The sequence below is a fragment of the Bacillus sp. 165 genome, from assembly GCF_017742235.1.
Classification (GTDB): Bacteria; Bacillota; Bacilli; order Bacillales; family Bacillaceae_G; genus JAGHKQ01.
This window is the reverse complement of the sequence record NZ_JAGHKQ010000005.1, coordinates 1-115,343: the sequence shown is the minus strand read 5'-3', so window position 1 is coordinate 115,343 and position 115,343 is coordinate 1. Positions and strand designations below refer to the sequence as shown.

The 115,343-nt window shown below is 39.6% G+C and carries 111 protein-coding genes, 1 tRNA gene, 1 other RNA gene and 3 pseudogenes (1 of these 116 running past the window's edge); 92 read left to right on the top strand and 24 right to left on the bottom strand.

Annotated features, from left to right (window positions below):
- Positions 1 to 839: pseudogene (locus tag J7Q84_RS09935) on the bottom strand (IS1595 family transposase) (its annotated part extends 91 nt beyond the left edge of the window); the annotation flags it as partial.
- Between J7Q84_RS09935 and J7Q84_RS18355 the strand changes: the two are divergent.
- The 20 genes and pseudogenes from J7Q84_RS18355 to J7Q84_RS09840 form a co-directional block, all read left to right on the top strand.
- Positions 832 to 1,041: pseudogene (locus J7Q84_RS18355) on the top strand (PTS sugar transporter subunit IIA); the annotation flags it as partial. The pseudogenes J7Q84_RS09935 and J7Q84_RS18355 overlap by 8 nt on opposite strands.
- A gap of 33 nt (positions 1,042 to 1,074) precedes the next feature.
- Positions 1,075 to 2,004 (top strand): annotated as a pseudogene (locus J7Q84_RS09930) (PTS transporter subunit EIIC); the annotation flags it as partial.
- Between the two features lie 34 nt (positions 2,005 to 2,038).
- Complete coding sequence (locus J7Q84_RS09925) at positions 2,039 to 3,454, top strand: glycoside hydrolase family 1 protein (protein ID WP_209094378.1); 1,416 nt, start codon at positions 2,039 to 2,041, stop codon at positions 3,452 to 3,454.
- Positions 3,455 to 3,505: 51 nt separating this feature from the next.
- Entirely contained in the window at positions 3,506 to 4,396 is an 891-nt protein-coding gene (locus J7Q84_RS09920) for an ROK family protein (protein WP_209094377.1), read from the top strand.
- A 27-nt stretch (positions 4,397 to 4,423) separates the two neighbouring features.
- Positions 4,424 to 5,137, top strand: a complete 714-nt coding sequence (locus tag J7Q84_RS09915; RefSeq protein WP_209094376.1) for a GntR family transcriptional regulator — start codon at positions 4,424 to 4,426, stop codon at positions 5,135 to 5,137.
- Between the two features lie 18 nt (positions 5,138 to 5,155).
- Positions 5,156 to 6,034, top strand: a complete 879-nt coding sequence (locus tag J7Q84_RS09910) for an ROK family protein (protein WP_209094375.1) — start codon at positions 5,156 to 5,158, stop codon at positions 6,032 to 6,034.
- Between the two features lie 22 nt (positions 6,035 to 6,056).
- Complete coding sequence (gene manA / locus J7Q84_RS09905) at positions 6,057 to 7,004, top strand: mannose-6-phosphate isomerase, class I (protein ID WP_209094374.1); 948 nt, start codon at positions 6,057 to 6,059, stop codon at positions 7,002 to 7,004.
- Positions 7,005 to 7,387: 383 nt separating this feature from the next.
- Positions 7,388 to 7,555: a hypothetical protein gene (locus J7Q84_RS09900; protein WP_209094373.1), complete on the top strand. Its 168-nt coding sequence runs from the start codon at positions 7,388 to 7,390 to the stop codon at positions 7,553 to 7,555.
- 698 nt (positions 7,556 to 8,253) lie between these two features.
- On the top strand, positions 8,254 to 9,717 hold the full coding sequence (locus tag J7Q84_RS09895) for a lipopolysaccharide biosynthesis protein (protein ID WP_209094372.1): 1,464 nt from the start codon (positions 8,254 to 8,256) through the stop codon (positions 9,715 to 9,717).
- Positions 9,718 to 9,762: 45 nt separating this feature from the next.
- Positions 9,763 to 10,572, top strand: coding sequence for a glycosyltransferase (locus tag J7Q84_RS09890; RefSeq protein ID WP_209094371.1), 810 nt, complete (start codon positions 9,763 to 9,765; stop codon positions 10,570 to 10,572).
- Between the two features lie 61 nt (positions 10,573 to 10,633).
- Positions 10,634 to 11,770, top strand: coding sequence for a glycosyltransferase family 4 protein (locus J7Q84_RS09885; RefSeq protein WP_209094370.1), 1,137 nt, complete (start codon positions 10,634 to 10,636; stop codon positions 11,768 to 11,770).
- A 110-nt stretch (positions 11,771 to 11,880) separates the two neighbouring features.
- The gene (locus J7Q84_RS09880) at positions 11,881 to 12,618 is read left to right on the top strand and encodes a YveK family protein (protein WP_209094369.1); all 738 of its coding nucleotides are present in this window, start codon (positions 11,881 to 11,883) and stop codon (positions 12,616 to 12,618) included.
- Entirely contained in the window at positions 12,608 to 13,294 is a 687-nt protein-coding gene (locus J7Q84_RS09875) for a CpsD/CapB family tyrosine-protein kinase (protein WP_209094368.1), read from the top strand. Before J7Q84_RS09880 ends, J7Q84_RS09875 begins: the two co-directional genes overlap by 11 nt.
- Before the next feature lie 153 nt (positions 13,295 to 13,447).
- Entirely contained in the window at positions 13,448 to 15,262 is a 1,815-nt protein-coding gene (locus J7Q84_RS09870) for a polysaccharide biosynthesis protein (RefSeq protein WP_209094367.1), read from the top strand.
- Positions 15,263 to 15,305: 43 nt separating this feature from the next.
- Positions 15,306 to 16,733 carry an O-antigen ligase family protein gene (locus J7Q84_RS09865; protein WP_209094366.1) on the top strand — a complete coding sequence of 476 codons (1,428 nt, stop codon included), beginning with the start codon at positions 15,306 to 15,308 and terminating at the stop codon, positions 16,731 to 16,733.
- A gap of 306 nt (positions 16,734 to 17,039) precedes the next feature.
- Positions 17,040 to 17,651: a sugar transferase gene (locus J7Q84_RS09860; RefSeq protein ID WP_209094365.1), complete on the top strand. Its 612-nt coding sequence runs from the start codon at positions 17,040 to 17,042 to the stop codon at positions 17,649 to 17,651.
- Between the two features lie 97 nt (positions 17,652 to 17,748).
- The gene (locus J7Q84_RS09855; RefSeq protein WP_209094364.1) at positions 17,749 to 18,918 is read left to right on the top strand and encodes an aminotransferase class I/II-fold pyridoxal phosphate-dependent enzyme; all 1,170 of its coding nucleotides are present in this window, start codon (positions 17,749 to 17,751) and stop codon (positions 18,916 to 18,918) included.
- 130 nt (positions 18,919 to 19,048) lie between these two features.
- Positions 19,049 to 20,020, top strand: a complete 972-nt coding sequence (locus J7Q84_RS09850) for an ATP-grasp domain-containing protein (protein WP_209094363.1) — start codon at positions 19,049 to 19,051, stop codon at positions 20,018 to 20,020.
- A 131-nt stretch (positions 20,021 to 20,151) separates the two neighbouring features.
- Positions 20,152 to 21,234, top strand: coding sequence for a GNAT family N-acetyltransferase (locus tag J7Q84_RS09845; RefSeq protein WP_209094362.1), 1,083 nt, complete (start codon positions 20,152 to 20,154; stop codon positions 21,232 to 21,234).
- Positions 21,235 to 21,588: 354 nt separating this feature from the next.
- Positions 21,589 to 22,533 carry a transglycosylase SLT domain-containing protein gene (locus J7Q84_RS09840; RefSeq protein ID WP_209094361.1) on the top strand — a complete coding sequence of 315 codons (945 nt, stop codon included), beginning with the start codon at positions 21,589 to 21,591 and terminating at the stop codon, positions 22,531 to 22,533.
- Positions 22,534 to 22,627: 94 nt separating this feature from the next.
- Here the strand turns inward: J7Q84_RS09840 and J7Q84_RS18580 are convergent, their stop codons facing one another.
- Complete coding sequence (locus tag J7Q84_RS18580; protein ID WP_280635581.1) at positions 22,628 to 22,762, bottom strand: hypothetical protein; 135 nt, start codon at positions 22,760 to 22,762, stop codon at positions 22,628 to 22,630.
- A gap of 155 nt (positions 22,763 to 22,917) precedes the next feature.
- On the bottom strand, positions 22,918 to 23,808 hold the full coding sequence (liaG, locus tag J7Q84_RS09835; protein WP_209094360.1) for a LiaG family protein: 891 nt from the start codon (positions 23,806 to 23,808) through the stop codon (positions 22,918 to 22,920).
- A 357-nt stretch (positions 23,809 to 24,165) separates the two neighbouring features.
- Between liaG and J7Q84_RS09830 the strand changes: the two genes are divergently transcribed.
- Positions 24,166 to 24,651 carry a sigma-70 family RNA polymerase sigma factor gene (locus tag J7Q84_RS09830; protein ID WP_209094359.1) on the top strand — a complete coding sequence of 162 codons (486 nt, stop codon included), beginning with the start codon at positions 24,166 to 24,168 and terminating at the stop codon, positions 24,649 to 24,651.
- 38 nt (positions 24,652 to 24,689) lie between these two features.
- On the opposite strand, the gene J7Q84_RS09825 is transcribed toward J7Q84_RS09830, so the two are convergent.
- A complete protein-coding gene (locus tag J7Q84_RS09825) occupies positions 24,690 to 25,145 on the bottom strand; it encodes a competence protein ComK (protein ID WP_209094358.1) in 456 nt (151 codons plus the stop codon).
- 274 nt (positions 25,146 to 25,419) lie between these two features.
- On the opposite strand from J7Q84_RS09825, the gene tagU reads away from it, so the two are divergent.
- The 4 genes from tagU to J7Q84_RS09805 all read left to right on the top strand — a co-directional run bounded on the left by tagU (position 25,420) and on the right by J7Q84_RS09805 (position 27,914).
- Positions 25,420 to 26,331 (top strand): polyisoprenyl-teichoic acid--peptidoglycan teichoic acid transferase TagU, encoded by a 912-nt coding sequence (gene tagU, locus J7Q84_RS09820; RefSeq protein ID WP_209094357.1) that lies wholly within the window; start codon positions 25,420 to 25,422, stop codon positions 26,329 to 26,331.
- A gap of 87 nt (positions 26,332 to 26,418) precedes the next feature.
- Positions 26,419 to 26,928, top strand: coding sequence for a DoxX family protein (locus tag J7Q84_RS09815; RefSeq protein ID WP_209094356.1), 510 nt, complete (start codon positions 26,419 to 26,421; stop codon positions 26,926 to 26,928).
- Positions 26,929 to 27,248: 320 nt separating this feature from the next.
- Positions 27,249 to 27,428, top strand: a complete 180-nt coding sequence (locus tag J7Q84_RS09810; protein WP_209094355.1) for a hypothetical protein — start codon at positions 27,249 to 27,251, stop codon at positions 27,426 to 27,428.
- An 87-nt stretch (positions 27,429 to 27,515) separates the two neighbouring features.
- On the top strand, positions 27,516 to 27,914 hold the full coding sequence (locus J7Q84_RS09805) for a DUF4359 domain-containing protein (RefSeq protein WP_209094354.1): 399 nt from the start codon (positions 27,516 to 27,518) through the stop codon (positions 27,912 to 27,914).
- Between the two features lie 16 nt (positions 27,915 to 27,930).
- Here J7Q84_RS09805 and J7Q84_RS09800 read toward each other — a convergent pair whose 3' ends face one another.
- Both J7Q84_RS09800 and J7Q84_RS09795 read right to left on the bottom strand, forming a co-directional pair.
- Positions 27,931 to 28,152 (bottom strand): DUF2922 domain-containing protein, encoded by a 222-nt coding sequence (locus J7Q84_RS09800; RefSeq protein ID WP_209094353.1) that lies wholly within the window; start codon positions 28,150 to 28,152, stop codon positions 27,931 to 27,933.
- A gap of 27 nt (positions 28,153 to 28,179) precedes the next feature.
- On the bottom strand, positions 28,180 to 28,404 hold the full coding sequence (locus tag J7Q84_RS09795; protein WP_209094352.1) for a DUF1659 domain-containing protein: 225 nt from the start codon (positions 28,402 to 28,404) through the stop codon (positions 28,180 to 28,182).
- 149 nt (positions 28,405 to 28,553) lie between these two features.
- On the opposite strand from J7Q84_RS09795, the gene J7Q84_RS09790 reads away from it, so the two are divergent.
- A complete protein-coding gene (locus tag J7Q84_RS09790; protein WP_209094351.1) occupies positions 28,554 to 29,063 on the top strand; it encodes a VanZ family protein in 510 nt (169 codons plus the stop codon).
- A gap of 401 nt (positions 29,064 to 29,464) precedes the next feature.
- Positions 29,465 to 29,992, top strand: a complete 528-nt coding sequence (locus J7Q84_RS09785; protein WP_247739187.1) for a DinB family protein — start codon at positions 29,465 to 29,467, stop codon at positions 29,990 to 29,992.
- A gap of 251 nt (positions 29,993 to 30,243) precedes the next feature.
- Here J7Q84_RS09785 and J7Q84_RS09780 read toward each other — a convergent pair whose 3' ends face one another.
- The 3 genes from J7Q84_RS09780 to J7Q84_RS09770 form a co-directional block, all read right to left on the bottom strand.
- On the bottom strand, positions 30,244 to 33,006 hold the full coding sequence (locus J7Q84_RS09780) for a DEAD/DEAH box helicase (RefSeq protein WP_209094350.1): 2,763 nt from the start codon (positions 33,004 to 33,006) through the stop codon (positions 30,244 to 30,246).
- A complete protein-coding gene (locus J7Q84_RS09775) occupies positions 32,990 to 34,615 on the bottom strand; it encodes an SWIM zinc finger family protein (protein WP_209094349.1) in 1,626 nt (541 codons plus the stop codon). The genes J7Q84_RS09780 and J7Q84_RS09775 overlap by 17 nt, the downstream gene beginning before the upstream one ends.
- 281 nt (positions 34,616 to 34,896) lie before the next feature.
- Positions 34,897 to 35,076, bottom strand: a complete 180-nt coding sequence (locus tag J7Q84_RS09770) for a hypothetical protein (RefSeq protein WP_209094348.1) — start codon at positions 35,074 to 35,076, stop codon at positions 34,897 to 34,899.
- Positions 35,077 to 35,181: 105 nt separating this feature from the next.
- Between J7Q84_RS09770 and J7Q84_RS09765 the strand changes: the two genes are divergently transcribed.
- Entirely contained in the window at positions 35,182 to 35,871 is a 690-nt protein-coding gene (locus J7Q84_RS09765; protein ID WP_209094347.1) for an FHA domain-containing protein, read from the top strand.
- A 29-nt stretch (positions 35,872 to 35,900) separates the two neighbouring features.
- Here J7Q84_RS09765 and J7Q84_RS09760 read toward each other — a convergent pair whose 3' ends face one another.
- The 3 genes from J7Q84_RS09760 to J7Q84_RS09750 all read right to left on the bottom strand — a co-directional run bounded on the left by J7Q84_RS09760 (position 35,901) and on the right by J7Q84_RS09750 (position 38,390).
- A complete protein-coding gene (locus J7Q84_RS09760) occupies positions 35,901 to 36,203 on the bottom strand; it encodes a DUF3910 family protein (RefSeq protein WP_209094346.1) in 303 nt (100 codons plus the stop codon).
- Positions 36,204 to 36,553: 350 nt separating this feature from the next.
- Complete coding sequence (locus tag J7Q84_RS09755) at positions 36,554 to 36,904, bottom strand: hypothetical protein (RefSeq protein WP_209094345.1); 351 nt, start codon at positions 36,902 to 36,904, stop codon at positions 36,554 to 36,556.
- 148 nt (positions 36,905 to 37,052) lie between these two features.
- Positions 37,053 to 38,390 (bottom strand): C40 family peptidase, encoded by a 1,338-nt coding sequence (locus J7Q84_RS09750; RefSeq protein ID WP_209094344.1) that lies wholly within the window; start codon positions 38,388 to 38,390, stop codon positions 37,053 to 37,055.
- A 230-nt stretch (positions 38,391 to 38,620) separates the two neighbouring features.
- Here J7Q84_RS09750 and J7Q84_RS09745 point away from each other — a divergent pair, with 230 nt between their 5' ends.
- Positions 38,621 to 39,415: a 5'-methylthioadenosine/adenosylhomocysteine nucleosidase gene (locus J7Q84_RS09745; protein WP_209094343.1), complete on the top strand. Its 795-nt coding sequence runs from the start codon at positions 38,621 to 38,623 to the stop codon at positions 39,413 to 39,415.
- 389 nt (positions 39,416 to 39,804) lie between these two features.
- The gene (locus J7Q84_RS09740) at positions 39,805 to 39,996 is read left to right on the top strand and encodes a hypothetical protein (RefSeq protein WP_209094342.1); all 192 of its coding nucleotides are present in this window, start codon (positions 39,805 to 39,807) and stop codon (positions 39,994 to 39,996) included.
- A 259-nt stretch (positions 39,997 to 40,255) separates the two neighbouring features.
- Here J7Q84_RS09740 and dat read toward each other — a convergent pair whose 3' ends face one another.
- The gene (gene dat, locus J7Q84_RS09735) at positions 40,256 to 41,116 is read right to left on the bottom strand and encodes a D-amino-acid transaminase (RefSeq protein ID WP_209094341.1); all 861 of its coding nucleotides are present in this window, start codon (positions 41,114 to 41,116) and stop codon (positions 40,256 to 40,258) included.
- Positions 41,117 to 41,253: 137 nt separating this feature from the next.
- Complete coding sequence (locus J7Q84_RS09730) at positions 41,254 to 43,164, bottom strand: LTA synthase family protein (protein WP_209094531.1); 1,911 nt, start codon at positions 43,162 to 43,164, stop codon at positions 41,254 to 41,256.
- Between the two features lie 861 nt (positions 43,165 to 44,025).
- Here J7Q84_RS09730 and J7Q84_RS09725 point away from each other — a divergent pair.
- The 3 genes from J7Q84_RS09725 to J7Q84_RS09715 all read left to right on the top strand — a co-directional run bounded on the left by J7Q84_RS09725 (position 44,026) and on the right by J7Q84_RS09715 (position 45,240).
- Positions 44,026 to 44,211 (top strand): hypothetical protein, encoded by a 186-nt coding sequence (locus tag J7Q84_RS09725; protein WP_209094340.1) that lies wholly within the window; start codon positions 44,026 to 44,028, stop codon positions 44,209 to 44,211.
- 65 nt (positions 44,212 to 44,276) lie between these two features.
- Entirely contained in the window at positions 44,277 to 44,639 is a 363-nt protein-coding gene (locus J7Q84_RS09720) for a YkvA family protein (RefSeq protein ID WP_209094339.1), read from the top strand.
- Positions 44,640 to 44,751: 112 nt separating this feature from the next.
- On the top strand, positions 44,752 to 45,240 hold the full coding sequence (locus J7Q84_RS09715; protein ID WP_209094338.1) for a metal-binding protein: 489 nt from the start codon (positions 44,752 to 44,754) through the stop codon (positions 45,238 to 45,240).
- A 165-nt stretch (positions 45,241 to 45,405) separates the two neighbouring features.
- Here the strand turns inward: J7Q84_RS09715 and J7Q84_RS09710 are convergent, their stop codons facing one another.
- Positions 45,406 to 45,948 carry a GNAT family N-acetyltransferase gene (locus tag J7Q84_RS09710; protein ID WP_209094337.1) on the bottom strand — a complete coding sequence of 181 codons (543 nt, stop codon included), beginning with the start codon at positions 45,946 to 45,948 and terminating at the stop codon, positions 45,406 to 45,408.
- 64 nt (positions 45,949 to 46,012) lie between these two features.
- On the opposite strand from J7Q84_RS09710, the gene J7Q84_RS09705 reads away from it, so the two are divergent.
- On the top strand, positions 46,013 to 46,153 hold the full coding sequence (locus J7Q84_RS09705) for a hypothetical protein (RefSeq protein WP_209094336.1): 141 nt from the start codon (positions 46,013 to 46,015) through the stop codon (positions 46,151 to 46,153).
- Between the two features lie 226 nt (positions 46,154 to 46,379).
- Here J7Q84_RS09705 and J7Q84_RS09700 read toward each other — a convergent pair whose 3' ends face one another.
- Positions 46,380 to 47,405, bottom strand: coding sequence for a cytochrome d ubiquinol oxidase subunit II (locus tag J7Q84_RS09700; RefSeq protein ID WP_209094335.1), 1,026 nt, complete (start codon positions 47,403 to 47,405; stop codon positions 46,380 to 46,382).
- Entirely contained in the window at positions 47,398 to 48,753 is a 1,356-nt protein-coding gene (locus J7Q84_RS09695; protein ID WP_209094334.1) for a cytochrome ubiquinol oxidase subunit I, read from the bottom strand. Before J7Q84_RS09695 ends, J7Q84_RS09700 begins: the two co-directional genes overlap by 8 nt.
- Positions 48,754 to 48,976: 223 nt before the next feature.
- Here J7Q84_RS09695 and J7Q84_RS09690 point away from each other — a divergent pair, with 223 nt between their 5' ends.
- The 5 genes from J7Q84_RS09690 (at position 48,977) to chbG (ending at position 52,446) form a co-directional block, all read left to right on the top strand.
- On the top strand, positions 48,977 to 49,123 hold the full coding sequence (locus J7Q84_RS09690) for a hypothetical protein (RefSeq protein WP_209094333.1): 147 nt from the start codon (positions 48,977 to 48,979) through the stop codon (positions 49,121 to 49,123).
- 399 nt (positions 49,124 to 49,522) lie between these two features.
- Positions 49,523 to 49,825 (top strand): PTS sugar transporter subunit IIB, encoded by a 303-nt coding sequence (locus tag J7Q84_RS09685; RefSeq protein WP_209094332.1) that lies wholly within the window; start codon positions 49,523 to 49,525, stop codon positions 49,823 to 49,825.
- 13 nt (positions 49,826 to 49,838) lie between these two features.
- A complete protein-coding gene (gene celB / locus J7Q84_RS09680; RefSeq protein ID WP_247739186.1) occupies positions 49,839 to 51,152 on the top strand; it encodes a PTS cellobiose transporter subunit IIC in 1,314 nt (437 codons plus the stop codon).
- A gap of 41 nt (positions 51,153 to 51,193) precedes the next feature.
- The gene (locus J7Q84_RS09675) at positions 51,194 to 51,502 is read left to right on the top strand and encodes a PTS lactose/cellobiose transporter subunit IIA (protein WP_209094331.1); all 309 of its coding nucleotides are present in this window, start codon (positions 51,194 to 51,196) and stop codon (positions 51,500 to 51,502) included.
- A 233-nt stretch (positions 51,503 to 51,735) separates the two neighbouring features.
- Complete coding sequence (gene chbG, locus J7Q84_RS09670) at positions 51,736 to 52,446, top strand: chitin disaccharide deacetylase (protein ID WP_209094330.1); 711 nt, start codon at positions 51,736 to 51,738, stop codon at positions 52,444 to 52,446.
- Positions 52,447 to 52,616: 170 nt separating this feature from the next.
- Here chbG and J7Q84_RS09665 read toward each other — a convergent pair whose 3' ends face one another.
- Positions 52,617 to 53,438 (bottom strand): polysaccharide deacetylase family protein, encoded by an 822-nt coding sequence (locus J7Q84_RS09665; protein ID WP_209094329.1) that lies wholly within the window; start codon positions 53,436 to 53,438, stop codon positions 52,617 to 52,619.
- A 163-nt stretch (positions 53,439 to 53,601) separates the two neighbouring features.
- A complete protein-coding gene (locus J7Q84_RS09660) occupies positions 53,602 to 54,660 on the bottom strand; it encodes a glycosyltransferase family 4 protein (protein ID WP_209094328.1) in 1,059 nt (352 codons plus the stop codon).
- A 403-nt stretch (positions 54,661 to 55,063) separates the two neighbouring features.
- Here J7Q84_RS09660 and galU point away from each other — a divergent pair, with 403 nt between their 5' ends.
- The 3 genes from galU (at position 55,064) to wecB (ending at position 58,756) form a co-directional block, all read left to right on the top strand.
- Complete coding sequence (gene galU / locus J7Q84_RS09655) at positions 55,064 to 55,942, top strand: UTP--glucose-1-phosphate uridylyltransferase GalU (protein WP_209094327.1); 879 nt, start codon at positions 55,064 to 55,066, stop codon at positions 55,940 to 55,942.
- Positions 55,943 to 56,166: 224 nt separating this feature from the next.
- Positions 56,167 to 57,492 (top strand): UDP-glucose dehydrogenase family protein, encoded by a 1,326-nt coding sequence (locus J7Q84_RS09650; protein WP_209094326.1) that lies wholly within the window; start codon positions 56,167 to 56,169, stop codon positions 57,490 to 57,492.
- 142 nt (positions 57,493 to 57,634) lie between these two features.
- The gene (gene wecB, locus J7Q84_RS09645; protein WP_209094325.1) at positions 57,635 to 58,756 is read left to right on the top strand and encodes a non-hydrolyzing UDP-N-acetylglucosamine 2-epimerase; all 1,122 of its coding nucleotides are present in this window, start codon (positions 57,635 to 57,637) and stop codon (positions 58,754 to 58,756) included.
- Between the two features lie 254 nt (positions 58,757 to 59,010).
- Here wecB and J7Q84_RS09640 read toward each other — a convergent pair whose 3' ends face one another.
- Together J7Q84_RS09640 and J7Q84_RS09635 are read right to left on the bottom strand one after the other, a co-directional pair.
- Complete coding sequence (locus tag J7Q84_RS09640) at positions 59,011 to 60,006, bottom strand: LCP family protein (RefSeq protein ID WP_209094324.1); 996 nt, start codon at positions 60,004 to 60,006, stop codon at positions 59,011 to 59,013.
- A 20-nt stretch (positions 60,007 to 60,026) separates the two neighbouring features.
- Positions 60,027 to 60,662, bottom strand: a complete 636-nt coding sequence (locus J7Q84_RS09635) for a YigZ family protein (protein ID WP_209094323.1) — start codon at positions 60,660 to 60,662, stop codon at positions 60,027 to 60,029.
- Positions 60,663 to 61,001: 339 nt separating this feature from the next.
- Between J7Q84_RS09635 and J7Q84_RS09630 the strand changes: the two genes are divergently transcribed.
- The 24 genes from J7Q84_RS09630 (at position 61,002) to J7Q84_RS09515 (ending at position 88,155) form a co-directional block, all read left to right on the top strand.
- The gene (locus J7Q84_RS09630) at positions 61,002 to 61,844 is read left to right on the top strand and encodes a DegV family protein (RefSeq protein ID WP_209094322.1); all 843 of its coding nucleotides are present in this window, start codon (positions 61,002 to 61,004) and stop codon (positions 61,842 to 61,844) included.
- Positions 61,845 to 62,029: 185 nt separating this feature from the next.
- A complete protein-coding gene (locus tag J7Q84_RS09625) occupies positions 62,030 to 62,341 on the top strand; it encodes a winged helix-turn-helix transcriptional regulator (protein WP_209094321.1) in 312 nt (103 codons plus the stop codon).
- A gap of 292 nt (positions 62,342 to 62,633) precedes the next feature.
- Positions 62,634 to 63,800, top strand: coding sequence for a C40 family peptidase (locus tag J7Q84_RS09620; protein WP_209094320.1), 1,167 nt, complete (start codon positions 62,634 to 62,636; stop codon positions 63,798 to 63,800).
- Positions 63,801 to 63,923: 123 nt separating this feature from the next.
- The gene (locus J7Q84_RS09615; protein WP_209094319.1) at positions 63,924 to 65,429 is read left to right on the top strand and encodes an ATP-dependent helicase ComFA; all 1,506 of its coding nucleotides are present in this window, start codon (positions 63,924 to 63,926) and stop codon (positions 65,427 to 65,429) included.
- Positions 65,426 to 66,136 carry a ComF family protein gene (locus J7Q84_RS09610; RefSeq protein ID WP_209094318.1) on the top strand — a complete coding sequence of 237 codons (711 nt, stop codon included), beginning with the start codon at positions 65,426 to 65,428 and terminating at the stop codon, positions 66,134 to 66,136. The genes J7Q84_RS09615 and J7Q84_RS09610 overlap by 4 nt, the downstream gene beginning before the upstream one ends.
- 161 nt (positions 66,137 to 66,297) lie before the next feature.
- Positions 66,298 to 66,495: a cold-shock protein CspD gene (gene cspD / locus J7Q84_RS09605; protein WP_209094529.1), complete on the top strand. Its 198-nt coding sequence runs from the start codon at positions 66,298 to 66,300 to the stop codon at positions 66,493 to 66,495.
- Positions 66,496 to 67,141: 646 nt separating this feature from the next.
- Entirely contained in the window at positions 67,142 to 67,684 is a 543-nt protein-coding gene (gene hpf / locus J7Q84_RS09600; RefSeq protein WP_209094317.1) for a ribosome hibernation-promoting factor, HPF/YfiA family, read from the top strand.
- A 269-nt stretch (positions 67,685 to 67,953) separates the two neighbouring features.
- On the top strand, positions 67,954 to 70,467 hold the full coding sequence (gene secA / locus J7Q84_RS09595; protein ID WP_209094316.1) for a preprotein translocase subunit SecA: 2,514 nt from the start codon (positions 67,954 to 67,956) through the stop codon (positions 70,465 to 70,467).
- Positions 70,468 to 70,647: 180 nt separating this feature from the next.
- Positions 70,648 to 71,749, top strand: a protein-coding gene (prfB, locus tag J7Q84_RS09590; RefSeq protein WP_209094315.1) for a peptide chain release factor 2 whose coding sequence is annotated in 2 segments (ribosomal slippage) — positions 70,648 to 70,719 and positions 70,721 to 71,749 — 1,101 coding nt in all. Because the reading frame shifts where the segments join, the coding sequence is not laid out codon by codon here.
- Between the two features lie 314 nt (positions 71,750 to 72,063).
- Positions 72,064 to 72,933, top strand: a complete 870-nt coding sequence (locus J7Q84_RS09585) for a YitT family protein (RefSeq protein ID WP_209094314.1) — start codon at positions 72,064 to 72,066, stop codon at positions 72,931 to 72,933.
- 64 nt (positions 72,934 to 72,997) lie between these two features.
- Positions 72,998 to 73,324, top strand: a complete 327-nt coding sequence (cccB, locus tag J7Q84_RS09580; protein ID WP_209094313.1) for a cytochrome c551 — start codon at positions 72,998 to 73,000, stop codon at positions 73,322 to 73,324.
- 367 nt (positions 73,325 to 73,691) lie between these two features.
- Positions 73,692 to 74,378: a cell division ATP-binding protein FtsE gene (ftsE, locus tag J7Q84_RS09575; RefSeq protein ID WP_209094312.1), complete on the top strand. Its 687-nt coding sequence runs from the start codon at positions 73,692 to 73,694 to the stop codon at positions 74,376 to 74,378.
- Entirely contained in the window at positions 74,368 to 75,261 is an 894-nt protein-coding gene (ftsX, locus tag J7Q84_RS09570) for a permease-like cell division protein FtsX (protein WP_209094311.1), read from the top strand. Before ftsE ends, ftsX begins: the two co-directional genes overlap by 11 nt.
- A gap of 163 nt (positions 75,262 to 75,424) precedes the next feature.
- Positions 75,425 to 76,867, top strand: coding sequence for a S41 family peptidase (locus tag J7Q84_RS09565; RefSeq protein WP_209094310.1), 1,443 nt, complete (start codon positions 75,425 to 75,427; stop codon positions 76,865 to 76,867).
- Between the two features lie 103 nt (positions 76,868 to 76,970).
- Entirely contained in the window at positions 76,971 to 78,176 is a 1,206-nt protein-coding gene (locus J7Q84_RS09560; protein ID WP_209094528.1) for a PDZ domain-containing protein, read from the top strand.
- 167 nt (positions 78,177 to 78,343) lie between these two features.
- Entirely contained in the window at positions 78,344 to 80,326 is a 1,983-nt protein-coding gene (gene uvrB, locus J7Q84_RS09555; protein ID WP_209094309.1) for an excinuclease ABC subunit UvrB, read from the top strand.
- Between the two features lie 5 nt (positions 80,327 to 80,331).
- Positions 80,332 to 83,199, top strand: a complete 2,868-nt coding sequence (gene uvrA / locus J7Q84_RS09550; RefSeq protein WP_209094308.1) for an excinuclease ABC subunit UvrA — start codon at positions 80,332 to 80,334, stop codon at positions 83,197 to 83,199.
- Between the two features lie 141 nt (positions 83,200 to 83,340).
- Entirely contained in the window at positions 83,341 to 83,652 is a 312-nt protein-coding gene (locus tag J7Q84_RS09545) for a magnetosome magnetite crystal formation protein family (protein WP_209094307.1), read from the top strand.
- Between the two features lie 15 nt (positions 83,653 to 83,667).
- Positions 83,668 to 84,033, top strand: a complete 366-nt coding sequence (locus tag J7Q84_RS09540; protein WP_209094306.1) for a phage holin family protein — start codon at positions 83,668 to 83,670, stop codon at positions 84,031 to 84,033.
- 198 nt (positions 84,034 to 84,231) lie between these two features.
- Complete coding sequence (hprK, locus tag J7Q84_RS09535) at positions 84,232 to 85,164, top strand: HPr(Ser) kinase/phosphatase (RefSeq protein ID WP_209094305.1); 933 nt, start codon at positions 84,232 to 84,234, stop codon at positions 85,162 to 85,164.
- Positions 85,165 to 85,179: 15 nt separating this feature from the next.
- The gene (gene lgt / locus J7Q84_RS09530; RefSeq protein WP_209094304.1) at positions 85,180 to 85,989 is read left to right on the top strand and encodes a prolipoprotein diacylglyceryl transferase; all 810 of its coding nucleotides are present in this window, start codon (positions 85,180 to 85,182) and stop codon (positions 85,987 to 85,989) included.
- A 67-nt stretch (positions 85,990 to 86,056) separates the two neighbouring features.
- Complete coding sequence (locus J7Q84_RS09525; protein WP_348519844.1) at positions 86,057 to 86,998, top strand: nucleoside recognition domain-containing protein; 942 nt, start codon at positions 86,057 to 86,059, stop codon at positions 86,996 to 86,998.
- Positions 86,988 to 87,620, top strand: a complete 633-nt coding sequence (gene ppaX / locus J7Q84_RS09520) for a pyrophosphatase PpaX (protein ID WP_209094302.1) — start codon at positions 86,988 to 86,990, stop codon at positions 87,618 to 87,620. The genes J7Q84_RS09525 and ppaX overlap by 11 nt, the downstream gene beginning before the upstream one ends.
- Before the next feature lie 13 nt (positions 87,621 to 87,633).
- The gene (locus J7Q84_RS09515; RefSeq protein ID WP_209094301.1) at positions 87,634 to 88,155 is read left to right on the top strand and encodes an acyltransferase; all 522 of its coding nucleotides are present in this window, start codon (positions 87,634 to 87,636) and stop codon (positions 88,153 to 88,155) included.
- A 57-nt stretch (positions 88,156 to 88,212) separates the two neighbouring features.
- Here J7Q84_RS09515 and J7Q84_RS09510 read toward each other — a convergent pair whose 3' ends face one another.
- Entirely contained in the window at positions 88,213 to 88,593 is a 381-nt protein-coding gene (locus J7Q84_RS09510; protein WP_209094300.1) for a hypothetical protein, read from the bottom strand.
- 148 nt (positions 88,594 to 88,741) lie between these two features.
- Between J7Q84_RS09510 and J7Q84_RS09505 the strand changes: the two genes are divergently transcribed.
- The 8 genes from J7Q84_RS09505 to J7Q84_RS09470 all read left to right on the top strand — a co-directional run bounded on the left by J7Q84_RS09505 (position 88,742) and on the right by J7Q84_RS09470 (position 96,059).
- Positions 88,742 to 90,256 carry a tetratricopeptide repeat protein gene (locus tag J7Q84_RS09505; protein WP_209094299.1) on the top strand — a complete coding sequence of 505 codons (1,515 nt, stop codon included), beginning with the start codon at positions 88,742 to 88,744 and terminating at the stop codon, positions 90,254 to 90,256.
- 101 nt (positions 90,257 to 90,357) lie between these two features.
- A complete protein-coding gene (gene trxB, locus J7Q84_RS09500) occupies positions 90,358 to 91,314 on the top strand; it encodes a thioredoxin-disulfide reductase (protein WP_209094298.1) in 957 nt (318 codons plus the stop codon).
- 366 nt (positions 91,315 to 91,680) lie between these two features.
- Positions 91,681 to 92,139: an NUDIX hydrolase gene (locus J7Q84_RS09495; RefSeq protein ID WP_209094297.1), complete on the top strand. Its 459-nt coding sequence runs from the start codon at positions 91,681 to 91,683 to the stop codon at positions 92,137 to 92,139.
- A 28-nt stretch (positions 92,140 to 92,167) separates the two neighbouring features.
- Positions 92,168 to 93,058, top strand: coding sequence for an RNase adapter RapZ (rapZ, locus tag J7Q84_RS09490; RefSeq protein ID WP_209094296.1), 891 nt, complete (start codon positions 92,168 to 92,170; stop codon positions 93,056 to 93,058).
- 3 nt (positions 93,059 to 93,061) lie between these two features.
- Positions 93,062 to 94,015 (top strand): gluconeogenesis factor YvcK family protein, encoded by a 954-nt coding sequence (locus J7Q84_RS09485; protein WP_209094295.1) that lies wholly within the window; start codon positions 93,062 to 93,064, stop codon positions 94,013 to 94,015.
- Between the two features lie 18 nt (positions 94,016 to 94,033).
- Positions 94,034 to 94,984 carry a DNA-binding protein WhiA gene (gene whiA / locus J7Q84_RS09480; RefSeq protein ID WP_209094294.1) on the top strand — a complete coding sequence of 317 codons (951 nt, stop codon included), beginning with the start codon at positions 94,034 to 94,036 and terminating at the stop codon, positions 94,982 to 94,984.
- A gap of 20 nt (positions 94,985 to 95,004) precedes the next feature.
- A complete protein-coding gene (locus J7Q84_RS09475; RefSeq protein WP_209094293.1) occupies positions 95,005 to 95,262 on the top strand; it encodes an HPr family phosphocarrier protein in 258 nt (85 codons plus the stop codon).
- Positions 95,263 to 95,420: 158 nt separating this feature from the next.
- Positions 95,421 to 96,059 (top strand): GTP pyrophosphokinase, encoded by a 639-nt coding sequence (locus tag J7Q84_RS09470; RefSeq protein ID WP_209094292.1) that lies wholly within the window; start codon positions 95,421 to 95,423, stop codon positions 96,057 to 96,059.
- 50 nt (positions 96,060 to 96,109) lie between these two features.
- Here J7Q84_RS09470 and clpP read toward each other — a convergent pair whose 3' ends face one another.
- Positions 96,110 to 96,694, bottom strand: coding sequence for an ATP-dependent Clp endopeptidase proteolytic subunit ClpP (clpP, locus tag J7Q84_RS09465; protein ID WP_209094291.1), 585 nt, complete (start codon positions 96,692 to 96,694; stop codon positions 96,110 to 96,112).
- Positions 96,695 to 97,040: 346 nt separating this feature from the next.
- Between clpP and J7Q84_RS09460 the strand changes: the two genes are divergently transcribed.
- From J7Q84_RS09460 to rnr, 13 genes are all read left to right on the top strand, one after another.
- Positions 97,041 to 97,113: transfer RNA gene (locus J7Q84_RS09460), tRNA-Arg, on the top strand.
- Positions 97,114 to 97,259: 146 nt separating this feature from the next.
- Positions 97,260 to 97,424 carry a hypothetical protein gene (locus tag J7Q84_RS09455; RefSeq protein ID WP_209094290.1) on the top strand — a complete coding sequence of 55 codons (165 nt, stop codon included), beginning with the start codon at positions 97,260 to 97,262 and terminating at the stop codon, positions 97,422 to 97,424.
- Between the two features lie 304 nt (positions 97,425 to 97,728).
- A complete protein-coding gene (gene rpoN, locus J7Q84_RS09450; RefSeq protein ID WP_209094289.1) occupies positions 97,729 to 99,024 on the top strand; it encodes an RNA polymerase factor sigma-54 in 1,296 nt (431 codons plus the stop codon).
- 13 nt (positions 99,025 to 99,037) lie between these two features.
- Positions 99,038 to 99,283, top strand: coding sequence for a glutaredoxin family protein (locus J7Q84_RS09445; protein ID WP_209094527.1), 246 nt, complete (start codon positions 99,038 to 99,040; stop codon positions 99,281 to 99,283).
- Positions 99,284 to 99,419: 136 nt separating this feature from the next.
- Positions 99,420 to 100,442, top strand: coding sequence for a sugar-binding transcriptional regulator (locus J7Q84_RS09440; RefSeq protein ID WP_209094288.1), 1,023 nt, complete (start codon positions 99,420 to 99,422; stop codon positions 100,440 to 100,442).
- 47 nt (positions 100,443 to 100,489) lie between these two features.
- Positions 100,490 to 101,497: a type I glyceraldehyde-3-phosphate dehydrogenase gene (gap, locus tag J7Q84_RS09435; RefSeq protein ID WP_209094287.1), complete on the top strand. Its 1,008-nt coding sequence runs from the start codon at positions 100,490 to 100,492 to the stop codon at positions 101,495 to 101,497.
- Positions 101,498 to 101,606: 109 nt separating this feature from the next.
- Positions 101,607 to 102,791 (top strand): phosphoglycerate kinase, encoded by a 1,185-nt coding sequence (locus J7Q84_RS09430; protein WP_209094286.1) that lies wholly within the window; start codon positions 101,607 to 101,609, stop codon positions 102,789 to 102,791.
- Between the two features lie 28 nt (positions 102,792 to 102,819).
- A complete protein-coding gene (gene tpiA / locus J7Q84_RS09425; protein ID WP_209094285.1) occupies positions 102,820 to 103,575 on the top strand; it encodes a triose-phosphate isomerase in 756 nt (251 codons plus the stop codon).
- Positions 103,575 to 105,107, top strand: coding sequence for a 2,3-bisphosphoglycerate-independent phosphoglycerate mutase (gene gpmI / locus J7Q84_RS09420; RefSeq protein ID WP_209094284.1), 1,533 nt, complete (start codon positions 103,575 to 103,577; stop codon positions 105,105 to 105,107). Before tpiA ends, gpmI begins: the two co-directional genes overlap by 1 nt.
- A 63-nt stretch (positions 105,108 to 105,170) precedes the next feature.
- Positions 105,171 to 106,466 carry a phosphopyruvate hydratase gene (gene eno / locus J7Q84_RS09415; RefSeq protein ID WP_209094283.1) on the top strand — a complete coding sequence of 432 codons (1,296 nt, stop codon included), beginning with the start codon at positions 105,171 to 105,173 and terminating at the stop codon, positions 106,464 to 106,466.
- A gap of 386 nt (positions 106,467 to 106,852) precedes the next feature.
- Positions 106,853 to 107,086, top strand: coding sequence for a preprotein translocase subunit SecG (gene secG, locus J7Q84_RS09410; protein WP_209094282.1), 234 nt, complete (start codon positions 106,853 to 106,855; stop codon positions 107,084 to 107,086).
- 130 nt (positions 107,087 to 107,216) lie between these two features.
- Entirely contained in the window at positions 107,217 to 107,957 is a 741-nt protein-coding gene (locus J7Q84_RS09405) for an alpha/beta hydrolase (protein ID WP_209094526.1), read from the top strand.
- A gap of 243 nt (positions 107,958 to 108,200) precedes the next feature.
- On the top strand, positions 108,201 to 110,573 hold the full coding sequence (gene rnr, locus J7Q84_RS09400) for a ribonuclease R (RefSeq protein WP_209094281.1): 2,373 nt from the start codon (positions 108,201 to 108,203) through the stop codon (positions 110,571 to 110,573).
- A gap of 84 nt (positions 110,574 to 110,657) precedes the next feature.
- Here the strand turns inward: rnr and J7Q84_RS09395 are convergent, their stop codons facing one another.
- Positions 110,658 to 111,329, bottom strand: a complete 672-nt coding sequence (locus tag J7Q84_RS09395; RefSeq protein WP_348519846.1) for an MBL fold metallo-hydrolase — start codon at positions 111,327 to 111,329, stop codon at positions 110,658 to 110,660.
- A gap of 190 nt (positions 111,330 to 111,519) precedes the next feature.
- Between J7Q84_RS09395 and smpB the strand changes: the two genes are divergently transcribed.
- The 5 genes from smpB to J7Q84_RS09370 all read left to right on the top strand — a co-directional run bounded on the left by smpB (position 111,520) and on the right by J7Q84_RS09370 (position 115,310).
- Positions 111,520 to 111,987 carry an SsrA-binding protein SmpB gene (gene smpB, locus J7Q84_RS09390; protein ID WP_209094280.1) on the top strand — a complete coding sequence of 156 codons (468 nt, stop codon included), beginning with the start codon at positions 111,520 to 111,522 and terminating at the stop codon, positions 111,985 to 111,987.
- Positions 111,988 to 112,098: 111 nt separating this feature from the next.
- Positions 112,099 to 112,450, top strand: a transfer-messenger RNA (tmRNA) gene (gene ssrA, locus J7Q84_RS09385).
- Positions 112,451 to 112,711: 261 nt separating this feature from the next.
- Positions 112,712 to 113,674 (top strand): nuclease-related domain-containing protein, encoded by a 963-nt coding sequence (locus J7Q84_RS09380; protein ID WP_209094279.1) that lies wholly within the window; start codon positions 112,712 to 112,714, stop codon positions 113,672 to 113,674.
- 455 nt (positions 113,675 to 114,129) lie between these two features.
- Positions 114,130 to 114,888 (top strand): TrmB family transcriptional regulator, encoded by a 759-nt coding sequence (locus J7Q84_RS09375; RefSeq protein ID WP_209094278.1) that lies wholly within the window; start codon positions 114,130 to 114,132, stop codon positions 114,886 to 114,888.
- Positions 114,889 to 114,986: 98 nt separating this feature from the next.
- The gene (locus J7Q84_RS09370; RefSeq protein WP_247739183.1) at positions 114,987 to 115,310 is read left to right on the top strand and encodes a helix-turn-helix domain-containing protein; all 324 of its coding nucleotides are present in this window, start codon (positions 114,987 to 114,989) and stop codon (positions 115,308 to 115,310) included.
- The last annotated feature ends 33 nt before the right edge of the window (positions 115,311 to 115,343 follow it).

The window sequence follows — 115,343 nt, the reverse complement described above, 5'->3', positions numbered from 1 at the left end:
TTAGTGTTTTCATTACTGCGACTATCTACAAATAGGAACCACGAAAGATAGTTGTCGAGATACTTTGTAGCCACACCCTTAAAGCGGTCTAACCATTGTTTCATTCGAGAATGGAGACCATTTACATTTTGAATATGATACAAGCCCTTTATAACGTGTTTTCCATCGTTTGATTTAATGCGATAATGTTCTATTCCCTTCTCTTTTGCATATGTTTTATAGGCTCTCGAAGCATCCGTAACAAGTACATTATTAGGTGTTAATTTAGAACCTATCATACTTTTTACCTTAGTCTTAACAACACGACCCATACAAGCAACTTTAGATACTGTTGCTTTTGTTCGGTCTCTGGCAACAAGAACACATACTTGTTCTTGGCTTATTCCTCTATGTTTAGATTTCCCGCCACGCTTACGAGGATTGCGTTCCGTAATCCCACGTTGCCCTTTTTGAGAGTATAAGAAATAGGTTTCATCAACTTCAACTATACCTTCAAATTGCTCAAAATCCATTTGTTTTAATGCACTTAATAGCTTGTGTCTCCAATAAAAAAGCGTAACCCAAGTAACCCCTATGATTTCGGCAGATTTTTGCAAGGAATAACCTTTGAACATACAATCAACAAATGCAATCCATTCATCTCCTTTTCGGGTGCGATAAAGAACTGTATTTGTTGTATCAGTAAATGTTTTATTACAACATTTGCAACGATAGCGTTGGCGACCATTGTATTTTCCGAACCTTACAACGTATTCAGATGCGCAATGAGAGCATTCAAATCCTTCTTTAAAACGAGTTTCTCGCATTTCATTTATTAGACGACCACCGACAGAGGAAGCAGACAGCCTGTTAGTGAAGGCGGAAGAAGATTTGCATGGTGCTCATAATATCCATTTTCAGCTCGTTCAAAAAGAAGCTACGGGAGAAAAAACGGAATTTTCCTTGCTTTTGATGCATGCGGAGGATCATTTAATGTCTACGCTGGCAATGAAAGAGCTTGTAAAAGAGTTATTGGAAATTTTTAAAAGCAGAAATTTATAACATACAGACATATATGATGGGGAGGGGTTATTCATGTTTGAAGCATTAAGTAAGTTTCTTATTCCGATCGCAGGGAAGTTAAACAATAATCGGTATTTGCAGGTGTTACGTGATGCATTTATGCTTTCTTTTCCTATTACTATTTTCGCATCGATTATAGTGGTTTTAACAAATCTGCCATTTTTAGACAAGCTGATGAGCGAAGGAGCTCTTACTACCTTCCGTTCTTCTTTCGGTATCGCATCGCAGGCGACTATGGGGATTATGACGGTATTCGTTGTGTTTGGTATCGGCTATTATCTATCAAGAAGCTATGACGTGGAAGCGATATTCGGCGGTGCCATCGCATTAGTATCCTTCTTACTGTTAACGCCGTTTGTATTAATACAAGAGGGCGGAGAAGCAATTCAGAATGTTATTCCGCTGGATCGCCTTGGCGCAAAAGGCATGTTCCTTGGAATGATTGTAGCATTCCTAGCAGCATAGATTTATCGCATCATTGTTCAAAAGGATATTACGATTAAAATCCCGGCAGGTGTTCCACCCGCTGTTGCAAAGTCATTTGCTGCCTTAATCCCAGCACTTATCACATTATCTGTTTTTCTAGGTATTAACATTTTTGTTACACAAGTTTTTGATACGAATATGCATGACTTTATTTATAAAGCAATTCAAGCTCCACTGGTTGGCTTAGGCGGCGGAATTGTGCCTACTTTAATTGCAATATTCTTTATACAAGTATTATGGTTCTTCGGCCTTCACGGTCAAATCATTATTAACTCAGTAATGGACCCAATTTGGAATACATTAGCGATTGAAAATTTTAATGCATATACAAATAATCAGGAAGTTCCGCATATTATTACTAAGTCTTTTATCGACATTTATACAGTAGGTATGGGTGGAACTGGAATGACCTTGGCTGTTGTCGTTGCTATTTTGGTGTTCATGAAGAGCAGACAAACAAACAAGCGGTGTAACGGGAAAGGGGATTCATATGATAAACACACAAGAAGCAACTAAACAACAGCAATATCATTTTCCGGCAGGATTTTGGTGGGGATCTTCGGCATCGGCCACACAAACAGAGGGTGCTGCAAATGAAGATGGAAAAGGAAAAAACATTTGGGATCATTGGTATGAGGTAGAACCGAACCGTTTCTTTGACGGAGTCGGACCGGAAAACACATCCCAGTTCTATTATAAGTACAAAGAAGATATTCAGTTAATGAAAGAAATCGGTCATAATTCATTTCGTATGTCTATCTCTTGGTCTAGAATGTTTCCAAATGGAGCAGGGAATGTGAATGAAAAAGCGATTGCGTTTTATAGTAACGTAATTGATGAGCTGATTGCTGCAGGCATTGAGCCGTTTGTGAATCTGTATCATTTTGATATGCCGATGGAGCTTCAAAAAATCGGCGGCTGGGTAAATAGAGACGTGGTGGAAGCATACGTTGTGTATGCGGAAACTTGCTTTAAGCTGTTCGGCGACCGTGTGAAAAAATGGTTTACGCATAATGAACCAATCGTGCCGGTAGAAGGCGGCTATCTGTATGATTTCCATTATCCGAACGAAGTGGATTTCCAAAAAGCAGTGCAGGTCGGTTACCACACCTTATTATCAAGTGCAAAAGCGATTAAGGCGTATAAAGAACAAGGGCAGGATGGAAAAATCGGGATTATTTTAAATCTCACTCCATCGTACCCAAGAAGCCAGCATCCGGCAGATGTAAAAGCTTCTGTCATTGCGGATGCGTTCTTTAACCGCTCCTTCTTAGATCCATCTGTTAAAGGAGAGTTCCCGGCAGAGCTTGTTGCAATCCTGAAGGAAGAAGGCTATATGCCTGTTATGGAAGACGGCGATCTTGCTGTTATAAAAGAAAATACTGTGGATTTACTGGGTATTAACTATTATCAACCGCGCAGAGTGAAGGCGAAAGAGCATATGCCGAATCCGGAAGCTCCGTTTATGCCAGAACGTTATTTTGATAATTATGTTATGCCAGGGCGTAAGATGAACCCTCATAGAGGCTGGGAAATCTATGAAAAAGGTATTTATGATATTTTAGTTAATGTGAAAGAAAACTATGGAAATATCGAATGCTTTATCTCTGAAAACGGAATGGGTGTAGAAGGAGAAGAACGCTTCAGAGACGAGAATGGCATTATTCAGGATGATTATCGCATTGCCTTTATCCAAGAGCATTTAAAATGGGTTCATAAAGTAATCCAAGAAGGATCTAATGTGAAAGGCTATCATTTATGGACGTTCATGGATAACTGGTCCTGGTCTAATGCTTATAAAAATCGATACGGCTTTGTATCTGTGAATCTTTCTAAAGATGGCGAGCGTACTGTGAAAAAAAGCGGACAGTGGTTTAAAGCAGTTTCTGAAAATAACGGATTTTAACAAAAAGATGGTCTTGTTTGACCATCTTTTTCTCAATAAGGGGGATTATATATGAATTATGTAGTAATGGATATAGGAGGTTCCTCCATCAAGCATGCTGTTATGAATGAAAAAGCAGAATGTCTCACATCTGAAAAGACGGTTACGCCAAAGCAGGGGGAGGGACTGACATTTCCGTGCTTGATTCAAATTATTGAAGACTATAAACAGCATTTTCAGATTAGTGGAGTGGCGTTAAGCGTTTCGGGAGCGGTAGATCCGGTAAGCGGCTATGTATATTTTGCCGGTGCTGTCACAGATCTTATGCATAAAAATGTAAAAGAAGAGCTACAGTGCGTCAATTTGCCGGTGGAGCTTGATAATGATGTGAATTGTGTGACGCTGGCGGAGAAATGGATGGGTCATGCGACTGAATGTCAAAGCTTTGTATGCATTGCAGCGGGAACTGGAATCGGCGGAGGTATCTTTATCAATGGAGAGCTGTATCGAGGAAATAAAGGAATGGCTGGAGAATTTGGCTTGATGACGTTACACTATAATCAAGAGCTAGAAACGGCTATAGATCAGTATTCTTACAGTAATCTCGGTTCTTCTAGAGCATTGGTAGCAAACGCTTCCAAAAAGCTTGGATATCCGGTCACGGGCGAAGTCCTTTTCGAGCTTGCTGAACAGGGCAATGAACAGGCACTTGCAGCATTAGATGAATTTTATAATGCGCTTGCGATAGGAGCGGCTAACATTATCCATGCTTTGGCTCCGGAAAAAGTGCTGATCGGCGGGGGAATTAGCGCCCAGCGAAGTGTGATTGACGAAGTGAAGGAGAGAATAAGAAGAATACGCGAGGAAGCATTAGATGTTTCTGAAATAGATCGCTGTTATTTCCAAAATGATGCGGGGAAAGTGGGAGCGTTGTATCATTTCTTAAAATCAGCCCATTCTTAAAAACTAATCAAGTCAGGTGATTGTAATATGAGTAAATATGAAAGTATTTCTAATGAAATAAGGAATAGGGTGAAGGCGAATGTTTATCCCGTCGATCAGCCTATTCCAGACGAGGTATCGCTCTCAAAAGAATTTCAGTGCAGCCGTATGACGATGAAAAAAGCACTCGATATTTTAGTGATGGAAGGACTGCTGTATCGGAAGCGGGGACATGGCACCTTTATTATTAAATCAACGATGCGTGATAATACAGGGAGTATAGTGGATAAGGAGACATTGGGTCTTTCCACTTTATTAAAGGGCAAGCATATTGTCAGCACCGTTATTACATTTGAAGTGCAGTTTCCGTCAGAAGAGGTTGCAGCGCATTTAGGCATTAGCCAGGACACTCCAGTGTATCATCTGATCCGTTTAAGAAGTGTGGAGCATGAGCCTTATGTCATGGAAGAAACCTATATGCCGACCAACCTTATTTTGGACCTTACCGAAGAGGTGTTAAATGCTTCTATATATGCTCATATCACAAATACGTTGAAGCTGACAATTGCCGGTTCACAACGTAAAATAAGAGCTTGTAAACCGAATGAATTAGACCGTAAGTATTTGGAATGCAAAGCAGACGATCCGATTTTAGAGGTAGAGCATGTGGGCTATTTAAATACAGGTATACCTTTTGAGTACTCTTTTTCTAGACATCGTTATGACAAATTTGTTTTTACGACAATAAATATTAGACGTTAAATACTAGGGGGAATGGGAATGCTTTTCGGAGGAATTGAAGCTGGCGGCACAAAATTTGTTTGCGCGGTTGGAGAACCTGACGGCAAGATTATAGAAAGGATACAAATTCCTACCACTGTTCCGGAGGAAACGATGGGACAGGTGATCGAGTTTTTCCAAAAATTCGATGTGACAGCAATCGGGGTCGGTTCGTTCGGTCCTATCGATGTGAATCCTGATAGCAGCACATATGGATGTATTACAACGACACCGAAATTGGCATGGCGCAACTATCCGATTGTGCAAACGCTGAAAGATGCGTTTGGCGTGCCGATTGGTTTTCATACCGATGTGAATGCTGCGGCCTTAGGGGAAGTAACGTTTGGAGCTGCCGAAGGATTGGACAGCTGCTTGTATATTACTGTAGGTACAGGCATAGGAGCAGGTGCAATTGTGCAAGGGAAGCTGCTCGAAGGTCTTTCGCATCCGGAAATGGGACATATTCTCGTCCGGCGTCACCCAAAAGACATCTATGCAGGAAAGTGCCCGTATCATCAAGATTGCTTAGAAGGGCTTGCAGCTGGTCCGGCTATTGAAGAACGCTGGGGCGAGAAAGGGATAAGTCTTGCTGAGCGTCCGGAAGTATGGGAGCTGGAAGGATATTATCTTGCACAGGCATTAATGCAGTATATTCTCATTTTGTCTCCTAAAAAGATCATTCTGGGCGGCGGTGTAATGAAGCAAGCACAGGTCTTTACACATGTGCGCAGCTATGTGAAGGAATTATTGAATGGATACGTTGCATTTCCAGAAGTATCAAGTAAAATAGAAGACTATATTGTATCTCCGAAGCTCGGAGATAATGCTGGAATAACGGGTACGCTTTTATTGGCAAAGCGTGCATATGAGGAGAAGTAAAACAGAATCTAGGGAGGAAACAATGGTACAGCCGCTTTTTTTACAACCAGTATTACAAGAACGCATTTGGGGAGGAACTACTCTTCGTGATGAATTTGGATATGCTATTCCATCTGAAACAACAGGAGAGTGCTGGGGAATTTCTGCCCATCCCAATGGTCCTTCTATCGTAGAGAACGGACCATTCGCAGGGAAAACGTTGGATGCATTGTGGAAGGAGTACCCTGAGCTATTTGGCAATCCAACAGGAGAGGTGTTCCCGCTGTTAACGAAGGTCTTAGATGCTAACGATGATTTATCCGTTCAGGTGCATCCGAATGACACATATGCCCGTGTGTATGAGAATGGGGAGCTTGGCAAAACCGAGTGCTGGTATATCATTGACTGTAAAGAAGATGCTGATATGATTTTTGGGCATACAGCACAGACGAAGGAAGAATTCGAAGCGATGATCGCAGAAGGAAAGTGGAATAGTCTGCTTCGCCGCGTGAAAATTAAGCCGGGTGATTTCTTCTATGTACCGAGCGGCACGATTCATGCGCTGTGCCGAGGGACATTGGTGCTCGAGACGCAACAAAGCTCTGATACGACATACCGCGTATATGATTATGATCGTACGGACAAGGCTGGCAACAAACGGGAGCTTCATTTGGAGAAAGCAATCGATGTGACAACAGTTCCGCATGAAGAGAAGAGTACGGAGTACCGAGTGGAGCGAGCAGAGGGAGCTGCTATTACGACATTTGTAGAGGAAGAGTATTTTTCTGTATACAAATGGGATGTAGACGGTTCATATATACACGAGCGTAGCGCACCATTTTTATTGTGCAGTGTTCTTGACGGACAGGGCAGCATTGAGACAGGGGAAGGGGTGTTTCCATTTGAAAAAGGAGCCCACTTCATTATCCCAGCTGGGTTAGACAGCTTTACGATTACAGGGAAGATCTCATTGATGGTTTCTCACCCTTGATTATGAAAACAAGCCGGAAGAAGATCCCGGCTTGTTTTTTATGTGTAAGCTCATACCAATTCAACAGAAACAGCTGCGTTATTCGTACAGTGTACATGGATTTTACAGATTGTATTGCATGATAGCATAGCATATAAGTAGAATAACTAGTAACCAGAACGGAGTAACCAATAATAAGCCATACATGCAACCGCGGAAGAATTCCATATTTTCTCTGTCCTTTCATTCTGCATTTCTAGTAAGTATGAATAACGCTTTTATAGTTATCATATTTCCACTCTAGTATATGTAATTCCTCTTTTTAAACCAGTTGCTGCAGGTATGAAATTTTTACCTTATGACTACAATAAAACTAGATTACAAGTATAGGGGAGAGAGAGGATATGCTGCTGCAAATAGGGCGTTATTTTCTAGATGATATGGAAAGGGTCAGAATGGAGAATGGTATTGTCGAATGGATTCCTGGGGCAAATCGATGGATTTTAGATATGGATGATGAAGACTTAGTAGAAGTATATTATAAGTGCTTGAAGGAGCAGGCCGCTTTGTAGCGGTTTGCTTTTTTTATGTAAAGGCATTGATGCAGGTAATTGGAGTTCTTGTTTTCTTTCTTTATTGCTGCTTCGGTTGTGAGATTGCGTATAGAGAGGATTTGTAAAAGAAATATGGAACAGACTACAATGTATTGTTGATAGGAAGAAAAGGTATCTTTGTATAATGTTGAACGAGTGAAGATACAGGTATTTTATCGAAACTTGCTAGTTTGTAATTATGATTCATTATTTAATCAAAATGAAATCAATGGAATAGAAGTTGGTCTTATTTTTCGTTATTTTTAATTTTTAGAATATTTTAAATAAGGCATTGTAAACTTCTTTTAGATTGTTTATCATAAATATATATTCTTAATATTAGAGATAACTAATAAAAAAAGTTATGTATACATATTATTGTTCCAGTTTTTAGGTAATTTTTGTGGGATAATCATATTCAAAGAAAGTAATATATTAATGTACAAAACGGTGATGTCTACTAACCATTATCAATGGAGGCACTCGATCACACTGTGGGTATATGTGAGTACCTTAGACGCCGGTCGTCAATGGTGGGATGTGAGGATGGGTTTGATGCCCAGTTTTTATGCTGTTTTGATGAGAAGGTTGCGGATCATTTACCATAGAATGTTGGTACGGCCGCAATCCATACAAACGGAAAGTATTAAAAATATGAACATAGAAGGTATATATGCATGTTATTCAGACATTCTTTAGTCTATTTTATAGCAAAAGGTGTACCAGGGATAATAAGCTTTTGTTCTATCTATTTGTATACGAGATTGCTCTTGCCAGAGCAATACGGTACATTTTCAATCGTTCTGGCTACAGCAGGGCTATTAAATAGTATCATGTTTCAATGGATTAGGGTGAGCCTGTTACGGTTTTTCCCACAATTTAAAGAAGAGCGGCATCAACTGCTTTCCACCACCTTTACTGCTTTTTGCAGTATGGCAGCTGTGACTGGTGTGATTTTTTGGGCTATGTCTGTTCTTAATAAAGCACCTGTTGGTGGGTCAGCATATTATCTGCTAGCCTTCTTTGTAACCATCAGCACGGCATGGTTTGAATTGAATTTAGAAGTGCTGAGAGCGCAGCTTTCTCCGAAAGTTTACGGGTTCATTTCTTTAAGCAAGGCAGTATTAACCTTACTTATAAGTGTCAGTCTGATTAAATTGGAGCTTGGTGCGGTAAGTTTAATGCTAGGGCTTATACTCGGGAATATTTTTCCTGTATTATTCATTTCAAAGAGAGCTTGGGGCACGGTGAAAAAGCATAATTTTAATACAGAAATATTATTACAGTCGCTAAGGTATGGATTACCTTTAACTGCAACTTTTACTCTTACTTTCGTCATGTACAGTTCATCCCGCTTCCTTTTATCTTATCTTGGGGATCACACTCATACAGCAACTGGTATATATTCCGTAACATATGATTTTGCACAAAATACTTTAATTTTACTCATGATGATTATTAATGTAGCTGCATATCCCATCATACTGAGAGCTCTTGAAAACGATGGAGAAGAGGCTGCAAAGGAAAAAATAAAAGAAAGTGTCGTGCTGCTGCTATTGGTGGCAGTGCCGGCTACTGTAGGTTTGATAGCATTGGCTTCGAATATTGTAGCTGTGCTGTTTGGTTCTCAATACAGAACTGTGGCCCGAGATATATTGCCATGGATTGCTGTGGTAGGATTCCTGCAAGGATTTAAAGTGTACTACATTGATTTGGCATTCCAATTAGGAAAATGCACGAAAAAGCAAATATGGCCTGTTTTGATTTCTGCTGGTATCAATATCGCATTGAATTGGCTGTTAATACCTAAGCAAGGAATTATGGGGGCTGTATATTCCTCAATCATTGCCTACGTAATATCTATATCAATCAGTTTTATAATGAGCCGCAAAGTTTTTAAACTGCCATTTCCATTTGTAGATGGTATGAAAATCATGTTGTCCGCTATATTTATGTATCTAGTCATTATACCTTTTTCTAATCAAAGCGGAATATTCATGCTGCTGTTGCAAGTTTCTATTGGAGCAGTTGGATATGGTATAGCCATCTTTTTCTTTAACACAGGTAATAGCCGTTCTAAGTTAATCTCTTCTATTAAACAAAAAAGAGTGTATCACAAAAGGAGCAGCAATAGTGTATAAGAAAGTGTTATGTATTTCTTATTTGAAAGAAGAGGAGCAGAGTGAATGTCGACAGTTTCAGTAATATGTTCTGTAAAAAATGGTGAATCGATTATAGAAGAAACGATACAAAGTATCCAACACCAAACATTTCAAGATTGGGAGTTTATTATTGTAGACGATGGTTCAACAGATGATACGAAAAAGATTGTCAGTAAATACATTAGTGAAGATAACCGCATTCGGCTTATTCCTACTGAAGGCATTGGGAGAGCGGAGGCATTGAATTTAGCAGTCAGCCATGCAAATGGTGAGTATATTGCGAATATCGATGCAGATGACCCGAGTCATCCCATGAGAATACAATATCAGTATCAAGCGTTTCAAGAATACCCGGATTATGCCTTAGTGGCTGCAGACTATATTCTCATCCTGGATGAGCAAAAAGTAGATTGGCCTCAAGTGGAAGAGAAACTAAACATAACCCCCTTAAATCAACAGTTACCATATTACAATCCCATCCATCATAGCTCTGTCATGATGCAAAGGGCTGCGCTAATTAAAGCAGGAAGCTATAATACAGGCTTATCTTCACTATTGGATTATGAGTTATGGGTTCGGCTTGCTTCCAATCATTATAAGCTCGGTAAATTAACATTGCCTTTAAGCAGTAAGAGAATCCATTCAAATCAATCCTTTGAGAATAAGAAAAGGATGAAGTATTTAATGCAGTCATTCAGGATACAACAGATGGCAATTAAATCGTTAAAAGGTTCATTACCGGCAACCATCAGCATGTATCTACGTTTCTTGTACGGTATTTTGCCGCAAAGGCTGCGTGTGAGCATAAAAAATATAGTCATAGCGAGGACATAGCAATAAGGTGTGCAAAATGCCTAATAAAGCCTTTTCATGACAATAGGTAAAGGGTGGTACTATGAAACAAAATAATGGTAAAAAGGTTTTATTCTCAGCTACAGTCTACCTGCATTTAGCAGCTTTTCATAAGCCTTTTATGAAAATGCTGCAAAGAAACGGCTTTGAAGTGCATGCTGCAGCTAACCCGCATTTCGGGCGAAAAGATGAAATCGAAGAGCTCGGGGTGAAGTGTTGGGATATTCCTTTTTCACGTTCCCCATATACAAAGCATAACTGGAAAGCATACAAAGAGTTAAAGAGCTTGTTTGAGGAAAATTATTTTGATTTAATTCATGTTCATACGCCAGTCGCTTCATTTTTAGTAAGGTATTTGGCAAAGCGTAATAAACAGGGTCCTGTTTTATATACTGCACATGGATTTCATTTTTTTAAAGGGGCTCCTCTTACAAACTGGCTTTTGTATTATTCTGCTGAAAGAATTGCCAGCAGGTGGACTGACGGGCTAATTGTAATGAACAATGAAGATTACAGTAATGGAATAAAGATGGGATTTATTCCGAATGAAACGCTGTTTTCTACTAGAGGTGTCGGCATTGATATAGAAAGCTATAGTTATAAGGAAAAAAGTGAGATTAGAAAAGAGCTGAACATCCCTGAGGATCATATTGTTATCACATGTGTGGCAGAGCTGTGCAGCAGGAAAAACCAACTGTATTTATTAGAAGCTTGGAAGGAATTAAGTACAATGCATAAGCATATTCATCTTCTGTTAGTAGGAGATGGAGGAATGGAAACCGAGCTAACGGAGTTTGCGAATAATAAAGGGCTGCGCAATGTCCATTTTGCAGGTTACAGAACAGGCATACCGAGCATTATCAGCAGTTCGGATATTATGACGCTCGTGTCAAAGCAGGAGGGACTTCCCCGTTGCATTATGGAAGCGATGGCATGCTCTAAGCCTTCAGTTGTTACAAATGTAAGGGGCTCAAGAGATTTAGTGGAACATGGCGTAACGGGCTATGTAGTAGAACTGGATGATAAGGAGCAGCTGGTACAAAGCTTCCATGCCTTAATTCAAGATAAAGAAAAAAGAATCCAAATGGGCCAAGCGGCTTTTGAGAAAATTCAAGGATATGCATTGCAAAATGTTTCTGGTCAACTAGATTCTATTTATAGAAAGTATGTAACTCAATAGTATTTAGAAAATGACCATTCTCTATGAGGATGGTCGTTTTGTTCTAGAGAATGAATGGACAGTTCTAAGCATTGGTTAATAGCAGGTAATTCCCGAAAAGGAGAATGACAATGAAAGAAACAATCGGTGTAAAAGAATTATTTCAAGTGTTGCGCCAGCGTTTATGGATTATCATCGTGATTACAGTCGCTGCAGCGGTTACCAGCTGGACAGTCAGCAATTTCTTTATTACTCCAATCTATGAAACGTCTACACAAATTCTAGTAAATCAGAAGAAGCTTGATAACGCTGTAGTTCAATATAATGACGTGCAAACAAATTTGCAGCTGGTAAATACATACAGCATTATTATAAAAAGCCCTGCGATTATGGAAAAAGTAAAAGAAAACTTGAATTTGGATATGTCCGTTAAAAATCTTACTGAAAAAATAGAGGTCGTTAATGAGCAAGATTCACAAGTTATTTCCGTAATAGTACAAGATTCAGATTCGGGAAGAGCACGTGATATAGCAAATACAATTGCAGAAGTCTTTCAGACAGAGATTCCCCATATTATGAATATCGATAACGTTACTATTCTTGCAAAAGCGGAAGCGGTACAAGCGCAGGAGCCTATTAAACCGCGTCCTATCTTAAACACTATGATTGCTGCAGTAGTAGGACTTGTGGTCTCTATAGGGTTATCAATTATGATTGAATATTTGGATAATACAATTAAGAAAGAGCAGGATATTGAAGCTATTCCTGGGCTTCCTGTATTAGGAATAGTAGCACCGATAGAAGTAAAAGTAAGTCAAGAAACAACGGCTTTTATTAAGAAAGTGGGGGGACAAACCATTGATTCGTAAACAGAAGCATAAAGGAAGAGTAGGAATTATCGCCCATGAACAACCGAAATCAGCCGTTTCAGAACAATACCGTAATATTCGAACCAATATTCAATTCTCTGCGGTAGATAGCACAATCCGCTCTCTTATGGTGACTTCTGCTAATGCAGGAGAAGGAAAAACAACAACAGCTGTGAACTTGGCTGTAGTGTTCGCCCAGCAAGGAAAGAAAGTTCTGTTAGTAGATACAGACTTGCGCAAGCCAGCACTGCATGAAGAGCTTCGTACAGACAATAATAGGGGGATTACAAGTGTACTTTCCAAGCAAGCTACATTAGAGAAATGCATTCGTAAAACAAAGGAAAGCAATTTGGATTTTCTACCGTGTGGAGTGATTCCTCCGAATCCAGCCGAGCTTCTTGGTTCAGCGGCAATGGAAGATTTTTTGAAAGAAGCGTACTCTCGATATGACCTTGTATTATTTGATACACCCCCTGCCTTAGTAGTAACAGATGCGCAAGTAATGGCAAATCAATGCGATGGCATTATATTGGTTGTTCGCAGCGGTAGAACAGAACGAGAAAAAGTTATGAAAGCTACGGCACTGCTGCAGCATGCAAAAGGGAAGATGCTTGGAGCGGTGCTGAATGATATAAAACAAAAAGAAAACGGAAGCTATTATTACATGCAAAAATAAAAAGTGGTGCCACAGTGTCTGTATTTGTAGAAATCATCAAACAAACTATCTCTTTCACTGTTTGGATAGTTTTACCTATACAGAGAGCAAGAATTTTAAGTGATATACTTGGAATTCTTGTTTGCGGAGAGAATATGGGGAGGAGAAGAAACCATGTCTTATCGAACGCGGTTTTCCTTATTAGCTGTTCTTGATTCACTTATAGTTTTCACATCTGTGTATTTGAGTTATTTGTTCTTGCACTCGGAGTTTTCAGCAATCCTCCCGCTGACTTTAATTTTTAGTTCATTCACTTTATTGTTCAGCTACCATATTTTTTCAATTTATTTCAAGTTATACAAAAAAGCATGGGAATATGCGAGTGTTGGAGAAGTATTTTGTATTTTTAAAGTAGTCACATTTTCTATTATATCTACTCTACTCGTTCAGTTTATAGTGTCTGAAGAAGTTTATATACGCATATTCATTATAGCTTGGATGCTTCATATGCTGTTTATCGGCGGTACTCGTTTTGTTTGGTTCATGCTTCGTAAGGGCTATAAAAAGTCTGCTCAAAAAAAGAGAACATTGATTATCGGTGCTGGATCTGCCGGAACGATGGTCGCTCGTCAATTATTACAAAGCAAGGAAACAGATTTGTATCCTGTCGCATTTGTCGATGATAATCAAGCTAAGCATAAATTAGAAATTTTTAATATTCCGGTAGTAGCAGCAACGAAGGAAATTGAAAGAGTAGTAGAGGATTATGATATTGAACATATTATTATTGCCATTCCATCCTTAAGCAGAAAAGAAATCCATGCAATTTTTGAAGAGTGTGCAAAGGCAAAAATAAAAACACAAATTGTACCGATGCTCGAAGATATAATACATGGAAGGGTCTCTATAAATGAATTTCACGATGTCTCAGTGGAGGATTTATTAGGACGTGAGCCTGTACAGCTTGATGATAAAGGGATTTCAGAAACAATAACTGGAAAAACGATTTTAGTAACAGGTGCTGGCGGTTCGATCGGATCTGAAATATGCAGACAAGCGATGAACTACAAACCTACTAAAATTGTTCTTTTGGGTCATGGTGAAAACAGCATTTATACCATTGAAATGGAACTGCACACATTATATAAAGATGGCATTGAGATTGTGACAGAAATTGCTGATGTGCAAGACCGCAATAGGATGTTGGAAGTAATGGAGAAGCATCGGCCTTATATTGTCTACCATGCAGCAGCTCATAAGCATGTACCGTTAATGGAACGCAGTCCGAAGGAAGCAGTAAAAAATAATGTAATCGGTACAAAGAATGTTGCAGAAGCTGCAGATGTATTTAGGGTGAATACTTTTGTTATGGTTTCTACGGATAAAGCTGTTAATCCTACGAGTGTAATGGGTGCTACGAAGCGTATTGCCGAAATGGTTGTGCAGCACATGGATACTGTAAGCCGTACACGATTTGTTACAGTCCGCTTTGGAAATGTACTAGGAAGCCGCGGCAGTGTTATTCCTTTATTTAAAAAACAAATTCAGCAAGGGGGACCCGTTACTGTTACACATCCAGATATGGTTCGATATTTTATGACTATTCCTGAGGCTTCACGTCTAGTTATACAGGCCGGAGCATTAGCTCGCGGAGGAGAGATTTTTGTATTAGATATGGGAGAACCTGTAAAAATTGTTGATTTGGCAACAAGATTAATTACTTTATCCGGATACAGGATAGATGATATAGGGATTGCGTATACAGGGGTGAGACCGGGAGAGAAACTGTTTGAAGAGCTTCTTGGAGAGGAAGAGGTTCATAGCAAACAAATTTATCCTAAGATATATGTTGGTAAGCAAAAAGAAGTTGATAGAACATCAATCCTGCATCTCATTGAAAGTTTTGAAGAGCTTGAGAGCGAAATGCTGCGAGTATATATCTTGAATATAGCCCAAAGCAGAAAGAAGCTTTATCAAGAAGCAAATTGATTCTTAAAACCCTCGTAAGAGTTGGACAGAGAAGGTGCAATGTATGAAAGAATATAAGCCATTGTATATGCAAGATATAAAAATTACTAAACCTATTATGATTATACTGATGCTGCTTATAGGTCTAATTGTCGGTTTAGCCGTAACTTACAGCCCTCATTCTTATATTCTTTATGCAGCAGCAGGGTTAACTATCTGGGCTGTAATTGTGCTGCGGAAGATAAAGTTAATGGAAATTATAATACTGGGACTGCCTGTAATGTTTAATATCAGCATTGGTATAAAGTTGAATATATCTATAGCGGATTTTGTACTGCCTGTTATATTGTTTTCCATTATAGTAAGAGGAGATTACGGAGCAATACGAAAAATATTTTTAGATTATAAGGGCATGGTAGTCTATCCATTCTTATTGATGTTGATAGTGAGTGTCAGTTTATTGCAAACATTTGCCTATACAGAGGTTGATATGCCTTATGGTTTATCAAATATTTTAAAATTGGGTGTCAACTTTTTCTATGTACTCATGTTTCTCTATTATTTTCAAGTCGAAGGCAACCTTTTCAAATTTTTGAAATATTGGTCTGCAGCTTCGATTTTCTTTTCTTTAATCTCTTTAGCAGGAGTAGTTCTTTACTACTTAGGATATGATTTAGGATTATCGTATGCGTTTAGAGCCACTGGTACATTTGAGGACCCTAACTTAGCGGCAGCCTATTGCATCATTTCTATTGGATTTTGCTTGATTTACAATCGCATGTATAAGCAAAAAACGATAGGCTTGAATGTGATTTTACTTTTTATCATTTTAGTGTTGACGGCTTCTAGGGGAGCAGCAGTCGGATTTTTGGTAGGCTGCTTGGGTGCAGCATTAATGTTTTATAGCTTAAAGAATATGAAAAATCTATTACGGTTGATTTTTTATGTGGCAGCAGGTGCACTGCTGTTTGTAAGTGCGTTGAAGCTTGGATTATTCGAGCTTGATATAGTCCAGAATTCCTTGAACAGGATTTCTTCGGTGGAATCGAGCGATGAAGGAACACAATTACGGATGTTGCTATGGAAGACAGCGTTTCAAATGTGGGCAGAAAATCCAATTTTCGGTGTAGGGACAGGACAGTATATAAATCATACCAGCAACATCTTAGGTTATACATTGGATAATATCCCGCATAATACTTATTTAGCATTTCTAGCTGAGACAGGATCAGCAGGGTTCTTAATATTGGTTTCTTTGCCATGTTACATTGTATTCAAAATTCTTTCGCTGTCTAAATCCTACAAGAATTTGAAAGCATATTTAATATTCACTATGATTGCCATCGGCACGCAAGCTTTTACCATCAACTTGGAAAATTTCCGTGTACTATGGGTATACTTAGCTTTTTGTGTTGTATTTGTTAAAGCGTTAGAAAGGCATTCACCACTTGCAACAGCTCGGCATAATACATCTGAAAAACAAAGTCTGTGAGTATGTTCTAATGTGGTAGCTACCTTTCTGTAATCCAAATAACAAATAAGAGACTTGCATTTTGTAAGGTGCTTGCATTAAGAAGTATGTACTATTAGTGCATTCATACAGAAAAGGTCAATGACTTCAAACTTTATGCGGAGTTTAGCTGATAGTTTGATATACGCTACTGCCCATCATTATGATTGTGAGAAAGATTTTACGGAATTTTAAAAAATCCATGTTTTGAAATGCGTATAAAGATACAAAAAACCGGCTCTAATTTAACTTGGTAAGACATAATTAAGGAGTTAGGAGTGCAAAACTATGAAGCGTATTTTTGATGTGCTGGTTTCATTAACGGTGTTGATGTTATCATCTGGCATTATGATTATGGTGGCTATATTGGTAAGGTGGAAGCTAGGCTCTCCTATTATATACACTCAACAACGTCCTGGGCTTCATGGAAAGCCTTTTTTTATTTATAAATTTCGTACCATGACGGATGAACGGGATGCAAAAGGGGATTTACTTTCAGATCATTTGAGGATGACGAGATTAGGGCGCCTATTGCGGAAATATAGTTTGGATGAACTGCCCCAGTTATTCAATGTATTAAAAGGAGACATGAGTCTCATTGGCCCTCGCCCTTTATTAATGGAGTATTTACCTCTTTATACTGAAGAACAAGCGAAAAGGAATAATGTGCGACCTGGTATAACAGGATGGACACAAGTTAACGGCCGAAACGCTATCAGTTGGGAAGAGAAGTTTCAATTGGATGTGTGGTATGTGGAAAACCAAAGTTTTTGGTTAGATTTAAAAATAGTGTTTCTCACACTGGTAAAAGTCGCTATTTCTGAAGGAGTCGATCAGAATGAAGAAACGTCGATGGAAATGTTTGAAGGTTCCTCAGTCAAAAAAGATATGAGTGTGTGACTTTTGAGGGAGCATTTACTCAATCCTGCATATGGCAGCAGTAAATCCCACAGTACTTTATAGATGGAATAATTTCTCCTAAAGGGAGTTGTCGATAATGTCCGCTGAAAAAAGAATTTATTTATCTCCTCCACATATGAGTGGAAATGAGCAAAAGTATATTAATGAAGCATTTGAACAAAACTGGATTGCACCGTTAGGGCCGAATGTAGATGGCTTTGAAAAAGAACTGGCGGAGTATGCAGGAACAAAAGGCGCTGCGGCGGTAAATTCCGGAACGTCCGCAATCCATTTAGCTTTAGAATTATTAGGAGTAGCGCGTGGAGACACTGTTTTTTGTTCTTCACTAACGTTTGCAGCAAGTGCCAATCCGATTGTATATCAAGGAGCAGAACCAGTTTTCATAGATTCAGAGCCGGAAACATGGGGCATGTCGCCAGCGGCTTTAGAGAAAGCGTTTCAAGCTGCAGTGAAGGATGGAAGGATGCCCAAAGCGGTGATTGTAGTACATTTGTTAGGGCAAAGCGCAAAGCTCGATGAGATCATGGATATTTGTAATACATATAATGTTCCTGTAATTGAAGATGCTGCTGAATCGCTCGGTAGTACATATAAAGGGAAACAAACAGGTTCCTTCGGTAAATTCGGTATTTACTCTTTTAATGGAAATAAGATTATTACTACATCAGGCGGCGGCATGCTTGTTTCGAATGATGAAGAAGCATTGCACAAAGCACGGTTCCTAGCTACGCAGGCACGGGACCCAGCTGTACATTATCAGCATAGCCGCATTGGATATAATTATCGGATGAGTAATATTCTTGCAGGTATCGGGCGAGCCCAGCTGGAAGTGTTAGATGAGCGTATAGAGAGCCGCAGGAACATATTTAATTGCTATAAGCAGCGGCTTGAATATATAGGCGGCATTGCGTTTATGCCTGAACTAGAACAGACCATGTCAAACCGTTGGCTGACTGCTTTGATGATTGACGAAGCAGCAGCTATTAGCTGCTTGGATATTATTCATGCTTTAGAAGCAGAGAATATTGAAGCACGTCCAATTTGGAAGCCTCTTCATATGCAGCCTGTCTTTAAAGGAGCTAAATATTACTCTCATGGAGAGAGCGAAAATGTTTCCGAGAGATTATTTAAACAAGGATTATGTTTGCCATCTGGGTCAAGCTTGACAAGAAAAGATCAAGACAGAGTAATTGCAATCGTGAAGCAGGTGCTTGATTCTGCTGTAGTAAAGCAGGGAGTATACTAGGAGAGATGGAATAAAAGAAAAGGCTGTATTCTAAAGCAATGCCGGAATCTAGTCTGCTTCTTTCCACATAAAGATGTGATGCATAACATCATCCATTGTTTAAAACCTAATCGGTTGAAGGGGATGAAAAATGAACATTTTAATAAGCGGAGCCGGACGGCGTGTAAAGATGGTAAAATATTTCAAAGAAGAGCTTAGTAAAGTAGGCGGGAAAATTGTAGCTGTGGATTGTGATCCGACAGCATCGGTTGTATATTGGGCAGATGCCTTTGAAATCGTTCCATGCATAGATCACCCGGATTATATCCAAGTGCTTAAGCATGTATGCCGTAAGCATGACATAAGAGGGGTAATTTCGTTAATAGATCTTGAACTGCCTTTATTAGCAAGCTATAAAGAAGAATTTCAAAAGGAAAACATCTCACTTATCGTTTCCGATAAAGAAGTGATAGATATTTGCTTTGATAAATATGCAACATATGAATTTTTACAAAAGCATAATATACCGACAGTTCCTACTTACCTTAACTTAGATGAACTTATGACAGATATGGACAGCAATAAAGTGAAATTTCCTTTGATTGTAAAGCCAAGAAGAGGCAGCTCTAGTATTGGAGTGTGTAAAGTACATTCAATAAAAGAGCTTCAGGCAGTATTGGGGTTATCTCAGGAGTACATTATACAGCCATTCATAGAAGGGGATGAGTACGGAACGGATTGCTATGTTGATATGCTTACGCAACGTCCTGTTAATATTTTTTGCAAGAGAAAAATAAAGATGAGAGCGGGAGAAACGGATAAATCTCTTGCTATAAAGGATCCAGATTATATCTCCTTGATAGAAAGGCTTATAGAGGTACTTAAACCAATTGGACCGATTGATATTGATTGTTTTAAATATGAGTCAGGATATGTTATTTCAGAAGTTAATCCGAGGTTTCGCGGAGGATATTTGCATGCACATGAAGTAGGGCAAAACTTTATTAAAAAGATCATCAATAACATGATGGGAACCACTAACGTTAGTAACGTTGGAAATTATAATGAGGGTTCGATAATGATAAAGTATGATGATGTAAAAATCTTAAGCTCATTTGAATAGATACGTAGAGAAGCCTTATCATGACAAATCTGGTGAAACTGTATGCTTTTAAGAGTGTGCAGTTTTTTTATTGGGTGAAAAAGGTGTTGGACTGATGATAGTAATTTTCTATTAAGTGGGGAGTGATCAAAATGTATCAAGTTATATCATTTACAGATAAGCATAAATGGGAAGAGGCACTGCAGCAGTTTTCACAAAAAGATGTGTATTATTTCCAAGAATATTGCAGCTTATATCATACCATTGGGGATGGAGAGCCTTTTTTATTTTTATATAAAGATAAAAAGGGGAATAAGCTTTGTTATATATTTATAAAAAGACCAATTCAATCACTTCCGTTTGTCACTCAGGAAGAAGGCTTATATGATATTATTACTCCTTACGGCTACGGCGGTCCGTTATACGACGATATGGATGAAGAAGGGATAAGAGAATTTAGAAAAGAATTTGAAGCGTATTGTCAAAGTGAAAATATTATTAGTGAATTTGTGAGGTTTCATCCATTATTACATAATCATAAACACTTGGAAAATACGATGGATGTTATATACGATAGAGAAACAATTTACATTGATTTGTCCAAAAGTGAAGAAGAAATGTTTGCACAATACCATACAAATCATAAACGAAGTATAAAAAAGGCGTTAAAAAATCAGCTTGAATTCAAGGTATTTATGAAAGAAGAGGCAATTGCCCAAACAGAAGCATTCTTTCAATTATACTGTGAGACGATGGATAAATTGAATGCATCCTCTTACTATTATTTTTCAAACGATTATGTCAAACAGCTGTTATCAGGCCTTTATGAAAATGTGATGATCGGAGCGGTATTCTTTGAAGGGAAGATGATTTCAGCAGCCTTGTGTATGTATGAAGGAGATTTTTTACATTACCATTTAGGATGCTCCAAAAAGGAATACTTGCACCTTGGCACAAATGTTTTTCAATTCCATAACATCGCTCTGTGGGGCAAGGAAAATGGATGCCGCACTTTTCACTTAGGCGGAGGGCATGTAGGAAGAGATTCATTATTTCAATTTAAGCACCGATTCCATCAGGAAGGAACGGTTGGCTTTTATGTAGGGAAAAAGATTCTGCAGCCGGAACGATATCAAGAATTAGTAGGGAAATGGGAAGAGTATTATTCCCAACAAGCACTCGAAGGCTTTTTTCCAGCCTATCGCCGTCAGGTAAAAGTGCATGAGACAGTTTAGGAAGGTTGTTTTGGTAATCTGACTATAAGATTAACTATATCTAAAAAATTCAGATTGTGGCTCAAGAAAGGGTATCTATCATTACATTGCTTCAGATTCATCGAAGCTGGTTATCTAAGGTTGTTTGTGAAGTTGGATAAAGCTCCCTGCATTTGTGGGGAGCTTTTTTGGTGTTTCTGCCTTATAATCGTTCCATTATGATGAGAAGATGATTCGGTTGGTGTTGGTAACAGAAATGCAGTTTTTAAAATGTATCAAGAACTGCTATAAAACTAAATATTTTGAATTATAGAAAATTAATATTCTATCATGGTAATATATATTAGATATTAAGATAGATAGGAGGAATAAAGCATGAAGTCGATTATACCAAAAATAGGAGTATTAACCTGTTTAATGTTTCTCGGTTGGTTTCATGAAAGCGCTTCGGCAGAGTCAACATGGTCATCAAAATGTCTATCATACGGTACAATAAAGCCAAACCAAAACCCCTCATTTCAACATTTGAACTGCTTACTCACAAATGCAGCATTAGAAGCAAATATCCCCCCGGAAGTTGTGAAAGCTGTAGCCACGCAAGAGAACGGCTGGAAACAATTCAATGAGAGTGGTCAGCCTGTAGTTTCGCAAGATGGTGGAATTGGCCTTATGCAAATTACGAATCAATCAAACTATGACCAACAAAAATTGAAATATGACATCTATTATAATATTCAAGCAGGTATTGAAATTCTTAGCAGTATGTATTACCGCACAGATCTTCCTAAAATCAAAGGAGCAGGATCAGAGGTAATAGAAAATTGGTACTTCCCTGTTATGGCTTACAACGGTACAAAGCCTATAAACAGCCCTCTTTATCAAGCCACTGGCTTGATAAATGAAAATGCCTATCAAGAAAGAGTATTCACAAATCTTGAACAAAACAGCTTCTTAGGTGGTACTTCCTTAGGCCAGTATCCATTTAAAACGACTGATTTTGAATACGACCCTAACAGCAGCAAGAACATTGTTTTTACACAGATGGAATACATATTGACCGATCAGATGCATGCTTCTGCATATCATTTTCAAGCAGGAAATGAGGTAGTTGTAACAAAGGATAGTGTGAATTTAAGGTCAAAGCCTACTACTGCATCTGACAGATATGTATTGGCTAAAAATACTGTGTTGATTATTACGGGAGATTTTGTGTTTGATCAATCTGCAAGCAATAAAAACCAATTTGTATGGTATCCTGTTAAAACTGTAGATCAAAAAGTGGCAGGTTATATTTCCTCTGCTTATATTATTCAAAAGTGATTGTGAAAAAGAAATAAACGAAAAGCTGCCGATTAGACATTCGGCAGCTTTTCGTTTATGGTCCGTATTCTAGTAAAAGCACGCAATTCAACACTCATTCACTTGATTGCGTTGTATTAAAAAACTCAGTGTTTTCAGATGCAGTATTCTTTGTTTTCGTATCCTTACCCATCTTCCCATCAGATTCGTAGCTTAATTTAAATGCTTTTTTATTCTGCTTGCTTTTCATCTTATTGTCACCTCATTTATCTTGCTAATCATCAACAACTTCACTTTATCATGATGTGAAACTCTGAATGTATTTATGCAAGAATATGGGGAAAAGGAGCATTAGCATCATTTTGAATACGATTTACTCACTGTACAGATAAAGCGGGTTTTTAATCAGTATAGATGAACATTTCCACTTGAAATTCGAATGTTCATTTTATGCTTTCCTGTTCCGTACGTTCCTCTAATATTATCGTGCTTATTGGTTGTTACGTTGTGAAGCGGAAAATCATAACGGATGTTGCCGCTTGACGCTTTTGCGTCCAAGGTGAAATCGGCATCCTTAGGCAAGTGAAGAGCGACATTGCCTGAGCTTGCTTCAATATTCACAGGTCCGTTCAGCTTGTCAATTTGGGCAGTGAATTTGCCGGAAGATAGGTCTGCGTTCAGTCCGCCGATGTAGTGGAGGAGCGTTACATTGCCTGAGCTTAAGTCAAATTCGGATAATTTGGCTGTTATATCCCGCAGCTGTAGATTTCCTGAGGACATATCGGTTTCTAAATGATTAACTTGCAAGTATTGCAAATCAGCATTGCCTGAGCTCATATCGATTTCTAATTCTTTTAGTATCAGGGGTTTTTGTTTAGACGTTCCATATAATTCAAGCTTTCCAGATGAAAGGTCAATATCCACATTATTATGGTAATTTATTGGGATGTGAATGGTTAAATCCATGCTTTTATGAAACGAAAAAATATTAAACCAGTGAAACCATGGCCGTTCGATTGCCACGCTTATCTGGGAGCCGTCACGTTCGACAGCCAGCTTTACATTCTTTGTTCCATTCTTTTGTAAATCGGCAGATAAGTCTTCCCGATCTTCTGGAATGATGCGGACATTCGCTCCGCCGGCATTAATTTTTACAATTTGAGTATTGTCCATACTTGAAGCTTGTTTAACTTTCATATTACCAGAGAACCAAGTAAATATAACGTTGTGTTGAATGACTGTAAACAATAGCGCGATGCTGATTAAAAGCAGGATAGCGCCGAGAATCTTCCTCATATTTTCCCCTCCTAGTATTTCTTCTAAACTGGCTATCAATAGCGTATACTTTTTTTCTCCTGCGTAAAACGGTCTTTCTATGTAATATTTCTAAGACTTAAGATGTAGCTCCTCTGCGATGAAGGTCGTATTTGTAAATCCAAGTAACTGTTCAGCATGTGCTGTTAGTTTTTTCACCCAATATTATGCTGTTACATCGAGAGTTCTTTAGAGAAATACAAGAAAACACTTTAGGGGAATTTGAAATTTATCTATAAGGAAATACAAGATTCAGGAAGGTGAAGTTACTCCGTTAACTTTGTATCTTAAAAGTACCGCGGAATAACTGAAAGGCGCGCTTTTCGAAGGGACTAGCTCGTGAAGCCGGATACGTTTGAGAAAACCGTTGTACTGTACGAGAACATGATTAAAAATCAGATCAAGCAGCTGTCTATTTATCGTGATTATGAGGATTTTTATCAATGTGGATTAATAGGATTATGGAAAGCGTATGAGAAGTTTGAAGAGGAAAAAGGGTGTTTTTCTGCGTACGCCCTGCATACGGTGAGAGGTTATTTATTAGGCAGGCTGAGGTCCGAGTGCCGCTTTGAACGTAAGCATACTTTTCTGGATTCTGAAATTACAGAAATGATTCCAGATGAAAGTGTATGTGAGAAAAAGGAAGATATCGAACAGTATTTGAAAGAGTTGAATGACCTGCAGAAATATGTATTTTTGCAGCGGTTTTATTATGGAAAAAGCTTAACTGATATTGCGAAAGAGCAGGATATGACCTATGACAAGGTCCGGTATTTGTACCGAGAAGGGCTTCGTAAGCTAAAGAAGAGGTATATTCACGTGTAAAAAAAGCCCCATCAGCACTTTGGTTGATGGGGCTTGTATTATTTTTGCAGTTGAAAATATGCGATAATATGAGCGGCTTTATGTAACTGCTGCTTTGTAGTGTAGTAGGTGGAATCAAGTTGAAACTGCTGCCCGTTACGAAAGTGAAGAAGGGTAGTATTATCGTGTTGTTCGTAGCCGGTGACATGAGCATAAAAAAACCATGTACAATCCCATCGTTCTGGGGATTTAGATGGAATAGCACATATTCTTTTTTCCTTATCAATTAAAATAGGAATGTTTTGTTTGTAGGAAAATAAGGACTTGATGGCATCCCTTTTTCCTGAATAGGTGGCTCCATCTCGTACACAGCTCTCTTTAATGACTTCCCAGCATGTTTGCTTGGAATAAAACCACCCTTTTTCATCTAATATTTTTGTTTGATACTCCATATGTGTGTAAGGCAGAAGGGCAATCGTTGATTCTGAAATAGTATAAGCAGCATATTTTTTCATAATATCCCTCCATACGTAGTTTTACTGTTATAATAATATGGAAATATTATACAAATATTAAAGGGATATGAATATTTATATAATAAATTATTAATAAGCTCTAATATTAAGTTTTGTTTTAAACAAACGTTTGATTAGTAAAAATTTTTTTTGCATTAACAGTGGTAAAAGGGCTCTTATACTAATAGAAATTTCATTTGCATCCCTGCTTATGGAATGTTCATTTTATTTTTGTTCATACTATTAGCAGTATATTAATGGAGGAACAATCGGAATGGCGAAACGTATTATTCTTTGGCTTGCCGTCCTCTTATTGGTAATTATCGGAGGTACAGGCGTCTATGCCTATAATATGTATACATCCTTAAATAAAACACTAGAATCTGTGCATGAGCCGGTTGTACGTGATTTTTCGAAAAGGCGTCCGAAGCAGGTGGAGGTAAAAAGACAGGAGCCTCTCTCTATCTTGCTTCTTGGAGTAGATGAACGAGCCAAGGATAAAGGACGGTCGGATTCTCTTCTTTTAGTGACGGTGAATCCAAATCGGAGCTCTACTAAGGTATTGAGTATTCCTCGGGATTCCTATGCAGAAATTGTGGGAAGAAAAGGCAAGGATAAAATCAATCATGCATATGCGTATGGCGGTGTACAGATGGCAATGGATACTGTAGAGCAGTTTTTAGATGTGCCGATTGACTATTATGTGCAAGTGAATATGGAAGGATTTCGGGATATTGTTAATGCGGTGGGCGGTGTGACTGTGGATAATCCATTTGCTTTCACCTTTGAAGGAGCCTCTTTTACTAAAGGGCTGCTTCACTTAAGTGGAAAGCAAGCGTTAAGCTATGCAAGGATGCGGAAAGAGGACCCGAATGGAGATTTTGGAAGGCAGCAGCGCCAGCGCCAAGTTATCCAGGCCGTGATTAAACGGGGGGCTAGTTTTTCATCCCTTACACATTATGGAGATATTTTGCAGGCTATTCAAAAAAACGTAAAAACAAATGTACCGCCTGGAGAAATATATACAATCCAGCAGCATTATAAAGGAGCAAGTCAAAATATTGAACAGCTGCAAATACAAGGAGAGGGAAAGCTAACAGACTCGGGATGGTATTACTTTGTATCGGATGCGTCACGGCAAGCTATCTCTAAAGCGCTGCGCGAGCATCTAGAATTGGAATCATAGTAGTAGAATTGTCTAAAAATATTGACTTACCTCGTGCTTCTTTCTATCATTAGGGAAGATAAGGGAGATAGTGGGAGGGAGTACAGGTTGTTTACAGAGTATGTGCGTACAAATAAAAAGATAGCTGTAGTGTTAACTGTTCTGCGCTTGTATCTTGGGATAGTTTGGTGGAGCCACGGGTGGGAAAAGCTTTCCGCAAAGTCGTTCAATGCGACGAAGTTTTTACAAGATGCAATCCAAAAAGCGGGTACAAAAGAAAATCTTGTACAAGATTGGTGGGCATTTATTTTAAAGCACATCATGTTGCCAAACGTAGAAATATTGAATCATCTTATTCCGGTAGGAGAGTTTTTTGTGGCAGTTGGGTTGTTGCTGGGGCTTTTTACACAGGTGTCTCTTCGATTTGCACTTGTGATGAATTTTGCGTATTTGTTCAGCGGCTCCATAGGGGTAAATCCCCAAATGATTGTCCTTTCCTTGCTTCTACTTCAGGCTAAACGTAATGCAGGTAAGATTGGTATGGACGGAATCATAATTGATTCGATCTTTCGAAAGCCGTCTCCGCCTAAAGCACCGCCGATGAAGGGTGCGATGTAAGACGAAATGACTTTATGAAAAAGCTTCCTCTTACTGTACGAGAGAGAAGTAAGTGTGCAGCAGCGGGGGATTCTCGCTGCTTTTATTTTGCATCGCCTTGAAGCTGCAAAGGTTTGATTCATTCAACTAATTCTTAGAGAGGAAAGCTTCAATTGACCATTGTATGAATATAATCGAACAAGCTGCATATAAAATAATGATTGGACTTGGTTCTTAGGAGGAAAAATTGTAAGAAATTTGTAAGATATTTGATAGGAGCAAGAAACAAATCACATGTAAAATAAATATAGAAGGAATGAGAGACGGAAGGAGTGGGTGTGATGAAGAGTACAACTAAGAAATTTACAAAACTCTACCTTTCTTTGTTTCTGGGATTAGTGTTCGTTTGTTGTGCAATCGGCTACTGGCAAGGCGGAGAGGGCACTGCTTCTACGGAATTTGTGAAGGTTGAAAAGCAGGAAGCGCAAGGGGAGACTGTCATTTTGCCTGAGGTAAAATGAAGCGAATAATACAGGCCTTTCACAGCTGTTTAGAAAGAGGAGTTCAGAAGCAAACGTGGAAATGTAGAAGTGGATGGGGGGAAGGCGATGAAAGGTCGGTACATATCGGTTATCCTATTTGTTGTATTATTTATATACTTAGCAAGCAGCAATCCTAGTAAGGGAGAGTATACAGCGTGGGCATCTGAGCAAATTATGACGCGAAATGAGGTACATGCTTATTTGTCTGAGGTGCAGCAAGAGGACGAGGGCGGCTTGCTCAGTGAATTAGCGGGGCTTGGGAAAAAACTGGCCAAGCGTTATTTAGAGCCGCAGGTAGGTATTCTTGTTGACAAGCATACGAAAGAAAAGGATTATATGTTTCTCTCTATGTATACTACCAAATTCAATTTGGGTAGGGAAAACTACGAATATGTAACGCTTGGAATCGCAAATCATTTTATTCCAGTAAAATATCCACAGGAAAAGAAGGAGCCTGCTGAGTAGGCTCCTTCTTTTTCTATTACAGGCTCAGGTTAATGTCAGTAACCGTATGATCTACGAGACGTGCACCTTTTTTACGAGCGGTTGGTGTACTGATAGGTTCAAACACACCTGATGCAAGAATGGTGTCCATCACAGTGTTCACCGCACCTTCATCGACAGGAATAATGGGTGCTTCAATGGAAAGGGTTGTGACCTTGCCGTCGTCCTTTAAAAACTGCAGCTCTAGTACTTGTGCCATTCGTTATTCCTCCTTTTTGGTGAATCATTATGCTTCATTGACACCAGCTGTGCTTGTCAGCTGTATGTTCTCTAACGTACGTGTTTGCAAAGAAGCAATTGCAAGTGCGGCTTCTTGCATGTTTTCCGGTTGTGCGTCTAGCTTGACATTTCTATACACCTTGTTTTTCATAATCGGTTTCCCGTTTTGATCGGTACCTGCATGATAAATAAGGTGTAAGCTCATTTCTTGAACCTCTGTGATTACTGCCATGTTTCTCACCTCCCTTTCGCTTTATATATAAAACGAAAAGGGAGAAAGTTGGTCAAAAAAATGAAAAATATCATAGGAATTGACTCAATTATTCAGAGCTGATACGTATGTGAAAGATATTTTATGGTACACTGTAGTGGGTGTTGTATATGAAAAAGTTATTGTGGTTTTGGCTGCCTGTACTTTTATGGGCAGGGATGATTTTTTATTCGTCCTCGCAGCCGTACGGCAAGCAAGATATGCGTTCTACTATTACGCAGTATATTGATGAGAGTACAGTAGAGCATTTATTTTCTTGGGTGCATTTTACGTATGGAGAAAGCGAGGTCAGCGTGGAGGCACGCGGCGCGTCTGGTTTTTTAGAGTTTTTCCTCAGAAAAGGTGCACATTTTACAGTCTTTTTCGTTCTTGGTGTTTTGATTTGCCGTGCGTTACGAGGATATGGTACGGAGAGAAGGAAAGTATTTCTGTTTGCTTTACTGCTAACAGCAGGATATGCTTCCTTTGATGAGCTGCATCAGTCCTTTACAGCAGACAGGACGCCGATGTGGCAGGACTCCGTACTTGATACGTGTGGCGGGTTCATCGGTATAACAATGTGGACGTTATTGACAGGTAAAAAAAGAAGAGGATTACTTTATAAAATTAAAGACAAGTGAATGTACTTTCTTATTACGAGTATGTTAAAGTGCCTTTAATGTTACGCATGATGTTAAATGGGTACATCACTAATTTAAATAGTGGTGTACTTTTTTATTATTGAGACCTCATTTATTACCACAACAAAGTGTTTTTTAGAATACTTTTATAATTCGTGAAGAACTTCGTAAAGACTTAATAAGGTGTTATATTTCTGATTAATAGACCTTGTCCAACTAATGCATGCCTTAGTTGAATTGCATAATTGACTGCATAGTTTTTTATTGGGCTACATGTTCAGGGAGTATATTCAACAAATCATACTGATGAAAATGACTTAAAAAAGGTTAATTTTATGTAGGGGATTTGATTACTTCTCTAGAAATAAAGAGGTTGGACAAAAATGAGAGGGGTTACAACAATGATTGATAAAAACAATTTATTTTTAGTTGGGGAACAAGATGGAGTTAAAGGAGATTTTAATACATTAAAATCAATGATGACATACGTAAGATATACAACATTGGAAGCAATTAAAGATATTACTGTAGAGGAACTAGATTATCTACATGCTCCAACAGGTAATACAATTGGGATGTTACTTACCCATATGGCAGGGGTCGAATATTGGTATCAACTTAATACCTTCGAAAATCGAGATTTAAATAAAGAGGAAGAAGAGAAATGGTTACCTGGTTTAGATTTAGGCGAAGAAGCAAGAGAGAAAATTAAAGACAATGATGTAGCTTATTATATTAATCTTTTAAATACGATTCGAGAAGATACATTTGCAAAATTTAATACACTTTCAGATGTATGGTTACATGAGAAGTCAGAATTTGGAAGGGATATAGCGACAAATTACTTTAAATGGTTTCATGTATTTGAAGACGAAATCAATCATCGAGGTCAAATAAGAATGATTCGTAAGTTATATAAAAATAGTTAAAAATAGTTATCCTGTATTGATGAATGCTTGGCAATCAAAGGTACAGGTTTTATTAAATCTTAATGGGTTTCAATTCTCAAAATAAAAATACCAATATAAAAGGATCTTCTGCAAAGAAAAAAGTTCCTTTTTGTAGTACAAAAATAGGATAGAAATAGCAAATAAATCTTTTGCTTTCTATCCTTCTTTTTTGTATTTATAATGTTTAAATATAAATATTTTTTCTCATTTTCTTGACCTTCAATAAAAAGCTATACCCCCAATAATTCCCTTAATTCTTCTGTACTCAGCTCCGTAATCCAATTGTCACTAGAAATGATTGCATCATTCAGTGACTGTTTTTTCTCCAACATATCATCAATTTTTTCTTCCAATGTTCCAGTTGTAATCAGTTTATGGACATGTACGAAGCGCTTTTGACCAATGCGGTAGGCACGATCTGTTGCTTGATTTTCGACAGCCGGATTCCACCAGCGATCGTAATGAATGACATGGTTGGCTGCAGTCAGGTTTAAGCCGGTTCCGCCTGCTTTTAAAGAAAGAATAAAGATTTTGTATCGTCCTTTTTGAAACTGTTCGATCATGGTATCTCGTTCTGTCTTGCGGACGCTGCCATTTAAAAATAATACAGGTTCACCCGTTTGCTGCTCCAGCTGCTGTTTCAGCATATTGCCCATACGAATATACTGTGTAAAAATGAGGCAGCTTTCGTTTTGTTCGCGTATGCTTTCGATCAGTTCCATTAGTTTTTGCATTTTCATCGAACGTTCAATGATATCTTCTGGTTCATTTTCCTTTAAATAGAGTGCAGGATGATTGCAAATTTGCTTTAATTTGTTCAGCATAAGCAAAATAAACCCTCTTCGTTCGATGCCTTGGAGCCCCTGAACGTTTTCAAGTGTGTCCTGCACCATTTGTTCGTATAAAGAGGCCTGTTCGACTGTTAAATGGCAATATTCTTTTTGCTCCTGCTTATCTGGCAGGTTTAGAGCTACATCTTTGTCTCGTTTTGTTCGGCGCAGTAAGAACGGTGAAATAAGAAGCTGCACTTGTTGGATTTTCTCCTCGTCCCGATCCTTTTCAATCGGCGTGATGAAGCGGCGTTGAAATTGATTTAGGTTACCAAGATAGCCAGGGTTTAGAAAATCAAAAATCGACCAAAGTTCGGATAAGCGGTTTTCCATTGGCGTGCCAGTTAAAGCGATTTTATGAACAGATTCTAGACGACGCACTGCACGAGATTGCTTCGTTTGGGCATTTTTAATATTTTGCGCCTCGTCCAAAACAATGGCGCTCCATGTATAGGAGGCGAGCTCCTCTTCATCTAGATTTGATAAAGCGTAGGAGGTTAAAATGACATCTTTTCCTTCTAAAGAAGGAAGAAACGCTTCCCCCTTCGCTCGAGTGGAGCCATAATGTAAAGCTACCGTTAAATGCGGAGCAAACCGTTCGAATTCTTTCTGCCAGTTGCCAAGCACTGATGTAGGCGCCACAATGAGGGAAGGACCATCTAGTAAGCCGTGTTCCTTCGCATATGTAAAATAGCCAATCGTTTGCAAGGTTTTACCGAGTCCCATATCGTCAGCCAATAGTGCGCCAAATCCAAGGTGACGCAAATATAAAAGCCATTCAACACCTGTTTGCTGATACGGGCGCAAGGTTGCATGCAATGTATCTGGTATGGTGACAGCAGGCACATCGCCGATTTCTGTAAGGCGGTGCAGCAGATTTTCATAATAGTCATCAAGCTCGATGATGATTTGCGAGAAGGGATTATGCTGCTCCTCGTCTTCTTTTTTCGAAGATCGTACAAGCTCTTGCTGTAAAATGTCCTTCATTTGTAAGCCTTGGCGGTCGGCTTTTTCCATCAAGCTTTTAACATGTTCGATAAACTCAGGATCAAGCTTGATCCATTGTCCATTGATGTTAATCAAGCGGCGGTTTTGCTCTACTAATTGTAAAAACTCTTCTTCTGAAAAGTCAGCTCCTTCAGTCGATATGCGCCAATTGAAGTTGACGAGTGTATTCATGCCGAAAAAGGATTGCTGAGAGCGTGTATTGGAATTGACTTGTGCCCGAAGTGATAAGCGGCTGTTTTTCAGGGCCTGCCACCAGGATGGAAGCAAGATATCGACACCGGCAGCCAACAATTCATTGCTTGCTTCTGTTAAAAAGCGCCATGCTTCTTGTTCCAGTAATTCATTTCGGAGCATGCCGTCCTCCACCAGCCATGGTACGAGCTTTCCCCAGCCTGCATAGGTACGGAGAATACGCTCATTATACATAGACCACCTCTTAGGGAGAGAAGCTTCTCCTTCATACAGTACAGACTTTTGCGAGCCCCGCTTGGTAAGGAGAAGAGTTTCCAGCTTCCACATTTCATAGTCTTCCTGAGGCTCCAGCAGACGCAGACTAATTGTGAACGGTGTATCATCCTCTAGGTAACCGATTTTTGTAAGCCAATCTTCTTCGCTTACAGCTGTGATAAGCTGCTTAGCGACAAAAGAGCGATGCTCATAGAGCTGGTGCGCTTTTTCCCAAAGCTTATTGCGCGGCTTTCGTTTCGTCATACTGTCGTTGACGGCTTCGGAGAACCAATGCAGTAAAAAGGGATCTTGAATATCATGACCTTGGGGCTTCCACTCCACCTTGCTTTCCTTCCACTTTTCCATATCAGGAATGAAGCTGCCTTCACGATAATCTTCTATCATGCTCCTTGCCGATTCATGATAGACTTCCAATTCTGGACTGAGACGAAAGTGAATGAAAGAATTTTGCGGACGGGCTGCGACATAATCCAGAGCCATACTGGAGGAAAGAAGAACACCGTCAATTCCGTTTCTTTTTGTTTCATACAACATGGTGCCGTAAAAGGATGCCGCATGCCAGGTAAAGGCATGTTCTTTCCAATCTATAAGAGGAAGGGCTTGCCCATGTTCGTCTTCTCCCCAAAGAAACAAGCTTGTTCCGTTTACCCAATCAGAACGAAGGATAATTTCAGTTTGTTTCATCATTAATTAACTTTCCTTTCCGTAGCTCTTCCTGCAGCGCACGTAGGCGAGAATAGGAAGCTGCAATTGTGGTAATAAAAAGCTCCCATTCGTCTGTCCGTTTTAGTTTCGTATAATGGGTACGCAGTTTTTTTAAATAGCGGACGGCTAATCGGTAGCCTTGCCGGTTTTTTAATGAAATGGCCTCCATTGCAGCGCGGTGATAGAGAGGGAGAACATATTCTCGATTTTCTTTTTCGATTTCCTTTATCACTTCTTTTAGCTCACTTAAATCATTAAACCCAATAAGCATTTGCAGCTCAACCCATCCTTTATACTGCTTTTTATCTAATAAATAGGTGTTGAATTCTACAAAGCTGTAGGGAAGCAGCTCCTCCAGCACAAGCTCTAATCCTGCTTGCTCATTTGCGCCTGCTGCATAGCGTTCATAGGAAGTAAGAAACATGCGGACTAAATCACGGCTCGCATAATAGTTGTCTTCTGTCTTTATATATTCTCTGACATACTTATATGTAAAGACAATCCAGGCTTTAGCACGGTTCCATTGTAATGTGTCGCTAAGCACATCAATCCAGTACAGATATACGCCGGAAAGCTGTCCCGAATAGTCCGCCAGCAGTTTCATAGCTTCGCTGTCTTTTTTTTGTAAAAATAAAAGATGGCTAGAGGCAAGAGCATGCTCAAGGCTGTTGGATTCTTGTTGAATCAGCTGTTGCTCGTCTTTTATCCACAGAGGTCGATTCAACAGCTCTGTCCATATATGACGATAAATATAATAACGTTTGAAAATATGTCCATCGTAATTAAAAAACAGCTGATGAACTGTATGACTAGTTTTCTGTAATACCTCATCGAATGCCATAGGGAAGGCGTGAATAGTAAGTTGTGATACTTGCTCCTCAATTTCATCCACAAACCGTTCAGCGATTGTTGCGGGATTATAATAGGAATATGTATGGTCCTTATCAAAGCTCTTCTCTTCTTGAAGCAGCATTTGGAGTGCAAATAGGGCTGCATTCAATTCAAACAGCTCACGCAGCATAGAGATTTTTGGTGCTTTCCGAATGAGCTTGGCATAAAATTCTTCAAAAATATTTACTAAAAAATACATTTGTCTATAGGAAAAACGTTTTTGTTCTTTTAAAAACGCTTCGTATTCTGTTTCAAAGTATCGAAGCCAGCTTTCGTAGTTCATTTCGTCATAGTGCTGTGTTTTTAGTAATTGCTTTGCGGTTTTTATCTCAGATAGAGCAATTTTCGGTTTGCCCTTTTCTTTAAAACGCTTTGTAATTTCTCCTACTTGTCCAAAGGTAGAAGCGGCATAAAAAAGTACAGCAATCATATGCTCACAATAATTTGGCTGAAAGCAATCACAATAGCTTTGGGATGATTCTCGTACATTTAAGGAAACACTGTGCACATTGTCCTCATCATCAACCGTGCCTTCTAACATATTGCCTTCAAGTGAAACATTATAGACTCTTCCTTCTCTGTATCGCTTCAATCCTTTTGACATGCGTGTGCGATCCTCCTCTAAAAGAGGATCAAGCTTTTTTATTATTTCATCAGCCACGTGCAAAATTTCTTCTTTTCCAATTGAATGCTGCAGCATATAAAAACCCTCCGTACAAACGTCCTATTTGTACTATTATAGCCGAAAATATGGAGATAGGCTCACGAAATGGTCAGAATAATGATTTAGAATTTATAGAGCGATAAAGTGAATAGGATGCTTTGTATCTTCTTACCCTGTACAAAAAGTAAGAGCACAGGGGGGACCTGTGCTCAGTTTTTCTTATTATCAGTACAGTATTGCTATAAGGAAGCAGTGAGTATATGTTGAAGGTTACTTTCTCTTGTGTTAACACATATTTTGCTCATGCTGATGAAGTTTCATTTTATATGTATCTCCGAATCTAAAGAATGAACTCCATTGTCGATTATTTGGTTATCCAGTACTGTACGCTTTTTAGAATAGGCCCAAGCCTGTATTTTATCTCCTGCTCCCGACATAAAAAGAGTGATAATGGTGAGTATGAGACTAAGAAACAATAATTCTATCCGTTGTTTCATGCTTTTTTTCCCTCCTCTTTACGGTATAATAGTACGAGACGTACTATTATTGTTCAATATAAGGACAATGATAATTTCATCACAAGAAAACGGAGTGGATACTAGATGATTGTTCATGCCAGCTTAATTGTAGAATATGGTGTGCCATTCCAACCAGGTTCTTATATTTCTCTAAATGATTCAGAAACAATGATTGGAAGGGCAGGAGGAGAATGGCTGCCTCATATATCATTTACGAATGCTTTTATATCACGAAAGCATGCGGTTATTCAGTATGAAGCTGGAGCGTATATGATAGAAGATTTAAACAGTAAGCACGGAACAGAGATTAATGGTGAAGCATTAATACAAGGAGAAAGCAGAACTCTTCAAAACGGAGATATAATTTCTATCGCCAAAGGTACGGTTTTGCTTCATTTTTCTTATACTAATTTTGATCAAACGTTGGATTTTGGGCCGATCCTGCGCCAGGTATCCTCTCCTTCCTTGCAAATGGAGCTCGATGCTGTTAAACAAAGGGTTTTGTATAAGGGACAAGAATATACGTTATCTTCAAAGGAATATACATGCTTGGAGCTGCTTCTGAAGCATAAAAACTCATTCATTTCAAAGGAAAAACTTAAGCAGTACGTTTGGCCGGAGCGGATGATGACTTTAGAAAATATACCGGATGTAAGCTCGGAGGAATTGAATTCATTAATGTACCGCCTTCGCAGAAGGCTTCCTGCTGATTTTCATATTGAATCTGTTCGAGGGAAGGGCTATATTCTACAAATCTATAACGAGAAAGCGTAAAAAAGAGAACTTGGTTATAGTTCTCTTTTTTATTGATGTAAGACTGCTTGCACGTATGAATCTGCTAAAATGGCATCAATAAGTGGAACAGTTTCATTTTTCCATATATAGCTAGTGCCTGAGAGGAAAGGCTTTTGGCTTCCTGCTTTTGTAAGAAATTGTTTCAGCTCATAAGTGGCTTCCTTGTCATTGGAGGTTATGACTAGTTTATAGCGGGCATCCTCGTTTGCTAACGTAAAATCAATGGAGATCATCGTATAGTGCTGTCCATCTTCATCGTATTCATATGTGCGGGGAGTACCGATCCAATCTGGTTTTTGATGCAAATTCATGATTTAACGGCTCCTTTTTCTCGATTAAATTAGGATATTTTCATCATTTGATGCTATTGTAACATGTATCTTATATTTGACAATCCACAGGACAGCTATCTGCTATCCAATAGCTATAGGATAAAGAATGAAAGTTACTAAGAACCTCTGCAATCATTCATTATGGCTGCATCAACACTGTTGCATAGTTTACAATCATGACCATAGAGGAAGCCGTTGCGTATTAGGTGAAATAAAAAACGCGAAGGAATAATTCCTGCCGCGTTTTTATTATTGTTTTTTAGTTTGCAAAATTGTAAGAGGTGAAGAGTTAACTGAAGTAACAGTTTAAACGATTCTTCTTATCCATGCTACCATTGTCCTTGACCCGGCCATTGTCCTTGACCCGGCCATTGTCCATGCCCGTGCCATTGTCCTTGACCCGGCCATTGTCCTTGACCCGGCCATTGTCCATGCCCGTGCCATTGTCCTTGACCTGGCCATTGTCCATGCCCGTGCCATTGTCCTTGACCCGGCCACTGTCCATGCCCGTGCCATTGTCCTTGACCTGGCCACTGTCCATGCCCGTGCCATTGTCCTTGACCTGGCCACTGTCCGTGTCCATGCCATTGTCCTTGACCTGGCCACTGTCCATGCCACTGTTCTTGCCCCATACCTGTTCCTGCCATTGGAGGACGGACGTCATCATCGTGATAATACATCAGCAGTCTCCTTTCAAGTTATATTCTTTATAGGGTATGTATTTAGAATAAAATGGTGTAATAGGCTAGTTGATATGTATATGCCCATTTTAAGAGAAACGATAGTGGAAAATAAAAAATGAGCCTTCTAAGAAGACTCATTTTTGTATTACATTGCTTTGGAGTAGCCTAAGAAATGCGTACTATAATAAGAGTTGCTGATATGGGTGATGGTAACGCCTTTTGAGCTGGAGGCATGAATAAAGTAGCCATCACCAATTAAAATGCCCATGTGGGATGGACCAGGCTTATATGTATCTTTAAAGTAAATAAGGTCTCCGACACTTGGAGAAGATGTTTTGCTTAAGCTGTTCCAATAGCCTTCAACAGATGTACGAGGCATGGAAATGCCGCTTTTAGTGTATACGTAGGAAATGAAGCCGCTGCAGTCAAAGCCGGTTGGGGTGCTTCCAGCCCATGCGTATGGAGTTCCTACAAGGGATTTAGCTAGTGAAATGAGTGATGTTGCTGGTTGTGCCGGTTTAACACTCTCTGCATCACCCTTCACTACATAAGCTTTGCTAATGTAGCCGACGCCGCCGTTAAATTTGATTTGAAACCAATCACCTGATTCTCCGACTACTTCTACTTGTTTTCCAGAAGTAACGCTGCCAATGGCTCCAAATTGGGTACCGGCGCCACTTCTTACATATAAGGAGCTAGCTTGGACAGTATAAACCTGTGGAGTAGATACGACTTCATTCTTAACGAATGCAACGTAGTCACCGCTGACATAACCTGTTTGCCCGTTATGGACAACCTTATACCATCCAGCTTCAATTGCTTTTACTTGCAATATATGTCCCTTTACAACTCCTCCTATAACTGGATAGTTTGTAGCAGGGCCGGTACGGATGCGAAGAGAAGAGGCTTCCACTACGTATTGTCCATCTGTCTGAACGACCGGGGGAGGCGTAGGTGTCGGTGTTGCAACAGTGGAGGTGACATAGGCTTTATTCACATAACCGACTTCGGTATTATAAGAAATTTTGTACCATCCATTTATTTCACCAATGACTTGCAGAGTTTGTCCATTTTTTACAGAACCGATGGTACTGTAGTTGGTGGCGGGACCTGTACGAACATTAAGAGCAGAGGCGTTGACTGTAAAGGTTCCTCCTGTTGGAGTAAATGCAATATAGTCCTTGCTTACATAAGCTTCTTGATTATTGTAAGAAATTTTATACCAGCCCTGTGTCTCTTCCAATACTTGTACCTTTTCACCATGAGTAACCATTCCGATAATGGGCTGGCTTGTGCTGGGGCCGGTACGAACACGAAGGGCATCGGCTTTTACTATATAATTTCCAGCGGTTGTTTCAAGCTTTTGGTTGTCGTTTTGCACAGCTCCAGCTGCAGCTGTGTCGTTTGGAGATGCGTGTACAGAGTCCACAGCGGGTACACCGATGACAGATACGGCTGCAATACTTGCGAGAACTTTTTTCATTTTATACCTATCCTTTCTATGAAAATCCCAATATGAATTTTTCCAATACTAACCAATAGTAGTTTTCTTGTCGAAAAGTGTCAATAGATATTTCTTATTCCATATATGCTAAATGCAGAGAGAGAACGAAAAGAGTCACGGGTTATTGGGAAAAGTAATTTTTATATCATATGATGTGAAATTTTTACACAAAATATATTTATTTATAAATTAAGAAAGAGGTTGAATTTATGAAGAGATATGTGCTGGTATGCTTGCTCATTTGCTTGAGTGTTGTCAATGTGGGATGGAAAGGGGAGGCTGCCGGCAAGCAGCTTCATAAATCAGTAATTGGCATTATAGGACCGATGGAGGAAGAAGTAGAAATTCTTCGTTCAAAAATGGATATTCAAGAAGTCAAAAAAGTAGCGGGTTATACATTTTATAAAGGGACATTAGATGGAAAAAATGTGGTATTGGTTCGTTCTGGGATCGGAAAGGTTAATTCTTCGGTTAGTGCTCAAATTTTGATTACTATGTTTGGTGCAGATTATTTGATTAACTCTGGAGTAGCGGGAGGGTTGAATCCGAAGCTGAAGGTAGGAGATATCGTAATTTCGAGTGATTCCGTTCAGCATGATGTAGATCAAACAGCAATCGGGCAGCCACTCGGGAAGTTTGAAGACAGTGACGTGATTTATTATAAAGCGGATAAACAGCTAATTCGTCTGGCGCAGGAGGCGGCCAAAAAGTTAAAGAATGTGAATATTTATTTAGGACGGATTGCAAGTGGAGACCAGTTTGTAGGAGAAGAACAGCAAAAGAAAAAAATTGTAAAAGTATTTAATGCAGATGCTGTAGAGATGGAGGGGGCTGCTATTGGTCAAGTTGCTTATTTAAACGGAGTGCCGTATGTTATTATTCGTGCGATTTCTGACAAAGCAGGTACTGCGGCAGGTGCTGCTTACGCCAGCTTTGTGAAGCTTGCTGCGAAAAATGCTAGTACGATGATTGAGACAATGATTCAAAACATTAATGGCAAGTAAAAGAAAAGGATGCTTAGGTTTGATAGACTTAAGCGTCCTTTTCAAATTGATATTGTTTGTAGGCAGAAAGTGAGAAAGCTAAGGAAACTTATTGATGGTAGCTTGGTTTTATTTGAATGTACTCACTGACTTTGATGATGAGGACAGAATACAGTATCTCAAACTGGAAATGCTGCGCAATATAAAAAAGAATAGTTATTCTATATATTTTAAGAGTGGTACGGCTTCCCCTTACAAGGGTACTTTCTGCTTAATTTCGTTACTGGTACTTCCTCATTATCATGATACAAGTATATGGAAGGCGAGCAGAGAAGTATTTCATGTTATCAGCTCGTTAAGGTATTTTTCCTTTCTTAAAAAATTGGTACACTTATTTTGAGGTGAAGGCAGTGAAGAGAGGGCAAAAAGCTTTAATTCTGGTATTTAGCATTTTTTTAATTTATGCATTAGGAGAGCAAATGTTTCAAATGATGTCGGATCCAAGCAACCAAACGATACTGAATTATATGGCACTTGGTGCCGGCATTATTGGTGCGGGATGTATGCTGTACGTGCTTTTTATTGTGACTAAGAGAAAATGAACGATGATGCACCCAAGCCAAGCTGTGGAAGATGCCTAATGCAAGAAGGATGAGGAATCTTGTTTGTAAATCCCAATTGTAAGGAAATAGACCGGCGGCATGAAGCAGGATGGAAAGAAAGCAAAGAAGGATGCCTGAAAATAAGAGGATAGGCAATTTCAAAGCTTGCACCTTCTTTCAAGGAATTGTCTGTATTACTATATGTATAAAGGGTGCAGAAAAATTGTTACTTTTTCATTACAAAACCTCTAGCTGTCCGCTAGAGGTTTTGTACGTATAGGATGCTTTCATGAAATGCCTTTTGCAGCTGCCTCGTAATTGGTCCCGGCATGCCTGTGCCAATAGGGCTCTCATCTAAATGAGTCATTGGCAGTACCTCTGTCGTCGTCCCGGTGAAAAAGCATTCATCCGCTTCTCTTATATCTTTTGGGGTAAATAGTTCTTCTTGCAAGGGGATGCGCAGCTTTGCGGCTAAAGCCAGGATATGCTGGCGGACAATTCCGTTTAAAATTAGGTTGTTCGCAGGGTGGGTAATAATAGTTCCGTTTTTCACTAAAAAGAAATTGGAATGGCTTCCTTCTGTTACGTTCCCATTTCGTACAAACAATGCTTCGGCACAGCCTTTTCGGTCAGCACTTGCTTTTGCGAGAACATTTGGCAATAAGTTCAGAGATTTAATATCGCAGCGAAGCCACCGAATATCCTCCTCCAAGCATGCATGTATTCCATTCTCCAGCCATGCGAGTGGTCTCTCTTTTTTGACAAGGTAAGCGTACCACGTAGGAGATGTATTTGCGGCGAAAATATGATTGCGAGTTTGAACCCCGCGAGAAATTTGAAGATATACAATGCCGTCTTCTTGAAGCCCATTTCTCTCCACGAGCTCATGCAGCCAGGCAATGAGTTCTCCTTTGGTAAAAGGCGCAGATAGCTGAATTGCATTCATAGAGCGGTATAGGCGATCTATATGGGGTTCTAATAGGTGATAAGAGCCTTTATACAAGCGGACAACTTCATAAATGCCATCCCCAAATTGCAGACCACGCTCTTCTAATCCAATGGCTGGCTGTTCAAGATTTATATTTAAAAAACGACTTTCGAATAAAATGATAGGCTCCATTTTTCCACTTCCCATCTTTGTATTGGTCTATTACCGATACGTCACACATGTTTACAAATTGGCTGTTAAGGCAGAAAATCCTTCTTTGAAACATAAAAGCCCTTGTGCATATGCACAAGGGCTGATAGTTCGTTTGTTTATTTCGGCTTAATTTGGGTTTTCACTGTACCAGATTTGATATGATTTTCTTCAAAGAAGCGAAGTAAGTCACCTTCAATAATATTATCTGACATACTTAGTTCGGTTTGCACTCTATCAAGCAACGGTTTTGCTTCTTCTTTTGGTACATTTACAGCTTCGCCTGTTTCACGAGAGTAGAATGTGCTGTTTGAATATATATATTTGTCTGTTACGAAGCTGCCGTCACGTAATACTACAAACTCTTTACGGTTCGGTGAGAATAAATCGTGACCGAACTCGATGTCATTGGAAGTATCTACACCTAATAAGCTCAGAATTGTTGGTTTCACATCCACTTGACCAGCCACCTTAGAGATTGTTTCTCCTTGTGTTTGACCTGGAACGTGAATGAATAATGGCGTTCTTTGTAGGTTGATGTGATCGAATTGCGTAATCTCATCTTTACCTAAGAACTGAGCCATAGCTTTGTTATGATTTTCAGAGATACCGTAATGGTCTCCGTAGAACACGATAACAGAATTATCATACAGACCAGATGCTTTTAGCTCTTCAATGAATTTCTTTAACGCTTCGTCTTGGTAACGGACAGTTACAAAATAACGGTCAAGCGTACCGTCGCCGGAGTTAAATGGTTCTACCATTTTCATTTCGTCATCATATGTGAACGGGAAGTGGTTCGTTAACGTAATGAAACGTGTATAGAACGGCTGAGGCAATTCCTTCAGCTTTTCTATTGACTGATTAAAGAAGTCAACATCCTTTAGACCCCAGTTAATTTTATTGTCGGCATTGATATCAAAATCAAGCTCATTAAAGTAACGATCGTATCCAAGAGATGGATACATAACGTTGCGGTTCCAGAATGTTGCGTTGTTTGCATGGAATACGGCAGTGTAATATCCTTGCTGGCGTAAAATCTCAGGTGTACCTACATACTCATTGTTCGCGTGTGTAAAGTATACAGCGCCGCGATCTAATGGATAAAGAGAGTTGTCAATTAAAAATTCAGCGTCAGATGTTTTCCCTTGGCCTGTTTGGTGGAAGAAGTTATCAAAGTAATAGCTTTCTTTCGCAAACTGATTCAAGAAAGGTGTTACTTCTTGACCGTTTACTGTTGCGTTCATCAGGAACGTCTGTGTAGATTCAAGAGAAACGACAATGACATTTTTTCCTTTTGCCATACCAAACAATTCAGAGTTCTGTACGTTATTTGCTTTTATATAGTTTTCTGTTTCAGCAAGCTTGCTGCTATCAGCAAATGCTTTTTGTGAAGTTGCTTTTGCTTGTAAGCCAACATCATACATTTGGTGGAAATATAGACCTAGGTTTTTAACAAGCATGACGCGGTCGAAAGAACGAGTTAATAGTTCTGGACGTTGTACTTCTGCAAGGCCTAAGTTCACCATGAACACCGCAATGGATGTTAAGAAATACAAAGATTTTGTTGGACGGGATACACGACCACTGCTTGCAAGACTCGGCTTTTTTATTGCCAAGTAGAATAAAACGATAACGTCAAGGAATACTACAGGTATTCTCCAGTCAAGCAGTTCCTTAACAGAAGATCCAAGGCTTCCGAAGTTAGTTGTTTGTGTTAATACAGGTAATGTCACAAAGTCATTAAAGAATCCGTAGAACATTGCGTTTCCTATCAAAATGATGGTTAAAAAGATGTTGATTCCGATTGCAATGTAATTACGTTTTCTTCCTTTAGCAAACATCGCCAGTCCTACTAAAAATAAAGATGCGGCAAGCGGACTGAGAAACAAAATAAACTCTTGCATTGGATTTTCTAATTTCAAATCAAAGCTTATGCGAGTGATAATGTACGTTTTTAGCCAAATAAATACCGCTGTTAATAAAAGTAAGCGGATGTCGTTAAATTGCGTCTTAAATTGTGTTTTAATATTATTCCACACTTATTTTCACCTCTCCCTTAAGACACTTTCTTTATCTCAAGTTCAACTTACATGAGAGCATTTTACTCCTAGCCTCTTCAAGGTGCAACTAAAACTTCCTAATTGAGAGTAACTTTTGTTGAACATACTGCTCATTATATTAAATCATCTTTCAAACTTCAAGAAAATCTTTTTAGTATACCATCCATTTTATCCCAATCATCAATGCCAGGTTGTAATAATAAAGGAGGTGAACCTTGAAAGAGGATATAATTCTCCTTTATATTGCATTACTTTGCGAGTAATGGAATTTTTACTCGATGTAATATTATGGGGCAAGGTTTCCAAAAATCAAAGATTTACATGTGTAGCTTCGTTATTGAAGTAATAGGTTACAGGAGTTTTGACAATCCCCTCCTCTAAATATAGCAGCGATGGTAGTTGGTTCGTCATTCTGTGTTTTACTATATGTATGCAAGTCTGTCCTACACATACCACATCATTCTAAATAAATTCTTCTGTATTCAAACAATTATACCGCTTCATTTTAATTCTTTTTCTATAGTTTTTTCGTGTTTCTTCCTATTATAATTAGTACTCATTGAAGGGCTGCGAACGAGGAATATACCACAGTAAAATACTCTGCAAGAATAGTATCAAAAAACAGAAATTTGACATTTTGCTATGTATGATTTTACAATAAAGTTAATTCAAAGGGGAGTAGCGTCAGGCTTTGCCTGAAACAAAGTCGTCAGTACATGGAATAACTCCATCGGCTTTGTTGGCACTTCATCGTGTCTAGCAAGACCTTTGCCAAATACGGCAGAGGTCTTTTTATTTTCTCTGCCGATTATAAAAGGGGAGAATACTATGAATACAAAACATTTACGTATTTTAAGCTTTACTGTAACACTCTTGATCATCTTAGCTTGTACGTTTCTGATCGATTCATTTTTGCTGAGATTCTATTTTATTTTTATGGGGATTATGGGGTATAACATCGTAATTGGACGCACGATTCGTAAAATGATTGTAGAGAAGGAACTGCAAAAGTAACTGCTTTTAAAATGGATATCCCTCCCCTATAATAGAGGGAAAGAAGAGCTGAAAGGGGATGTGCAATGAAAACTAAATTTTCAGCAGAGGCTTTTTGGATCAAATTGAGAGGCGGTGCCTTGAAAGCAGGACATTTAGTCGTCTATGCAAGTTTACTTTTGTTTTATGTCCTGCAAAAGCCTGATGTTCCAAAACGAAGTAAAATTATTATAATCGGGGCCTTAACATACTTTATTATTCCAACTGATGCTATTCCGGATTTTGCAGCTGGAATCGGATACACAGATGATTTTGGAGCCCTAGGCGCAGCTTTGCTGCAGGTTGCTATGTATATTGATGAAGAAGTCAAAGCAAAAGCAAAAATGAAGATGGCCGGCTGGTTTGGGGAAAATGTAGATACATCAGAAATTGATAAAAAAATACAGTAAAAGCAGCTATCTAGTCAGCTGCTTTTTTGCATGATGTTGAATGGAAAAGAGCCTTGCCAATATAGGGAAATATTGAGAGAATGAAAGAATACTTTTAATAAAGGAAGAGACTATGCCATCAGGGAAAACGCATACAAAATTAAACTTAATAGCCTTGCCTGTTATTATTGTACTTTTATTTTCATATGGGTATACGAGCAAAAGCTTTTTACTTTTCTTTACTATCGGATTTATCATTGGTACATACTTTTTAAGTCCGGATTTAGACATTCGCAGTGCGTCATATCGCAAATGGGGATTATTTCGAATTATATGGTATCCGTACCAGGTCATCATGCCGCATCGTTCGTTTTTAACTCATACATTCATCATTGGAGACTTGATTCGTTTGTTGTATTTGCTGTTTGTTCTGTCACCGATACTGTATTTTGCTAATAAAACAGTATTGAACAGTGAATTAGTAAGCATTGTCGAGTCAAACAAGACGCTGATTTTTAATTTTGTGACTGGTGTCATGAGTGCGAGTGCAGTGCATATTATAGCTGATGTGCTGAATACGAAGCGAAAGAAGCTGTTTCGAAAAAAAAGAAAACGGCGATAAAGGAGATTCCAGACTATATTAACAGTCGAAGGTAAGTCACTCCTACTATATTGTCCATGCATATAGGAATGCAAAAAGGATAGAGGCTGCTTGCATCTATCCTTTCTTGTGCTATGCAACATCCATCATCGGCAGGGAAAAAGGCTATTCTCTGCTTACGAAGGTTCACTTTACAATAACACTTTCACCAGAAAATTCTTCTTTCAGGATGCCGTATACCAGCATATCCTGCATCTTACCGTTGTGAAATTCGTGCTGCCGAAGCTTTCCTTCATATGTAAATCCTGCTGCTTCTAATAGGCGCTGCGACCTTGTATTAAAATCATATACTTCCGCGTAAATACGCTGCAGATTTTCAATATGAAACGCATAATCGAGCAAAAGAGTAAGGGCTGCAGAGCCGATTTTCTTACCCCACATTTCTTTTTCTCCAATTACTATTCCGAATGCCCCCCGTTGATGGAAGCGGTCAATGAGTCCTAATTCTGCACGGCCGACAAGTTTGTTATCAAACTCAATAGCGAATAATACGAGGGAGTCAGTAGATTTTGAAAAATACGATTCATAGCTGTTTTGAAATTGCGCGTATGTTCGTTTGCGTCCGACACCGGACATCCTGCTGATTTCCATGTCGAGTTCCCATGAATACATTTGCTCTATATCACTTTCTTGGAGGGGACGAAGTGTTACGTTCTTGGTTGTGAACATTGTAAAAATCTCCTTTTTCTTCATTGTATCATGAAGGAAGGAGCTGAGAAGGATGAAAATTTAGTTGGTTTTTAAAATTGGAACAACGTATTTGCCGGCATTTATTGTACATGGTGCGGGATATTTATCTGAAAGAGATATTGAAATGAGCGCACAAAATTATGCAGAGCATATTGTAAACGAGTCATTACTAAAACGACGATAAACTAGAAAAGGGCTATTTCGATAGCCCTTTTCTAGTTTGTAAGGAAATTCATGGATATATTTTTATCATGGTTATTATAGAAATGAGCCATGAATTTAAGTAATAGAGGCATATTAGCGCCATGCAGAAAGGATTCATTCAAACGTTTGATTAACAAACAGCCCTTTGGATGCAAAGGTGGTGCTAGAAGGGCTGCTTATTAGAGTTCCGCATGAATAGTTTCTCCTTATTTATCTCCGGCAAAGGAGCGGTCTTTGAGAAACAAATTCCAAAAGAAAATAAATCCAGGCAGTAAAATAGCAATACCAACCGCGTATAAAATAAGCAGATTGTAGAAGGTTTCCAGCTTAGTAAAGCTGTTGAATACGGTAATACTAGGGAAAACAATGTAAGGCAGATGAGCCATACCATATCCATAACTGGCAATGCCATATTGTGCAATGACTGCCAATACAGCTATCCGGGCAAATCCGAGCGAATTGCGTGCCCGATTTGTCGCCCACAGGGAAGAATATCCAACAACGAAAAGAGCAATAGAAATTGCGAACAAAGGAAACTGCTTGATTAAGTTATCCAGCATCCAATTTGCTTCCGGTTCCATTGTTACAAGTGCGAAAACGGCGGTCACTAATGTTGCTGGGCCGATAATAATAGCATTTTTCCGATAGACTAAATATGTTTCTTCAGAGCCTTGTTCACGAGAGAAGTCTGCTAAAAAAAGCGCAGATAAAAATAATTCTGATGTCAATCCAAACAGGATATACCAATAGATTGAAGGACTGGAAAGAAGCTTTCCAAACAGCAACGTTTCTCTGCCATCCACCGATTCAATGAATCCGCCTTGTGTTACTGGTATCACAGTGATTAACAGAGCAGGAACTAGTAAGCCGGTGATACCGGAAATGATACGCAGAGATTTTTCATGACGCGGAAGTGAGTAGGCAAACACCATGAAAGTACTGCGAATGGCAATAAGCAAGAGAATTAATGTGACCGGTAAAAACATGGCTGTTGCCAATGAATACATGGCTTTTGGGAAAAAACCGAGAAAGGCTACAACCACGAACACCAAAATCGTATTTGTTAACTCCCATGTTGGAGATAAATATTTATTAGCGAGTTTGCCGGCAAGTGTACTATGATTCGCATAGATCATGCTCCAGAATCCGGTGCCGAAATCAATGGATCCTAAAATGCTGTAAACAAAAATAACACCCCATAATATTAAAATCGCAATGCTTTCTTCATGCATTATGTGTATGGCCTCCCGTCTCAAATTCCTCTTCCAAAGGATGACGTCTAAAGAAGGTGCGCAGTACGATAATTGTTAAGACCCCAAGTCCGATATAGAGAAGAATAAACAAAAAGAATAACGGTCCTACAAAGTCAGCTCGAGTAGCTGCCTCAGTCGTTTTTTGAAAGCCGTAAATAGTCCAGGGCTGACGGCCGCTGCAGCTGAAAATCCATCCGAATTCTATGCCTAAGATAGAAATCGGTCCAATGGCTGCAATCGACCAAAGCAGCCATTTCGGAAAAGAACTATCTCGCTTTCTATGAATGAAATACCAATAGGCAAGGGCGAGACCAGAGACTGCAAACGAGAAGACGGCTGTACCTACCATTAAATTAAAAAAGGTATGGGTATAAAAAGGCGGCCATGTTTCTGCTGGAAATTCATACAATCCTTTGACCACTGTCTCAGGAGTAAATCCTGCTAAAATACTGAGCATAGAAGGGATTTCTAGCCCGTATTTTACTTCATGTGTGTCTGGGTCCACAAAGCCTCCAATCGCAAGCGGAGCATGTGACTGAGTTTCAAACAATGCTTCAGCGGCAGCGAGTTTTTCAGGAGAATGCTCATGTAAGTTTATTGCAGAAGAGTGACCAGAAACCCACATTAGCAGCCCTGTAATGAATGTAGCTAGCAGAGATAGCAACAATCCTTTTTTATGGTAGGCGATTTCACGTGTGCTTCTGTTGCGCTTGAATAATTTGTACGCTGCGACTGATGCGACAACAGCAGCACCTGTTGCGTAGGCGGTAATGATGACATGAAAAGAGCCGGTTACAAAGCTCGGATTAAAAAATGCCTCCCACGGATTCACATTATAAATAGTCCCGTCTTCCCGCATTGAAAAGCCGGCAGGAGTATTCATCCATGTGTTTGCTGATGTAATCAGCACAGCAGAAGCAGTCGCTCCTAGAACAACGAGAAGTAAAGAAAGGACGCGCATAAACGGCGTTAATTTGTTCGCTGCATACACATAAATAGACATGAACAATGCTTCTAAAAAGAAAGCAAAAATCTCAATTTGAAACGGAACGGCGATTACTTGGCCGACAATTTTAGCAAACCCCGGCCATAGAAGAGAAATTTGCACGCCGACAATGGTGCCGGAAGGAATAGCAACTCCGAGCAAAATAGCAAATGCCTTTGTCCATCGCTTGGCCATGATAGAATAGTGGATATCCTTTTTCCATTGATACATTAATTCCATCATTAGCATCATAAGTGAAAGTCCAATACCAAGTGTTGCAAAAATGATATGGAACGCTAGAGAGGTTCCAAAAAATGCTCGCGACAATGTAACTGTATCCATAAATCAAACGTCTCCTTGGTTTTTAACATTATTTTCCTTGTTTTTGGTAAAATTATTCAGATTTAGCAAGGAATAAATTTTTATTTTTTACAGGTTTTTAATTTTGAAAATTTTTAAAATTATAATAAATCGATATATTGTTGCATTTTTCTTTAGAGTTTTTTATAATTAAACTTCGAACAAACGTTCTTTTATTTTGAGATGTTAGTTAAGGAGGACTTCTATGTATCTGGACACAATTAATAAAATGGCCTTTTCTCAAGAGCATAAAGACTTGCTTCTGAAACTTTATAATAAAGAGATTTCTAGAAGAGAATACGACCGTTTAGTAGAAGCTTTATTTCACCCTGTCCGCAAGGAAGGTATTTAGTACATAAATAGAAGCGCAGCTATGAGAAGCTGCGCTTTTTTATATAACTCCACTTTATAATGCATCAATGGAAGTATAGTAGAGTAAGAGAAGGTATGGGTGAAATGGGAATTTTTATTAAAACAGGAACAGGAAGAGCTTAGTAACATACTCGTGTAACATGCTAGGGGATAACTTCTCGTTAGAGACTGGATTAGGCTTCTATCAGCAGTGGAAAAGTAATTTCCGGCTGATAGAAGCTTTATTTTATATGTATAGCCTGGTTGAAAAACTTTCTTTTCAGCTTGTCATACACTTGAAAACGTATACATAAATATAAAAATACAAGCGTATGTAAACAGAGCTCGCAAACCTACACTTTCATTTGCATGCGCAGATTATGTTTAAAGGAGGCAGGGAATGAATATTTTGCTGTGCTGTGCTGCTGGAATGTCAACAAGCTTGCTTGTTTCGAAAATGGAGCAGGCAGCAAAGGAACAGGGAATGCAATGTAAAATCTGGGCAGTCTGTGGAAGTGAGGTGCGCGAGCATATTGAACAGGCCGATGTTCTTCTTATCGGTCCGCAGGTAAGGTATTTGCTGAAGCAAATGCAAGAGCTTGGTAAAGAGAAGGGTGTCCCTGTTGATGTAATTAATACGGTTCATTACGGGATGTGTAACGGCGAGGCTGTATTGAAGACAGCGGTTTCAATGAAACGATAAGGAGGAACACAGCATGAGTAAGGTAAACGGGTTTTTAGAAAATAAAGTGATGCCGGTAGCAGGCAAGATTGCCGCACAGCGCCATTTACAAGCGATACGTGACGGTATCATTTTAGCCATGCCTCTTTTAATTATCGGATCTTTATTCTTAATTATTGCGTTTATTCCGATTGATGGGTACGATACATTTATGGCTGATGTGTTTGGCGACAGTTGGCGCAGCGCCTTACTATATCCTGTAAATGCGACCTTTGATATTATGTCGCTCGTCGTCGTCTTCGGGGTCGCTTATCGACTGGCTGAGCATTACAAGGTAGACCCGCTCGGGGCAGGAACTGTGTCCTTAGCAGCCTTTCTGTTAGCTACGCCATTTCAAGTATCGTTCTTGGCGGAGGGAGCTACACAGGCTGTTATCGTAGGAGGAGCTATTCCTGTTGCATTAATGGGAAGTAAGGGATTATTCGTGGCCATGATTTTAGCGGTTCTTTCTACTGAAATTTACCGCTATATTATTCAAAAGAAGATTATCATTAAAATGCCAGCAACGGTGCCTCCAGCAGTATCACGTTCGTTTACAGCACTTATTCCGGGATTTTTCGTCATCGTTGTTGTTTGGATTATTCGCTTGATCTTTGAACATACACACTTCGGCAGTATTCATAATGTTATTGGTGACGTGCTGTATGATCCGTTAAGCAAATTAGGAGCCAGCTTGTTTGGTGCTATTGTTGCCGTCATTCTTATTCAACTGCTCTGGTCTTGCGGGATTCACGGAGCAGCAATTGTTGGCGGTGTTATGGGACCAATTTGGCTGTCTTTAATGGATGAAAACCGCATGGCATTTCAAGCAGGTCAGGATCTGCCGAATGTAGTAACACAGCAATTTTTTGATTTATGGATTTATGCAGGAGGATCAGGAGCTACGTTGGCCCTTGTTATTGCTATGCTTATAAAAGCAGAAAGTCAGCAGATGAAGAGCTTAGGGCGTTTGGCTATCGGACCGGGTATCTTTAACATTAATGAGCCGGTTACATTCGGGATGCCGATTGTCTTAAATCCACTTTTACTTATTCCGTTCATTCTGACGCCAGTGGTGTTGGTTATTACAACATATCTTGCGATGGATTGGGGATGGGTAGCAAGACCGAACGGAACAGCAGTACCGTGGACGACACCATTGATTTTCAGCGGATACTTAGCAACAGGAGGAAAGATTTCTGGTGTAGTCATGCAGCTAGTTAATTTTGTGATTGCCTTTGCTATTTATTATCCATTCTTTAAGGTATGGGATCGTCAAAAGTTAGCAGAGGAAACATCAGGGAATTAATGATAGGCTTGAGGAAGCATGCATGAAATGGAGTGAGCAAAGTGAATTCAACAGAAACCATTGCGTTTCAAATCATATTGCATGGTGGAAATGCACGGAGTGATGCAATGGAAGCTATGCAGATGGCAAAAAGCGGTGATAGTACCGAAGCAAGAGAAAAGCTCCTGCAAGCAGGAGAAGAACTGAAGAAGGCTCATAAATTTCAAACAGAGCTTATTGGAGCAGAAGCACGAGGAGAACGTTCTGAGCTTTCTATCTTATTGATTCATGCCCAAGATCACCTCATGAATGCAATGACAGTGAAGGATTTGGCTGAAGAGATTATCTCTTTATATGAAAAAATAAAGTGAACAGCAGGCCCTGCTAAATTAGCAGGGTTTTTTTATACAAAGAAGCGGAATATTGAAGAAGTAGGAGGGTATACGCAGACTTCAGGATATATGGGCGGCGGTTCCAGCTAAGTACAACTGTAATAAAAAAGCGGCATGCACGAGCAGCCGCTTTTTTAAAAGATAAAATTAATACCGTTATAGCTCACTGAGACATGCATATAATGTAGTACGAAGGCGGAAAGGAGAAGGCGATGAAAAAGTTGATAGTAAATGCAGATGACTTTGGATTAACGAGAGGGGTTAACCATGGCATTATAGATGCTCATGTGAATGGGATTGTTAATTCGACGACGATGATGATGAATATGGTGGGGACAGAGCATGCTGCAGAGCTTGCAAAGCAGCATCCGACTTTGGGGGTAGGTGTGCATCTTGTATTGACTGCAGGGCAGCCTTTGCATACGAACGTGCGGTCTTTAGTGGACGAAAATGGTTTGTTTTATTCTAATCAATCCTTAAGAAGCAGAGTGATAAATGAAAAAGAATTGGAAGCAGAATGGACAGCGCAAATTGAGAGATTTTTTTCTTATGGTTTAACTCCTACACATTTGGACAGCCATCATCATGTCCATACGCTAGAGCAAGCATACCCTGTATTTTGTAAGCTGGCTAAAAAGTATAACTTGCCGGTGCGGCGCTCTGTTATTTATAGTGATAAAGAAGTTAATGTGTTTTCAGATCAATTTTTTGTCGATTTTTATGGAGACGGAGTATGTAAAGAATACTTTCAAATATTGCAAACTCGGGTACAGGATGGAGAAACAGTAGAAATCATGTGCCATCCAGCTTATGTAGATGAAGGTTTGCTTCGTTGTTCTTCTTATACCTTAAAGCGGGCAGAGGAGCTTGAAATTTTGACAACATCTAAGCTCCCGAACGGTTTTGAACTTGTTCGGTTTTAATTGGTAAAAAAACAAGCTCGTTACTGGCGGTTTAGTAAAGTGTCCCCATTGCCAAAGGCAGTGGGGACACTTTTTTCAAAGGTTTTGAATAAGGTTTTGTATTTAGGACTTTTAAGGCTTTTATCTCTGCATTAAGGTAGCTCTAGTTCCTTACTGATGAAAGCTTCAACCTATAGTCGTTCATCTTTCCAAAAATTCACTCTAATATGGTGATAGGGATTGTATTCTAATAAGGTATATCCTTTCGAGCGCAGATAATCAATGATTTGAGGCAAAGCTTGGACAGTGGTTTGCTTATCGTGTAATAAAATTACTTCTTCTCGGTCATTTGCATGCTTCCTAATAGTTTGTATGATTACAAAGGGCTTATGCTTGTTTTCCCAATCGTTAGTGTCAACAGTCCAATCCCACATTTTGAAATGGTGGTGTGATAAGGCATCACGATAATGATCGTTCAAGTAAGGCATGCTGCCGTAAGGAACGCGGATTAAGTCAGTATTATATCCGATAAGGCTGTTTAATAGAGCTTTTTCTTGCTCCATTTCTTGAATGAGAGAATCAGGAGTTCCGCCATATAATTTTTTAGGGTCATGAGACATGCTATGCAGGCCAATATAATGTCCTTCCTGGGCGATACGCGACACTATATCTTTACGGCGCTGAACTTGAGAACCGATTAAGAAAAAGGTTGCTTTTGCTTGTTTTTTCTGTAAAATATTCAAGATTTGTGTTGTGTAGCGATTAGGACCATCATCAAATGTTAAATAAGCCACTTTTTTTGTATCTCGCAGCTCGGCTTCCCCTGCGATCATATACTCTCGTTTTAAGCGAGACGTTTCACTTGTAAACTGTTTGATTGCAGTAACGCAGCTTCGGCTGTGGTGAGGGTGAAACGAAAGCTGTATGAGATGTACATCAGCTGAGGAAGAAAAGGCTGTGAATAGAAGGGACATGCTCAATAAGAGATAAACCAGCACCAGTCTTTTCATCATGCTTTTCACCCGTTTCTTATGCTTGTACTATTAGGGTATTCAATGATGGAAAGGATAAACAAAGTATATTTTGGAAAGAAATGATAAAAAAACCGTTTCCTCTAAAAGGAAACGGAATAAATTGGCTGAATGAAATTTATAGGTTTGGCTATACTAGCTGATATTATTGTCTTCCTGTTACTTTTCGATAAAACGTAATAATAGGCTTATAACGCTCATGTACTAAACCAATCATTTCGGCTACTAATTCTACTGCTATCACTAAGGCGAACAATAGAAGAACGGACAACCATAGTGCAGAAGAGGAGAAGATAATCGCATTTACGCTGAAAAAGATACCGAATACATAAATGAGAAGCACTGTTGTTCTATGAGAGAATCCTAGTGCTAACAAACGGTGATGTAAATGAGACTTATCTGGTGCCGAAATAGGTTTTTTGTTAACTATACGTCGTAAAATAGCAAAGATAGTATCGAAAATAGGAACACCTAAAATAATAATCGGTACAATAAAACTGAATAAAGTAACACTTTTATATAAGCCCAGCAAGGATAAAATGGAAATGCAATACCCAAGGAACAAAGCACCCGTGTCCCCCATAAATATTTTGGCAGGATGGAAATTGAATACTAAAAATCCAAGTGTACTTGCTAATACCACTAAAGCAATTGTAAAAATCATGAAGCTGCTTCCTTGAAAAGCCATAAATCCGATTGTAGCTAGGGCAATAGAAGAAATTCCTGCAGATAACCCGTCCAGTCCATCAATAAGGTTAATGGCGTTTGTAACGCCAACAATCCAAAGGACAGTTAAGATGTAAGAAAATACTCCTAAATCATATTTTCCTAAAAATGGTATAGTGATATATTCCATTGTTAAACCGCTTTTAACGATAAGAAGCGCTACTAAAATTTGCCCCAAAAACTTTTTCTTAGCTGAAAGCTCATACATGTCATCGAGTATACCGATAATGATGATTACAAAAGCACCTACCACAATAGAAGTCATTCTCTCGTGGTATAGTCCACTTACAAAGTATCCCACAACCACACCAATAAAAATGGCTAAACCGCCAAGTCGAGGCATGATCTTCTCATGCACTTTACGAGCATTCGGTTTGTCAACTGCGCCTATCTTAACTGCCAGCTTCATTACGAGTGGAGTCGCGATTAATACAGCAACAAAAGAGGCGAGAAATGTATAAATAACTTGCGAATTCACTCAATATCACCCTTAACACAGTTTATAGTGATCTGTAATATTCTCTAAACCTTCAAGAATTCTGACAGTTTTGGATGCAACTCATTAGTTATCGTATCATAAAAATTGTAGAAATCAATCTTTTTTTATCGTAAAAATTGTGTGCAGTAGTTACAATACAGTTACAATTTATTTACAAAAAATAAAATTGTTTTCTTACTGTATGTTTCCACATTACAGAAAAAATAAAGAGGAAAAAATAAGGTATTTTTTTGGTATATCATAGAGGAATATACAGATGAGATTAAATATTCTGTATATTCTTTTTTTTATGATGTCAACCTGACCTGTTTTTTGCTACTATTAGTTTAAGATGTTTGATAATAATGGTTCTAATTCACTTTGTCTTATGGGGGGTATGATGTTGAAAAGGATTCGAAAAGCAATTATACCAGCAGCAGGTCTTGGTACAAGGTTTTTGCCTGCAACAAAAGCGATGCCTAAAGAAATGCTTCCGATTATTGACAAACCAACTATTCAATACATAGTAGAGGAAGCTGTAAACTCTGGAATTGAAGATATTATTATTGTTACAGGTAAGGGGAAACGAGCAATTGAAGACCATTTTGATCATGCTTTTGAATTGGAGCAAAATTTGCTTGAAAAAGGAAAGTATGAACTGTTAGAAAAGGTTCAGGCTTCTTCTAATATGGTCAATATACATTATATCCGCCAAAAGGAACCGAAAGGGCTCGGACATGCGATTTGGTGTGCTCGAAACTTTGTAGGAGATGAACCATTTGCAGTGCTTTTGGGAGACGATATTGTACAAAGTAAAACGCCGTGTCTTCGTCAGCTCATGGATGAGTATGAACGTACATTTTCATCTGTTATCGGAGTAATGGAGGTCGAGGAAGAACAGACTTATCGTTACGGTATTATAGACCCGATTAAGGAGGTTGGAAGACGCTATCAAGTGCGGCAATTTGTTGAGAAGCCTGCACCAGGTTTTGCTCCTTCCAATTTAGCGATTATGGGGCGATATATTTTAACGCCGGAAATTTTCTTGTTTCTTGAAAAACAGCAAATCGGAGCAGGAGGAGAAATCCAGCTTACAGATGCTATTAGCGGTTTAAATGAGATACAAAGGGTATTTGCCTATCGTTTTGAGGGAAAACGTTACGATGTAGGTGAAACACTAGGCTTTGTAGAGACAACTATCGAATTTGCTCTCCAAAATGAAGAATTAAGAGATCAGGTTATAGAGTTTATGAAACAAAAGCTTCATGAAATGGTAAAATAAAGAAACCTCCGTCAGATTACTGGCGGGGGTTTCTTTATTTAAGAAATAAAATTAAGGGAATGTAAAGAAGATTGTAGTTGTGTGAAGTCAATCTTTATATAGTTAAGCCCGTATTCGATTAGGGTTTTTGGCAGGATAACCACCTTTTAGCGAGAAGGTAGTATGTTGTAATGACGAAAGAGTACTGTACTTTTGGATGAAGATGATAGTTAGAGGAGGTAATTATGAATATTACAGTTGTTGGTACTGGATATGTAGGTCTTGTAACAGGTGTAGGTTTGTCTCATATAGGTCATAGCGTTACATGTTTAGATATTGATCAGCATAAAATTGATGGGCTACAGCAAGGGATTGCGCCTATATATGAGCCGGATTTAGAAGATATGATGAAGCAAAGTATACAAGAAAATCGTCTTTCTTTTACGAGTGAGCCGCAAGCAGCATATGGAGATGCAGACATTGTATATATTGCTGTAGGGACGCCTGCTAACTTTGATGGTTCTGCTGATTTGAGCTACTTAGCTCAAGCATGTTCAGATATCGGTACTTACATAACAAAAGATGTAGTAGTGGTCACGAAAAGTACAGTGCCTGTCGGAACGAATGATAGAATAAAAAAGATGGTTCAAGAGCAGTTGAAAAGAGATGTACATATTCAAATGGTCTCCAACCCAGAGTTTTTACGAGAGGGCTCTGCCGTTCATGATTTCTTTCATGGAGATCGAATTGTCGTAGGAGCGGAGACACTAGAAGCTGCTGCTACGATGGAACGTATATACTCGTCTCTAAATATAAGCATATTTCAAACCGATATACGAAGCGCAGAAATGATTAAATATGCATCTAACGCTTTTTTAGCTACAAAAATCAGCTTTATCAACGAAATTTCAAACATCTGTGAAAAAGTCGATGCCGATGTGGAAGCAGTTGCATTGGGTATGGGGATGGATACTCGTATCGGATCCTCCTTTTTACGGGCGGGGATCGGATATGGAGGATCTTGTTTTCCGAAAGATACGGATGCTTTAGTGCAAATTGCAGGAAATGTTCAGCATGATTTTCAATTATTAAAGGCTGTGATTGATGTGAATAATAAGCAGCAGGCATCATTGGTCGAAAAAGCAAAAAGTGTAATGAAAGAAGGATTGCAAGGAAAGCAGGTGGCTGTACTTGGTTTAGCCTTTAAGCCTAATACTGATGATATGAGAGAGGCTGCTTCGCTTGTTGTGATTAAACAGCTTTTGGATGAGAAAGCCATAGTAACTGCTTATGATCCTGTGGCTATGCAAAAGGCCAAAAGCATGCTGCCTAGCGACGTGCGTTATGTCTCTTCTATTGATGAAGCTATTGTGAATCAAGACGCAGTTTTTATTGTTACGGAGTGGAAAGAAATCCTAAACTATCCGCTACAAAATTATGAAGCGCTTATGAATTGTCCTTTACTGTTGGATGGGCGAAACTGTTATTCACTAGAAGCAGTACAACGGCACCAAATAGATTATTATTCTATTGGCCGGGCGCCAGTGATCTGTAATCGAATTGTTACATAAAAATAATAAGCAGGAGGGCAGCTTCATATGGGATTTCTTGCTTTTACGAATAATATTGTTAATATAAATATAAAAGTTATTCACACTTTAAAGCGTAAGTAAAAAATGAATGTGCTTAAATGTAAAGAAAAGAGGAAAAGCAATGAAAGATCGTATTAAAGTTATGACCATTTTTGGAACTCGGCCAGAAGCTATTAAGATGGCACCTCTTGTACTGGAGTTACAGAAGCATAGTGAGCAAATTGAATCTATTGTTACGGTAACAGCTCAACATCGTCAAATGCTTGATCAAGTTCTTGATATTTTTCATATTCAACCGGATTATGACTTGAATATTATGAGAGATCGTCAAACTTTACTTGACGTAACAACAAGGGGACTTGAGGGACTGGATCAGGTAATGAAAGAAGCGAAGCCTCATATTGTTCTCGTTCACGGAGACACGACAACAACCTTCATTGCAAGCTTGGCTGCCTTTTATAATCAGATTCCTGTCGGTCATGTTGAGGCAGGCTTACGTACATGGAATAAATATTCTCCATACCCAGAAGAGATGAATCGTCAATTAACAGGGGTGATTGCAGACCTTCATTTTGCTCCAACGGCAAAATCGGCTACAAATCTGCAGCAGGAAAACAAGCAAGAGGAATTTATTTACATTACGGGTAATACTGCAATCGATGCATTGAAAACGACCGTTAAGGAAGAATACACTCATCCTATACTTGAGAAGATAGGTACTGATCGCCTTGTATTAGTAACAGCGCACCGTCGTGAAAATTTGGGAGAACCGATGCGTAACATGTTTCGTGCTATCAGCCGCTTAGTGGAAGCACATGAGGATGTTCAGGTTGTATATCCAGTTCATATGAACCCTGTTGTTCGTGAGATTGCAGATGATATATTAGGGAATAATCCCCGTATTCATTTGATTGAACCTCTTGATGTTATTGATTTTCATAATTTCGCAGCCAGATCTTACTTGATTTTAACAGATTCAGGCGGTGTACAGGAGGAAGCTCCTTCCTTAGGAGTTCCTGTTCTCGTGTTGCGTGATACAACAGAGCGGCCGGAGGGTATTGAAGCTGGTACGTTAAAATTAGCAGGAACAGAAGAAGAAACCATTTTTACAATGGCACATGAGCTGTTATCAGATAAGCAGGCTCATGATGAAATGGCCAAAGCCTCCAATCCATATGGAGACGGTCAGGCTTCTGGACGTATCGTATCAGCCATCATTGAGTATTTTCAAGCAGCCAAATAAGAAAAAATTGCTCAAAGTACAGCATGTACCGCCTTTTTAGGCAGTTATTTGAAAAGAGTCCATCTAGCAGGGTGGACTCTTTTGTGTATATTTCAATCTAAGTAATAGAGGTGCGAATGTAAAGGGTGTATTTAACGCCCTGAGATTACAAAGAAAACAGGGATTCATAAGATGCTTCCATCAACAAGGGAAGCGCCTCCCTTATTGATGGAACCTTTACTTTATTGCTCATTTTCTGATGTGAATGCCTCATCTTAGGAATCCGTTTGAGAAACAGTGGAATCAGGTAATTGTAAGTGAGACGAAAAAGCTTCTTTTGTTTGTTCCAAGCTCTCTGCGTTTGGAACAAAGTAGTACAATCCATTAATGCGCGCATCTTCTCCTTTTAGTGTTACGGTTTGTATGCTGGAGGAAGAAAAGTTAGAGAATTTCGCAGCCAGCACCACTCCCTGACTTATTTTAATGTTTGTTTGTATATTGTCCCCTATAACTTCAGCCATTTCTTTTATTTTAAAAGCAGAGGATGTGTCATTGAGTTTATCAATTAATGCGGCAAGAGCTTGTCTTTGTCTTTTAGTACGTCCATAGTCTCCCATCGGATCCCGCTTTCTCATTCTTACATATGCGAGTGCTTCTTCCCCATTCAAGTGCTGATTGCCTTTTTTAAAATAAATATGATGAGCATCCGGCGCATCGGAGCGTTCCCAAAAGTCAAATGGTACATCTACCGTAATGCCATCCACCGCATCAACAATGTCTTTGAACCCTTCAAAATTCACCTTCACATAATAGTCTACAGGTACATTTAAGAAGTTTTCCACTGTTTCAATAGTCATCTTTTCTCCGCCAAAAGCATGAGCGTGATTAATTTTATCTTTTTTATTTTTGCCGACAATGACTACTCGAGTGTCACGGGGAATGCTCATCAATTTAACGGTTTGATCTGCTGGATTTACTGTGGCGAACAACAGAGAATCTGTACGTCCATTCGTTCCTCCAGTTGAGTAATCTTCAATCCCCATTATTAACAAAGAAAAGGGGTGCTTTGTAATTGTAATATCCTCTTCACGTAATTTGGATTTTTCATAATTTGCATCATTATATGTTTTGGCTAAGGAAGCATAAGTGCTGTAGAGATAGTGTACGGTGAATCCTCCTCCAATAAGAAGGAGGAGGAGAACGGTAAATAAAATACGGCGTCTTCTTTTCTTTTTTAGTTTTCGCTCTTGTATATATTGGGATCTATCCATAAAACGCCTCCTTTAATGAGCTATGATACATCTTGCTCCAAGTATAGTATCTCCCCTTCTGTTATTTCACACCGACCACTTGTCAGTTCAATCATCCAATCCCGGAACTCTTGCTTTTTATTTTCCTCGACATATGTATCAAAGGAAACATCTTCAAGATAATGGATTTCGTTTAGGACATAAGGAGACTGGCGAAGCTCATTCTCCACTTTTCCAAGTAAGGTATAATCTAGCGTAGTTTTCATTACTTGCATCAGCTTTCGCTCGACGACTCCTGTATGAGTAATCCCCTCGCTAACACTCTTTCCATATGCGCGAATGAGACCGCCAGCTCCAAGCTTGATACCCCCGAAATAACGGGTTACGACTACTACTGTGTCTTTTAGTCCCTTTTTTTTCAATACTTCAAGCATTGGAACCCCTGCGGTGCCGCTCGGTTCTCCATCATCATTTGCTTTTTGAATTTGATTATGCTCTCCAATCATGTAAGCGGAACAATTATGAGCCGCATCCCAGTGCTTCTTTTTTATAGTTTGAATAAAAGCCTGTGCCGTTTCCTCAGAGGTCGCTCTGTTAATGTAACAGATGAAACGGGACTTTTGTATTATGATTTCATGTTCCCCATATTCTTTTACAGTATAGTATTGTGAAAGCAATTGCCGGTCTCTCCTTACTTTTATGAATTCTTTATTATTTATTGCATATACAGATTGATGTTAGTATTTACTGAAATCGTAAAATGTTTGAGTAAAGTATGTCAATTTTTAAGCCGAAGAACTAACTAGGTATAAAATGAGTGAGAGCACCATCATAAGTGAATACTTTTTAGAGAAGGATGCAGGAGCAGTTGGAATAGTATGATTATTATTAGTGGAATTTGTAAAAATATCTTTGCGTTTTTTTAATGAGACATTAATGCAACTAAGGTTATTTTCATGTAGAATAAATACAATCACTGAGATTTTAATTTATGGTAAGGAAGGTACAAAAAACGTATGAGAACAGCAATTGTTACGGATAGTACAGCGTACATCCCAAAAGAAATTCGAGAACGTCTCGACATACATATGGTTCCGTTAAATGTTGTCTTTGGCGATGCCTCCTATCAAGAGGAAATTGAATTGAACGCAGAGCAGTTTTATCTTAAGGTTAAGGAGCAAAAGGAGCTCCCGAAAACATCTCAGCCTGCGATTGGTTTGTTTGTCGAATTATTTGAACGTCTCGGAAAAGAATTTGATGCAATCATTAGTATCCATCTTTCCAGTGGAATTAGCGGTACTTATCAGGGAGCAGTTTCTGCCGGTGAAATGGTTGAAGGAGTAAAGGTATACGCATATGACTCTGAGATGAGCTGTGCAATACAAGGGTTTTATGTATTGGAAGCAGCTAAGATGGCTCAAGAAGGAAAAGGGCCAGAAGAAATATTAGCTCGTCTTGATGACATGAAGCAATCTATGGCTGCGTATTTTATTGTGGATGACTTAGCCCATCTTCAGCGCGGGGGACGTTTAAACAGTGCGCAGGCTCTCATTGGGAGTTTGCTGCAGGTGAAGCCTGTTTTACATTTTGTAGACAAAAAAATTGTGCCATTTGAAAAAATTCGCACCCGCAAAAAAGCTATCAAGCGTATTTTTGAAATTTTTGACGAACAGGCACGCCAAGGTTTTCCGATGGAGGCAGTCGTCATTGATGCTAATGAAAACGAAGAATCGACTGAGATAGTTAAGCATCTTTCAGAAACATACCCTAACGTAAATGTTACGACAAGCTATTTTGGTGCCGTAATCGGTACGCACCTGGGTGAAGGAGCAATTGGATTAGGGTGGTATAAAAAGTAATATTGCACTTATACTTTTTTATTTATTCTCAAAAAGTCCTTTGCAAAAGGGCTTTTTGTTTTGTGCAAAGGCAGAAATGCTTGTTAAACAAGATGAGTCTAGCGGATAGAAATTTTGCTTTATTATGTATATTACTTACTTTTTATAAGAAACTATATTATAATGGAAAATAAGGAGGGAGAAGTATGGAATACCCTACATCTTTATGTCCGAAATTTGAGTCTGCTTTTACGCTGCTCAGTAAGAAGTGGACAGGCTTAATTATACAATCGTTGCTAGTAGGTCCGAAACGATTTCGAGAGATTGCCGATATTATTCCTAATATGAGCGATCGTATGCTGTCAGAACGTTTAAAAGAGCTCGAAAGTGAAAGTGTGGTTATTCGGACAGTATATCCAGAAGTTCCGGTACGTATTGAGTATACATTAACAGATAAAGGTAAATCGTTGGAAACCGTAATGCAAGAAGTGCAAAAGTGGGCAGAGTCCTGGATGTAAAAGCTTACACATTCATGGTACAAAATAAAGTGTGACAAGCCTTGTGTATATGATGCACAGGGTTTGTCACACTTTTTGTTTTTATGTAACACCTTGTAATATTCTCTTATATTAACAAGTTGATTTGTCTGTTGTTTTTGTTGATTTCAGTGCTTTTTCCCGTTATTTTTACAAATGTTTTCAAAAAGTAACAGTCATATTGTTACATTTGTTTTACAAATGCGTAACATTCGCTAAAACTCTACAAAAATATGATATAAATTAATACGGGAAAGGGTAGGTGTAAAAAGAGATGAAAAAAGTTAAAATAATGTCTTGTGCTCTAGCAGCAGGATTTATGATGTTTACAGCTTTAACACCAAATGCACATGCGGAAAAAAATAATAACGTCAACGTTCAAATAAATAAAACTAACAATACTTTACAAACTCAAAAAGAAGAGCGCAACAGATTGCAAAAAGAAATAAAAGAGCTTAAAAAAACTACTAAGGATTTGGAAACTAAAATTAAAGAAAACCAAGCGAAATTAGATGCAACTAAGAAGAATATTACAGACACTCAACGCATTATTAATGAAAAGGTTGAAAAAATCGCTCAGTTAGAAGAACAAATCCAAAAACGTGAATACATAATTAAACAGCGCCTTGTAGCAATGCAAGATCAGCCGCGAGTAAATATTGTGACACAGGTTCTTGTAAATTCAAAGAGTATAGTAGATTTGATGGAACGTATCAATTCTCTAAGCTTAATTTTTGAGTCCGATACAACGATTTTAGAAGCACAAGAAAGAGACCAAAAGCAAGTAGAGACTGAGAAGGAAGCGATTCTTCAAAAGCAAGCCGAGCTTCGTGCTTATGAGAAAGAGTTGACAAACACACAAACTGAACTAGTGGATGATAAGCAAAAGAAACGTGAAGCGTTAGATGAAATGTCTGAAAAGCTAAATAAGATTGTAATGGAAATGTCGAGCACTCAATCTCAATTACGTCAATTAGAAAGAGAAGCGGCAGCATTGCAAGATGCATATGAGGAAGAGGAACAAACTTCTTCAAACACGTCAGGTTCTGGTACTACAACACCAGAAAAACCGCCTGTTATCGCACCGCCTGTTTCTAACAGCAACGTTGTAAACTATGCAATGAAGTTCTTAGGAAAACCGTATGTATTTGGTGCAGCTGGTCCAAACGCATTCGATTGCAGCGGATTTATTTCCTATGTATTCAAAAAATCAAGAACAGATGTATCGGGTTATTTAAGACAGGCTACGATGGTTAGCAATCCCCAGCCGGGAGATCTAGTATTCTTTAAAAATACGTATAAGCCAGGTCCATCCCATATGGGTATTTATATCGGAAACGGTAAAATGATTCATGCAAGCAGCAGTCAAGGTATTACTATTTCTAGCGTAAGAAGCAGCTATTATAATTCCAGCCGTTGGATTGGATACGGAAGATTTTAAGAATTATAAGGTGAAAATTAAGAAATGCAAGTCGGCAGTTTACTATTTTATATAGTAGATTGTCGGCTTTTTTGATTTTTACACTACTCCTTCTTTTTGTTAACATGACGAAGGGGGTGATGTATGAGGTTTTATCAACAAGGAAATAGAATCGTACCGGATGCTTTATGTGATAAAGCACGATTGCAAATGAATCCGCTCATGTTATCAAAACTGTCTTTTTCTTCTCTCTCTTCTCTTTCGCTTAATGCTTCTTTTCTCTTTTCTTCTTCCCTTCAATCCTATCTTCATGGTAAACGGCTTCTTCTTGACGAACTACCCTTCTCGTTAGAAACTATTCATCAGCACTATGAAAATGGCTATGTGATGTATGAAAAAGGAGTGTATAGCACTGATACTGGATATTGCTGCAAACGCTGTGGAAACACGAGTTCTCACCTGTTCTGCACATACGATTGCGCCCGCTGCCATGCTGCCTGCACCTATTGCCGCAGCTGCATTATGATGGGGCGTGTGAGTGAATGTACTCCTTTGCTGAGGTGGATAGGTCCAGCAGTATCCTATCCAGCCGTTCATGACCCGTTAGTATGGAGGGGGACGTTATCAGAAGGACAACAAAGGGCAGCGGATGAAGTAGTTAAGGCAGTTTTACGAAAGCAATCGTGTTTAATATGGGCTGTCTGCGGTGCAGGGAAAACCGAGGTTTTGTTTAAGGGGATAGCCTGTGCTGTTTCAAAAGGTGAACGAGTGTGCATTGCTACTCCGAGGACGGATGTTGTGCTGGAGCTTGTACCTCGTATAAAAGAAGCATTTCCTTCTATTAATATTGCGGGATTGTATGGAGGGAGTAAGGAACGGGACAGCAATGTGCAGCTGGTCATTTCGACTACACATCAGTTGCTTCGTTATTATCGTACTTTTGATACGATGATTATAGATGAGGTTGATGCTTTTCCGTATTCTGCAGATTCATCCTTACAATATGCTGTTGCGGGAGCGTGTAAAGAATGTGCTGCTCTTATTTATCTAACTGCAACTCCAAGTGAGCAATGGAAGAGAGAAATAAAACGAGGAAAGCGGCGTGCTGTAAAGATACCCGCTCGCTTCCATCGATATCCGCTGCCCGTTCCGATATTTTGTTGGTGCGGCAATTGGAAGCGCCACCTAGGAAAAAGTAAAATACCCGACAATGTACTGAGATGGGTGGCACAGTATGCAGGGAACAAACCTCTCTTTTTGTTTGTACCTCATATTAGGACGATAAAGGAGGTCGTGGACATTTTGAAAAGAACAGACAGCAGGATTGAAGGAGTGCATGCTGAAGATCCACTGCGAAAGGAGAAGGTGGCCCGCTTCCGAAACGGAGATATCCCTGTCTTGGTAACTACGACAATTTTAGAGCGTGGGGTTACGGTGCCTAATTTGCAAGTGGCTGTTTTAGGGGCAGAGAATAAGATTTTTACAGAAAGTGCCCTTGTACAGATTGCTGGAAGAGTGGGAAGGAGCAGTCAGGCTCCATTTGGGGAAATTATTTTTTTTCATTACGGAAAAACTAAAGGCATGACTGCGGCTAGAGAACATATTATTCGTATGAATAAGGAAGCGAAAGAAAAAGGCTGGATTGTATGATGTATTGTCTGCTTTGCAATACCTCTATTCAGTACCAGCTCGGATGGCTTCAGTTTTTAGAAGGTTTGTTGAATCAGCCTCTTTGCTCGGAATGTGAGCAGCAGTTTCAATTTATCGTAGGAGAGCTTTGTGCTATATGCGGCCGTCCTCTTTCAGAGCTTGCACCGGAATATATTTGTAAGACGAACTGCTTGGATTGTGTTCGTTGGGAAACAGATACAGAATATGCAGGAGTATTGGATAAGAATCGTTCTGTTTATACCTATAATAACTGGATGAAAGAAGTAATGAAGAGGTTTAAATTCAGAGGAGATGCGGCTATTGCTTCTCTATTTGCTGAGAGGATGCGCAGGTGTCTCCAAGCTTCTTTTACAGCAAAGTCTTTACTTATCCCTATTCCGTTGAGTCCTGAGCGCTTATATGAACGAGGCTTTAATCAAGCGCAGCTGCTTGCTGGACAAATAGATCATCCATGTATCGAAGTGTTGGTACGGACGCATTCTGAAAAGCAAAGTAAAAAATCGCGTTTAGAACGCATGCAAATGAAAACGATATTTCAAGTGTCGAATCATCAGGTTATTATGAATCAAAATATTGTTCTTATCGATGACATTTATACAACAGGAGCTACCATTCGACAAGCTGCGAAAGCGCTCAAAGAAGGGGGAGCAAGAAGCGTTTCATCTTTGACGTTATGCAGAGGATAAGTATTGGAAGAAACGGGATTGTATGAAATTGATATACGTCAGACGTGTCGAAGTTTCCGATAAAAAGGCGACAATACTGCTTTGACTTAGCATATTTATTCCTTTATAGTCAAAAGAGTAGGCGGTTTGTCCGCAAGATTAGATTGGAGGGAATGGAAGACATGCAAGGGAAAGTGAAATGGTTTAATGCAGAAAAAGGATTTGGATTTATCGAGCGCGAGGATGGAGATGATGTGTTTGTACATTTCTCTGCTATCCAAATAGACGGATATAAAACGCTTGAAGAAGGTCAAGAGGTTGAATTTGAAATCGTAGAAGGAAACCGCGGACCACAAGCAGCAAACGTAGTAAAACGTTAATTACTTGTTGTTATTAATGAAGTAAACGCCTTCGTTTACTTTTCCATACAGGTATAAGCAAAGAAAAGCCCATTTTTTGAAATGGGCTTTTCGCTTTTTAGAGAGTGAATTCCGTATCTGTGTAGGATTTTTACAGAAGTCGTATAGTTTTGGATTGAGCTGATGAACGCTTCATTTTATCTAAAATAGGTGAGAATGCCCCATCCTCAAGGAATGTGAAGGGCGTAGCCCAAGAGGTAGGGTGGGGATGAATCGCCGTTCGGATAGGGCAGGGGATAAACCGCGTTAACTACCCGACTTTTCGAGTGCTACTTGCAGTAAGTGAAAAATAGTTTGGGTACGAGTACGGAATCCTTTTTCTTTTTTTGTATTTGTCCACTCGTTCTAATAACCCTTTTGGGAATCATAGCATAACAGATACCTTTTCCATTGAAGATTGTTCTTTTTTACATGTTTGTTACGAGTTCATGAAATGTTTCCATTCCTTTAGATTACAAGCTTGTATTTGTGATACACTATTAGTGTAGGATGCAGTTGACTTTCGACGAACGATGGTAAAATTTGATAAATTGTACCATGATTTTTAGAAGGAATTTTTAGATGTGCGTCGAAATAGTATGCATAGCTTGAAAGGAGGAGTTCATCCATGCAGTTTAACATTCGTGGTGAAAACATTGAAGTGACTCCAGCTCTAGGAGAATATGTAGAGAAAAAATTAAGTAAATTAGAGCGATACTTTGATACATTCCCGGAAATTAAAGTTAACTTAAAGGTATACTCTGACAAGCAACGCGTGGAGGTAACGGTCCCGCTTCCTAACTTAATGCTTCGTGCGGAAGAAGCGCACGATGATATGTATGCTGCCATTGATCTTGTGGTGGACAAGTTAGAACGTCAAATCCGCAAGCATAAAACAAAAGTAAATCGTAAAATGAGGGAAAAAGGCACTTACAAAAATATGTTTCTCACACCAGAACCTGCTGCTGGTGTGCAGGATGCAGAAGAAGACGATTTAGAATTAGTGCGTACAAAGAGTTTCGATTTGAAACCGATGGACGTAGAAGAAGCTATTTTACAAATGAATATGTTAGGCCACAACTTCTTCGTTTTTACAAACTCTGCAACAAGCGAAACAAACGTTGTATATTCTCGAAAGGACGGGAAGTTTGGTTTAATTGAAACAAAATAAAGAAAACGCAGCCGCAATTGGCTGCGTTTTTTATTGGTGTATAATAAGGTAATATAAACATAGAGGATTGTTTACTGCGCGTTTTTTCGTCTGAATTTCGTGTATTTTCGTTACATTCTCAATAAAAGGCTGAGTATTGTTGGCATATTCACATGCAAGTGTTAAAATTATTCATAAGAACATTTTTTATATATAAATAGAAAGAATTAAGCAGAGAGATTATTGCAAGTCGTTTCACATATATCACATAAAAGAGGAGCGTTATTTACATGCTGGGTATGATTAAAAAGGTATTTGATACAAATCAACGTCAATTAAACCGTATGCAAAAGCAAGTTGAAGAAATAGAAGCTCTCGGACCAGAAATGGAAAAATTAACGGATGAGCAGCTGCGTGCTAAAACAGAGGAATTTAAAGAGCGTTTAGCAAAAGGCGAAACAGTAGACGATTTATTGCCTGAAGCTTTTGCTGTTGTTCGCGAAGGTGCGACACGTGTACTTGGAATGCGCCCATATCCTGTTCAGCTAGTAGGTGGCATTGCACTGCATGAAGGTAATATTTCAGAAATGAAGACAGGGGAAGGAAAAACATTAACGTCCACATTACCGGTATATTTAAATGCTTTAACAGGTAAAGGCGTTCATGTTGTTACAGTGAATGAATACTTGGCACAGCGTGATGCTCATGAAATGGGACAGCTGCACGAGTTCTTAGGTTTGACAGTAGGGCTGAACCTGAACAGTTTATCGCGTGAAGAGAAGAAGGTAGCATATGAGGCAGATATTACGTACAGCACAAACAATGAGCTTGGATTTGACTATTTACGTGATAATATGGTGTTGTATAAAGAGCAAATGGTCCAACGTCCGTTGCACTTTGCTATCATCGATGAGGTGGACTCTATCTTGATTGATGAAGCACGTACGCCATTAATCATTTCTGGAAATGGTCAAAAATCTACAGATTTGTATCGTTTTGCTAATGCGTTTATTCGCACGCTGCGTCAGGATGTAGATTTTACATTTGATGTGAAAACAAAAGGCGTTCTTCTTACAGAGGATGGAATGAATAAAGCAGAAAAGGCGTTTCATGTAGATAATTTATTTGATCTTAAGCATGTAACACTGCTGCACCATATTAACCAAGCTTTAAAAGCACATGTAACGATGCAGCGTGATATTGATTATGTAGTACAAGACGAGGAAATCGTGATTGTTGACCAATTCACGGGTCGTTTAATGAAGGGACGCCGCTACAGTGAAGGACTTCACCAAGCGATTGAAGCAAAAGAGGGCGTAGAAATTCAAAATGAAAGTATGACGCTTGCGACGATTACGTTCCAAAACTACTTCCGTATGTACGAAAAGCTTTCTGGTATGACAGGTACAGCAAAAACGGAAGAAGAAGAATTCCGCAACATTTATAATATGAATGTTCTTGTCATTCCAACAAACAGACCGATTCAACGTGATGATCGTTCAGATTTGATTTTTAAATCCATGCAAGGCAAATTTGCGGCTGTTGTAGAAGAGATTGTCGAGCGTCATAAAAAGGGACAGCCTGTTCTAGTCGGTACAGTTGCTATTGAGACGTCTGAATTGATTTCTAATATGCTGTTGCGTAAAGGCGTTAAACACAATGTTCTGAATGCGAAAAACCATGCGCGTGAAGCGGAAATCATTGCTGATGCAGGTCAAAAAGGCGCAGTAACAATCGCGACTAATATGGCCGGCCGCGGTACGGATATTAAGCTCGGAGAAGGTGTAAGAGAAATTGGCGGTCTTGCTGTTATCGGTACAGAACGTCATGAAAGCCGACGCATTGATAATCAGCTGCGCGGACGTTCCGGCCGTCAGGGGGACCCTGGGGTAACACAGTTTTATTTATCTATGGAAGATGAGCTTATGCGCCGCTTTGGCTCTGATAATATGAAAGCAATGATGGATCGTCTGGGTATGGATGATTCTCAGCCGATTGAAAGTAAGATGGTATCCCGTGCGGTTGAATCTGCACAAAAACGTGTTGAAGGAAACAACTTCGATGCTCGTAAACAATTACTGCAATATGATGATGTGCTTCGTCAGCAGCGTGAAGTAATGTACAAGCAACGTCAAGAGGTATTAGAAGATGAAAACTTACGCGGTATTGTCGAAGGTATGATTCATTCTACAATCGGACGTATTGTGGCAGCTCATACGCCGCAAGAGGAGCTTGAGGAAGATTGGAACATCCAAGGTCTTGTGGAGTATTTGAATGCAACTCTTCTAGAAGAAGGAGATGTGACGGAAGAAGAGCTTCGCCGCTTGGATCCTGAAGAAATGATAGAGCTTATTTACAAACAAGTAAAAGCTCGTTATGACGAAAAAGAAGCAATCCTTCCGTACGAGCAAATGCGTGAATTTGAGAAGGTTGTTGTGCTTCGTGTTGTGGATACGAAGTGGATGGATCATATTGATGCTATGGATCACTTACGTGAAGGTATACATTTGCGTGCGTACGGTCAAATTGATCCGCTGCGTGAATATCAAATGGAAGGCTTTGCGATGTTTGAAGAAATGATCGCTTCTATTGAGGAAGAGGTAGCGCGTTATGTTATGAAAGCGCAGATAGAGCAGAATTTAGAGCGTCAAGAAGTGGCGAAAGGTGAGGCGGTTCAACCGAAAGAAGGAGATGGACCTGCTAAACGCAAGCCTGTTGTGAAAAACGAAGAAGTCGGCCGTAATGAGCTTTGTACGTGCGGCAGCGGCAAGAAATATAAAAATTGCTGTGGAATTGGAAAATAAGGAATACTTGTTAAAAGCATGCTGTACCGTCATGAACCTGTGCTGGAACAGGAGAGACAAGGCAGATAAAACAAATGAAGCAATGCAAAACTCTCTCTGGTACCAGAGGGAGTTTGCATTGTGTAAAGAATTGGATTCTTGTCGTTTTACAGGATACAATATCATGTAGAGGTGAACATAATGGAAATGGTAGAAATTAAGCAAGAACTAGAAAAAATGGCTAAGCGATTAGCGGACTTTAGGGGGTCTCTTTGACCTCGCTGGCAAGCAAAATCGAATTGCTGAATTAGAAGAAATTATGATGGGGCCAACGTTTTGGGATGATCAACGAGCGGCTCAAACTGTAATTAATGAAGCAAATGCGATGAAGGAAATGGTGGGGCAATTTACAGAACTGAATGATATATATGAAAATTTGGATGTCACTTACGAGCTTGTAAAAGAAGAATACGATGAAGACTTAAAGAAAGAGCTGGAATCAGAGGTAAAAGAGCTGACAAAGCAAATGAATGAATTTGAGCTGCAGCTTTTGCTCAGTGATCCATATGATGCTAATAGTGCTATTTTAGAATTGCATCCGGGTGCAGGCGGCACAGAATCACAAGATTGGGGCTCCATGCTTCTGCGTATGTATACAAGATGGGCAGAGAAAAAAGGCTTCAAAGTAGAAACTCTTGATTACCTGCCAGGCGATGAAGCAGGCATTAAAAGTGTGTCATTATTAATTAAAGGACATAATGCTTATGGTTATTTGAAGGCAGAAAAAGGAGTGCATCGTCTTGTTCGTATTTCTCCTTTTGATTCTTCAGGACGCCGTCATACTTCGTTTGTATCTTGTGAAGTGATGCCGGAATTTAATGATGACATCGAAATTGACATCCGTACAGAAGATTTAAAGGTGGATACGTATCGTTCAAGCGGCGCGGGCGGTCAGCACGTTAATACGACGGACTCTGCAGTGCGCATCACACATATCCCGACCAATACAGTCGTGACATGTCAATCGGAACGCTCGCAAATTAAAAACCGTGAAAAAGCGATGAAAATGCTGAAAGCAAAATTGTATCAAAAGAAATTGGAAGAACAGCAGGCAGAGCTGAATGAAATTCGCGGAGAGCAAAAAGAGATTGGCTGGGGAAGTCAGATTCGTTCCTACGTGTTCCATCCATATTCTCTTGTTAAAGATCATCGTACAAATACAGAGGTCGGCAATGTGCAAGCAGTGATGGATGGAGAAATTGACTCCTTTATTGATGCTTACTTACGCTCACGTATTTTATAATCAAAGAATCAAAAAAAGGCCAACAACATGGTTGGCTTTTTTTGAGGAAAAAAGAAGGATATACACAAAAGTGTATGGGGATAAAGCGAGGAATGGCTGTGATCTCAAGAGAAGTTGTGTACAACTTCTCTCTTTCTGTGTGAAAAGTACAATTTCATCTTAACATCATACATAATTGCGGTAAAAAGTACGAAATTAAGAAGTAAGAGCCGCAATTTCAGAAAGACAGCTTGAAAGAATCATTTTTAATTAAAAGTAGCATTGTTTTTGCTCATTGGAACGATGAGGAGAAAATTGCGTTTCTGGAGGAAGTTATGAAAGGAAATAAACATACAGCACGAACAGACAATCAGGGTTTGAAAATGGTTTTAGAATATTTAAATATTGTAATTGGATCTGCTATTATAGCCTTGGCATTCAATTTGTGTTTGCTTCCAAACAAAGTGGCATCTGGGGGCGTCAGCGGGATCAGTACTATTTTGTATTCACTGTTAGGATGGGAGCCTGCTTATGTGCAATGGGCTTTTAACATTCCATTATTTATTGCAGGTGTAATCTTGTTAGGAAAACAATTCGGTGCGAAAACGTTGGTTGGGACGATTTTTCTTCCCTTTGTTGTATTTTTGTCAAAAGATTTAGATCCAGCGACGACGAATCCGTTGCTCGGTTCACTATTTGGAGGAATCGGTGTCGGACTGGGGCTTGGTATTGTATTTCGCGGTAAAGGCTCTACAGGCGGGACAGATTTAGCGGCACAAATCGTTCATAAATATACCGGCCTTACGTTAGGAATGTGTGTGGTTATCATTGACGGGCTTATTGTTCTTTCCGCAGCTCTTGTGTTTGATTTGGAAAGCGGGATGTATGCATTGATTGCCTTATACGTGACAAGCAAAACTATTGATTTAATTCAAGTTGGTTTAAGCCGCTCTAAAATGACCATGATTATTACTACTAAGGAAGAGGAAGTCCGCAAAGGTATTTTGGAACAAATCGATCGCGGGGTAACAAAGCTTCCGGGAACCGGGGGATTCACTGCGGATGAAAAGCCTGTTTTAATGTGTGTAGTGGATCAAACAGAGTTCACAAAATTGAAACAACTGGTAAAAAGTATTGACCCATCAGCATTTGTTGTCGTAATGGATGCTTCGGAGGTTCTAGGTGAAGGGTTTAAACATGCGTAAATTTATGATGTGCGTACTATAATAAGAATTGAGGATATGAGCCTAAAGATTGGGGGAAGCATGAATGAGAAAAAAAATATTGGTAAGTTTGATGGGAGCTGCCTTGGCACTAACAATGGCAGCTTGCGGAAAATCTGAAGAAACCCCTTCTGAAACAAATCAAACTGCCAACGGCGGTACCGCAGAAAAAATTTTTCAACAAAGCTGTTCAAGCTGTCATGGAAGTGATTTGGCAGGAAGAGTTGGTCCTTCCTTGCAGCATGTAGGCCAAAAATATTCCCAGGATGAAATTAGCGGCATTATTTCCAAAGGACGAGGCAGCATGCCGGGCGGGTTGCTTCAAGGTGAAGATGCAGAAAAAGTAGCATCATGGCTTGCTGAAAAGAAATAAGAATAAAAAATCCTTTCTGTGAGACAGAAAGGATTTTTTATGCAATTTGCATGCCCGAATAAAAGTGTTTTGTCTCTTTGAGTTATTTGCAATACAAATGAAATAACTTTGGCATTTTACAGTTATTTAAGAAAAGAAAAAATTCTTGTTTTATAACTATTATAAGGGTAATACTTTCTTTGTCTGTAACAGAACTGTAACAGAAATGTATCTTAAATTGAAAAGTATTGATGTTACAATAAAGTTCATACTGAAGTTTTTTGTAGTAGTTTGTTGGAATATATTGCTTTTCTGCATAACATGTCGGATTTGATAGAATAGAAATGACAAAGTTTTAAAAAATAGAAGCGATTTTAGGTGATAAATTATGATAACAATGAACAATGTGCATAAAGAGTATGACAACGGCGTAAAAGCGGTCAACGGTATTTCTGTTAAAATCAAGCAGGGTGAGTTTGTATATGTAGTTGGTCCGAGCGGTGCTGGAAAATCGACTTTTATTAAAATGATGTTCCGTGAGCAAAAGCCCACCACTGGATCGATCAATGTAAACGGTCTTTCCTTAGAAAGCTTGCACGAAAGAGATATTCCTTACTTTCGACGCAATCTCGGCATCGTCTTCCAGGACTTTAGATTATTACCGAAACTAACAGTGTATGAAAATGTTGCTTTTGCGCTTGAAGTAATTGAGGAAGAGCCGGAAGTAATTTCTAAGCGTGTACTTGAAGTTTTACAGCTTGTCGGTTTAAAGCATAAAACAAGCTCATTTCCAAACCAGCTGTCAGGTGGGGAGCAGCAACGCGTTGCGATTGCTCGCGCAATTGTAAATAAGCCGAAAGTAGTTATTGCCGATGAGCCTACCGGTAATCTGGATATGGATACATCTTGGGAGATTATGGATATCTTTAAGGAGATTAATAAGCAAGGTACGACCATTATTATGGCAACGCATAATGCGGATATTGTTAACACAATTAAGAACCGCGTTATCGCGATTGAAGGCGGAAAGATCGTACGAGATGAGATTAATGGAGGATACGGATATGAAAGCTAAAACCTTTACTCGTCATTTACGTGAAGGTGTCAAGAGTTTGACTCGAAACGGCTGGATGACATTTGCCTCCGTAAGTGCCGTGACAATTACATTACTGCTTGTAGGTGTGTTTTTGACAGTAATTATGAATATTAATCACTTTGCAACCAAGGTGGAAAAAGACGTGGAAATCCGCGTCCATATAGACCCGGCTGCTACACAAGAAGATCAGAAGAAGCTGAAGCAGCAAATTGAAGCTATTTCTAATATAGAATCTATTACGTTTTCTTCTAAAGAAGAGGAACTGAAAAAATTGATTAAAAGCTTTGGAGAGCAAGGAAAATCGTTTGAGTTATTCGAACAGGATAATCCATTAAAGGATGTATATATTGTTAAAGCAGCAAATCCGCAAGATACGGTTAAAGTTGCGCCGAAGATTGAGAAGATGCCGTATGTAAGCAAGGTACAGTACGGACAAGGAGAAGTTGAAAAGCTGTTCAGCACTGTCAAAGCAGGACGCAATGTCGGTCTAATATTAATTGCCGGATTATTGTTTACAGCTATGTTTTTAATCTCTAATACTATTAAAGTTACCATTTATGCACGAAGAACAGAAATTCAAATTATGAAGCTTGTGGGCGCAACAAACTGGTTCATTCGTTGGCCATTTCTATTGGAAGGCTTATTTTTAGGAGTATTAGGAGCGGTTATTCCGATTATTCTTATCTTCACTGCCTATAACTCCATACATGGGGTGTTCAATTCTAAACTTAACGGAACAATGTTTGAATTATTGCCTTACAGCCCGTTTGTTTACCAAATTTCTGCATTGCTTCTGTTTATCGGCGGTATGATTGGCATGTGGGGAAGCGTTATGTCGATTCGTAAGTTTCTAAAAATTTAACATTTTGTTTGCGGTTTAGCTATTTTATTGAAAGTTTTTAGGTTGCAAACATATTTCGTACAAGCTTATCATATAGTAGACATAGGTAAAGGCATCACACAAAGGGTGTGATGCCCTTTTAATAGCTACATAATGGCTCTAAGGGATAGGAGGATTCAGTCTGATGAATCGTAAAGTTGTTATCATGATAGTTATGCTTTCCTTTTTGTTAGGAGCAACCGGTATGTATGCCGGATTGCATTATTTGGGAGGAAATGCTGCGTTGGAAAAAGGTACAGCTCTTCCGAATAAGAAAAGTACTGGAACGGAAGCAGAAGATCTGGAAAAGATTAAGCAAGCTTATGAGTTAATCGATTCTCGCTATGTAGAAGACGTAGATGATCAAAAGCTTGTAGAAGGTGCTATACAGGGGATGTTGAATACATTAAAGGATCCGTTCTCTACTTATATGGATAAAGAAACAGCAGCGCAGTTTGAACAATCCTTGGATTCCTCTTTAGAAGGAATTGGTGCGGAAGTGAATAAAATTGATGGCAAGCTGACCATTATTTCACCTATTAAAGATTCTCCTGCAGAAAAGGCAGGATTGAAGCCAAATGATGAGATTTTAGAGGTAAATGGAAAAAGTGTGAAGGATTTAACGAGAGAAGAGGCTGTATTAAAGATTCGCGGTAAAAAAGGAACGATTGTGGAGTTGAAAATCAAACGTTCAAACGTGGATGAGCCGCTAACATTTAAAATTAAGCGTGATAAAATTCCACTTTTGACGGTATTTGGTTCCATGAAACAGGAGAGCGGAAAAGACATGGGATATTTACAAGTAACGTCTTTCTCTGAAAATACAGCAAAAGAGTTTAAAACAGAGCTGGAGAAATTAGAGGACAATGGTATGCAGGGGCTTGTTATTGATCTTCGAGGAAACCCAGGTGGGTATTTACAGAGTGTGGAAGATATGTTGAAGCTTCTTGTGACAGACAAAAAGCCGATGCTCCAAATCGAGGAGCGAAACGGACAACGTCAGAAGTTCTATACGACATTAAAACAAAAGAAAGATTACCCGGTCGCCGTGCTTATTGATAACGGCAGCGCATCTGCTTCTGAAATTATGGCAGGAGCATTAAAGGAAGCAGAAGGCTATGACCTAGTCGGTGTCAAATCCTTTGGTAAAGGAACCGTTCAGCAGGCGGTACAGCTTGAAGATGGAAGCAATATTAAATTAACATTGTATAAATGGCTCACACCAGACGGTAATTGGATTCACAAAAAAGGAATTGAACCGACGGTAGAGGTCAAGCAGCCTGAATACTACTATGCAGCCCCGGTTCAAGTGAAGAAAACATTATCATATGATATGAATGATGAACAAATTAAGAATGCACAGGTCATGTTAAAAGGTCTTGGTTTCGAGCCTGGACGTGAAGACGGGTATTTCAGCAAAGTAACAGTAAGTGCGGTCAAAGCATTCCAACAAGCTAATAATCTAAAGGTGACAGGAGAAATCGATAGTAAAACGGCAGAAGCGCTGCAAGAGAAGCTTGTAGAAAAAATCCGTGCTGGAGAGAATGATGTTCAGCTTACTACAGCCTTAAAATTATTAGCGAAGTAACAGGGATTCAGTCGAATTTGTCGAAAGTATACAGACGTAATGTCTGTATACTTTTTTATTTCAAACGAGTTTTACCCGTATGGTAAAATAGAGAAAAATAATGATGAGGGTGGTGACATGTTCTGTGGAGGATTGGCTGTTAGAAATTGTAAGAGCTGTAGGGTGGTTTTTTGTGCATCCGGTTTTCTATCTGTTTATAATTAGTAGTTTTCTAGTTGGATATACAAGGGTACTCAGAGAACGTCAAGATTTTTCGGCAAAGATTTATGATGTATGGTATGAGCTTCGTACTTCGATGTTTAAAGGCGTAGGTATTGGATTTATTTTTTCATTGATTATGATAGGAATTGGATTTGTGCTGTCTAAGGGAAGTCTAGCTGTCATTATGTTAGTTACAGTACTATTCGCTGTATTGCAGCAATATAGGTTGTTGTCTTCTGCGTATACCATTGGGGTGTCTCTTTTTGTCCTTGCTTTTTTTTCGGATATAAAGCTTCCTCTGATGAATTCGGCAATTGGGGATGGGACAAGCTATTCCGCCTTAGCTGTTTTACTAGCATTGTTATTGTTTGCAGAGGGGACGCTGATTTCTAAATATGGGGCGTATGCTTCAACTCCGAAACTATTAAAAGGAAAGCGCGGCCGTTCTATTGGGCTTCATGTATGTAAACGAATGTGGTTGGTCCCTGTTTTTTTTGTAGTTCCGGGAGATAGCATTACCCATTTATTTGCATGGTGGCCGGTAGTTACTGTTGGTACAAAGACATTTTCACTGATGCTTTTACCATTGGGCATAGGGTTTTCTAAGACGATCAAAGGGATGCTTCCGAGTGAAGCAATTTCTTTTACAGGAAGAAGGGTTCGGGGATTAAGTATCCTTGTATTGCTGTTGGCTGCAGGGAGCTTCTGGCTGACCGGCTTGGCAGTTGCGGCGGCGGGCATCGCTATATTGGGGAGAATGACCATTGCGATTCGGGAACAACTGGAAGATGAAAAGCTTCCTGCCTTTTTTACTTCTAAAAATATAGGATTAATGATATTGGATATTATTCCTGATAGTCCCGCTGAGGAGATCGGCTTAAAGACTGGGGAAATCATTACAAAAGTAAATGGGGTTACGCCAAGAACGATTGGCGAATTTTATCAAGCGCTGCAGCGGAATAGTGCTGGGGCCTATTGTAAACTGGAAATATTAGATACAAATGGAGAGTTGCGTCTGCGTAACCGAGCATTGTTTCAAGGAGATCATCATAAGCTCGGTCTTGTGTTCGTGGAGCAAGATTTTGACCGCAGCACAGAAGCAGTATAAAAGATTGAATGAAGGAAGCAAGGGGGATCCCCTTGCTTTTTATAATAATTCGGCTGATACACTTTAACTCTTTACAAAAGGACAATCGAATATTTGTTCGTTTTTTTGGCGTTTTTTCGTTACTTTATGGTAAAATGACCATATGATGTTTTCGGAGGTGCTCGGATATGGAAGAGCAGTTTGAAATAGTTTCAGCATATTCCCCGCAAGGAGACCAGCCAAAGGCAATTGAAAGGCTTGTAAAGGGGATTCAACAAAACAGCAAACACCAAGTGTTATTGGGAGCCACAGGAACAGGAAAAACGTTTACCATCTCTAATGTGATTAAGGAAGTAAACAAGCCAACCCTGGTTATGGCTCATAATAAAACACTAGCAGGGCAGCTGTACAGTGAATTTAAAGAATTTTTTCCAAACAATGCTGTTGAATATTTTGTCAGCTACTACGACTATTATCAACCGGAAGCGTATGTACCGCAGACAGATACTTTTATTGAAAAAGATGCAAAAATAAATGATGAAATTGATAAGCTGCGCCACTCTGCCACATCCTCTTTGTTCGAGAGAAAGGATGTTATTATAGTCGCGAGTGTATCTTGTATTTACGGTTTAGGTTCACCAGAAGAATACCAGGAGCTGGTGGTCTCTCTTCGCGTAGGAATGGAAAAGGGCAGGGACGAGCTGCTTCGTCAGCTGGTAGATGTACAATACTCACGAAATGACATCGACTTTCAGCGTGGAACGTTTCGGGTACGCGGCGATGTAGTGGAAATCTTCCCGGCATCCCGAGATGAGCAGTGCATTCGTGTTGAGTTTTTTGGTGATGAAATTGACCGGATTCGTGAAGTGGATGCGCTGACAGGTGAAGTACGGATGGAGAGGGACCATGTGGCTATATTCCCGGCATCCCACTTCGTAACGCGTGAAGAGAAGATGCGCATTGCTATTGGCAATATTGAAAAGGAATTGGAAGAGCGCTTAGCGGAATTGAAAGAGCAAAATAAGCTTTTGGAAGCGCAGCGTTTAGAGCAGCGCACCCGCTACGATTTGGAGATGATGCGCGAAATGGGATTTTGCTCCGGAATTGAAAACTATTCCCGTCATTTAACGCTCCGTCCTGCTGGTTCTACGCCATACACATTGCTTGATTATTTTCCTGATGATTTCCTAATTGTTGTAGATGAGTCACATGTGACCATTCCACAAGTGAGAGCGATGTATAACGGGGACCAGGCTCGCAAGCAGGTGCTTGTGGATCACGGATTCCGTTTGCCTTCTGCTAAGGATAATCGTCCGCTTATGTTTGAAGAGTTTGAAGATAAAGTGCATCAAATTATTTATGTTTCAGCCACGCCGGGACCATATGAATTAGAAGCTTCCCCTCAGCCGATTGAACAAATCATCCGCCCAACAGGTCTAGTAGATCCAATTATTGAAGTTCGTCCGATTGAAGGGCAAATTGATGATTTGCTTGGGGAAATTCAAGATCGAACCGAAAAAAATGAGCGCGTGCTGATTACCACACTTACTAAGAAAATGTCCGAAGACTTAACTGATTATTTAAAGGATATCGGCATCAAAGTGAACTACATGCATTCAGAAATTAAAACATTGGAACGGATTGAGATTATTCGCGATTTGCGGCTTGGGAAGTATGATGTCCTTGTCGGTATTAACTTGTTAAGAGAGGGATTGGATATTCCTGAGGTGTCGCTTGTCGCGATTTTGGATGCAGATAAAGAAGGATTTTTGCGTTCTGAGCGCTCGCTTATTCAAACAATTGGGCGGGCTGCCCGTAATGCGAACGGTCAGGTTATTATGTATGCAGATAAAATGACAAATTCGATGGAACTTGCTATTCAGGAAACGAGACGCCGCCGTGAAATTCAGGAAGCGTACAATGAACAGCATGGGATTACGCCGCAAACGATTAAAAAAGAAATTCGGAATGTGATTCGTGCGTCAGTAGCGGCTGAGGAGAACGAGAAGTATGATGTAAAACAGCCGTCATTTAAGAAGATGTCAAAAGAAGAGCGTGTAACGATGATTGCAAAGCTGGAAGCGGAAATGAAGGAAGCGGCAAAAGCGCTTGATTTCGAACGTGCGGCTGAGCTACGCGACTTAGTGTTTGAATTGAAATCGGAGGGGTGATTGTTTTGGCGAATGATTTTATTGTGGTAAAGGGCGCCCGTGCGCATAATTTAAAAAATATTGATGTCACCATTCCAAGAAATCAATTGGTTGTCGTAACAGGGTTGTCTGGATCGGGAAAGTCGTCTTTAGCATTTGATACGATTTATGCAGAGGGACAGCGGCGTTATGTCGAATCTCTTTCTGCTTATGCCCGCCAGTTTTTAGGACAGATGGATAAACCGGATGTAGATACGATTGAAGGCTTGTCACCTGCGATTTCCATTGATCAAAAAACGACAAGCCGAAATCCCCGATCAACGGTTGGTACAGTAACGGAGATATATGATTACTTGCGTTTATTGTTTGCAAGAGTGGGTACGCCTATTTGTCCGAATCATGGCATTGAAATTACCTCGCAAACAGTGGAACAAATGGTAGATCGTATTTTAGAGTATCCGGAACGTACGAAGTTGCAAGTGCTGGCTCCGATTGTATCCGGACGAAAAGGTACACATGTAAAAACACTGGAAGACATTAAAAAGCAAGGCTATGTCCGCGTTCGTGCGGATGGTGAAATGCGCGAGCTTTCAGATGATATTAATCTCGATAAAAATAAGAAGCACTCTATTGAAGTGGTCGTGGACCGTATTGTACTGAAGGAAGGGATTGCTTCTCGTTTAGCAGATTCTTTGGAAACAGCGTTACGGCTTGGTGAAGGTCGTGTATTAATTGATGTGATGGGAGAAGAAGAGCTGTTATTCAGCGAACATCATGCTTGCCCGCATTGTGGATTTTCTATCGGGGAATTAGAACCGCGCATGTTTTCATTTAACAGCCCGTATGGTGCCTGTCCATCGTGTGACGGTCTTGGTTCAAAGCTGGAGGTTGATGTCGATTTAGTTGTGCCTAATTGGGATTTAACATTGCGCAATCATGCGCTTGCACCGTGGGAGCCGACAAGCTCGCAATATTACCCGCAGCTATTGGAAGCCGTATGTACTCATTATGGTATTGACATGAATGTACCTGTAAAAGACATTCCAAAGTATTTAATGGATAAAGTTTTGTATGGAAGCGGGAAGGATACGGTGTACTTCCGCTATGTAAACGACTTTGGGCAGGTAAGAGAGAGCGAAATCGTGTTTGAAGGGGTTATTCCAAACATTGAGAGACGTTACCGCGAGACAAACTCCGATTATATTCGTGAGCAAATGGAAAAGTATATGGCAAATCAGCCCTGTCCGAAATGTAAGGGTGCTCGTTTAAAACAGGAAACTTTAGCTGTGTTTATAGACGGCAAAACAATTGCTCATGTAACTAAACTGTCTATTCAAGAAGCACATGATTTCTTTGATACCGTTTATCTTACAGAAAAACAGCAGCAAATTGCACATATGATTTTACGTGAAATTAAAGAACGATTGGGATTCCTTATCAATGTAGGATTGGATTATCTGACTTTAAACCGATCAGCAGGTACATTATCCGGGGGAGAAGCTCAGCGGATTCGTTTGGCTACGCAAATCGGTTCACGCTTAACGGGGGTCCTTTACATTTTAGATGAACCGTCCATTGGCTTGCATCAGCGGGACAACGACCGTCTCATTCAAACCCTGCAGAATATGCGTGATTTAGGCAATACGCTAATCGTTGTAGAGCACGATGAAGATACGATGATTGCAGCGGATTACTTAATCGATATCGGTCCGGGCGCAGGGATTCACGGAGGTCAAGTGGTGTCTGCGGGAACGCCGAATGAGGTCATGGAGGATGAGAATTCATTGACAGGCCAATATTTAAGCGGAAAGAAGTTTATTCCAGTACCAGCTGAGCGCAGAAAAGGCGATGGCCGCAAAATCGAAATTCTCGGAGCTAAGGAAAATAACTTAAAAAATGTGAAAACCTCATTCCCTTTGGGAACGTTTGTAGCGGTGACGGGAGTATCCGGATCTGGAAAAAGTACGATGATTAATGAGATTTTGTATAAAACATTGGCGCAAAAACTTCATAACGCGAAACAAAAGCCAGGTGTTCATAAAGAAATCAAAGGAATTGAGCATTTGGATAAGGTGATCGATATTGACCAGTCACCGATTGGAAGAACGCCACGTTCGAATCCTGCCACGTATACCGGAGTATTTGATGATATACGAGATGTATTTGCACAAACCAATGAGGCAAAAGTGCGCGGTTATCAAAAAGGACGATTTAGTTTTAATGTAAAAGGCGGGCGCTGTGAGGCATGCCGAGGAGACGGTATTATTAAGATTGAGATGCACTTCCTTCCGGATGTGTATGTACCTTGTGAGGTGTGTCATGGCAAGCGCTATAATAGGGAAACCCTAGAGGTAAAATATAAGGACAGAAGCATTTCTGATGTACTAGACATGACGGTTGAGGATGCAGCTGTGTTCTTTGAAAACATTCCAAAAATCAAGCGTAAGCTGCAAACGATTGTGGACGTAGGGCTTGGTTATATTAAGCTTGGTCAACCGGCAACAACCTTATCAGGGGGAGAAGCACAGCGCGTGAAGCTTGCTTCGGAATTGCACCGACGTTCGACGGGGCGTACGCTGTATATTTTGGATGAGCCGACAACAGGTCTTCATGTAGATGATATTGCTCGCCTGTTAAAGGTATTGCAGCGGCTGGTAGAAAACGGTGATACAGTACTTGTGATTGAGCATAATCTGGATGTAATTAAAGGAGCCGATTATATTATCGATTTAGGTCCTGAAGGCGGAGACAAGGGAGGACAGATTGTCGCAGCTGGAACGCCAGAGGAGGTCGTGAAAGAAGAACAATCTTATACGGCAAAATATTTAAAAACGATATTGGAACGAGACAAAGCAAGGATGACAGAAAAGATAGAAAAAGTGTATAGTAAGTAAAGTAAAATCTCCAAAAGACGAACTGTACTTTTGGAGATTTTTTATAGTGTGAAATCGTGCAGTAGAGTTCAAAACTTTGCATTTTAAGTTCTACTGCCTGTTCATAAAGGATAAATACATAGTAAAGCGAGGTGAAATAAGATGGATTCCACGAAAAAATTATTGGCTGCAGGATGTTATTTCAGTATCTTTTTTGCACCTTTTCTATTTCCAATCATTGTATATTTTGTAATAACAGATAAACTTGTTAAACATCATGCGAAAAGGGCATTCATTTCTCATATTTTTCCGTTGCTGTGGGTTATAGCAGTAGGATTGGTTCTTATTTTTACCCGTCATGCTGAGACTTGGACAGCGTTAACCTTTGGCGGCATTGCAGTATTTGGACTGTTGAATGTAATTATTTATATTTGGAACCTTATTAAAGGAATTAAAGTGTTGGCATCGGAGTAAAGGAGCTGGTTTTAAATGAGATGGATTATTTCCCTTTTAATCAACAGCTTGTTGTTGATTGTGGTATCAGGCTTTTTAACGCCTTCCCAGTTTTACATAAAAAATATTACTACCGCTATTGTTGCGAGTGTGATTCTTTCTATATTAAATGTAATTGTGAAACCGTTGCTAATATTGATTACGCTCCCCATTACTATACTAACCTTGGGATTGTTCCTTATTGTTATTAATGCTGTCACCTTGTTAATCACAGACGAACTCATGGGTTCTGCTTTTGAAATAAGCAGCTTTGGTGTGGCATTGCTGGCCGCTGTTTGTATTTCTATATTGAATATGCTTATTGATAAGGCTGTTATAGAGCCGCTGCAAAAGCGTGACTAAAGCATTTCGCCAATGGGCGGAATGCTTTTTGTAAGCTTGCTTTAGGTTGCTGATTGTCAGTGCATGGATCGAAATAGAACATCTCTCAGATGATTGTGCTGCTTTTTGTATGCGATAGACAAGCTTGTTTCGTATTTTTATCAAAAAGTGTTACAATAGAATCAATGAAGATTAATATGGAAGCATGGAGGATCAACTATGCCGAAAGTACGAACAAAAGATTTGATAGAAGAGTTTCAACTAGAGCTCATATGCGGTAAAGAAGGCATTAACCGCCCGATTAAGACAAGTGACTTATCAAGACCGGGGATTGAGATAGCAGGTTTTTTTACATATTACCCGGCAGAGCGTGTACAAATTATCGGGAAAACGGAGCTGACTTTTTTTGAGACATTAGAGGATGAACAGAAAAGGGAACGCATGCTTGCGCTTTGTACGAAGCAAACACCTTGTATCATTATAACAAGAGGACATGAGGTTCCGAGTGAGCTTATTGAGGCTTCCAATATGACAGATGTACCTGTGTTGCAATCGACTATGAAAACAACACGTCTATATAGTCATTTGACAAACTATTTAGAAAGTAAGCTGGCACCAACTACTGCTGTTCATGGCGTACTGGTGGATGTATATGGAGTAGGTGTCCTGATTACTGGAAAAAGTGGAGTGGGGAAAAGTGAAACAGCCTTAGAGCTTGTGAAACGAGGGCATCGTCTTGTTGCAGACGACAGTGTGGAAATCCGTCAAGAAGACCAAGATTCGTTAATTGGGAGCTCGCCCGAGTTAATTGAGCATCTTCTCGAAATTCGCGGACTCGGCATTATCAACGTTATGACACTCTTTGGTGCAGGAGCTGTTCGTAACTATAAAAAAATTTCACTGATTATTGATTTGGAAATTTGGGACCAAACAAAAAATTATGATCGCCTTGGATTAGATGAGGAAAAAGTGAAAATTATTGATACGGACATTACGAAAATTACGCTGCCAGTAAGGCCTGGCCGAAATTTAGCGGTAATCATTGAAGTAGCGGCCATGAACTTCCGCTTGAAGCGTATGGGAGTGAATGCAGCGCAACAATTTTCGGAGCGGCTTATGAGTGCTATTGATATAGGCGCAACAGAGAAATAAAGGAGTGGAGAAAAGATGCTAGGAACGATAGAACCGTTAGACCGGGTATTTATTCATTTGGGACCTTTCCCGATTTATTGGTACGGTGTGATTATTGGAACAGGGATGCTGCTCGGTTTGCTTCTTGCGATACGTGAAGGAGAACGCCGGGGCTTGCCGAAGGAAACATTCATTGATCTAGTGCTGTATGCTGTACCGATTGCCATTATATGTGCGCGTACTTATTATGTGTTGTTCAACCTAGATTATTATTTGGCAGAACCGAGTCAAATTATTAATATTCGTCAGGGCGGTTTAGCTATTCATGGAGGATTAATTGGTGCTGTAATTACAGCCGTAGTGTTTGCTAAAAAACGCAACATTCCATTTTGGAAGCTTGCGGATATAGCTGCACCGAGTATTTTGCTCGGTCAAGCCATTGGTCGCTGGGGAAATTTTATGAATCAAGAGGCGCATGGCGGACCTGTTACCCGTGAATTTTTAGAAGGCTTGCATTTACCTGAGTTTATCATCAATAACATGTATATTGATGGAGCATATTATCATCCAACATTTTTATATGAATCTCTCTGGAATCTCGCAGGTGTTGCTGTCTTACTGCTGCTTAGAAAAGTTAATTTACAAAGAGGAGAAATGTTTTTAATTTACTTGATGTGGTATTCCTTCGGCCGTTTCTTTATTGAAGGGCTTCGTACGGACAGCTTAATGCTTGGACCGCTTCGCATTGCACAAGTAATCTCTATTGTTTTACTTGTAGGAGCTCTTATTCTCATAGTTATTCGCCGAAAATTGAGTCATTCCAAAGAGCCATATTTAGAACAATAAGTATATTAGAGGTCCCCCTTATATAAGCGGGGACCTTGCTAGTATGAAAAGCGAGGAGAGAAAAAGGGTGGGGACATTAAAAAAAGGATTGCTGTCCGGTTTAAAAACGACGTGGTTGCTTGGGAAAATTATTGTTCCAGTGACACTGATTGTTACGGTATTAAAATATACGCCGATTCTTCCGTGGGTTACGCAGTTTATTGAGCCGCTTATGCAATTGATTGGCTTGCCCGGCGATGCGGCAGTACCGCTTGTTTTGGGAAACTTTTTGAATTTATATGCTGCGATTGGTGCAATCATAACATTAAAGCTAAGTGTGAAGGAAGTATTCATTTTAGCCGTTATGCTTTCGTTTTCTCATAATTTATTAGTGGAGACTTCAGTAGCTTCTCGAGTAGGGATAAGGACACTTCTTGTTCTTGGAGTACGGCTGGGCTTAGCAATTGTATCTGCCATTGTTATTCATTTCTTTTGGGATGGAGGAAAAGAAGCAGCGGAGTATGGACTTGTATCAGCAGCTGATACGCATCTCCAAGGATGGAGTAACATTATATTGCACGCAATGGAAAATGCGGCCTTCGGCGTTCTGCAGCTGGCAATGATTGCGATTCCGCTTATGGTTGGGATTCAATTCTTAAAAGACTATGGTTTTCTAGCTGTGTTTTCAAAGTGGATGTCTCCTTTTACAAGAATGCTCGGTATGAAAGAAAATACGTCGACGACGTTGGCTGCGGGGTTATTTTTTGGTCTTGCATTCGGAGCTGGTGTGATGATACAAGCTGTGAAAGAAGACGGGGTAGAGAAAAGAGATTTAGTACTTGCCTTTATATTCCTTATTGCCTGCCATGCGGTTATCGAGGATACCTTGATTTTCGTACCGCTCGGTATTCCAGTGCTGCCGTTATTGCTTATTCGTCTTATTGTTGCCGTTCTCTTAACGGTGATGGTGTCAGTGGTATGGCGTAATAAAGATATTCATCAGAGAAAGGAACTTGTACATGAAAATTAATACAGTATTATTCGATTTGGATGGTACGTTAATCAACACGAATGAATTGATTATTGCTTCATTTTTGCACACGTTGAATAAATATTACCCGGGCCGTTATAAAAGGGAAGACGTGCTTCCGTTTATTGGCCCGTCTTTAACAGAAACATTTACATCTGTAGATAAAGAACGGGTAGAGGAAATGATTCAATGCTATCGTGAGTTTAATCATAAAATGCATGATGAGCTTGTTGAAGAGTATGACACGGTATACGAAACAGTAACAGAATTGCAGGAAAAGGGCTATAAAATTGGGATTGTGACGACGAAAGCGCGTGGGACAGTAGAAATGGGGTTGCGGTTCGGCCGATTAAAAGAGTTTTTTGATGTGGTTGTGACAATCGAGGATGTACAAAATGTTAAGCCTGATCCAGAGCCCATTTTTAAAGCCTTGCGGTTGCTAGATGCAAAGCCAGAAGAAGCAATCATGGTGGGTGATAATCACCATGATATCGTAGCTGGCCAGAATGCCGGAACAAAAACCGCAGGTGTCGCGTGGACGTTAAAAGGGCGCGAGTATTTGGAATCTTATAAGCCGGACTATGTGCTTGAAAAGATGAGTGATTTGTTGAAGATATTATAAGGGGCGAACTTAGGTGAGGAGAACGACGCGCTATCCAGTTTCAGGAGCCAATTCTTTATGGCATATATACAAAACCGTTCCGTTTTGGAAGGTCATCAAAAACTTTATTGTGATTCAAACAGCCCGCTATATGCCGTTTCTCGGGATGAAAAATTGGCTGTACCGGACGTTTTTACGAATGAAAGTTGGCGAGCAAACATCATTTGCCCTCATGGTCATGCTGGACGTGATGTTTCCTGAACAAATTAAGGTGGGCAGAAATACAGTCATTGGCTATAATACCACCATTTTGGCTCATGAGTATTTAATAACAGAGTATCGTCTCGGAGCGGTTATTATTGGTGATGAAGTGATGATTGGAGCCAACAGCACTATTTTACCTGGAGTAGTGATTGGAGACGGAGCTATCGTATCAGCGGGAACGCTCGTTCATAAGGATGTACCAGCGGGAGCATTCGTGGGCGGCAATCCAATGCAGATTATTTATACAAAAGAAGAGATGGAACAGAGGAGTGAAAAAGAAAATGCACTATGAGGCATTTTCTTTTTTATTTTGAATAAGGTCGAAGATAGGGATAGATAAGGGATTAACTTAAATAAAGATGGTGTTGCCGAAAAAAAGCGGAGTTCGTCGAAAAAAGCGGAGTTCGCGGAAAAAGCGAGAGGGTTCGCCGAAAAAAGCGGAGTTCGCCGAAAAAGTGAGAGGTGTCGCCGAAAAAAAGCGGAGTTCGCGGAAAAAGCGAGAGGGTTCGCCGAAAAAAGCGGAGTTCGCCGAAAAAGTGAGAGGTGTCGCCGAAAAAAAGCGGAGTTCGCCGAAAAAGTGAGAGGTGTCGCCGAAAAAAAGCGGAGTTCGCGGAAAAAGCGAGAGGGTTCGCCGAAAAAAGCGGAGTTCGCCGAAAAAGTGAGAGGTGTCGCCGAAAAGACCCAGAAATTCACCGAAATAATGGCCGTCACTGTAAAGTTTAACGGTCAAAAAGCGTTTCCTGTATAAAAAGCCAAAAAATGCATATAATATATTGTTTTGTTTTGTGTACAATCGTATATACTTGTAAGTAGAGAAAAATATACATGATCATATGATATACTAAACCTTCGTTGAATTTAGAGAGTATGGAGGAATTATGGGGAAAAATCAAAGTGTAAAGAAGGATAGGGGACAAGTTATTTCCTTTTCTGAGTCTGTTCAATTTTTTTATGAAAAAGGAATGAAGGCTTACCGTCGCCATGATTTGAAGCAGGCAATTAAGTATTTACAGAGAGCGGCACATTCGCAGCAGGAGCCGTTTATTTTATCACAATTAGCAGCAGCTTTATCTGATGCGGGAGATTATCATCAATCTAATCAGATTTTGACTGATATTATAAAATTAGATCCTGAAATGGAAGAGTGTTACTATTTCCTTGCTAATAACTATGCGTACCTTGGATTATTTCAGCAGGCACGTAAGTATGCGGAGCACTATTTGGAAGTGACTGAGGAAGAAGAGTTTGTAGAGGATGCGCTCGAATTGCTTGATATGATTACTATCGAGGAAGGCGACGTAGAAAATGAATGGGAAGGCGAGGATGAGCTGATTGTGATGCAAGAGCGTGCAAACAGCTGCATTCGGAACGGCCAACACCAGGAAGCGGTGTCTATTTTAGAAACGATGATCGCGGAGTATCCAGAATTCTGGTCCGCTTATAATAACCTTGCTGTTGCAAAGTTTCAGATTGGGAAAATAGATGAAGCTTTGCAGCTTACAGATGATATTTTAAATAAGAACCCAGGGAATTTGCATGCGCTATGTAACCAAGTGGTTTTCTTGTATTCTATTGGTCAATATAAAGAAGCAACGATATTAGTGAACGCACTGGAAAATGTGCATCCAATATTATTTGAACAGCGCTTTAAATTAGGGACGATGTTTGCTACCGTGGGTCGGTACGAGCTTGGTTATAAGTGGTTGAAATCATTGAAGCGACAAGGTTATGAAGGTGATGTGAGCTTTTATTATTGGCTTTCGTACTCTGCTTATATGGTTGGTGAAACGCACACAGCCCAAAAAATGTGGCAGCATGTTGTAGAGCTGTATCCAGATAAGGAAGGGAAGGAGCCTTGGAACTATACTGACTTTTCCGCGGTAGATCAGCATACTTTTTTGCAGCAGCTCACACTCTCTTTTGAGGAAGAACGAGACGATGAGAAAAAAATGCTGGCTTTGTATTTAATAAATGAATTACAGACCGAGGATAAACTGCCAGTGTTTTTTGACATTGCTGAGAAACAAGAGCATCATTCGATTATTGTAGATATGGGACGCTATTTCTTTTTAAAGGGAAGTAACAAGCGCATTCCGAAAGAATTAAGTAGGCTTGAAAAGTGTTTACAAATTGCAGACTGTTTATATGGTCATACTAAAAAAGACGATGCACTAATTGAAGATACCTTAACTCTTTGGTTTCAAGTAGTAAAAGGGCTTTACAGCAGTACAGTTTCAGTTTCCAATGTGCTGGGGTGGTCCGCGGCGATAGAGTATACAGTGCGAAGAAGACAGAATGTGATGATGACACAAACAGAAGTAGGAAAAATGTACAGCATTTCGCCTGCGACACTGCGTAAATATGTCCAAGCTATAGCTGAACAGGGAGTTTGAGCAAAAAAATAGACGTTTGCTGCTAGATTGATTACGATAAGAATATCAGATTAAAATAATTCTTATTTAGTATTAAGTGGATTGGATAAGGAGTGAATGACGTGTCAGAAGAAAAAGTATATGATGTCATTATTATCGGAGCAGGTCCTGCAGGAATGACAGCAGCTGTATACACTTCACGTGCTAATTTAAGTACGCTAATGATTGAGCGTGGAATACCGGGCGGTCAAATGGCAAACACAGAAGAGGTAGAAAACTATCCAGGCTACGACCATATTTTAGGACCGGAGCTGTCTACGAAAATGTTTGACCATGCGAAAAAGTTTGGTGCTGAATATGCTTATGGTGATATAAAAGAAATAATTGATGGAAAAGAATATAAGACAGTAGTGGCAGGTAAAAAAGAGTTTAAGGCACGGGCAGTTATCATTGCAACAGGTGCAGAATATAAGAAAATTGGTGTACCAGGTGAGAAAGAGCTTGGCGGCCGCGGTGTTTCTTATTGTGCAGTTTGTGACGGTGCCTTTTTTAAAGGAAAAGAGCTTGTTGTTGTCGGCGGAGGAGACTCTGCAGTAGAAGAAGGCGTATATTTGACGCGCTTTGCATCTAAAGTAACAATTGTGCATCGTCGTGATAAGCTTCGTGCACAAAAAATTCTTCAAGAACGTGCATTTGCTAATGAGAAAATCTCCTTTATTTGGAACCATACTGTAAAAGAGGTCAATGAAAGTAATGGCAAAGTAGGCAGCGTTACATTAGTTGATGTGAATACTGGAGAAGAGCAAGAGTTTAAAACGGATGGTATCTTCATTTACATCGGTATGCTTCCTCTTTCTAAACCATTTGAAAGCTTAGGCATTACAAACGAAAATGGTTATATTGAAACAAATGACCGTATGGAAACAAAAGTGGAAGGTATCTTTGCAGCGGGAGATGTTCGTGAGAAAACACTTCGTCAAATTGTTACAGCAACAGGAGACGGAAGCATCGCTGCACAAAGCGCACAGCACTATGTTGAAGAATTAGTGGAAGCGTTAAAGATTGCAAATAAACAGTAATGTAAGGTAAAAGGGGTTTAATTATATTGTAACAGTTATGCAATATAATTCGTGTAAAGTAGAGTTAATCAATTCCCTCTTATCAGTATATATCTTTCTTGGTGAGCATGAGTTTTCAGACTCATGCTCTTTTTTATGCTATTATATAAATTTAAATTTTCTAATAATTCTGTCCTTTGTGATTTCCTGTTCATTGTGACAAACTGCTTTTGATAGTATAATAAAGGAAAACTTTCAAGAGGTTGCGTGCAGCAATCATCTGAATCGTTTGATATAAGTTTAACATGGATAAGGTAAGAAGAGGGTTTTATAACTAAAAGTAAAATAAGTATAGAATAGGCTTTGCTTATTATGAGGTGAGATAATTTGCAACGAGTAACTAACTGTGTATTAGTAAAGGGTGATCAAGTTCTCCTTTTGCAAAAGCCTCGCCGTAATTGGTGGGTGGCACCGGGCGGAAAGATGGAATTAGGAGAAACTGTGCGGGATGCTGTTGTGCGGGAGTATCGAGAAGAGACAGGCATTTATTTGAAAAATCCTGCACTAAAAGGTGTATTTACGTTTGTTATACAAGAAAATGAAAAGGTGATTTCGGAATGGATGATGTTTTCATTTTTAGCTACAGATTTTACTGGGGAAAATAAAATGGAATCAGAAGAAGGGATATTACAATGGCATTCGTTTGATAAAATAGACGAATTGGCAATGGCTCCTGGAGACTATCATATTATTGATTATTTGCTTAAAGGAAATGGTATTATTTATGGTACATTTGTATATACACCGAATTTCGAGCTTATTTCGTATCGACTAGATCCGAGTTGAAATTAAAATAGAGAGGAGAGATATAAGGATGGAAAAAGAAAAAGGAAAAAATGATATTAAAATGGTCATCATTACAGGGATGTCAGGAGCTGGAAAAACAGTTGCTCTTCAAAGTTTTGAAGACTTAGGCTATTTCTGTGTTGATAATTTACCTCCCGCTTTGCTTCCGAAGTTTGTTGAGCTCATGTCAGAGTCAGCAACTCAAATGGACAAGGTCGCCTTAGGAATAGATTTGCGCGGCGGGGAGTTTTTTGATCATCTGTTTGAATCTCTAGATGATTTAACAGAGCGCACTTGGGTTATCCCTCACATTTTATTCCTTGATGCCAAGGATGCAGCGTTAGTAGCAAGATACAAAGAAACAAGACGTTCCCATCCGCTTTCTCCAGCCGAATCTCCTTTAAAGGGAATTGAATTAGAGCGGAAGCTTCTTGGGGATATGAAAGCCCGAGCAAACATTGTCATGGATACATCAGATTTTAAGCCGAAAGAGTTGCGTGAAAAAATTATCGAGCAATTTTCAACCGAAGATCAACAATCATTTCGTGTGAATGTGATGTCTTTTGGATTTAAATACGGTATTCCAATTGATGCAGATTTAGTATTCGATGTTCGATTTTTGCCTAACCCATTTTATATTCCTCATATGAAGCCGTTAACAGGATTAGATGAAGAGGTTTCATCGTATGTATTGAAATTTAGTGAAACTCGTAAGTTTCTAGAAAAATTAACAGATTTAATTGCCTTTATGTTACCTCACTATAAGCGAGAGGGAAAAAGTCAGCTTGTGATTGCGATCGGCTGTACAGGTGGCCAGCACCGTTCCGTTACATTGACTGAATACATAGGAAAGCATTTTCAACATCAATTTAAAACCTATGTTACCCATCGCGATATTGAAAAGAGGAAGGGCCATTAATTTATGAAAACAGAAAGAAAATCAAAATTAGTGATCATTGGAGGGGGCACTGGCCTCTCTGTGCTTTTGCGAGGACTGAAAAAATATCCAGTCGATATTACAGCTATCGTGACAGTAGCAGATGACGGGGGAAGCTCAGGTCGATTACGTGATGAGTTTTCCATTCCACCGCCTGGAGATGTGAGGAATGTATTGGCTGCTTTGTCAGATGTAGAGCCGTTTGTAGAAGCTTTGTTTCAACATCGCTTTACTTCTGGGGAAGGGTTGACAGGACACGCTCTAGGGAATTTATTGATTGCAGGAATGACAGCTATAACAGGAGACTTTTTCCATGCTATAACGGAAATGAGCAAAGTTTTAAATGTTCGCGGTCGAGTGCTGCCTGCAGCAAATCAAAGTGTGGTCCTGCATGCACAGCTTGAAGATGGCAGAGTAGTAACAGGAGAATCGAAAATTCCGTATTACGGTAAGAAGATTGAACGTGTATTTTTAACGCCGGAGGATGTAGAACCGTTGCGCGAGACGTTAAATGAGATTAAGCGGGCAGATATGATTGTCCTTGGACCAGGCAGCTTATATACAAGTATTTTACCGAATTTAATAGTGAAAAGAATCGGCCAAGCTGTTATTGCTGCAAAAGCACAAAAGGTTTATGTATGCAATGTGATGACCCAAGCGGGAGAAACGATGGGCTATAAGGCTTCTGACCATGTTCAAGCTATCCATAAGCATTTGGGAGATTCTGTTATCAATACTATTATTGTCAATAATGGCAGAGTGCCGGAAAGCGTGTTAAATCGGTATGAAAAGGAATCCTCCGTCCCTGTTGAATGTGACAGAGAAAACTTAGAAAAACTTAGCTTGAATGTGATTGCCGATGAAATCATTCAATACGATGACGGTGTTATTCGCCATAATACGATAAAACTGGCATCCATTTTATATTCATTAATTTAATTTTGGGAGGTGAGAGCGGTGTCGTTTGCATCAGAAACAAAAAAGGAATTAACCAACCTTGAAATAAAGGACTGCTGTGTCAAAGCGGAACTGTCCGCGTTAATTCGAATGAACGGCTCTCTTTCCTTTTCCAACCGCCATATTGTGATCGATATTCAAACAGAAAATGCGGCTATCGCCCGCCGTATTTATAAGCTTTTAAAAAAAAGATACGATGTAACAGTGGAGTTACTAGTACGTAAAAAAATGAGATTAAAAAAGAATAATGTGTACATTGTACGGTTGGTTGAAAAGACGAAGGAAGTACTTGAGGATTTGCATATTATAAGTGAAGGGTTTTCATTTACTCATAACATTTCAGCTTCATTAATCAAAAAGAAGTGTTGTAAGCGCTCCTATTCACGAGGTGCCTTTTTAGCAGGAGGCTCCGTAAACAACCCTGAAACTTCATCTTACCATTTGGAGATTTTTTCCTTATATAAAGAGCATAATGAAGCGATATGTGAACTCATGAACGAATTTGGATTAAATAGCAAAACGCTGGAAAGACGAAAAGGGTTTATTACGTATTTAAAAGAAGCTGAAAAAATTACGGAGTTTCTAAATATTATTGGAGCTCACAATGCATTGCTAAAATTTGAAGATGTACGCATTGTCCGAGATATGAGGAATTCAGTAAATCGGTTAGTAAATTGTGAAACAGCTAATTTAAACAAAACAATAGGTGCTGCTCTTAGGCAAATTGAAAATATTCGATATATTAAAGAAACAATCGGTTTGGATATTTTGCCAGATAAATTACGTGAAATTGCAGAGTTACGTGTCAATTTTCAAGATGTAACCTTAAAGGAACTGGGAGAGATGGTTTCAGGAGGGAAAATCAGCAAATCTGGAATCAATCATCGCTTGCGGAAAATTGATGAGATTGCTGATAAATTACGAGCAGGAGAGCTAAGTACAAAAAAATAATATAAGGGGGAAATGGGGAAATGGTGCAAAAGCAAGTGGAGGTTATGTTGAGAACAGGGTTACAGGCTCGTCCGGCAGCGTTGTTTGTACAAGAAGCAAACCGTTTTCAATCTGACGTATTTATTGAAAGGGACGGCAAGAAAGTAAATGCAAAAAGCATTATGGGATTAATGAGCTTAGCAGTCGGAGCAAATGCGACTGTAACTATTATTACTGAAGGTGCTGATGAGCAAGAAGCACTAGAGGTATTAACAAAATATGTTCAACAAGAAGCGTAGGCCGAGTGCTTGCGCTTTTTGTATGAAAAAGAAGAAAGGCAGTTCGGCAATATTCATTCCTAATGAGAAGTTATAGATTCTTCATGAAAAGTTCACAGTAAGTTCATGCATATATGGTAGAGTGTGGATGTTATGAAGAAATGAGAGGATGAATATGGATGCAGCAATTGCTGGAGCGTAAAGGAATAGAGTGGAAACATTTCTTATTCATATATAAATTTGCGTTAGATGAGATTCATACAAAGCTGGAGATTTTGAACGAAGAGTTTCAATTTGTTCATGAACATAATCCAATTGAGCATATTAAAGTAAGAATTAAGTCTCCTGAAAGCATTAAGAGTAAACTTGAGCGTAAAGGGTTGGAAGTGAGTACGGAAAATGGTGAGAGATATATTCATGATATTGCTGGTATTCGGGTAATTTGCTCTTTCGTTTCAGATATATATAAAATTTATGATATGATTAAAAACCAAGATGATGTTCGGGTGTTGCGGGTAAAGGATTACATTAAAAATCCAAAACCAAACGGGTACCAAAGCCTTCATCTTGTGATAGATATACCTGTATTTTTGTCAGACAGAACCGAACGAGTGAAGGTAGAAGTACAAATTCGAACTATTGCAATGGATTTTTGGGCAAGCTTAGAGCATAAAATTTATTACAAATTTGAATGTGACGTTCCCCCTCATCTGACAGACGAGCTAAAACAAGCAGCCGAGATGGTGCATTATTTAGATGTGAAAATGAAACGAATCAAAGATGAAATGGAGTTATATACATCAGCAGAAAAGAAATAACATAAAAAATGGAGCGTTATACTTACTAACGCTCCATTTTTTATGTTTGTTTATAGTGTATGTGCCATAATTTTATCGATTAAACCGTATTCCAATGCTTTTTCAGCAGTCATGAAGTTGTCGCGCTCTGTGTCGCGTTCGATTACTTCAAGCGGTTGACCTGTTCTTTCAGAAAGGATATGGTTTAATTTGTCGCGTAAGAAGAGAATACGCTTTGCAGCAATTTCAATTTCCGTTGCTTGGCCTTGCGCTCCGCCAAGCGGTTGGTGAATCATAACTTCGCTGTTTGGAAGAGCAAAACGCTTTCCTTTTTCTCCTGCTGCAAGCAAGAATGCTCCCATGGATGCTGCCATACCGATACAGATAGTGGAAACATTCGGTTTGATAAACTGCATAGTGTCGTAAATCGCCATTCCTGCAGTAATAGAGCCGCCTGGGCTGTTGATGTATAAAGAAATATCCTTCTCAGGATCTTCTGCCGCTAAGAATAGAAGCTGAGCTACAATAGAGTTTGCGACATTATCATCGATTGCGCTTCCTAATAGGATAATACGGTCTTTTAACAAACGGGAATAAATATCGTATGCACGTTCCCCACGATTTGTTTGTTCAATAACTGTAGGAATTAAATTCATGTTTCTTCCTCCTTTAAAAAAGCTTTGAGTGTTTACACTTATAATACAATTATGGTCAAGAAAGGTCAAACGAAACCGTTTGATTTTAATATATTTTGAAAAAATATGTTTGTTGTACACTATTCACCGAAGAGCAGGACAAGTCCTGCTTTTATGTAGTAATTGAACTTGAAAGAAATATTAGTGTGAGAGACTTAACTTGCCGTATGCGGCAAAGAAGAGGTGGTAAGAGTGGAATGTTGTTTTCCGCTTTTCTTTGTACCTTTCATCATGATAACCGTTTGTACTGAAAATAAACATATAGGTCTTGAAAGAAAATAAAATGTTGATTATAATAATGGTATATGCGCTCGTAGCTCAGCGGATAGAGCAATGGTTTCCGGTACCATGTGTCGGGGGTTCGATTCCCTCCGAGCGCGTTCTATAATTGAAAAGATAAGAAGCACTTGCTTCGTTGTTCCTGGTTGTTTTGCGGAAGGCGAAGGGGTGCTTTTTACGTTGATGTAATAAAGAGTAAGAGGGCAATCCAGGTTCACTTGTACTTAGAGAAGGGGAGGGACTACAGATGATTTTTGTACTGTTTTTTCTTATAGCTGTCATTCAAGCACTGTATGCATTTACGAAGTACTCTTTTACACCAGCTGTGGTAATAACCGCATTTTCATGGATGGTGTTGCTTGTGTTGGTAATGGTGATTCGAAAAGATAAAAAAAGAAGAGAAACGAATTAGGTGTGCCTAGAGAGCATACCTTTTTATTTTTGATAGAGTGAGAAACAAACATACACGCTCATGAGCAGGTCTATATGTAATCTCTAGCGGCGTTACAGTATATAGTCTAGTTTATAAAATTTTTAAAGGCTGTTAAAAGAAAAAACAACAAATTTTTTATGATATATATAAAAATCAGTTTTACCCTATGCCTATATGTAATAAGAATAAGATAACGATTCATTTTACGGATGAAGGTGCCAGTATTTTTCCATTCTACTTTCACCACGATTATTGTACAATAAAGGACGAGGGGGAGATACATTTGAAAGCAAGTCTACTGCAAGAACAAACGTTAAAGTTGGCTATGACTCAAGAACTGAGACAAGCAATTACGATGCTCCAGTACAACGCTCAGGAGCTGACGGAGTTTTTATATGAGCAATCTCTTGATAATCCCCTGATCGAATTGAGCAGCTTCGAGGTATCCAAGAGAAAAACCAAAAGCACTAGCAGTACAACAGAAAATCGTATGGAAGTATACAGCAATAATAATGTAACCATACAGGAGCATTTGACTAATCAATTGCGTTATTTAAAAATAAATGAAAAAGAAAAGCGAGCATTAACCTTTATTATCTTGAACATTGATGAAAATGGATATTTACAGGAAACAGATGAAGAGCTTGCACGGTTTCTTTCTATATCTGTAACAGAAGTGATACGTTATGTCCAAATGGTTCAAGGGTTAGAACCGGCGGGGGTAGGGGCAAGGAATTTGCAAGAGTGCTTGCTTTTGCAACTTAAGCGGTTACAAGATGGAGATCCGATTGCTGAAGTTATCGTGGAGCATCATTTTGACTGTTTTGCCAAAAAGGATTGGAAGCAGCTTGGAACAGCGCTGAAATGCAGTACAGCCGAACTACAAGCCGCTGTTGATGTTATTATTTCACTGCAGCCTCGTCCTGGCATCCCGTTTTCTCACGAAGGTCCTATGTATATCGTTCCTGATTTAATTGTGACGAAGGAGCAGGGAAAGCTTGTTATTAAACTTAATCAGGGCAATATGCCGAAGATTGAGGTTCACTCTGAATACAGTGCTTTGATGAACAGTAAGGCGGAAAAAGAAATAGTTTCGTATCTTTCTGAAAAATATCAACATGTGCAGTGGATCCTGAAAAGCTTAGAGCAGAGAAAGCGTACGTTAATTAACGTGATGGAAGTCATTGTCGATAAACAACGTGAGTTTTTTACAGAAGGTCCGCTTTATTTAAAGCCGTTGTCATTAAAGGAAGTAGCAGAAATATTAGAATTACATGAATCTACTATCAGCCGTGCTACACGTAATAAGTATGTACGAACACCATATGGATTATTCGAAATGAAGTCGTTTTTTAGCGGTGCACTGGCTACAACAGATGATACTGCTATTTCTACAACACGCGTAAAACAGCTTATTAAAGCATTAGTAGATGAAGAGAATAAGAAAAAACCGTTATCCGATCAAAAAATTGTGGAGCTGCTTGAGCATGAACATGAAATTATACTTTCGCGTCGAACGGTAGCTAAGTATCGAGAACAGCTTAATATTCCATCTTCCTCAAGAAGAAAATCAATTTAAGGGTGAAAACATGATTGATATAGTTCTTTATTCAAAAGAAGAATGTGGCTTGTGTGATAAAGCAAAAGTTATTTTAGAAGAGTTAAAATCAGAATTTCCTCTCGCCGTTACTGAAGTAGATATTTATAAAGATGATGCACTTTTGGAGCGGTACCAAATTATGATTCCGGTGGTCGAAATTGAGGGGAAAGAGGTTGAATCCGGAATTATTCATAAAGATTTTATAAGAAAGCGCTTAACAGAGGTGCTTAGTAGTTGAATAAGTTTTTGACTCCTGCTACAATATGCAATGTAGCAGGGCTAATTTTTTTGGATTGAGTGGGACATAATAGGTCGTATAGGGACTTTAAATGACCACGATATAAAAATACGGACTTTAGTAAGGAGATAGAAGGATGCGTTCGTTAATAGAACATCAAAAAAAATTATTGCCTGATATGCTGCCTGTTATGCAAACTCGATTTCAAATTCTTCAGTACATACGATTAATGCAGCCGATTGGAAGAAGAAATTTGTCTGCAAGTTTAGATATGACAGAACGAGTATTACGAAGTGAAGTACAGGTATTAAAGGACCAAGGCTTAATTCATATCGCTTCTTCAGGAATGACATTGACAGAAGAAGGGACGCAGCTGGTTATAGGCCTTGAAGAATTTATGAAAGAAATTTCTGGTTTGAAGGTTTTAGAGGAAAAACTTAAGGGAAAATTAGAATTGAATGAGGTTCTTGTTATCAGTGGGGACAGTGATGAATCACCGTGGGTAAAGCAAGAATTAGGACGTGCGTGTGCGATATGCATAAAGCAGCGTCTTTCTGCGAATAATATCGTTGCTGTTACTGGTGGTACAACCATGGCAGCTGTCGCAGATATGATGAGGCTAGATGCTAAAAACCCGCAGCTTCTGTTCGTTCCTGCACGCGGTGGTCTGGGTGAACATGTAGAAAATGAGGCAAATACGATTTGTGCCAAAATGGCAGAAAAGACAGGTGGGAATTATCGCCTTCTCTATGTGCCCGATCATGTTAGCAGTGAAGCCTATGCTTCTATTGTAACAGAGCCGTCTGTGAAAACGGTACTCGAGCTTATTCAGTCTTCCAACATTGTGATTCATGGAATTGGGGATGCCTATACGATGGCACGAAGACGAAACACCTCTGCAGCCGACTTGCATAAGATTATGGAAGGGGAAGCAGTAGGAGAAGCGTTTGGATATTATTTTAATCAACATGGTGAGGTTGTGCATAAGGTATTGACCATTGGGATGCAGCTTAAAGATTTAGATAATGCTGCTCATGTCATCGCGGTTGCCGGCGGAGCCTCAAAAGCAAAAGCAATTCATTCTTTTATTAAGCAAGGGCACACTTCGTTGTTAATTACGGATGAAGGTGCTGCAAAACAGTTACTAAGGGAATTTTGACCCTTATCATATATTTAATATTTTATCCATATGAGGAGGAATTTCAAATGGCAGTTAAAGTAGGTATTAATGGATTTGGACGTATTGGTCGTGTGGTGTTCCGCGCAGCTCTTAATAACCCTAATATAGAAGTAGTAGCAATCAATGACTTAACAGATGCAAAAACATTGGCACACTTGCTAAAATATGATTCCGTACATGGTTCTGTAAATGCAGAAGTAGCAGTAAATGGCGACAGCATTGTGGTAAACGGCCGTGAAATCAAAGTTATCGCTGAGCGTGATCCCGCTCAATTACCATGGAGCGATTATGGCGTAGAAGTAGTAGTAGAGTCTACAGGCCGTTTCACGAAAAAAGCAGATGCAGAAAAGCATTTAGGCGGTTCAGTTAAGAAGGTTGTTATCTCAGCTCCTGCAACGGACGAAGATATTACAGTCGTTATGGGTGTAAACGAAGATAAGTATGATGCTGCGAACCATCATGTAATTTCTAACGCTTCTTGTACAACAAACTGCTTAGCTCCATTTGCAAAAGTATTAAACGATAAATTTGGCATCAAGCGCGGTATGATGACAACAATTCACTCATACACAAACGATCAACAAATCTTAGACTTACCTCACAAAGATTTACGCCGTTCTCGTGCAGCTGCAATGAGCATGATTCCGACTTCTACTGGAGCAGCAAAAGCGGTATCTCTTGTATTGCCTGAATTAAAAGGTAAGTTAAACGGCGGTGCTGTACGTGTTCCAACTCCAAACGTATCTCTTGTTGACTTAGTTGTTGAGTTCGATAAACAAGTAACAGTGGAAGAAGTAAACGGAGCATTGAAAGCAGCTGCTGAAGGTGAACTAAAAGGTATCCTAGCTTATAGCGAAGAGCCTTTAGTTTCTATCGACTATAATGGAAACACAAGCTCTTCTACAATCGATGCTTTATCTACAATGGTTATGGAAGGCAATATGGTAAAAGTACTTTCTTGGTACGATAACGAAACTGGTTATTCCAACCGTGTAGTAGATCTTGTAGACTACATTGCATCTAAAGGTCTTTAATTTATTCTTTGATAATGGGGAGAGGGGGTAGCCCCTCTCCCACTTCCGTTATATAATAGAAAATTGTGGTAAACTCTTTATCAACCCAATGTAAATGGAGGGAATTCCTATGAACAAGAAAAGTATTCGTGATGTGGATTTAAAAGGAAAACGAGTATTTTGTCGTGTGGATTTTAATGTGCCGATGAAGGAAGGTAAAATTACTGACGAAACACGTATTCGTGCGGCACTTCCAACTATTCAATACTTGATGGAACATGGTGCAAAAGTAATTTTAGCAAGCCACTTAGGGCGTCCAAAAGGTCAAGTGAATGAAGAGATGCGCCTTACAGCTGTAGCAGCTCGTTTAGGAGAACTGCTTGGTAAAACTGTAAGGAAAACCGAGGAAGCTTACGGACAAGCAGTACAAGAAGAAATCAACCATATGAACGAAGGGGATGTATTGCTTCTTGAAAACGTACGCTTCTATGCAGGAGAAGAAAAGAATGATGCGGAGCTTGCAAAAGAATTTGCAAAATTAGCAGATTTATATGTGAATGACGCATTTGGTGCAGCTCATCGTGCGCACGCTTCTACTGCTGGTATTGCTGAGCATCTTCCTGCTGTATCAGGACTGTTGATGGAAAAGGAAATCGACGTGTTAGGTAAAGCCTTGTCAAATCCTGAGCGTCCATTCACTGCAATTATCGGCGGAGCAAAGGTAAAAGATAAGATCGGTGTAATCGAAAACCTGCTTGAAAAAGTAGATAATTTGATCATAGGAGGCGGACTTGCCTATACATTTGTAAAAGCACAAGGACATGAAATCGGTAAGTCGCTTTGCGAAAATGATAAACTGGATCTTGCACGCAGTTTCATGGAAAAAGCAAAGGAAAAAGGCGTAAACTTTTATATGCCTGTGGATTCAATTGTTGCAGATGATTTCTCTGAAAACGCCAATACAAAAGTGGTGAGTATTGACCAAATTCCAAGTGACTGGGAAGCGTTAGATATTGGGCCGAAAACTCAAGAAATTTATAAAGATGTTATTCAAAAATCTAAGCTTGTGATTTGGAACGGGCCTATGGGTGTATTTGAAATCGATAAATTTGCTCAAGGTACAAAAGCAGTGGCAGAGGCTTTAGCTGAAGCGCCTGATACATATTCTGTTATCGGAGGAGGAGATTCAGCGGCGGCAGTTGAAAAATTTGGCTTAGCTGATAAAATGAGCCATATCTCTACAGGTGGAGGAGCTTCCTTAGAGTTTATGGAAGGGAAAGAACTTCCAGGCGTCGTGCTCCTAAACAACAAGTAATTCTAGCTAGAAAAAGGATGGTGTACCTATGCGTAAGCCAATTATTGCAGGGAACTGGAAAATGCACAAAACTCTTTCAGAAGCAGTAAGCTTCGTTGAGGAAGTAAAAGGTCAAATCCCTTCTGCAGAAGCAGTTGATTCTGTTGTCTGCTCTCCGGCTCTATTTTTAGAGCGATTGGTTGCAGCGACAGAAGACTCTGACTTGAAAGTGGGAGCGCAAAACATGCATTTTGAAAATACTGGTGCATTTACAGGTGAAATCAGTCCTGTTGCACTTAGTGATTTAAGAGTAAGTTATGTGATTTTAGGGCATTCTGAGCGTCGTGAAATGTTTGCAGAAACAGATGAAACGGTGAACAAAAAAACAATTGCGGCGTTTAAACACGGCTTAACACCAATCGTTTGCTGCGGAGAAACGTTAGAAGAGCGTGAAGGCGGTAAAACGTTTGATCTTGTAGCAGACCAAGTGAAAAATGCATTAGCAGGTCTGTCTTCTGAGCAAGCAAAGCAGGTTGTTATCGCTTATGAACCAATTTGGGCAATCGGGACAGGGAAATCTTCTTCTGCTCAAGATGCGAACGAAGTGTGCGCACACATTCGTAACGTTATCGCAGAAGTGTTTTCTTCTGAGGTTGCAGAGGCAGTTCGTATTCAATACGGCGGCAGCGTGAAGCCTGAGAATATTAACGAATATATGGCTGAATCTGACATTGACGGAGCGTTAGTCGGCGGGGCAAGCTTAGAACCACAATCGTTCTTGAAGCTGTTGGAGGCTGTGAAGTAATGGCAAAACAACCGAAAGCGTTGATTATTTTGGATGGATTTGCTTTACGAAACATAGAACAAGGAAATGCAGTAGCACAGGCGAAAAAACCAAACTTTGAGCGGTATTGGAATCAATATCCGCATGCTACTTTAACAGCATCTGGAGAAGCTGTTGGTCTTCCGGAAGGCCAAATGGGAAATTCAGAAGTCGGGCACTTAAATATAGGAGCCGGACGCATTGTATATCAAAGTTTAACTCGAGTGAACGTAGCTATTCGTGAAGGTCAGTTTGAGCAAAATGAAACGTTTGTGAAGGCAATGAACCATGTAAAAGAAAAGGGAACTGCCTTGCACTTGTTTGGTTTGCTTTCCGACGGTGGTGTACACAGTCATATTAATCATATGTTTGCTTTGTTGCGTCTTGCAGCAAAAGAAGGTATAGAAAAAGTGTACATTCATGGATTTTTAGATGGCCGCGATGTTGGTCCGCAAACGGCAAAAACATATATTAATGAGACATTACAGGTAATAGAAGAGACAAAGACAGGGCAATTGGCTACTATTTCTGGCCGATATTATTCCATGGATCGTGATAAGCGTTGGGATCGTGTAGAGAAATGCTATCGTGCTATGGTGTACGGAGAAGGTCCAACGTATAATGATCCGTTAGAATGTATAAATGATTCGTATGAAAACGGCATCTTTGATGAGTTCGTTCTGCCGTCCGTTATGGTACAAGAAGATGGAACACCTGTAGCAACCATTAACGATAATGATGCTATCATCTTCTATAACTTCCGTCCGGACCGTGCGATCCAAATTTCCCGTGTGTTTACAAATGAGGATTTCCGTGAGTTTGATCGCGGGGACAAATTCCCGCACATTCCTGAATTTATTTGTATGACTCAATTCAGCGAAACAGTGGGGGGCTATGTAGCGTTCAAGCCTACAAACTTGGACAATACACTGGGTGAAGTAGTATCTCAGGCAGGCTTAAACCAACTTCGTATCGCAGAAACAGAAAAGTATCCGCATGTAACATTCTTCTTCAGTGGCGGTCGTGAAGCAGAGTTTCCGGGAGAAGAGCGAATTTTAATCAATTCTCCCAAGGTTGCAACATATGACCTTAAGCCGGAAATGAGTATATACGAAGTAACGGATGCCTTGTTAAAAGAAATTGAAGCAGACAAGCATGATGTGATCATTTTAAACTTTGCAAATTGTGATATGGTTGGTCACTCAGGTAAATTAGAGCCGACTATCAAGGCGGTAGAAGCGACGGATGAGTGCTTAGGCAAGGTGGTAGATGCAATTGTTGCCAAAGGAGGTACGGCAATTATCACTGCAGACCATGGTAATGCTGATGAAGTTATTACTCCAGAGGGGCAGCCGATGACAGCTCATACAACGAACCCGGTTCCTGTTATTGTGACGAAAGATGGCATTCAGCTTCGTGAAGACGGCATTTTAGGAGATTTGGCTCCGACGATGCTGACGCTTCTTGGCGTGGAACAGCCAAAAGAAATGACTGGAAAAACTTTAATTAAGTAATGACTAAAGTTATCAAAAAATGACTATTTTAAAAAAGTAGACAAATAAAAAGGAGAGATATTTATGCCATTCATTACTGATGTTTATGCTCGTGAAGTATTAGATTCTCGCGGTAATCCTACTATAGAAGTAGAAGTGTACACTGAATCCGGCGCATTCGGACGTGCATTAGTGCCAAGCGGTGCTTCTACTGGTGAATATGAAGCAGTTGAGCTACGTGACGGTGACAAATCCCGTTACCTTGGAAAAGGTGTATTAAATGCTGTTGATAATGTAAATAACATCATCGCTGAAGAAATTATCGGCTTAGATGTAACAGACCAAGCAGGCATCGACCGTATTATGATCGAGCTTGACGGAACAGAAAACAAAGGGAAATTAGGTGCAAACGCAATTTTAGGCGTTTCTATGGCGGTAGCTCACGCAGCTGCGGATCTAGTAGGTCTTCCTCTTTACAAATATCTTGGAGGCTTCAATGCGAAGCAATTACCGACTCCAATGATGAACATCATCAATGGTGGTTCTCATGCTGACAACAACGTGGACTTCCAAGAGTTCATGATTTTACCTGTTGGTGCTCCAACATTTAAAGAAGCATTGCGTGCAGGTGCAGAAGTATTCCATGCATTAAAAGCTGTATTACACGATAAAGGCTTAAACACTGCGGTAGGTGACGAAGGCGGATTTGCTCCTAACCTAGGTTCTAACCGTGAAGCGTTAGAAGTTATCATGGAAGCAATTAAAAAGGCTGGTTATGAGCCTGGTAAGGATATATTGCTTGGAATGGACGTAGCGTCTTCAGAGTTCTACAATAAAGAAACAGGAAAATATGACCTTGCAGGAGAAGGCCGCACTGGCTTAACATCTGCTGAAATGGTTGATTTTTACGAGCAATTAGTGAACGAATTCCCAATTATCTCTATTGAAGACGGATTAGATGAGAATGACTGGGATGGACACAAGCTGTTAACAGAACGACTAGGTTCGAAAGTACAATTAGTAGGTGATGACTTATTCGTGACAAACACGAAGAAGCTTGCTGAAGGTATCGAAAAAGGAATAAGCAACTCTATCTTAATCAAAGTTAACCAAATCGGTACATTAACAGAAACATTTGAAGCGATTGAAATGGCGAAACGCGCTGGCTACACTGCGGTAGTATCCCACCGCTCCGGCGAAACAGAAGATGCAACAATCGCTGATATCGCAGTAGCAACAAATGCAGGCCAAATCAAAACAGGTTCTTTAAGCCGTACAGATCGTATCGCGAAGTACAACCAATTATTACGTATCGAAGACGAGCTGGGCGAGCTAGCTGTTTATGACGGCTTACAATCTTTCTACAACTTAAAGAAGTAATATAAATCTGTAATGACGTTTTAATAAAGCCGGACTGTGAGTGCAGACATAGTCTGGCTTTTTTCTTTGAAAAAATGTGTGGATGAAAGCTCTCACAGTTTGTCCTCAAGTAATAACCTTCCTAAAGAGAGTCAAGGTGGCTTCTTTAGCCGCCTGTTCTGTAAGCACGGTGTTAGCAGAATTCATTTTGATGCGAAAACCTGAGAAATCAATACAACTAGCATAGAGTAAGATGCAATATACCCCTTTAGCCAGTAGGATAGAGAAGGCAAGAGGGCATTTGATTATCTAAAAGAAGTTAAAGCAAAATATGGTACTCTCTTGTGACAAGTCTTTCTTTGTGTTACATTTATAGTAATTTATAGTGTGTCTTGGAGGTGCAATCAGTGCATACGTTATTCACAGTATTATTAATTATTTCTTGTATTTCGTTAATTGTGTTGGTTTTATTGCAATCCAGTAAAAGTGCAGGCTTATCAGGCGCAATTTCTGGGGGAGCTGAGCAATTGTTTGGAAAGCAAAAAGCACGTGGGATAGATGCAGTTTTACAGCGTTTAACAATTGTGTTTGCGGTATTGTTCTTTGTTTTAACAATTGTGGTAACATACGTTAATCTATAAGAGCGAAAAAGATTCACCGATATGGTTGAATCTTTTTTTGTTGTTGAGTTAAGGTTGGCCGTTAGATTTTTTTCTGCATGCTGTGATACACTAACATATGAAATTAGAAAGAGAAAGAGGATTTTGCATGATAAAATTAGCATCTCCAAAGCCGTTTACCTTCGAAGGTGGTGAACGTGCGGTTTTATTATTACATGGATTTACAGGCAATTCTGCAGATGTCCGCATGATTGGCCGTTACTTAGAGAAACGAGGGTATACATGCCACGCGCCTATTTATCAAGGTCACGGTGTACCGCCTGAAAATTTGGTTCATTACGGTCCGGATGATTGGTGGAAGGACGTCATGGAAGCATATGGATTCTTAAAGGACAAGGGCTACGAAAAAATTGCTGCAGTCGGGCTTTCCTTAGGCGGTGTATTTTCATTAAAACTTGGCTACAGTATACCGATTCAAGGTATCGTTTCGATGTGTGCACCGATGTATATTAAGAGTGAAGAAATCATGTATCAAGGAGTTCTTGCATACGCTAGAGAATATAAAAAGAGAGAAAGAAAATCTCCTGAGCAAATTGAAGCTGAAATGCTGGAGTTTAAGAAAACACCAATGAAGACATTGAAGGCTCTTCAACAGTTGATTGCTGAGGTGCGAGATAATGTGGATATGGTGTATGCACCGACATTTGTTGTTCAAGCCCGTCATGATGAAATGATTAATACGGATAGTGCCAATATTATTTACAACAGTGTAGAATCCAATAAGAAACAAATCAAATGGTATGAAGATTCCACACATGTCATTACACTGGACAAGCAACGTGACGAGCTTCATGAGGATATTTATAACTTCTTAGAGCAACTAGATTGGTAATATCTAGTTGTGTTTTTTTTACATACTTCTTATGCAAATACATACATTTGGTAATACTAAATAGAGCATTTATTCCGTAGTGGTTTTGATCTCGATTCAAAACTGAAGAAAAATCAAGAAGATAGGTACAGGATAAGGTCAAGCTTCTCTTACTAATGAGAGCTTTACTTTATAAACATATAGAGAGTTACGCCGGTTAAGCATCGCATACCGGTTCTGTTTTTGAGAAAAGGAGGGATACTTTTGGAAGAACATATTCAAGAGCATATAAATAAGTTGCTGTCATTTATGAAGGAAGAAGCATACAAGCCATTAACGGTGAAAGAGCTGGAGGAGGCGTTCGGGATTGAAGATTCCACCCAGTTCAAGGATTTTGTAAAAGCGCTTGTGATAATGGAAGAAAAGGGCCTTGTCGTGCGGACAAGAAGCAATCGCTATGGCTTGCCGGAAAAGATGAATTTATTGCGAGGTGTATTGACCGGCCATGCGAAGGGGTTTGGGTTTGTTGCACTTGAAGAAAAAGGGATGGATGATATCTTTATTCCGCCGGATCAGTTAAATGGTGCCCTGCATGGTGATACCGTTTTAGTGAGAGTCAGTGCGGAATCAAGCGGGGCTCGTAAAGAAGGAACCATTGTCCGCATTCTTGAGCGCGGTACAAAGAAGGTTATTGGTACATATACAGAGTCCAAAAATTTCGGTTTTGTTTTACCAGATGATAAACGTATTGCGAGCGATATTTTTATTCCGAAAAATGCTTCTATGGGGGCAGTAGAAGGACATAAAGTTGTTGTTCGTCTCACGAGCTATCCGGAAGGACGTTTGAGTGCGGAAGGAGAAGTTGTTGAGATTCTCGGTCATAAAAACGACCCAGGTGTCGATATTCTATCGGTCATTTATAAATATGGCTTACCGCAAGGGTTTTCAGAAGAGGTAATGAATCAAGCGAACAGTGTTCCAGATACGATTCAGGAGGCTGATTTGCAAGGGCGCCGAGATTTGCGAAATGAAACGATTGTAACAATTGACGGGGCTGATGCTAAAGATTTAGATGATGCTGTAACAGTTACGAAGCTGCCAAATGGTAATTATAAGCTGGGTGTTCACATTGCGGATGTGAGTCATTATGTTACAGAGGGCTCACCAATTGATCAAGAAGCCTCAGACAGAGGAACGAGTATTTATCTTGTTGACCGCGTAATCCCTATGATTCCGCATCGCTTATCCAACGGTATTTGCTCTTTAAATCCGAAAGTGGATCGATTGACATTGTCTTGTGAGATGGAAATCAATCCACAAGGGGATGTTGTGAGTCATGAGATTTTTCAAAGTGTGATTAAAACAACAGAACGCATGACCTATTCCGATGTGAATAAAATCTTAGATGAAAAAGATGAAGAATTAATTGTACGCTATGAACCGCTCGTCGAGTTTTTTGAGGGGATGGCGGAGCTTGCGGCAGTTTTACGTCAGAAGCGAATGAATCGCGGCGCTATCGATTTTGATTTTAAAGAGGCAAAGGTACTTGTGGACGAAGAAGGAAATCCGACAGAGGTTGTGCTTCGTGAACGTTCTACGGCAGAAAAATTGATTGAAGAGTTCATGCTTGCAGCAAACGAAACCATTGCTGAGCATTTTCATTGGATGAATATACCATTCATGTACCGGGTTCATGAAGAGCCGAAAGAAGATAAGCTGGAGCGCTTCTTTGAGTTTATTACTAACTTTGGTTATGTTGTAAAAGGAAAAGCAAACGATATTCATCCGCGTGCACTGCAGAAAATTTTAGAAATGGTACAAGGGCAGCCGGAAGAGGTCGTAATTTCAACGGTTATGCTTCGTTCTATGAAGCAGGCACGTTATGATGCAGAGAGCTTGGGACACTTCGGGTTGTCAACCGAGTATTATACACACTTTACATCACCAATTCGCCGTTATCCAGACTTGATTGTGCATCGCCTCATCCGTACGTATTTAATTAATCAACAAATTGATGCTGATACACAAGCGAAGTGGAGAGAAGATCTTCCAGTCATTGCTGAGCATTCTTCCAATATGGAGCGGCGTGCGGTTGAAGCAGAGCGTGAAACAGATGAATTGAAAAAAGCGGAGTTTATGCTTGATAAGATTGGTGAAGAGTATGACGGTATTATCAGCTCTGTAACCAATTTTGGCTTATTTGTAGAGCTGCCTAATACAATCGAAGGGCTTGTTCATGTCAGCTACTTGACAGATGATTATTATCGCTATGATGAGCACCATTTTGCGATGATTGGAGAGCGTACTGGAAATGTATTCCGCATCGGGGACGAAATTACGATTCGTGTTGTGAATGTAAACAAAGATGAGCGGATTATTGACTTTGAAGTGGTAGGAATGAAGGGCAGCCGCAGAGGGGAACGAAAAGCTCGTCCAATGGTAATTGAGCAGCCAAAGAGCGGCAGAGGAAGAAGAAGAGGCGAAAGAACTGAGCAAGGACAAGGCAGCCGCAGAAGACGAAATGGCGAAAGAGAGACAGGCAATGAACTCGGCAGCAGCCGGAAAGAAGGGAAAAAGAAAAAAGCTTTCTTTGAAAATGCGCCGAGTGCGAAACGGAAGAAAAAGAAGAAGCGATAAATACCAGTTGTACATGTGCAATTTTTTTAAAAAAGAAGCTGAGTTATCGGCTTCTTTTTACTATGCATTGGGCTGTAAGAGAGACTACATATGTTTTTTCTTTGTGATATATTTTTCTGCTTCGATGATAGCTCTATCCATAGGATGTAAAGGATTGGGTAGCATTAGGCCGTGTCCGGTCGCAAGTAGAGAAGGAGATAGGCCGCGCAGCTTACGAGCACTGTCTATGGAAAGCTCTTTACTCCACGTGCCGAGAGCAGGAAACGGAAAGGTGAGGTTGATTTTCCCGGCTACTGCCAGACCCCCGCGTGTTTGAAGGGCATCTCCAGTGATGAGAGAGTTATTTCGTATATCTAGGAATGCCATAGAGCCCGGTGTATGACCCGGTGTGCATACTGCTTTTAGGGAGCCAATTTGATCACCATCCTGAAGAAGGACATCTGGCCGGGTTTGCAGTTTTTTTGAAACGTCCCCGCGAATAGGGATTTGTGGTTCGCCAGCCTCTAGAGACCGATCATGTGCCATTAATTTTGCCTCTCGTGCTGATATGTACACTTTTGCTTCAGGTAACACATTTTTTAAAGCGTCCAATGAACCGATGTGGTCTACATGAGCATGTGTTAAAACAATGCAGGTAATTGGCTTTCTAATTTGTTCAGCTGTTTTTAGGATTTCCTTATAACTGTAAGGAAGTGCTGCATCAATTACCGTCAACTCAGTTTCTTCTTCTATTAGATAGCAATTCACAGGAAATATGGTCTGTAAAAAGCTTAACTGATAAAGCTACTGGTACTGCTGAAGCCGCATAAAATCTTCCCTCCTAAATACCAGTATCACGTCTAATTATATTTGATTTATGGATATATATGTCTGTTTTAAAACATCGTCGAATTGAGAAGTAAAGCGCTTTTTGTTACAATAATAAAAATGAAGGGGGACGAACTATATGCCTAAAGGTCAGGGAAAGGTGGTTGCTCAAAACAAAAAAGCATACCATGATTATTTTATTGAGGAAACATATGAAGCAGGGATTGTGCTTCAAGGAACGGAAATTAAATCCCTTCGTGCCGGACGGGCCAATCTAAGAGATTCCTATGCGCGCATACATAATGGGGAAGTGTTTATATTCGGCATGCATATCAGCCCGTATGAGCAAGGAAACCGCTATAATCACGATCCGCTTCGCACTCGAAAATTGCTTCTTCATAAAAAAGAAATTTCAAAGCTGATCGGATACATTAAGGAAGAGGGTTACACACTGATCCCAACAAAGGTGTATTTAAAAAACGGCTTTGCTAAAATGGAACTCGGATTAGCAAAAGGTAAAAAGCTCTATGATAAGCGTGAAGATTTAAAGAAGAAAGAAGCAAAGCGTGACATTGAACGTGCTTTCCGCGAACGTCAAAAAATGTAACAGTATTTTACAATTGCAAACAAGCGGACATATGTTATAATAACTTATGTAAGACATTGGTTGCTCATTGAAAAACAGCTCAATACAGCTGTCTCGTAATTCTTCCTATATGGGGACGTTACGGATTCGACAGGGGTAGTTCGAGCTTAAGTTGCGAGTCGAGGGGATCGGCCTCGTTAAAACGTCACAGCCAATAACTGGCAACCAAAAATTAGCTTTAGCTGCTTAATAAAAGTAGCTGCTCCTCCCTCCATCGCCCATGTGGTAGGGTAAGGGGCTCAAACTAAGTGGGCTACGCCGGAGTTCGCCGTCTGAGGGCGAAGGAAGAGAATAACCAGACTAGTGGCTTGGACGCCTGTCGATAGGCATAAGAGTTTGCGAAATGCTAATATATCGACTACACTCGTAGAAGCTTAAGTGCCGATACTTTTGGACGTGGGTTCGACTCCCACCGTCTCCACCAATACATAGTTGGTGGTAAATACAATCATGATACGGACTTGCCGGTTACGGCAGGTCCGTTTTTGCATTTGTACTTCGATAATAAGGTTTCTGCCGATAAGTATCGGAGATTCGCCGAAAAAGTGAGTTCTTTGCCGATAAGTATGAGAGATTCGCCGAAAAAGAGAGTTTCTGCTGATATAATTGAAATTTTGCCGATAAGGAAGGAGAGAGAAGAAAGTTGTTGAATAAAGTGTTATCTTCTGTATAAAGGAGTGGTCACTTGATTGTTAAACCGAGACAGATGCCTCTTCATTTGCAAAAACTGGACGCATTGTTACGAAGACTACCTGAATATCACGCAAGGAGACAAGACATTACAGAAGTTGTTGTTAAAGGAAGGGCGGGATATCGTGGGGAGCAGGCTGTTGAATATCCATTAAGTTTTTTGCCTAGTGCAGATTATTTGATATTACATGATCTTCGGCTTCCCTATCAAAATCACTATTTTCAAATTGATACCCTTCTCCTTTCTAAGCGATTTTTTCTTGTTTTGGAAATTAAAAATATCTCTGGGATCCTCTATTTTGATTCGACCTTTCATCAGATGATTCGAACGTATGAAGGAAAAGAAGAAGCATTTCCCGATCCGATTTTACAAGTAAAGCGCCAGCAAGAGCAACTCCAGCTATGGCTTGCACATCATCGTTTTTTAATTCCTCCTTTGGAATCACTTATCGTTATTGCCACCCCACGTACTATTATAAAAGCTTCCCCTGAAAATTTGAGTGTTCCCCAAGTCGTCATTCACCATGCTAATCTTCTGAACAAAGTTACTCTGTTTGAAAAGCAGTACGTAAAAGAAATTTTTACAAGGAAGCAGTTGACTAGTCTTGCGAAACGATTGCAGCATTCGCATGTGTCGTTGAATCAAGACGTATTGAAAACATATAAGATAAACAAAGATGAATTGATTAAGGGTGTCTTTTGTTCAAACTGTTTATATATTCCCATGCAGCGGAAGCAGGGCAAATGGGTATGTCCGGCTTGTACAAATATTTCTTTAGACGCGCACCTTGCTACACTAAAGGACTATGCGCTTTTATGCGGCTGCTTTGCTAAAAATAAAGAGATTCGAGAGTTTCTGCAGCTTTCATCAGATTCTATTACCAAACATATTCTAAGGTCTGCGGGTGTTCCTTATGAAGGAAAGAATAAAGGCAGGGTATATCATCTATCGATATAGACCGTTTTAGCGAAAAAGAGGAATCCCGCCGAAAAGGCTGAGGGTTTTGCCCATAAGAAGGAATCCCGCCGAAAAGGCTGAGGGTTTTGCCCATAAGAAGGAATCCCGCCGAAAAGGCTGAGAGATTCGCCAATAAGAAGGGGATTCCGCTGAAAAGGCTGAGAGATTCACCGATAAAAAGGGGATCTCGCCGAAAAGGCTGAGGGTTTCACCGATAAGAAGGGGATTACGCCGAAAAGGCTGAAAGATTGACCGATAAAAAGGGGATTCCGCCGAAAAGACTGAGAGATTCGCCGATAAGAAGGGGGTCCCGCCGAAAAGGCTGAGGATTCCGCTGATAAGAAGGGGATCTCGCCGAAAAGGCTGAGAATCCCCCTTAAGCATGGTTGCCAACCTTCCTCAAAAGGGTATAATCATGTATAAGAGAGTAAACCGTGTATGAATCAGGAGGGGACATGCTTCAAAAATTTGGTTTTTCCTCATATGAGAGTAAGGTATATGAAACGCTTGTGTCGAGTGATGAGGCATTGGATGCCACTACGATTGTTAAACATTCGAGTGTTCCGAAAGCAAAGGTGTATGAAGTGCTTTCGCGGATGATTGATAAGGGACTGATTATGGATACTGTGTCGGAGAAGAAAAAGCTGTATGCGGCGTTGCCGATGGGAACAGTCATTGAAAAGCTGACAAAGGATTTTCAGCAAAATATTGCTGAGCTGAAAAAACATGAGTCGAAAACAACATTTGTGGATGACCGGGTATGGAGCTTGAGGGTGCGGTCTTCCATAGATGCTCAGTGCAAAAGCTTGATTGAAAAAGCGGAACACTCTATTTTTATTTCAGCTTGGAACGATGATTTTGCTCCATACATATCCATACTTGAGGAGAAAGAGCGGCAAGGGGCAGTGATTGAAGGATTAGTCATTGGAAAAGTAGAAGCGAGCTTGACCCAGCTTCATACGTTAATTCCCTCTGAAGGACATGATGTATTGGAGAGGTTTAAGCTTATTATTGTCGATGAAAAAGAGGTGCTGTTTGCAGGGGTGGAGAATGATAATTGGCAAGCGATGCGAACGATGTCGCTGCCATTTGTGAAGTTCTTTACTGAGTTTTTCTACCATGATGTTGCGTTAACAACCATTACAGGAAAATATTTAGAGCAGCTGAATGATGACCATGAGATTCGGCGTTTGCTTATGCGTTTGCGTTATTAAAAAAGACCTGAGGATTTGATATTATCCCCTTATAGTAGACACGAAAAAAAGCCCATCTGATAAAATGGATGAGCAGTCTACTATTGGGGGATTTTATTATGCCATTAAAGGGAACAAAATTTAAACACTATTCAAATCAACTAAAACTTAAGGCAGTAAAACAATATGAAAATGGCTATGGAAGTTATGTTTCAATTTCACAGGAATTTGGTTTACGTAGTTCAACTCAACTTAAAAATTGGGTAAAAAAGTATAGAAATGGTGAGTTATTTGACGATCAAAGGGGAAAATCAAATAATTTTCATCCGTTCACTGGACGTCCAAAAATTAAGTTTGATTCCATCGAAGAAGAAAGAGATTACTTGAAAGCACAGGTAGAATATTTAAAAAAGCGCTATCCAAATATATTGGGGGAGGGTTAATTCCAAAGAAAATTCGATTTGAAATAATAAGTG

Bases quoted from the DNA above. Each gene is read 5' to 3' on its own strand.
- J7Q84_RS09925 (WP_209094378.1), top strand. From the start codon at position 2,039: ATGATAAACACACAAGAAGCAACTAAACAACAGCAATATCATTTTCCG.
- J7Q84_RS09920 (WP_209094377.1), top strand. From the start codon at position 3,506: ATGAATTATGTAGTAATGGATATAGGAGGTTCCTCCATCAAGCATGCT.
- J7Q84_RS09915 (WP_209094376.1), top strand. From the start codon at position 4,424: ATGAGTAAATATGAAAGTATTTCTAATGAAATAAGGAATAGGGTGAAG.
- J7Q84_RS09910 (WP_209094375.1), top strand. From the start codon at position 5,156: ATGCTTTTCGGAGGAATTGAAGCTGGCGGCACAAAATTTGTTTGCGCG.
- manA (WP_209094374.1), top strand. From the start codon at position 6,057: ATGGTACAGCCGCTTTTTTTACAACCAGTATTACAAGAACGCATTTGG.
- J7Q84_RS09900 (WP_209094373.1), top strand. From the start codon at position 7,388: ATGCTGCTGCAAATAGGGCGTTATTTTCTAGATGATATGGAAAGGGTC.
- J7Q84_RS09895 (WP_209094372.1), top strand. From the start codon at position 8,254: ATGTTATTCAGACATTCTTTAGTCTATTTTATAGCAAAAGGTGTACCA.
- J7Q84_RS09890 (WP_209094371.1), top strand. From the start codon at position 9,763: ATGTCGACAGTTTCAGTAATATGTTCTGTAAAAAATGGTGAATCGATT.
- J7Q84_RS09885 (WP_209094370.1), top strand. From the start codon at position 10,634: ATGAAACAAAATAATGGTAAAAAGGTTTTATTCTCAGCTACAGTCTAC.
- J7Q84_RS09880 (WP_209094369.1), top strand. From the start codon at position 11,881: ATGAAAGAAACAATCGGTGTAAAAGAATTATTTCAAGTGTTGCGCCAG.
- J7Q84_RS09870 (WP_209094367.1), top strand. From the start codon at position 13,448: ATGTCTTATCGAACGCGGTTTTCCTTATTAGCTGTTCTTGATTCACTT.
- J7Q84_RS09865 (WP_209094366.1), top strand. From the start codon at position 15,306: ATGAAAGAATATAAGCCATTGTATATGCAAGATATAAAAATTACTAAA.
- J7Q84_RS09860 (WP_209094365.1), top strand. From the start codon at position 17,040: ATGAAGCGTATTTTTGATGTGCTGGTTTCATTAACGGTGTTGATGTTA.
- J7Q84_RS09855 (WP_209094364.1), top strand. From the start codon at position 17,749: ATGTCCGCTGAAAAAAGAATTTATTTATCTCCTCCACATATGAGTGGA.
- J7Q84_RS09850 (WP_209094363.1), top strand. From the start codon at position 19,049: ATGAACATTTTAATAAGCGGAGCCGGACGGCGTGTAAAGATGGTAAAA.
- J7Q84_RS09845 (WP_209094362.1), top strand. From the start codon at position 20,152: ATGTATCAAGTTATATCATTTACAGATAAGCATAAATGGGAAGAGGCA.
- J7Q84_RS09840 (WP_209094361.1), top strand. From the start codon at position 21,589: ATGAAGTCGATTATACCAAAAATAGGAGTATTAACCTGTTTAATGTTT.
- J7Q84_RS18580 (WP_280635581.1), bottom strand. From the start codon at position 22,762: ATGAAAAGCAAGCAGAATAAAAAAGCATTTAAATTAAGCTACGAATCT.
- liaG (WP_209094360.1), bottom strand. From the start codon at position 23,808: ATGAGGAAGATTCTCGGCGCTATCCTGCTTTTAATCAGCATCGCGCTA.
- J7Q84_RS09825 (WP_209094358.1), bottom strand. From the start codon at position 25,145: ATGAAAAAATATGCTGCTTATACTATTTCAGAATCAACGATTGCCCTT.
- tagU (WP_209094357.1), top strand. From the start codon at position 25,420: ATGGCGAAACGTATTATTCTTTGGCTTGCCGTCCTCTTATTGGTAATT.
- J7Q84_RS09810 (WP_209094355.1), top strand. From the start codon at position 27,249: ATGAAGAGTACAACTAAGAAATTTACAAAACTCTACCTTTCTTTGTTT.
- J7Q84_RS09805 (WP_209094354.1), top strand. From the start codon at position 27,516: ATGAAAGGTCGGTACATATCGGTTATCCTATTTGTTGTATTATTTATA.
- J7Q84_RS09800 (WP_209094353.1), bottom strand. From the start codon at position 28,152: ATGGCACAAGTACTAGAGCTGCAGTTTTTAAAGGACGACGGCAAGGTC.
- J7Q84_RS09795 (WP_209094352.1), bottom strand. From the start codon at position 28,404: ATGGCAGTAATCACAGAGGTTCAAGAAATGAGCTTACACCTTATTTAT.
- J7Q84_RS09790 (WP_209094351.1), top strand. From the start codon at position 28,554: ATGAAAAAGTTATTGTGGTTTTGGCTGCCTGTACTTTTATGGGCAGGG.
- J7Q84_RS09785 (WP_247739187.1), top strand. From the start codon at position 29,465: ATGATTGATAAAAACAATTTATTTTTAGTTGGGGAACAAGATGGAGTT.
- J7Q84_RS09780 (WP_209094350.1), bottom strand. From the start codon at position 33,006: ATGATGAAACAAACTGAAATTATCCTTCGTTCTGATTGGGTAAACGGA.
- J7Q84_RS09775 (WP_209094349.1), bottom strand. From the start codon at position 34,615: ATGCTGCAGCATTCAATTGGAAAAGAAGAAATTTTGCACGTGGCTGAT.
- J7Q84_RS09770 (WP_209094348.1), bottom strand. From the start codon at position 35,076: ATGAAACAACGGATAGAATTATTGTTTCTTAGTCTCATACTCACCATT.
- J7Q84_RS09765 (WP_209094347.1), top strand. From the start codon at position 35,182: ATGATTGTTCATGCCAGCTTAATTGTAGAATATGGTGTGCCATTCCAA.
- J7Q84_RS09760 (WP_209094346.1), bottom strand. From the start codon at position 36,203: ATGAATTTGCATCAAAAACCAGATTGGATCGGTACTCCCCGCACATAT.
- J7Q84_RS09755 (WP_209094345.1), bottom strand. From the start codon at position 36,904: ATGTATTATCACGATGATGACGTCCGTCCTCCAATGGCAGGAACAGGT.
- J7Q84_RS09750 (WP_209094344.1), bottom strand. From the start codon at position 38,390: ATGAAAAAAGTTCTCGCAAGTATTGCAGCCGTATCTGTCATCGGTGTA.
- J7Q84_RS09745 (WP_209094343.1), top strand. From the start codon at position 38,621: ATGAAGAGATATGTGCTGGTATGCTTGCTCATTTGCTTGAGTGTTGTC.
- dat (WP_209094341.1), bottom strand. From the start codon at position 41,116: ATGGAGCCTATCATTTTATTCGAAAGTCGTTTTTTAAATATAAATCTT.
- J7Q84_RS09725 (WP_209094340.1), top strand. From the start codon at position 44,026: ATGAATACAAAACATTTACGTATTTTAAGCTTTACTGTAACACTCTTG.
- J7Q84_RS09720 (WP_209094339.1), top strand. From the start codon at position 44,277: ATGAAAACTAAATTTTCAGCAGAGGCTTTTTGGATCAAATTGAGAGGC.
- J7Q84_RS09715 (WP_209094338.1), top strand. From the start codon at position 44,752: ATGCCATCAGGGAAAACGCATACAAAATTAAACTTAATAGCCTTGCCT.
- J7Q84_RS09710 (WP_209094337.1), bottom strand. From the start codon at position 45,948: ATGTTCACAACCAAGAACGTAACACTTCGTCCCCTCCAAGAAAGTGAT.
- J7Q84_RS09700 (WP_209094335.1), bottom strand. From the start codon at position 47,405: ATGCATGAAGAAAGCATTGCGATTTTAATATTATGGGGTGTTATTTTT.
- J7Q84_RS09695 (WP_209094334.1), bottom strand. From the start codon at position 48,753: ATGGATACAGTTACATTGTCGCGAGCATTTTTTGGAACCTCTCTAGCG.
- J7Q84_RS09690 (WP_209094333.1), top strand. From the start codon at position 48,977: ATGTATCTGGACACAATTAATAAAATGGCCTTTTCTCAAGAGCATAAA.
- J7Q84_RS09685 (WP_209094332.1), top strand. From the start codon at position 49,523: ATGAATATTTTGCTGTGCTGTGCTGCTGGAATGTCAACAAGCTTGCTT.
- celB (WP_247739186.1), top strand. From the start codon at position 49,839: ATGAGTAAGGTAAACGGGTTTTTAGAAAATAAAGTGATGCCGGTAGCA.
- chbG (WP_209094330.1), top strand. From the start codon at position 51,736: ATGAAAAAGTTGATAGTAAATGCAGATGACTTTGGATTAACGAGAGGG.
- J7Q84_RS09665 (WP_209094329.1), bottom strand. From the start codon at position 53,438: ATGATGAAAAGACTGGTGCTGGTTTATCTCTTATTGAGCATGTCCCTT.
- J7Q84_RS09650 (WP_209094326.1), top strand. From the start codon at position 56,167: ATGAATATTACAGTTGTTGGTACTGGATATGTAGGTCTTGTAACAGGT.
- wecB (WP_209094325.1), top strand. From the start codon at position 57,635: ATGAAAGATCGTATTAAAGTTATGACCATTTTTGGAACTCGGCCAGAA.
- J7Q84_RS09640 (WP_209094324.1), bottom strand. From the start codon at position 60,006: ATGGATAGATCCCAATATATACAAGAGCGAAAACTAAAAAAGAAAAGA.
- J7Q84_RS09630 (WP_209094322.1), top strand. From the start codon at position 61,002: ATGAGAACAGCAATTGTTACGGATAGTACAGCGTACATCCCAAAAGAA.
- J7Q84_RS09625 (WP_209094321.1), top strand. From the start codon at position 62,030: ATGGAATACCCTACATCTTTATGTCCGAAATTTGAGTCTGCTTTTACG.
- J7Q84_RS09620 (WP_209094320.1), top strand. From the start codon at position 62,634: ATGAAAAAAGTTAAAATAATGTCTTGTGCTCTAGCAGCAGGATTTATG.
- J7Q84_RS09615 (WP_209094319.1), top strand. From the start codon at position 63,924: ATGAGGTTTTATCAACAAGGAAATAGAATCGTACCGGATGCTTTATGT.
- J7Q84_RS09610 (WP_209094318.1), top strand. From the start codon at position 65,426: ATGATGTATTGTCTGCTTTGCAATACCTCTATTCAGTACCAGCTCGGA.
- cspD (WP_209094529.1), top strand. From the start codon at position 66,298: ATGCAAGGGAAAGTGAAATGGTTTAATGCAGAAAAAGGATTTGGATTT.
- hpf (WP_209094317.1), top strand. From the start codon at position 67,142: ATGCAGTTTAACATTCGTGGTGAAAACATTGAAGTGACTCCAGCTCTA.
- secA (WP_209094316.1), top strand. From the start codon at position 67,954: ATGCTGGGTATGATTAAAAAGGTATTTGATACAAATCAACGTCAATTA.
- J7Q84_RS09585 (WP_209094314.1), top strand. From the start codon at position 72,064: ATGAAAGGAAATAAACATACAGCACGAACAGACAATCAGGGTTTGAAA.
- cccB (WP_209094313.1), top strand. From the start codon at position 72,998: ATGAGAAAAAAAATATTGGTAAGTTTGATGGGAGCTGCCTTGGCACTA.
- ftsE (WP_209094312.1), top strand. From the start codon at position 73,692: ATGATAACAATGAACAATGTGCATAAAGAGTATGACAACGGCGTAAAA.
- ftsX (WP_209094311.1), top strand. From the start codon at position 74,368: ATGAAAGCTAAAACCTTTACTCGTCATTTACGTGAAGGTGTCAAGAGT.
- J7Q84_RS09565 (WP_209094310.1), top strand. From the start codon at position 75,425: ATGAATCGTAAAGTTGTTATCATGATAGTTATGCTTTCCTTTTTGTTA.
- J7Q84_RS09560 (WP_209094528.1), top strand. From the start codon at position 76,971: ATGAGGGTGGTGACATGTTCTGTGGAGGATTGGCTGTTAGAAATTGTA.
- uvrB (WP_209094309.1), top strand. From the start codon at position 78,344: ATGGAAGAGCAGTTTGAAATAGTTTCAGCATATTCCCCGCAAGGAGAC.
- J7Q84_RS09545 (WP_209094307.1), top strand. From the start codon at position 83,341: ATGGATTCCACGAAAAAATTATTGGCTGCAGGATGTTATTTCAGTATC.
- J7Q84_RS09540 (WP_209094306.1), top strand. From the start codon at position 83,668: ATGAGATGGATTATTTCCCTTTTAATCAACAGCTTGTTGTTGATTGTG.
- hprK (WP_209094305.1), top strand. From the start codon at position 84,232: ATGCCGAAAGTACGAACAAAAGATTTGATAGAAGAGTTTCAACTAGAG.
- lgt (WP_209094304.1), top strand. From the start codon at position 85,180: ATGCTAGGAACGATAGAACCGTTAGACCGGGTATTTATTCATTTGGGA.
- ppaX (WP_209094302.1), top strand. From the start codon at position 86,988: ATGAAAATTAATACAGTATTATTCGATTTGGATGGTACGTTAATCAAC.
- J7Q84_RS09505 (WP_209094299.1), top strand. From the start codon at position 88,742: ATGGGGAAAAATCAAAGTGTAAAGAAGGATAGGGGACAAGTTATTTCC.
- rapZ (WP_209094296.1), top strand. From the start codon at position 92,168: ATGGAAAAAGAAAAAGGAAAAAATGATATTAAAATGGTCATCATTACA.
- J7Q84_RS09485 (WP_209094295.1), top strand. From the start codon at position 93,062: ATGAAAACAGAAAGAAAATCAAAATTAGTGATCATTGGAGGGGGCACT.
- J7Q84_RS09475 (WP_209094293.1), top strand. From the start codon at position 95,005: ATGGTGCAAAAGCAAGTGGAGGTTATGTTGAGAACAGGGTTACAGGCT.
- J7Q84_RS09470 (WP_209094292.1), top strand. From the start codon at position 95,421: ATGCAGCAATTGCTGGAGCGTAAAGGAATAGAGTGGAAACATTTCTTA.
- clpP (WP_209094291.1), bottom strand. From the start codon at position 96,694: ATGAATTTAATTCCTACAGTTATTGAACAAACAAATCGTGGGGAACGT.
- J7Q84_RS09455 (WP_209094290.1), top strand. From the start codon at position 97,260: ATGATTTTTGTACTGTTTTTTCTTATAGCTGTCATTCAAGCACTGTAT.
- J7Q84_RS09440 (WP_209094288.1), top strand. From the start codon at position 99,420: ATGCGTTCGTTAATAGAACATCAAAAAAAATTATTGCCTGATATGCTG.
- gap (WP_209094287.1), top strand. From the start codon at position 100,490: ATGGCAGTTAAAGTAGGTATTAATGGATTTGGACGTATTGGTCGTGTG.
- J7Q84_RS09430 (WP_209094286.1), top strand. From the start codon at position 101,607: ATGAACAAGAAAAGTATTCGTGATGTGGATTTAAAAGGAAAACGAGTA.
- tpiA (WP_209094285.1), top strand. From the start codon at position 102,820: ATGCGTAAGCCAATTATTGCAGGGAACTGGAAAATGCACAAAACTCTT.
- gpmI (WP_209094284.1), top strand. From the start codon at position 103,575: ATGGCAAAACAACCGAAAGCGTTGATTATTTTGGATGGATTTGCTTTA.
- eno (WP_209094283.1), top strand. From the start codon at position 105,171: ATGCCATTCATTACTGATGTTTATGCTCGTGAAGTATTAGATTCTCGC.
- smpB (WP_209094280.1), top strand. From the start codon at position 111,520: ATGCCTAAAGGTCAGGGAAAGGTGGTTGCTCAAAACAAAAAAGCATAC.
- J7Q84_RS09375 (WP_209094278.1), top strand. From the start codon at position 114,130: ATGCTTCAAAAATTTGGTTTTTCCTCATATGAGAGTAAGGTATATGAA.
- J7Q84_RS09370 (WP_247739183.1), top strand. From the start codon at position 114,987: ATGCCATTAAAGGGAACAAAATTTAAACACTATTCAAATCAACTAAAA.